At 50.5% G+C, this 114,136-nt stretch carries 110 protein-coding genes and 1 riboswitch (2 of these 111 cut by a window edge); of the genes, 71 read left to right on the forward strand and 39 right to left on the reverse strand.

Annotated features, from left to right (window positions below; all coding sequences use genetic code 11):
* Together BDT_RS04755 and BDT_RS04760 are read right to left on the reverse strand one after the other, a co-directional pair.
* Window positions 1-483 carry the 5' portion of a transposase gene (locus tag BDT_RS04755; RefSeq protein ID WP_015090128.1) on the reverse strand. The gene continues 60 nt to the left of window position 1, outside the view, so 483 of the gene's 543 nt are visible here — the first part of the coding sequence; its start codon is at window positions 481-483; its stop codon lies beyond the left edge, outside the window.
* Window positions 484-622: 139 nt separating this feature from the next.
* A complete protein-coding gene (locus BDT_RS04760; protein WP_015090129.1) occupies window positions 623-1,534 on the reverse strand; it encodes a Ppx/GppA phosphatase family protein in 912 nt (303 codons plus the stop codon).
* A 44-nt stretch (window positions 1,535-1,578) separates the two neighbouring features.
* On the opposite strand from BDT_RS04760, the gene BDT_RS04765 reads away from it, so the two are divergent.
* From BDT_RS04765 to BDT_RS04785, 5 genes are all read left to right on the forward strand, one after another.
* Window positions 1,579-2,643 carry a hypothetical protein gene (locus BDT_RS04765; protein ID WP_041577037.1) on the forward strand — a complete coding sequence of 355 codons (1,065 nt, stop codon included), beginning with the start codon at window positions 1,579-1,581 and terminating at the stop codon, window positions 2,641-2,643.
* Between the two features lie 102 nt (window positions 2,644-2,745).
* Window positions 2,746-3,411 carry a phosphate signaling complex protein PhoU gene (gene phoU / locus BDT_RS04770; RefSeq protein WP_015090131.1) on the forward strand — a complete coding sequence of 222 codons (666 nt, stop codon included), beginning with the start codon at window positions 2,746-2,748 and terminating at the stop codon, window positions 3,409-3,411.
* Complete coding sequence (locus BDT_RS04775) at window positions 3,404-4,111, forward strand: response regulator transcription factor (protein ID WP_235046265.1); 708 nt, start codon at window positions 3,404-3,406, stop codon at window positions 4,109-4,111. Before phoU ends, BDT_RS04775 begins: the two co-directional genes overlap by 8 nt.
* Window positions 4,108-5,541 (forward strand): sensor histidine kinase, encoded by a 1,434-nt coding sequence (locus BDT_RS04780; RefSeq protein ID WP_051026267.1) that lies wholly within the window; start codon window positions 4,108-4,110, stop codon window positions 5,539-5,541. Before BDT_RS04775 ends, BDT_RS04780 begins: the two co-directional genes overlap by 4 nt.
* A 10-nt stretch (window positions 5,542-5,551) precedes the next feature.
* Complete coding sequence (locus BDT_RS04785; protein WP_015090134.1) at window positions 5,552-6,442, forward strand: RsmB/NOP family class I SAM-dependent RNA methyltransferase; 891 nt, start codon at window positions 5,552-5,554, stop codon at window positions 6,440-6,442.
* A gap of 34 nt (window positions 6,443-6,476) precedes the next feature.
* Here BDT_RS04785 and BDT_RS04790 read toward each other — a convergent pair whose 3' ends face one another.
* A complete protein-coding gene (locus BDT_RS04790; protein ID WP_235046266.1) occupies window positions 6,477-6,746 on the reverse strand; it encodes a DNA-dependent DNA polymerase in 270 nt (89 codons plus the stop codon).
* Between the two features lie 82 nt (window positions 6,747-6,828).
* Between BDT_RS04790 and BDT_RS04795 the strand changes: the two genes are divergently transcribed.
* The 8 genes from BDT_RS04795 to BDT_RS04830 all read left to right on the forward strand — a co-directional run bounded on the left by BDT_RS04795 (window position 6,829) and on the right by BDT_RS04830 (window position 15,417).
* Complete coding sequence (locus tag BDT_RS04795; RefSeq protein WP_015090136.1) at window positions 6,829-8,091, forward strand: DUF814 domain-containing protein; 1,263 nt, start codon at window positions 6,829-6,831, stop codon at window positions 8,089-8,091.
* A gap of 96 nt (window positions 8,092-8,187) precedes the next feature.
* Complete coding sequence (locus BDT_RS04800; RefSeq protein ID WP_015090137.1) at window positions 8,188-9,132, forward strand: ABC transporter ATP-binding protein; 945 nt, start codon at window positions 8,188-8,190, stop codon at window positions 9,130-9,132.
* Complete coding sequence (locus tag BDT_RS04805; RefSeq protein WP_041577044.1) at window positions 9,129-9,902, forward strand: ABC transporter permease; 774 nt, start codon at window positions 9,129-9,131, stop codon at window positions 9,900-9,902. The genes BDT_RS04800 and BDT_RS04805 overlap by 4 nt, the downstream gene beginning before the upstream one ends.
* 3 nt (window positions 9,903-9,905) lie before the next feature.
* The gene (locus BDT_RS04810; RefSeq protein ID WP_015090139.1) at window positions 9,906-11,441 is read left to right on the forward strand and encodes a GldG family protein; all 1,536 of its coding nucleotides are present in this window, start codon (window positions 9,906-9,908) and stop codon (window positions 11,439-11,441) included.
* On the forward strand, window positions 11,441-12,424 hold the full coding sequence (locus tag BDT_RS04815) for a DUF4340 domain-containing protein (RefSeq protein ID WP_015090140.1): 984 nt from the start codon (window positions 11,441-11,443) through the stop codon (window positions 12,422-12,424). The genes BDT_RS04810 and BDT_RS04815 overlap by 1 nt, the downstream gene beginning before the upstream one ends.
* A complete protein-coding gene (locus BDT_RS04820; protein WP_015090141.1) occupies window positions 12,424-13,416 on the forward strand; it encodes a GHMP family kinase ATP-binding protein in 993 nt (330 codons plus the stop codon). Before BDT_RS04815 ends, BDT_RS04820 begins: the two co-directional genes overlap by 1 nt.
* Window positions 13,362-14,300 (forward strand): DUF429 domain-containing protein, encoded by a 939-nt coding sequence (locus BDT_RS04825; protein ID WP_041577046.1) that lies wholly within the window; start codon window positions 13,362-13,364, stop codon window positions 14,298-14,300. Before BDT_RS04820 ends, BDT_RS04825 begins: the two co-directional genes overlap by 55 nt.
* A gap of 304 nt (window positions 14,301-14,604) precedes the next feature.
* A complete protein-coding gene (locus BDT_RS04830) occupies window positions 14,605-15,417 on the forward strand; it encodes a class I SAM-dependent methyltransferase (RefSeq protein WP_015090143.1) in 813 nt (270 codons plus the stop codon).
* 33 nt (window positions 15,418-15,450) lie between these two features.
* Here the strand turns inward: BDT_RS04830 and BDT_RS04835 are convergent, their stop codons facing one another.
* Window positions 15,451-16,377 (reverse strand): magnesium transporter CorA family protein, encoded by a 927-nt coding sequence (locus BDT_RS04835; RefSeq protein WP_015090144.1) that lies wholly within the window; start codon window positions 16,375-16,377, stop codon window positions 15,451-15,453.
* A gap of 9 nt (window positions 16,378-16,386) precedes the next feature.
* On the opposite strand from BDT_RS04835, the gene BDT_RS04840 reads away from it, so the two are divergent.
* From BDT_RS04840 to BDT_RS04850, 3 genes are read left to right on the forward strand one after another with little or no spacing between them, the layout of a single operon-like run.
* Window positions 16,387-17,241: an alpha/beta hydrolase gene (locus BDT_RS04840; protein WP_041578251.1), complete on the forward strand. Its 855-nt coding sequence runs from the start codon at window positions 16,387-16,389 to the stop codon at window positions 17,239-17,241.
* Between the two features lie 57 nt (window positions 17,242-17,298).
* Window positions 17,299-18,855 carry a penicillin-insensitive murein endopeptidase gene (locus BDT_RS04845; protein WP_015090146.1) on the forward strand — a complete coding sequence of 519 codons (1,557 nt, stop codon included), beginning with the start codon at window positions 17,299-17,301 and terminating at the stop codon, window positions 18,853-18,855.
* Window positions 18,856-18,896: 41 nt separating this feature from the next.
* On the forward strand, window positions 18,897-19,973 hold the full coding sequence (locus tag BDT_RS04850) for a phosphatase domain-containing protein (protein ID WP_041577048.1): 1,077 nt from the start codon (window positions 18,897-18,899) through the stop codon (window positions 19,971-19,973).
* Window positions 19,974-19,997: 24 nt separating this feature from the next.
* Here the strand turns inward: BDT_RS04850 and BDT_RS04855 are convergent, their stop codons facing one another.
* Both BDT_RS04855 and secG read right to left on the reverse strand, forming a co-directional pair.
* Window positions 19,998-20,798 carry an AgmX/PglI C-terminal domain-containing protein gene (locus BDT_RS04855; RefSeq protein WP_015090148.1) on the reverse strand — a complete coding sequence of 267 codons (801 nt, stop codon included), beginning with the start codon at window positions 20,796-20,798 and terminating at the stop codon, window positions 19,998-20,000.
* 41 nt (window positions 20,799-20,839) lie between these two features.
* Window positions 20,840-21,253: a preprotein translocase subunit SecG gene (secG, locus tag BDT_RS04860; RefSeq protein WP_015090149.1), complete on the reverse strand. Its 414-nt coding sequence runs from the start codon at window positions 21,251-21,253 to the stop codon at window positions 20,840-20,842.
* Window positions 21,254-21,394: 141 nt separating this feature from the next.
* Here secG and BDT_RS04865 point away from each other — a divergent pair, with 141 nt between their 5' ends.
* The 5 genes from BDT_RS04865 to BDT_RS04885 all read left to right on the forward strand — a co-directional run bounded on the left by BDT_RS04865 (window position 21,395) and on the right by BDT_RS04885 (window position 25,583).
* Window positions 21,395-21,865 (forward strand): hypothetical protein, encoded by a 471-nt coding sequence (locus BDT_RS04865; protein ID WP_015090150.1) that lies wholly within the window; start codon window positions 21,395-21,397, stop codon window positions 21,863-21,865.
* A 136-nt stretch (window positions 21,866-22,001) separates the two neighbouring features.
* A complete protein-coding gene (locus tag BDT_RS04870) occupies window positions 22,002-23,165 on the forward strand; it encodes a hypothetical protein (RefSeq protein WP_015090151.1) in 1,164 nt (387 codons plus the stop codon).
* A gap of 18 nt (window positions 23,166-23,183) precedes the next feature.
* Window positions 23,184-23,816, forward strand: coding sequence for a dTMP kinase (gene tmk / locus BDT_RS04875; protein WP_015090152.1), 633 nt, complete (start codon window positions 23,184-23,186; stop codon window positions 23,814-23,816).
* Between the two features lie 10 nt (window positions 23,817-23,826).
* Window positions 23,827-24,771 (forward strand): DNA polymerase III subunit delta', encoded by a 945-nt coding sequence (locus BDT_RS04880; RefSeq protein ID WP_015090153.1) that lies wholly within the window; start codon window positions 23,827-23,829, stop codon window positions 24,769-24,771.
* 41 nt (window positions 24,772-24,812) lie between these two features.
* Window positions 24,813-25,583 (forward strand): TatD family hydrolase, encoded by a 771-nt coding sequence (locus BDT_RS04885; RefSeq protein WP_015090154.1) that lies wholly within the window; start codon window positions 24,813-24,815, stop codon window positions 25,581-25,583.
* Here the strand turns inward: BDT_RS04885 and BDT_RS04890 are convergent.
* On the reverse strand, window positions 25,546-26,481 hold the full coding sequence (locus BDT_RS04890) for a S1 family peptidase (protein ID WP_015090155.1): 936 nt from the start codon (window positions 26,479-26,481) through the stop codon (window positions 25,546-25,548). The genes BDT_RS04885 and BDT_RS04890 overlap by 38 nt on opposite strands.
* A gap of 244 nt (window positions 26,482-26,725) precedes the next feature.
* Between BDT_RS04890 and BDT_RS04895 the strand changes: the two genes are divergently transcribed.
* From BDT_RS04895 to tpiA, 7 genes are all read left to right on the forward strand, one after another.
* The gene (locus BDT_RS04895; protein WP_015090156.1) at window positions 26,726-28,189 is read left to right on the forward strand and encodes a beta-sandwich domain-containing protein; all 1,464 of its coding nucleotides are present in this window, start codon (window positions 26,726-26,728) and stop codon (window positions 28,187-28,189) included.
* A gap of 142 nt (window positions 28,190-28,331) precedes the next feature.
* Entirely contained in the window at window positions 28,332-29,894 is a 1,563-nt protein-coding gene (locus tag BDT_RS04900; RefSeq protein WP_015090157.1) for a beta-sandwich domain-containing protein, read from the forward strand.
* A 70-nt stretch (window positions 29,895-29,964) separates the two neighbouring features.
* Window positions 29,965-31,329: a beta-sandwich domain-containing protein gene (locus tag BDT_RS04905; RefSeq protein WP_015090158.1), complete on the forward strand. Its 1,365-nt coding sequence runs from the start codon at window positions 29,965-29,967 to the stop codon at window positions 31,327-31,329.
* 105 nt (window positions 31,330-31,434) lie between these two features.
* Complete coding sequence (locus BDT_RS04910; RefSeq protein WP_015090159.1) at window positions 31,435-32,409, forward strand: beta-sandwich domain-containing protein; 975 nt, start codon at window positions 31,435-31,437, stop codon at window positions 32,407-32,409.
* A gap of 146 nt (window positions 32,410-32,555) precedes the next feature.
* Window positions 32,556-33,563 carry a type I glyceraldehyde-3-phosphate dehydrogenase gene (gene gap, locus BDT_RS04915; protein ID WP_015090160.1) on the forward strand — a complete coding sequence of 336 codons (1,008 nt, stop codon included), beginning with the start codon at window positions 32,556-32,558 and terminating at the stop codon, window positions 33,561-33,563.
* A 3-nt stretch (window positions 33,564-33,566) separates the two neighbouring features.
* Entirely contained in the window at window positions 33,567-34,775 is a 1,209-nt protein-coding gene (locus BDT_RS04920; RefSeq protein ID WP_015090161.1) for a phosphoglycerate kinase, read from the forward strand.
* An 11-nt stretch (window positions 34,776-34,786) separates the two neighbouring features.
* Window positions 34,787-35,512: a triose-phosphate isomerase gene (tpiA, locus tag BDT_RS04925; RefSeq protein ID WP_041577058.1), complete on the forward strand. Its 726-nt coding sequence runs from the start codon at window positions 34,787-34,789 to the stop codon at window positions 35,510-35,512.
* Window positions 35,513-35,515: 3 nt separating this feature from the next.
* Here the strand turns inward: tpiA and BDT_RS04930 are convergent, their stop codons facing one another.
* The 3 genes from BDT_RS04930 to asnS form a co-directional block, all read right to left on the reverse strand.
* Window positions 35,516-35,950 carry a hypothetical protein gene (locus BDT_RS04930; protein ID WP_015090163.1) on the reverse strand — a complete coding sequence of 145 codons (435 nt, stop codon included), beginning with the start codon at window positions 35,948-35,950 and terminating at the stop codon, window positions 35,516-35,518.
* A 13-nt stretch (window positions 35,951-35,963) separates the two neighbouring features.
* Window positions 35,964-37,106, reverse strand: a complete 1,143-nt coding sequence (locus tag BDT_RS04935; protein WP_148278718.1) for a hypothetical protein — start codon at window positions 37,104-37,106, stop codon at window positions 35,964-35,966.
* Between the two features lie 340 nt (window positions 37,107-37,446).
* Window positions 37,447-38,838 carry an asparagine--tRNA ligase gene (asnS, locus tag BDT_RS04940; RefSeq protein ID WP_015090165.1) on the reverse strand — a complete coding sequence of 464 codons (1,392 nt, stop codon included), beginning with the start codon at window positions 38,836-38,838 and terminating at the stop codon, window positions 37,447-37,449.
* 488 nt (window positions 38,839-39,326) lie between these two features.
* Between asnS and ilvA the strand changes: the two genes are divergently transcribed.
* A complete protein-coding gene (ilvA, locus tag BDT_RS04945; RefSeq protein ID WP_015090166.1) occupies window positions 39,327-40,538 on the forward strand; it encodes a threonine ammonia-lyase in 1,212 nt (403 codons plus the stop codon).
* Here ilvA and BDT_RS04950 read toward each other — a convergent pair.
* From BDT_RS04950 to BDT_RS04965, 4 genes are all read right to left on the reverse strand, one after another.
* The gene (locus BDT_RS04950) at window positions 40,455-41,333 is read right to left on the reverse strand and encodes a substrate-binding periplasmic protein (protein WP_041577061.1); all 879 of its coding nucleotides are present in this window, start codon (window positions 41,331-41,333) and stop codon (window positions 40,455-40,457) included. The two genes, ilvA and BDT_RS04950, sit on opposite strands and share 84 nt — an antisense overlap.
* Window positions 41,334-41,422: 89 nt before the next feature.
* Window positions 41,423-42,025: a peptide-methionine (S)-S-oxide reductase MsrA gene (gene msrA, locus BDT_RS04955; protein WP_080602335.1), complete on the reverse strand. Its 603-nt coding sequence runs from the start codon at window positions 42,023-42,025 to the stop codon at window positions 41,423-41,425.
* Window positions 42,026-42,071: 46 nt separating this feature from the next.
* Entirely contained in the window at window positions 42,072-43,472 is a 1,401-nt protein-coding gene (locus tag BDT_RS04960) for a hydantoinase B/oxoprolinase family protein (RefSeq protein ID WP_015090168.1), read from the reverse strand.
* Window positions 43,469-44,821, reverse strand: a complete 1,353-nt coding sequence (locus BDT_RS04965) for a hydantoin utilization protein (protein ID WP_041577062.1) — start codon at window positions 44,819-44,821, stop codon at window positions 43,469-43,471. The genes BDT_RS04960 and BDT_RS04965 overlap by 4 nt, the downstream gene beginning before the upstream one ends.
* A 95-nt stretch (window positions 44,822-44,916) precedes the next feature.
* Between BDT_RS04965 and hisC the strand changes: the two genes are divergently transcribed.
* The 3 genes from hisC to BDT_RS04980 all read left to right on the forward strand — a co-directional run bounded on the left by hisC (window position 44,917) and on the right by BDT_RS04980 (window position 47,670).
* On the forward strand, window positions 44,917-46,035 hold the full coding sequence (hisC, locus tag BDT_RS04970) for a histidinol-phosphate transaminase (RefSeq protein ID WP_041577064.1): 1,119 nt from the start codon (window positions 44,917-44,919) through the stop codon (window positions 46,033-46,035).
* Between the two features lie 12 nt (window positions 46,036-46,047).
* Window positions 46,048-46,701: a (d)CMP kinase gene (gene cmk, locus BDT_RS04975; RefSeq protein WP_041577066.1), complete on the forward strand. Its 654-nt coding sequence runs from the start codon at window positions 46,048-46,050 to the stop codon at window positions 46,699-46,701.
* Window positions 46,702-46,809: 108 nt separating this feature from the next.
* Window positions 46,810-47,670: a TIGR02285 family protein gene (locus BDT_RS04980; RefSeq protein WP_015090173.1), complete on the forward strand. Its 861-nt coding sequence runs from the start codon at window positions 46,810-46,812 to the stop codon at window positions 47,668-47,670.
* On the opposite strand, the gene BDT_RS04985 is transcribed toward BDT_RS04980, so the two are convergent.
* Window positions 47,667-48,959 (reverse strand): prenyltransferase/squalene oxidase repeat-containing protein, encoded by a 1,293-nt coding sequence (locus BDT_RS04985; protein WP_015090174.1) that lies wholly within the window; start codon window positions 48,957-48,959, stop codon window positions 47,667-47,669. The genes BDT_RS04980 and BDT_RS04985 overlap by 4 nt on opposite strands.
* A 120-nt stretch (window positions 48,960-49,079) precedes the next feature.
* Here BDT_RS04985 and BDT_RS04990 point away from each other — a divergent pair, with 120 nt between their 5' ends.
* The 9 genes from BDT_RS04990 to BDT_RS05030 all read left to right on the forward strand — a co-directional run bounded on the left by BDT_RS04990 (window position 49,080) and on the right by BDT_RS05030 (window position 56,426).
* Window positions 49,080-49,592, forward strand: coding sequence for a hypothetical protein (locus BDT_RS04990; RefSeq protein WP_015090175.1), 513 nt, complete (start codon window positions 49,080-49,082; stop codon window positions 49,590-49,592).
* A 221-nt stretch (window positions 49,593-49,813) separates the two neighbouring features.
* Window positions 49,814-51,613: a 30S ribosomal protein S1 gene (locus BDT_RS04995; protein WP_015090176.1), complete on the forward strand. Its 1,800-nt coding sequence runs from the start codon at window positions 49,814-49,816 to the stop codon at window positions 51,611-51,613.
* A gap of 148 nt (window positions 51,614-51,761) precedes the next feature.
* Window positions 51,762-52,730, forward strand: a complete 969-nt coding sequence (gene sppA / locus BDT_RS05000; protein WP_015090177.1) for a signal peptide peptidase SppA — start codon at window positions 51,762-51,764, stop codon at window positions 52,728-52,730.
* 12 nt (window positions 52,731-52,742) lie between these two features.
* A complete protein-coding gene (locus BDT_RS05005) occupies window positions 52,743-53,141 on the forward strand; it encodes a hypothetical protein (RefSeq protein WP_235046333.1) in 399 nt (132 codons plus the stop codon).
* 2 nt (window positions 53,142-53,143) lie between these two features.
* Window positions 53,144-53,764 carry an HIT family protein gene (locus tag BDT_RS05010; protein ID WP_015090179.1) on the forward strand — a complete coding sequence of 207 codons (621 nt, stop codon included), beginning with the start codon at window positions 53,144-53,146 and terminating at the stop codon, window positions 53,762-53,764.
* Entirely contained in the window at window positions 53,757-54,503 is a 747-nt protein-coding gene (locus BDT_RS05015) for a rhomboid family intramembrane serine protease (protein WP_226987931.1), read from the forward strand. Before BDT_RS05010 ends, BDT_RS05015 begins: the two co-directional genes overlap by 8 nt.
* 69 nt (window positions 54,504-54,572) lie before the next feature.
* A complete protein-coding gene (locus BDT_RS05020; RefSeq protein ID WP_011163601.1) occupies window positions 54,573-54,758 on the forward strand; it encodes a hypothetical protein in 186 nt (61 codons plus the stop codon).
* Window positions 54,759-54,899: 141 nt separating this feature from the next.
* The gene (locus BDT_RS05025) at window positions 54,900-55,271 is read left to right on the forward strand and encodes a hypothetical protein (RefSeq protein WP_015090180.1); all 372 of its coding nucleotides are present in this window, start codon (window positions 54,900-54,902) and stop codon (window positions 55,269-55,271) included.
* A 162-nt stretch (window positions 55,272-55,433) separates the two neighbouring features.
* Window positions 55,434-56,426: a Fe(3+) ABC transporter substrate-binding protein gene (locus BDT_RS05030; protein ID WP_041577070.1), complete on the forward strand. Its 993-nt coding sequence runs from the start codon at window positions 55,434-55,436 to the stop codon at window positions 56,424-56,426.
* A gap of 57 nt (window positions 56,427-56,483) precedes the next feature.
* Here BDT_RS05030 and BDT_RS05035 read toward each other — a convergent pair whose 3' ends face one another.
* Both BDT_RS05035 and BDT_RS05040 read right to left on the reverse strand, forming a co-directional pair.
* Window positions 56,484-57,917 (reverse strand): short-chain fatty acid transporter, encoded by a 1,434-nt coding sequence (locus tag BDT_RS05035; RefSeq protein WP_015090182.1) that lies wholly within the window; start codon window positions 57,915-57,917, stop codon window positions 56,484-56,486.
* Window positions 57,918-58,047: 130 nt separating this feature from the next.
* Window positions 58,048-59,046 carry a L,D-transpeptidase family protein gene (locus BDT_RS05040; RefSeq protein ID WP_015090183.1) on the reverse strand — a complete coding sequence of 333 codons (999 nt, stop codon included), beginning with the start codon at window positions 59,044-59,046 and terminating at the stop codon, window positions 58,048-58,050.
* Between the two features lie 162 nt (window positions 59,047-59,208).
* On the opposite strand from BDT_RS05040, the gene BDT_RS05045 reads away from it, so the two are divergent.
* The 3 genes from BDT_RS05045 to BDT_RS05055 all read left to right on the forward strand — a co-directional run bounded on the left by BDT_RS05045 (window position 59,209) and on the right by BDT_RS05055 (window position 62,661).
* Window positions 59,209-59,715, forward strand: coding sequence for a flagellar basal body-associated FliL family protein (locus BDT_RS05045; RefSeq protein WP_015090184.1), 507 nt, complete (start codon window positions 59,209-59,211; stop codon window positions 59,713-59,715).
* Window positions 59,716-59,836: 121 nt separating this feature from the next.
* Complete coding sequence (locus tag BDT_RS05050) at window positions 59,837-61,237, forward strand: M16 family metallopeptidase (protein ID WP_015090185.1); 1,401 nt, start codon at window positions 59,837-59,839, stop codon at window positions 61,235-61,237.
* 2 nt (window positions 61,238-61,239) lie between these two features.
* Window positions 61,240-62,661, forward strand: a complete 1,422-nt coding sequence (locus tag BDT_RS05055) for a M16 family metallopeptidase (RefSeq protein WP_041577072.1) — start codon at window positions 61,240-61,242, stop codon at window positions 62,659-62,661.
* 79 nt (window positions 62,662-62,740) lie between these two features.
* Here BDT_RS05055 and BDT_RS05060 read toward each other — a convergent pair whose 3' ends face one another.
* On the reverse strand, window positions 62,741-63,460 hold the full coding sequence (locus BDT_RS05060; RefSeq protein ID WP_041577074.1) for a hypothetical protein: 720 nt from the start codon (window positions 63,458-63,460) through the stop codon (window positions 62,741-62,743).
* A gap of 113 nt (window positions 63,461-63,573) precedes the next feature.
* On the opposite strand from BDT_RS05060, the gene BDT_RS05065 reads away from it, so the two are divergent.
* Together BDT_RS05065 and BDT_RS05070 are read left to right on the forward strand one after the other, a co-directional pair.
* On the forward strand, window positions 63,574-64,479 hold the full coding sequence (locus BDT_RS05065) for a LysR family transcriptional regulator (protein WP_015090188.1): 906 nt from the start codon (window positions 63,574-63,576) through the stop codon (window positions 64,477-64,479).
* 74 nt (window positions 64,480-64,553) lie between these two features.
* Window positions 64,554-66,467, forward strand: coding sequence for a methyl-accepting chemotaxis protein (locus BDT_RS05070; protein ID WP_015090189.1), 1,914 nt, complete (start codon window positions 64,554-64,556; stop codon window positions 66,465-66,467).
* Here BDT_RS05070 and BDT_RS19170 read toward each other — a convergent pair.
* A complete protein-coding gene (locus BDT_RS19170; protein ID WP_148278719.1) occupies window positions 66,394-66,909 on the reverse strand; it encodes a hypothetical protein in 516 nt (171 codons plus the stop codon). The genes BDT_RS05070 and BDT_RS19170 overlap by 74 nt on opposite strands.
* Before the next feature lie 186 nt (window positions 66,910-67,095).
* On the opposite strand from BDT_RS19170, the gene BDT_RS05075 reads away from it, so the two are divergent.
* The 3 genes from BDT_RS05075 to BDT_RS05085 all read left to right on the forward strand — a co-directional run bounded on the left by BDT_RS05075 (window position 67,096) and on the right by BDT_RS05085 (window position 68,990).
* Window positions 67,096-67,527 (forward strand): hypothetical protein, encoded by a 432-nt coding sequence (locus tag BDT_RS05075; protein ID WP_015090190.1) that lies wholly within the window; start codon window positions 67,096-67,098, stop codon window positions 67,525-67,527.
* 81 nt (window positions 67,528-67,608) lie between these two features.
* Window positions 67,609-68,601, forward strand: a complete 993-nt coding sequence (locus tag BDT_RS05080) for a hypothetical protein (protein WP_015090191.1) — start codon at window positions 67,609-67,611, stop codon at window positions 68,599-68,601.
* The gene (locus BDT_RS05085; protein ID WP_015090192.1) at window positions 68,601-68,990 is read left to right on the forward strand and encodes a hypothetical protein; all 390 of its coding nucleotides are present in this window, start codon (window positions 68,601-68,603) and stop codon (window positions 68,988-68,990) included. Before BDT_RS05080 ends, BDT_RS05085 begins: the two co-directional genes overlap by 1 nt.
* Window positions 68,991-69,006: 16 nt before the next feature.
* On the opposite strand, the gene BDT_RS05090 is transcribed toward BDT_RS05085, so the two are convergent.
* From BDT_RS05090 to nrdR, 5 genes are all read right to left on the reverse strand, one after another.
* Window positions 69,007-69,852 carry a pyruvate, water dikinase regulatory protein gene (locus BDT_RS05090; protein WP_015090193.1) on the reverse strand — a complete coding sequence of 282 codons (846 nt, stop codon included), beginning with the start codon at window positions 69,850-69,852 and terminating at the stop codon, window positions 69,007-69,009.
* On the reverse strand, window positions 69,852-70,406 hold the full coding sequence (locus BDT_RS05095) for a GTP cyclohydrolase (protein ID WP_235046268.1): 555 nt from the start codon (window positions 70,404-70,406) through the stop codon (window positions 69,852-69,854). Before BDT_RS05095 ends, BDT_RS05090 begins: the two co-directional genes overlap by 1 nt.
* A gap of 79 nt (window positions 70,407-70,485) precedes the next feature.
* Complete coding sequence (locus tag BDT_RS05100; protein WP_015090195.1) at window positions 70,486-70,938, reverse strand: hypothetical protein; 453 nt, start codon at window positions 70,936-70,938, stop codon at window positions 70,486-70,488.
* Complete coding sequence (nusB, locus tag BDT_RS05105) at window positions 70,938-71,345, reverse strand: transcription antitermination factor NusB (RefSeq protein WP_041577077.1); 408 nt, start codon at window positions 71,343-71,345, stop codon at window positions 70,938-70,940. Before nusB ends, BDT_RS05100 begins: the two co-directional genes overlap by 1 nt.
* Window positions 71,284-71,868, reverse strand: a complete 585-nt coding sequence (gene nrdR / locus BDT_RS05110; RefSeq protein WP_011163623.1) for a transcriptional regulator NrdR — start codon at window positions 71,866-71,868, stop codon at window positions 71,284-71,286. Before nrdR ends, nusB begins: the two co-directional genes overlap by 62 nt.
* 147 nt (window positions 71,869-72,015) lie before the next feature.
* Between nrdR and BDT_RS05115 the strand changes: the two genes are divergently transcribed.
* The 4 genes from BDT_RS05115 to BDT_RS05130 all read left to right on the forward strand — a co-directional run bounded on the left by BDT_RS05115 (window position 72,016) and on the right by BDT_RS05130 (window position 75,283).
* Window positions 72,016-72,648: a hypothetical protein gene (locus tag BDT_RS05115; protein WP_235046269.1), complete on the forward strand. Its 633-nt coding sequence runs from the start codon at window positions 72,016-72,018 to the stop codon at window positions 72,646-72,648.
* Complete coding sequence (locus tag BDT_RS05120) at window positions 72,645-73,832, forward strand: RsmB/NOP family class I SAM-dependent RNA methyltransferase (RefSeq protein ID WP_015090199.1); 1,188 nt, start codon at window positions 72,645-72,647, stop codon at window positions 73,830-73,832. Before BDT_RS05115 ends, BDT_RS05120 begins: the two co-directional genes overlap by 4 nt.
* A 62-nt stretch (window positions 73,833-73,894) precedes the next feature.
* Complete coding sequence (locus tag BDT_RS05125; RefSeq protein ID WP_148278720.1) at window positions 73,895-74,443, forward strand: hypothetical protein; 549 nt, start codon at window positions 73,895-73,897, stop codon at window positions 74,441-74,443.
* Between the two features lie 99 nt (window positions 74,444-74,542).
* Window positions 74,543-75,283: a hypothetical protein gene (locus BDT_RS05130; RefSeq protein WP_011163627.1), complete on the forward strand. Its 741-nt coding sequence runs from the start codon at window positions 74,543-74,545 to the stop codon at window positions 75,281-75,283.
* A gap of 47 nt (window positions 75,284-75,330) precedes the next feature.
* On the opposite strand, the gene BDT_RS05135 is transcribed toward BDT_RS05130, so the two are convergent.
* Window positions 75,331-76,086 carry a hypothetical protein gene (locus tag BDT_RS05135; protein ID WP_235046270.1) on the reverse strand — a complete coding sequence of 252 codons (756 nt, stop codon included), beginning with the start codon at window positions 76,084-76,086 and terminating at the stop codon, window positions 75,331-75,333.
* Window positions 76,087-76,169: 83 nt separating this feature from the next.
* On the opposite strand from BDT_RS05135, the gene lgt reads away from it, so the two are divergent.
* Complete coding sequence (gene lgt / locus BDT_RS05140; protein WP_015090202.1) at window positions 76,170-77,228, forward strand: prolipoprotein diacylglyceryl transferase; 1,059 nt, start codon at window positions 76,170-76,172, stop codon at window positions 77,226-77,228.
* 284 nt (window positions 77,229-77,512) lie between these two features.
* Here lgt and BDT_RS05145 read toward each other — a convergent pair whose 3' ends face one another.
* Window positions 77,513-78,370, reverse strand: coding sequence for a LysR family transcriptional regulator (locus BDT_RS05145; protein ID WP_041577080.1), 858 nt, complete (start codon window positions 78,368-78,370; stop codon window positions 77,513-77,515).
* 91 nt (window positions 78,371-78,461) lie between these two features.
* Here BDT_RS05145 and BDT_RS05150 point away from each other — a divergent pair, with 91 nt between their 5' ends.
* Both BDT_RS05150 and BDT_RS05155 read left to right on the forward strand, forming a co-directional pair.
* On the forward strand, window positions 78,462-78,929 hold the full coding sequence (locus BDT_RS05150) for a hypothetical protein (protein WP_015090205.1): 468 nt from the start codon (window positions 78,462-78,464) through the stop codon (window positions 78,927-78,929).
* A 64-nt stretch (window positions 78,930-78,993) separates the two neighbouring features.
* Window positions 78,994-79,611, forward strand: a complete 618-nt coding sequence (locus tag BDT_RS05155; RefSeq protein WP_015090206.1) for a hypothetical protein — start codon at window positions 78,994-78,996, stop codon at window positions 79,609-79,611.
* Between the two features lie 82 nt (window positions 79,612-79,693).
* Here BDT_RS05155 and hisS read toward each other — a convergent pair whose 3' ends face one another.
* Window positions 79,694-80,944, reverse strand: a complete 1,251-nt coding sequence (gene hisS, locus BDT_RS05160; protein WP_015090207.1) for a histidine--tRNA ligase — start codon at window positions 80,942-80,944, stop codon at window positions 79,694-79,696.
* A gap of 100 nt (window positions 80,945-81,044) precedes the next feature.
* Between hisS and BDT_RS05165 the strand changes: the two genes are divergently transcribed.
* Genes BDT_RS05165 through BDT_RS05180 form a run of 4 tightly spaced genes read left to right on the forward strand, consistent with a single transcriptional unit; the run spans window position 81,045 to window position 83,947 of the window.
* Window positions 81,045-81,494 carry a DUF3299 domain-containing protein gene (locus BDT_RS05165; protein ID WP_235046271.1) on the forward strand — a complete coding sequence of 150 codons (450 nt, stop codon included), beginning with the start codon at window positions 81,045-81,047 and terminating at the stop codon, window positions 81,492-81,494.
* A 17-nt stretch (window positions 81,495-81,511) separates the two neighbouring features.
* Window positions 81,512-82,009, forward strand: coding sequence for a ZrgA family zinc uptake protein (locus tag BDT_RS05170; protein ID WP_015090209.1), 498 nt, complete (start codon window positions 81,512-81,514; stop codon window positions 82,007-82,009).
* On the forward strand, window positions 81,996-82,685 hold the full coding sequence (locus BDT_RS05175; RefSeq protein WP_015090210.1) for an ABC transporter ATP-binding protein: 690 nt from the start codon (window positions 81,996-81,998) through the stop codon (window positions 82,683-82,685). The genes BDT_RS05170 and BDT_RS05175 overlap by 14 nt, the downstream gene beginning before the upstream one ends.
* The gene (locus BDT_RS05180; RefSeq protein WP_015090211.1) at window positions 82,685-83,947 is read left to right on the forward strand and encodes an ABC transporter permease; all 1,263 of its coding nucleotides are present in this window, start codon (window positions 82,685-82,687) and stop codon (window positions 83,945-83,947) included. Before BDT_RS05175 ends, BDT_RS05180 begins: the two co-directional genes overlap by 1 nt.
* Before the next feature lie 58 nt (window positions 83,948-84,005).
* Here the strand turns inward: BDT_RS05180 and BDT_RS05185 are convergent, their stop codons facing one another.
* Both BDT_RS05185 and BDT_RS05190 read right to left on the reverse strand, forming a co-directional pair.
* Window positions 84,006-85,904, reverse strand: coding sequence for an iron-regulated protein frpA (locus BDT_RS05185; protein WP_080602336.1), 1,899 nt, complete (start codon window positions 85,902-85,904; stop codon window positions 84,006-84,008).
* Between the two features lie 37 nt (window positions 85,905-85,941).
* Window positions 85,942-86,226: a hypothetical protein gene (locus BDT_RS05190; RefSeq protein ID WP_041577082.1), complete on the reverse strand. Its 285-nt coding sequence runs from the start codon at window positions 86,224-86,226 to the stop codon at window positions 85,942-85,944.
* A gap of 313 nt (window positions 86,227-86,539) precedes the next feature.
* On the opposite strand from BDT_RS05190, the gene BDT_RS05195 reads away from it, so the two are divergent.
* Complete coding sequence (locus BDT_RS05195; protein WP_041577084.1) at window positions 86,540-86,755, forward strand: hypothetical protein; 216 nt, start codon at window positions 86,540-86,542, stop codon at window positions 86,753-86,755.
* Here BDT_RS05195 and BDT_RS05200 read toward each other — a convergent pair.
* The 3 genes from BDT_RS05200 to BDT_RS05210 are packed head-to-tail and all read right to left on the reverse strand — an operon-like array spanning window position 86,752 to window position 92,022.
* Window positions 86,752-88,581: an adenylate/guanylate cyclase domain-containing protein gene (locus BDT_RS05200; protein WP_015090215.1), complete on the reverse strand. Its 1,830-nt coding sequence runs from the start codon at window positions 88,579-88,581 to the stop codon at window positions 86,752-86,754. The genes BDT_RS05195 and BDT_RS05200 overlap by 4 nt on opposite strands.
* Window positions 88,582-88,594: 13 nt before the next feature.
* A complete protein-coding gene (locus BDT_RS05205) occupies window positions 88,595-90,211 on the reverse strand; it encodes a fibronectin type III domain-containing protein (RefSeq protein WP_041577086.1) in 1,617 nt (538 codons plus the stop codon).
* Window positions 90,211-92,022: a hypothetical protein gene (locus tag BDT_RS05210; protein ID WP_015090217.1), complete on the reverse strand. Its 1,812-nt coding sequence runs from the start codon at window positions 92,020-92,022 to the stop codon at window positions 90,211-90,213. Before BDT_RS05210 ends, BDT_RS05205 begins: the two co-directional genes overlap by 1 nt.
* Window positions 92,023-92,158: 136 nt before the next feature.
* On the opposite strand from BDT_RS05210, the gene greB reads away from it, so the two are divergent.
* The 3 genes from greB (at window position 92,159) to BDT_RS05225 (ending at window position 94,278) form a co-directional block, all read left to right on the forward strand.
* Entirely contained in the window at window positions 92,159-92,635 is a 477-nt protein-coding gene (gene greB, locus BDT_RS05215; protein WP_015090218.1) for a transcription elongation factor GreB, read from the forward strand.
* A gap of 126 nt (window positions 92,636-92,761) precedes the next feature.
* The gene (locus tag BDT_RS05220) at window positions 92,762-93,271 is read left to right on the forward strand and encodes a DUF3465 domain-containing protein (protein WP_015090219.1); all 510 of its coding nucleotides are present in this window, start codon (window positions 92,762-92,764) and stop codon (window positions 93,269-93,271) included.
* A 2-nt stretch (window positions 93,272-93,273) separates the two neighbouring features.
* Window positions 93,274-94,278 (forward strand): YheT family hydrolase, encoded by a 1,005-nt coding sequence (locus BDT_RS05225; protein ID WP_015090220.1) that lies wholly within the window; start codon window positions 93,274-93,276, stop codon window positions 94,276-94,278.
* Here the strand turns inward: BDT_RS05225 and BDT_RS05230 are convergent.
* Complete coding sequence (locus tag BDT_RS05230) at window positions 94,222-94,938, reverse strand: hypothetical protein (protein WP_158320224.1); 717 nt, start codon at window positions 94,936-94,938, stop codon at window positions 94,222-94,224. The genes BDT_RS05225 and BDT_RS05230 overlap by 57 nt on opposite strands.
* Here BDT_RS05230 and BDT_RS05235 point away from each other — a divergent pair.
* From BDT_RS05235 to BDT_RS05250, 4 genes are all read left to right on the forward strand, one after another.
* Window positions 94,938-96,458 carry a flippase activity-associated protein Agl23 gene (locus BDT_RS05235; protein ID WP_015090221.1) on the forward strand — a complete coding sequence of 507 codons (1,521 nt, stop codon included), beginning with the start codon at window positions 94,938-94,940 and terminating at the stop codon, window positions 96,456-96,458. The genes BDT_RS05230 and BDT_RS05235 overlap by 1 nt on opposite strands.
* A 5-nt stretch (window positions 96,459-96,463) precedes the next feature.
* Window positions 96,464-98,683: a transglycosylase SLT domain-containing protein gene (locus BDT_RS05240; protein WP_015090222.1), complete on the forward strand. Its 2,220-nt coding sequence runs from the start codon at window positions 96,464-96,466 to the stop codon at window positions 98,681-98,683.
* A gap of 63 nt (window positions 98,684-98,746) precedes the next feature.
* Window positions 98,747-100,333, forward strand: coding sequence for a LysM peptidoglycan-binding domain-containing protein (locus BDT_RS05245; RefSeq protein WP_041577090.1), 1,587 nt, complete (start codon window positions 98,747-98,749; stop codon window positions 100,331-100,333).
* 200 nt (window positions 100,334-100,533) lie between these two features.
* Window positions 100,534-101,967 carry a methyl-accepting chemotaxis protein gene (locus BDT_RS05250; protein WP_015090224.1) on the forward strand — a complete coding sequence of 478 codons (1,434 nt, stop codon included), beginning with the start codon at window positions 100,534-100,536 and terminating at the stop codon, window positions 101,965-101,967.
* A 3-nt stretch (window positions 101,968-101,970) separates the two neighbouring features.
* Here the strand turns inward: BDT_RS05250 and BDT_RS05255 are convergent, their stop codons facing one another.
* Entirely contained in the window at window positions 101,971-102,834 is an 864-nt protein-coding gene (locus tag BDT_RS05255; RefSeq protein WP_015090225.1) for a LysR family transcriptional regulator, read from the reverse strand.
* An 86-nt stretch (window positions 102,835-102,920) separates the two neighbouring features.
* Between BDT_RS05255 and BDT_RS05260 the strand changes: the two genes are divergently transcribed.
* Complete coding sequence (locus BDT_RS05260) at window positions 102,921-103,241, forward strand: hypothetical protein (protein ID WP_015090226.1); 321 nt, start codon at window positions 102,921-102,923, stop codon at window positions 103,239-103,241.
* Here the strand turns inward: BDT_RS05260 and BDT_RS05265 are convergent.
* Both BDT_RS05265 and BDT_RS05270 read right to left on the reverse strand, forming a co-directional pair.
* Complete coding sequence (locus tag BDT_RS05265; protein ID WP_235046272.1) at window positions 103,238-105,061, reverse strand: hypothetical protein; 1,824 nt, start codon at window positions 105,059-105,061, stop codon at window positions 103,238-103,240. The two genes, BDT_RS05260 and BDT_RS05265, sit on opposite strands and share 4 nt — an antisense overlap.
* Window positions 105,062-105,166: 105 nt before the next feature.
* Window positions 105,167-109,222 (reverse strand): tail fiber domain-containing protein, encoded by a 4,056-nt coding sequence (locus BDT_RS05270; protein ID WP_015090228.1) that lies wholly within the window; start codon window positions 109,220-109,222, stop codon window positions 105,167-105,169.
* A gap of 365 nt (window positions 109,223-109,587) precedes the next feature.
* On the opposite strand from BDT_RS05270, the gene BDT_RS05275 reads away from it, so the two are divergent.
* Window positions 109,588-110,352, forward strand: a complete 765-nt coding sequence (locus tag BDT_RS05275; protein WP_158320225.1) for a M48 family metalloprotease — start codon at window positions 109,588-109,590, stop codon at window positions 110,350-110,352.
* Window positions 110,353-110,466: 114 nt separating this feature from the next.
* The gene (locus BDT_RS05280; protein ID WP_041577094.1) at window positions 110,467-111,534 is read left to right on the forward strand and encodes a branched-chain amino acid aminotransferase; all 1,068 of its coding nucleotides are present in this window, start codon (window positions 110,467-110,469) and stop codon (window positions 111,532-111,534) included.
* A 158-nt stretch (window positions 111,535-111,692) separates the two neighbouring features.
* A riboswitch (cyclic di-GMP riboswitch) is annotated at window positions 111,693-111,778 on the reverse strand.
* Between the two features lie 428 nt (window positions 111,779-112,206).
* On the opposite strand, the gene BDT_RS05285 is transcribed toward BDT_RS05280, so the two are convergent.
* The 3 genes from BDT_RS05285 to BDT_RS05295 all read right to left on the reverse strand — a co-directional run.
* Window positions 112,207-113,001 carry a hypothetical protein gene (locus BDT_RS05285; protein WP_041577096.1) on the reverse strand — a complete coding sequence of 265 codons (795 nt, stop codon included), beginning with the start codon at window positions 112,999-113,001 and terminating at the stop codon, window positions 112,207-112,209.
* 179 nt (window positions 113,002-113,180) lie between these two features.
* Window positions 113,181-114,044 (reverse strand): transglutaminase-like domain-containing protein, encoded by an 864-nt coding sequence (locus BDT_RS05290; RefSeq protein WP_015090232.1) that lies wholly within the window; start codon window positions 114,042-114,044, stop codon window positions 113,181-113,183.
* A 39-nt stretch (window positions 114,045-114,083) separates the two neighbouring features.
* Window positions 114,084-114,136, reverse strand: the 3' end of a protein-coding gene (locus tag BDT_RS05295; protein ID WP_235046273.1) for a DUF3943 domain-containing protein. The gene runs 1,039 nt beyond the window's last position; only the last 53 of its 1,092 coding nucleotides appear in the window; its start codon lies beyond the right edge, outside the window; it ends in the stop codon at window positions 114,084-114,086.

A 114,136-nucleotide genomic window follows, 5' to 3' on the forward strand; every position in this document is an offset into this window, starting at 1 on the left:
CATAATGGATTCCACCACCATCAGTCCCTGCTCAACGTTTCTTTCTATATACTTCCGCACAATTCCGAACCCTCGCCCCATAGAGGTTACGCGAGTGAAGGGGCGAAGGTCCCACATGCCTGCGGATTTGAAGATCATTTTGGAGATGGTTCCTGTCAGGGCGCTGATAAAGCTGACATAGGCTTTGCGATCAGGAACGCGGATTAATATATGGATGTGATTGCCGACGTTGGCAAAGCTGTAAAGTCTCACCTTGAAACGAAACACAAATCTTCGCGTGTATTTCAGAAGCATCTTTCTGTTCGCCGGATGTAAAAGGGACCTTCGCCCGAAGGCTTTATTGCTCTTAAGTACCAAGTGAATAGGTTCAAAGTTTGAAAGCGGACGCTGACTGCGTCTTTTGCCTTTGGAAAGTTCCCCTCCATAAGAGGTTCCATTGAAGTCATGTCTTAGATCGCCGCCGAAAGAAAAGTGTTTTGCCATGTGCAACTCCTTGATGGAGCGCCTTAGCTGCAAAGCGGGCGAGGGTCCCCAAATGGCTGTGGGAGGTGATGGAGGACCGAGTGAGGCGAGGGTCGGAAAGGAGGGAGGGCGGGGGCGGGGGCGGAAGCGGAAGAAAGTGCTAAAGCATGGACCAGATCAGGCCGTCGCGCAGGCCGACGTTGGGGATCAGGATCTTTTCAGCTTCGGCTTGGCGCATGATGGTTTGGACCAGCATGGCTGCCGGGACAATGACGTCGGCGCGGTCGGGGCGAAGGTGCAACTTTTCAATACGGTCTTTGACCTTCAGGGTGCGCAGGCGGTCGATGATTTCGGTAAGTTCAGCCAGAGTCAGGAAGGACTGTGGGGATTTTTTCAGCAGTTCGCCTTTGAGTTGGCCCAGGCATTCCAGATTGCCGCCGGTGCCGATGGCGAAATCCACCGGGTCGTGATCACAGTTCTTATAGATATGCTCACCCAGGGCGCCGATGAATTCTCCCATGATGATATTCAGGTGATTTTCATTCAGATTTCTTTTGGCCAGATTTTCCAGCACACGCACCGTGCCCATCGGGAACGACTTGGTTGCCAGCATCTTCGGCCCTTGTGAAAAGGTGACCTCGATGCTGCCTCCGCCGATATCAATCAGCATCGTTTTTTTGTTGTCCAGATCCAGCTCTTTGCGCACGGCCAGGTGAATCAGGCGGCCTTCTTCAGTGCCATCAATGACCTCGATTTTGATGCCCGAGGTTTTATAAATCAGATCCACGAATTCTTTCTGATTTTTGGCTTCACGACTGGCCGAGGTGGCCACGGCCCGGCACTTTGTCACACCCAAATCTCGATTGGTCAGGGCATAGCGCTGAAAGGTGGCTTTGGCGATTTCCAATGAAGCCGGCGTGATCAGCCCTTGCGTGAAAACATCGTGCCCCAGTCGAACAGCGGCGCGATACTTTTTCACGATATGCAGGTGCGGAGCTTGCTCTTGAACGTCAGCAATCATCATGCGAATGGCATTGGACCCGATATCGATGGCGGATATACGACGTGACACGTAAAGCTCCCTTTCCTTTGGCAACAGTATATAAAGATGGCAGCATGAGAGACATGAAAAAAATCGTTCTTGGCTCTTTATTTTCACTTTTTGCGTCCACGCAGGTTTTGGCTCTTTCTGAGATCGAACTGACCGGCGAGTTGGACGCTACAGCCTCTGTCTGGAATCTGCCAACGGGCGAGCGCGGGAATTCGGCCTTTCAGGTTCCGTCCCTGTTTTTGGGTGTTCATATCCCCTTGAAAGAGGACAATCTTTTGGTCGTGACGATGGAAGGTTCTGAACAAAAGGACATCAGTCCGAACCGTTTTGATGTCGGTGTTCGCGAGGCCTACTTGGATCTGGTCAGTATCTTTGAAGGTATGCATGCTTTGCGCGCCGGCTTGATCCCGCAAACCTGGCAAGAGGCTCAATACGAGAACTATCAGTACCGCTTCCTGGGTCAGACTGCCTGGTCCATGACGGAAAAGTGGAAGTACCTTTCTTATTCCGATCTGGGAGTGTCCTTCATGTCCCAGCTGCCACATGATTATGGCGAGTGGGCTTTGAACCTGACCAACGGCGAAGGGGCCCAGGAAAAAGAGGAAGGCCCGCACAAGGAAGCCACCGTTTTTGTCCGTTTCTTTAAGTGGTCCCCTTGGTCCTTGAGCTTGAGCTATGTCCGTGGAAGTTACGATCTTTATGGCGCCGACGTGGGCCTGAAAGAGCGGATCCAGGGGCTGTTGGCCTATGAAAAAGAGGACGAGTGGATGGTGGCTTTGGAATACCTTGGTACCAAGGATCCGGCCGATGCCCTTCGCGATTATGGCATGGCGGAAGGGGTGGACGTGACGGCGCTCAGCGGTCAGTCCGTTCGGGGCGAGGGTGCCAGTCTTTACGCCGTGGTGCATACAGGGCCCAAGGCAGAGATTTTGGTGCGTTATGATTATCTGAACCCTGTCGTTGGTGAGGACGGCAAGGATTTGCAGACCGCGATTCTTGCTTTGGGCTATCAAGTGACGGATGATATTAAGGCGGCCTTGGCGGTTGATCACACCAAATACGGTGAAGAATTCGCCCCCGGGGTTCGCGAGCGTTCCAAGCTGGAATTGGCCGCTCAAGTCCTGTTCTAGAGTGTGTTAAGTTTCTGTTAGAATCACTAGAGATGCCGTGTTAAGCGGTGTCTTTATTTCTTAAATCATTATAAATCAAGCCAAGCGCTAAAGGTGGATACCATGGAAAGAGCGATAGATATTCAACTGGAAGACCTGAAAAAAATGATTCTTCTGATGGGTGGCCATGTTGAAAAATCTCTGGCTCAGGTAACCGCGGCTTTGTTGTCCCGTGATGTGGATATGTTCAACGGTGTTCATGACATCGAAAAACTGATCAATGAAGACCACATCCGCGTGGACAACGCCTGCATGCACGTACTGGCAAAGCAGGGCCCGGTGGCCAAAGACCTGCGTTTGATCATTTCCGTTCTTAAGATCAACAACGATCTGGAGCGTATGGGTGATCAGACCGTGAATATCTCCTACTCCGGAAAGGACTATCTGGGGCGCAAACCCATCCAGCAGCAGCTGAACGACATTCAGAAAATGTCTGAAATCGCCGGCCGCATGGTGAAGGGCTCTTTGGACAGCTTCGTCCGTGGTGACGTTGAACAGGCCAAAAAGATCCTGTTGATGGATGACGAAATCGACGCTCTGAAAGGCAAGGTTTTTCAGGACGCGATGGCGCACATGAAAGCCCACTCGGATGACGTTGAAGCGGGCATGGATTTGATTTTAATTGCGAGAAACTTGGAGCGCCTGGGTGACCATGCGACCAACATCGCAGAGGACGTGATCTTTGCTGTAACCGGCAAGGATGTTCGACACGGAGGAAAGTTTGGCTGATAATTCAGTTCATGTGCTAGTGGTGGAAGATGAGCAGGAAATCCGGGAGCTGATGGCTCTGCACCTGCTTCGTCAAGGGTACCGAGTGACCGAATGTGCTTCCGCCGAAGAAGCCCTGAACGAATTGAATCGCCAGAACTATACTTTGTTCGTCCTTGATTGGATGCTGCCGGGTTTAAGCGGCGTCGATATCGTCGATAAAATCAAAGCCAAAAACACCGGTGCCTCGGTTCTGATGGTCACCGCGAAAACCGAACCTCAGGACATCGTTGCCGGCCTTGAAAAAGGGGCCGACGACTACATGACCAAACCGTTCAATCCTTCCGTTTTCATTGCCCGCATCAAGGCGCTTTTGCGCAGGTCTCAGGTGCAGACGGCGGCTCCGGCGGCAGCTGACGACGGTGAAGTTTCCCTGATGGGTTTGAAAATCAATTTCAAGTCTTACGAGATTTCCTATAACGGCGAACCTCTGCATTTGACTCCATCCGAGTTCAAGCTGCTGGGGGCCCTGGTGCAGAACCATGGCTGCGTTTTGACCCGCGAACAACTGATTGAAAACATTCAGGGCGAGGGTATTAACGTGGTTGGCCGCACTATCGACACCCACGTCTTCGGATTACGCAAGAAGTTAGGGGAGTGGGGAGACCGTATTGAGACTATCCGTGGCGTTGGATATCGGGTTAAAGTAGACATCGCATGAAGCGATTTATCCGATTCCCATGGCGAGTTTACTGGCGCTACTTCTCTTGGCAGGTAGTGGCCTTCAATGGTCTTTATCTGGCCATTATTTCTATGATCGATGTTCGCCACGGGGTTCGTCCGTTTGTCTATAACGAAGCCCTGCTGAATTTCTTTGTTTTCAGTATTCTGGTTTCGGCCATCACTTCCTATCGTTTTGCGAAACCCATTCACCGTGTGATTCTGAAAGCTTTGCGCATTTCCAGCAAACGCACCTTCGGCAGTCTGGTGAAAGAACAAGAGGACGATCTGGCGGATGATGAAACCGCTGATATTTCTGAACTGGAACTGGCGTTGGATCGCATTCATCGCAAGATGAAAAACCGCAAGGCCCGCTATCTGCAGTCGCAGGAAGAATCCCAAGCTTTCATGAGCGCCGTGGCCGAGGGCCTGGTGTCGGTCAGCCTTGATGAAAAGATTCTTTATTTTAACTCTCAATTTGCTGCGCAATTCCTGTCTTCAGACCTGCTGAATGGTCAGATTCTGCGGTTGAAGGACGCGATTCGTTCTTCCGATGTTTTGGAAGGCTTTGGCAAAACCATAAAGATTGGCAAGGTTCAGCGTTTTACCGTGAAGCTTCCGACCTTGATCGACAATCAACCTCGTTTCTTTGCAGTGTCGGTGAATCCGATCCGCAATGAAAAGACGCAAGAGATTTACGGCGTTGTGGGGATCTTCCATGACATCACCGAGATGAAACGTGCCGAACAGATCCGTATGGAATTTGTTGGCAACGCGTCTCACGAGCTGCGCACACCACTGACATCCATCAAGGGCTATGTTGACACCCTGAAAGAGGACGTGAAAACCGGTCAGATCCAGCAAGCTGGCAAGTTCCTGGACATCGTGTCTCGTAATATTGACCGTCTGATGGATCTGGTGAATGACATGCTTAGCATCAACACTCTGGAGGCTTCAAACTCCGAGCTGAAGCTTGAGATGATTCATCCCCTGGCCATTTCCGAGCATGTGGTTTCTGAGCTGGCCGTGATGGCGGCGGAAAAAAACATCACTATCCGTGTGAATGGCGATGTGCCACCGTTTTTGGCAGACGCCCGTAAAGTGGAGCAAGTTCTGCGCAATCTGGTGTCCAATGCCGTGAAATACATCCCGGCGGGTAAAACCATCCAGATCCGTTGGGAACGCGACATCAAAGAATACATTATTCTGCGTGTGATCGACGACGGGCAGGGTATTCCTGAGCAACACTTGGATCGTCTGTTTGAACGCTTCTATCGCATCGACAAGGGGCGCACCCGCGATGCCGGGGGCACGGGGCTGGGGCTGGCTATTGTGAAGCATATTATGCAAAGTCACGGTGGCACGGTCGCGGTGAAAAGTATTGTCGACCAGGGATCTGAATTTATTTGCTCTTTCCCGATCCGAAAGTAAAATTCGGGGGATGAACACCGATCATCCCTTTTATCGTCATTTTGAAAAAGTCTATGGCTCCCGCTGGGCAGGCCTCTTCGCCGCCCTGCAAACCCGCGAGCAGCAAGTTGCCCGGGTGAACGCATGGAGCCCCTCCGATAAAAGCACCAAATCCTGGTCTCAGTTCCCGGAAAAGCCCGAGCTTCCTGGTTGTCATTGGTTGACGCCGGCTCATGGTAGCCAGCCCGAGCGCAATTCTGATGAGCTGCTGGATATCTATATCATGGATCCAGCCAGCGTTATGGTGGCGAGGGCTTTGGATGTGCAGCCGGGTGATCGCCTTTTGGATATGTGTGCCGCTCCGGGTGGGAAAAGCCTGGTGATGATCGAGTCTTTCGGGGACGAGGGCGAGATCTTCTGCAATGATCTTTCACCGGAACGTCGCGAACGTTTGAAAAAGGTGATTCAGCAGTATGTGCCGCGCGAAGTGCGTAACCGCGTGTGGGTGACCGGTAAAGACGGCGTGCAGTTTGGTTTGAAAGAACCGGGCAGCTTTGACCGTGTTCTGCTGGATGCCCCTTGTTCTGGTGAACGCCATATTCTTGAAAATCAGGCAGCCCAGGATGAATGGAGCCCGCGTCGCACCGAGCATTTGGCGGCAAGGCAGTATTCATTGTTGGCGGCAGCCTTCCTGGCAGTGAAGGCCGGGGGGCGCATCGTTTATTCCACATGCTCTATCAGTCCGGCGGAAAATGACGACGTGGTTCGCAAACTTTTGAAAAAGAAGAAATCAGCGGTGAAATTACTGGAAGCACCATTGGGTGTGGGCGGGGAACGAACCGAAATGGGCGTGGCTTACATGCCGGATCAGTGCGGTTTTGGCCCTTTGTATTTTGCCGTGATCGAAAAGGTCGAAGAATAAAAAAAGCGAACTTTTCAGTTCGCTTTGTGGATGACTAGTTGTCGTCTTTTTGACGGAATTTATGCTTGCGGTATTCTTCCAAAGTCAAAAAGCCGTAGGTTTTCTTGCGATAGATTTCAATCGCCTCCGCTTCAATGTCTGTCAGCACGTCTTCCATGAATTCCAGTGGAATGGTGCCGGTTTTCATCAATTGCAGCGTGTACAGATGCACGACCTTGCGGATAAAGTCCGGCGTCTTTTCGCGCATGTTTTGGGTTTCTTGAAGCTGTGTTTCTACGATTTTTAGCAGCATATCTGTGTTCATACCCTTCAAATATCGGTTTTCCTTCTTCGAACCTGAGCATCACCCATAGAAATTTGGTCCAAAGGATGAGAGACTTGGACCAATGAAGGCCCTGACTCAGCAAGAACTCCAGCATTTTGTCTCTTACTTTGCTCCAATTTTGGACGGCGCCCAGTTGCAGGACGTGCTTGCCAATGACCGAGGTCTGGCTTTGGGTTTTCACCTGCGCGGGACCATGTATTGGATGATACTGGACCTTGTGCCAAACACGCCGATGCTGCTGCTTTTCGAGGATCAGTGTCCGTTTAAAAAAGGCCCGAAAACCAAGCCGGTCAGTCTTTTCCTGAACTCCCACGGGCGCAATTTGTATGTCACTTCCATGACGGTGCAAGAGGCCTTCGGCCGCGTGGTCAGCCTGCAACTGAAGAATGCCTCGATGGACTGCGAACTTGAAATTCGCCTGATCCCGAAACAGTGCAATCTGATCGTTAAAGCGCACGGCAAACAAGTGGCCTGGGATCGCCCGTTGGATTTGTCACAGGCACCGGTCGTGGAAAATCCGCCCGAGCCCCGTGATCTGACCGCCATCCACGAAGAATGGCTGGCAGAACAATCCGGTGGCAAAAAGCCAACGAATCTGGATCCCGTTGCCCAATGGGAAAAGCAGAAACAAAAGGATCTGGAAAAAAAGCGCAAAGCTTTAAGTGAAATCCAAAAGCAGATCGAAAGTGATCGCGAGCTTTTGTGGTACGAAGCCGGTCAGTATTTGAAAACCCACGGGACACTGGATGTGCCCGAGGATCTGCAATCTTGTGTGGATCGCAAGCAGTCTTTAAGCTGGAACATCGAGCACTGTTTTTCCAAGGCCAAACAAATGGTCGGGAAAAAAGAAGGTGCTCGCGAACGTTTGGATGAGCTTGTGATTGAAATCCAGAAGCTCGAGGCCACGCGCTATTCAGAAAAACAAAGCAAGCCCGCTTTGGTGGATCTGATGAAAAAAGCCGATGCCCGGGGACGCAAACTGCATCTGGATTCAGGTGCTTTGGCCTATTGCGGGAAGTCGGGTGCAGACAATCTGGCACTGCTTCGTCAGGCCAAAGCGTGGGATTACTGGCTGCATCTGAAGGACTATCCGGGGGCGCATGCTATCATCCATCGCCAGCGCGATCAGGAAATTACCACAGCCGAAGTGCAGGAGGTTGCCGCCTGGGTGGCCCGCGAATCCCTGTCGTCTAAATCCCTGATGGTGGGGCAGAAAGTGGCGGTGGTGATCGTCGAATGCCGCTTCGTTCGTCCGATCAAGGGCGATAAATTGGGACGCGTCACCTATCACTCGGAAAAATCGTTCCATCTGACCCTGAATTAAACTCTTACGCCGCGACGCTTCGGAAAAAGTAAGCAGGTACCTTTTGGGGTGTTTTCGGTCTAACATTTTCCTCTAGATTACAGAGGAGATTGCATCGTGATTGAAGTCAAAGATCTCACCAAAGATTATGGTCCCCGACGGGCCATCGACAAACTGAACTTCTCCATTTCCAAGGGTGATGTTGTGGGCTTTTTGGGTCCCAACGGAGCTGGTAAATCCACGACAATGAAAATCATCACAGGCTTCATGGCTCCAAGTCATGGCAATGCCTCTGTCGCGGGATTTGATGTTTTTGAAAATCCTTTGGAAGTCAAAAAACGCATCGGTTATCTGCCCGAGATTCCGCCGGTCTATGCTGACATGTTCGTGCGCGATTATCTGCGCTATGTTGCGGCCCTGAAGCAAGTGCCTAAAGAAAAGATCGAAACGTGTGTCAACAACGCCATTGAAAAAACCAATCTGGGCGATGTGCAAAAACGTCTGATCCATCATCTGTCCAAGGGCTTCAAGCAGCGCGTGGGCATTGCGCAGGCGATTGTGTCTGATCCGGAAGTTCTGATTCTGGATGAACCGACCGTGGGTCTGGATCCCAAACAAGTGGCCGAGATCCGTGAATTGATCAAAGCCCTGAAAGGCCAGCACACCATCATCCTTTCGACCCACATCCTGCCGGAAGTGGAAGCGACTTGCGAAAAAGTGATCATCATCAATAAAGGCAAGATCGTGGCGGAAGACAGCATTCAAAACCTGGCGGCCTTGGATAAAGGCCAGGTGCGCCTGCACGTGCGCCTGCGCAAGGACGTGGAAGACATGAAGAAGGTTCTTTCCTGCGTCGGTGCCGTAACCGGCGTTCAATTGGGTGCTTCCCGCAAGGAATGGAACATTGATCTTAAGGGCGGCGAAGAGGCCGTTGAAAACGTATCGTCCCAACTGGTGACCGGCGGTTACGGTTTGCTGGAACTGAGCCCGGCCAAACGTGATCTGGAAGATGTCTTCCTGAAACTCACATATGGTCAGCAGGATCGTGGAGGTGAAGCATGAATCCAACAATGGTGATCTTTAAGAAAGAACTTAAAGGCTTTTATTTTAACTCGACGTTCTGGGTGATCTGCTTCCTGATGAGCCTGGTGTTCAGCTGGGTGTATCCAATTCAATTGAATTTGTTTTCGCAGCTTTTGATGAACTACGTGATGCAACAAGGGGTTCCCCAGAACCAGTTGAACATTCATTACGGGGTTTTCCTGCGTCAGCTGTCGTACCTGAATCTGCTTTTGATTTTTGTGGTTCCGGCTTTGACGATGAAACTGTTTGCGGAAGAAAAGAAGCTGCGCACATTTGATCTGCTTCTGACTTCACCAGTGACATCCCTGCAGATCGTGATGGGTAAGTACCTGGCGGCCTTGGGTGCCGTGGGTGGTCTGGTGATGCTGGCATTGTTGTACCCGGTGGCGACCTCCACTTTGGCGACCGTGAACTGGGGCCCGCTGATTGTGGCCTTCCTGGGGATCTTCCTGGTGGGAGCGGTGTATGCAGCGATGAATCTGTTTGCGTCTTCACTGACTGAAAACAGCATCGTGGCCTATGTGGCGTCGGTGATTTTCAACGTGTCCATCTGGTTTGTCGGTATCGGCACGGAAGTGATGGACAGCGAAGCGGCTCGCAAGGTCTTTGAGCATGTTTCCCTGAGCAGTCATCTTTCCAGTCTGGTGGAAGGCACTGTGCGCTCGAATGCGCTGGTGTTTTTCTTCAGTATTATTGTCCTGTTCTGTTTCCTGGCAGAGCGTGTTGTTGAATCCTCACGTTGGAGATAAGTCATGAGTAAATTGAGCAAAATTTCTTTCCTGTTCGCTGGGTTTTCTTTGGTCGCCATGTCCATCACTCGTTACCTTTTGGGTGACTGGGTTCCGTTCTGCTGGCTGGCTTTGGGCCTGGCGGTGGTGTTTGTTCTGGTCGGGCTTATCAAGGACCGTGCATTCTTTAAAGAGTTCTTCACCATGAAGACGACCAAAGAAGGCATGAGCATGGGGATGCTGATCCTTTTGTTGCTGGCAGTGCTGGGGGCGGTGAACTATATCGGCGCCCGTCATACCAAGACCTGGGATTTTTCTTCCGCACGAGTGAACACTTTGTCTGAACAGTCTATCCAGCTGGTGAAAAATCTGGATTCAGATCTGAAAGTTTATTTCTTCTATAAAAAAGGCGTGGAAGGCAACGAAGAAAACCGTCGTCTGTTCCGCGAGCTGATCAAAAAGTACCAGGATCACAGCAGCAAAGTGCAGCTGGATTTCGTGGAAGTGAATGAACGTCCGGATCTGGCGCAAGAGTACGGCATCGACAAGGGCAGTGGGGTGGTGTTCCTGGATTACAAAGGCCGCCGCAACCGTATCGAAAAAATCGACGAGCAGGATTTCACTAGTGCTTTGGTGAAAGTGACGCGTGAAAAGAACAAGACAGTTTACTTCACCGTAGGGCACGGTGAAAAAGCCCTGAGCGAAAACAAAGAAGGTCTGGGACTGGGTTCTTTGAAGTCGTTGCTTGAAAACAACCGTTACACCGTAAAAGAACTTTCCCTGATCCAAAATGCCAAGATTCCTGACGATGCGGATGTGATCGTGGTGGCGGGCCCGGTTCAGGGCTTCCAGGCTTTTGAGATTGAGGCTTTGGAAGGTTACCTGAAAAACGGCGGCAGTCTGTTCCTAGCGATAGAGTCCCAGAATACGGCGGGTCTTGAAAAGCTGGTTGCCAAGATGGGTGTGCAGTTTGAAAACAACTACATCCTGAATCAGGTTGAAACCGTCATGGGTAAAGGCATCAATCAGGGGCCGACCATGGGTGTGATCTTCTCGATGAACAACAAGATCACAAAACCTTTCGGCCGTTCAGAAGTGACTTTGTTCCGTTATCCGCAGTCTTTGAAAAAAGTGGACATCGTCAAAGGCGTGGTCGTGGATGAGCTGGTTTCCACCGCTCCGAACGCGATGGCGTTTCCGTCCATGCAGATCCGCGGCGAAGGGCCTGAGAACACTTACGCGCTAGTGGATGAAGTCAGCGGTAAATGGGCTGGTGATGAAAATGCCAAGGACTTTGCCGCGATCATCGCCGGGGATGTGGATTTCCTGACGAACCAAATGCTGTATCAGAACCTGAACCGTGATCTAGTGCTGAATTCCATTGCCGCCCTGGCCAAAGAGGAAAACCTGATCAGCATCACGCCGAAAGAGCCTTTGGCGACACAAATGATCATGACAGAAACCAAGTTTGGTCTTTTCTTGTTTGCTTTCATCATCCCACTTCCTATTCTTTTGTTGGGCACCAGCATCGGTCTGTGGCTTAGAAGGAGAAATGCGTAATGAAACTTAAAGGGCGTTCAATTCTTGTCATCTGTCTGCTGGTTTTTGGTGGTTATGCGGTTTACGACTTCTTCCACGAAAAAAAGATGGAAGAAAAGCGTTCCATGGACGCGCGCCTGATGACCGTGAACTTTGAACAAGTGGACTGGGTTCAGGTCGAAAAAGGGGATCAGAAGATCACCCTGAAACGCACCGTGGATGGCTGGAATATGGAAGAGCCCTTGAAGGATCTGGCCGACAACACCGCAGTGGATGACTTTGTCAAAGGTGCATTCCCAGAGCGTGTCATTGAAACAGCCGCTGAAGGTGACAGCATCAACTGGGCGGTCTATGGGTTGGATAAACCCGCGGGCAAAGTGACTTTCAAGACGACAGCCGGTGCTCAAAACGTTTTTGAGATTTCTGAAAAGCGCAATTTTGAAGACAACGTGTTTGCCCGCCGTGATGGTGAAAACAAGGTTCTGGTCGTGAACTCGATCTGGCAAAGTCGTGTCAGCAAAGGTGTTATGGATTTCCGCGAACGCCGTTTCCTGCGCCATAAAATTGCCAGTGTGGATGAAATTCGTCTGAAAAACCAGATGGGATCTTTGGAGATCCGCCGCGTGGAAGGCCAGTGGGTGGCCCCAGCCCAGAAGGATCTGAAACTGGATCAGAACAAGGTGCGTGAATTCCTGACGGCCATGGCGGATGCAAAAGCCTCTGCAATCGTGGAAGGCAAGTTGCCAGCTCTTAAGAATTTGTTTGTGATGGATTTGAAGATCGCCGACAAAAAATGGAAGGCTGAAGTGGGGCAGGCTCAGGATTTGGGTATTTTTGCCAAAGTTTCAGAACCTGCTCAATCCATGAAGATGGAGCCGGGTGCCCTGGATCGTTTTATCAAAGTCACTTTGGCTGACTTGCGTGAAGTGTCCGAGCAGAAGCAACCTAAAAAAAGTGAAGCAGAAGAATCGCAGGCCATGATGGCCGAGCAGAAAGAAAAGTAATGCAGAAGATTGTAGTTAAATCTCCGACACGTGTGGATTTGGCTGGGGGCACATTGGATTTGTGGCCCCTTTATTTGTTTATCAATGGAGCTTCCACCGTCAATGTGGCTATTGATATCTACACTGTTGCGGAACTGACTCCGCATGATGATTCCACCATTGTACTGGAATCCGCAGATTTGAAATTGCGCAAGGCCTACAGCAACCTGCAAGAGGCCTTGGCGGATGCGGATCCTCAGATGATTCTGCTGCAAACCCAGCTGCGTTACTGGATGCCGCAAAAAGGTTTCACTTTAAAGACGTCTTCGCAAAGCCCGGTGGGCGGGGGATTGGGCGGAAGCTCCAGTCTGACAATCAGCCTTATGAAAGCTTTTGCGCAGTTCTGTGGAAAGCCATTCAAAGATGTGCACAACATGGTTCATGTAGCCCACAATATCGAGGCTGAGATTTTGAACACTCCAACAGGGACCCAGGATTATTATCCGGCGGCTTCCGGTGGGATCAATGTCCTGCACTATAGCTATGACGGCATCGAACAAAAGGTTCTGCCAGTGTCACACACGCCGCTGGCTGAAAAGTTCATGCTGGTCTATACCGGTAAGGCCCATCATTCCGGTCTTAACAACTTTGAGGTGATGAAGGATTCCGTTATCAAGGATGCGCGAACATTACAGGCCCTGCGTGATCTCAAAGGTATTGCTATTGAGACCGAGCATGCCATCCGCGCCGGCAACTGGAAAGACCTGGGAGGGTTGTTTAAACGCGAATTTGAAGCCCGTGTCCGCTTGGCCCCGGAATTTTCAAGTCCTGAGATCTACAAGCTTGCGGAAGTCTCTTTGCAGAATGGGGCAGAGGCTGTTAAAATTTGTGGAGCTGGGGGCGGTGGCTGTGTGCTGGTTTGGTGTCCTCCGGATAAACGTGAGGGAGTAGCCAACGCATGCCAAAAAGCCGGCTTCCAGGTGATGGACGCAAAACCCGTCGATCCCCTGTAAAGAAAAAGACGACGAAGAAGACCGCAGTTAAAAAAACTGCGGCTTCGGCGACGCATGCCGGAGATGTTCATCGTTTCATCGGTCTGTCCCTGGGGGGCGGTAAAACCGACAAGGCCTGTCTGGCCGTTCTGGAATACTATCCCAAACATAAAAAAATCTTTCTGTCGCGCTTGGTGGAAAAAATCAAGAGCGACGAAGTTCATTCCGCTGATTTCAAAATTCAGGAAGTCATCCGTCAGTATCACAACGAAATTGATCTGATTGCGTTTGATGTGCCATTCAATTTGCCGGTGTGTCTGCAATCGGATGATTGCTGCACCAGTATCGAGGATTGTAAAAAGCCCCACGTTAAATGGATGTGGGATTACACCCGCAAATTGCACAAGAAGAAAAAACCGCGCAAGCTTTTCACTCCGTATACTCAGCGCTGTGTGGAGATGTATGTGTCTTCCGAACTGGAAGAACCTTTCATTCTTCAGCACGCGATGGGGGCGAACACCGCACCCTTGTTGGCGCGGGCGATGTACTTGAAGCGCGGGTTGAAAGCCAAATGCATCGAGGTCTTTCCGAAGCTTTCTGTATGGCGACTGGGGCGGTCCTTGAACGTGATGAAAAGTCACCTGCGCTTTCATAAGCACGCCATCGGAGGGGATGAAAGTCGGCGCGAGATACTGCACGCCTTAAGCGCTCATAATGTCGCGTTCGTCTATGATCAGGACGTAAAACTGATGATTGAAAACAATCACGCCTTCGAAGCCTTTATATGTGCTTTGACGGCCTTCCTAAGTTTCAAGGGCGGCACCGAGCCTCGCCCAGATGGGTTTCCTTCCAACGAAGACTGGATTGAATTCCCACGTCTGAATGCGCGTTGGGACGGATTCTAATCGGCCCTGCCTAGGTGTGGGGCTACCCTCAGTCAGTAATTTCGCGACACGCCATCCGGGCTCTGCCGTGGCCCGCGCTTTCGCGCGGGTGCGCGCCGTCGTGGCGCCCACGGAGGTCGCTGCATTTCTGCCTGTGTGTAGCCCCGCACCTAGGCAGGGCCTCAGTTTGCGTTAGTGAACTAAGATTAGGGTTCTTAAGTTTGTTGCGTGGCAACTTTTGCTTTGTGCTAGCGCAGAGTGAGAGGGCTTGAGCAAATGGGGGGGCAGCTATTAAATAGAGTTTCCACCTTTAAGGGGGCTTTCGATGGCTGATTTTCCTTATTTGCATGGGTTCACCAAAGAAGAACAAGATCGTTTGCGCAAACAGGCGCGCTTCGGTGAACACACGGTTTATCAAAATATCAATCTATCCAACGTGAAAGATCTGCTGGAAGTCGGCTGCGGGGTTGGCGCGCAAAGTGAAATTATTTTGCGGCGTTTTCCAGACTTGAAGCTGACGGGCATTGATCGCAGCACGAAACAGCTTTCTGCCGCTAAACACCGTTTAAGTCATCTGCCCTTTGCCGAGCAGCGCTTTGATCTGAAGGAAATGGACGCCACGGCGATGGATTTTTCCTCGAATTCTTTCGACGGCGCTTTCTTGTGCTGGATCCTGGAACATGTGCCGGATCCGATCCGGGTATTGTCAGAAGTGCGCCGGGTGCTTCGTCCGGGCTCTGTGGTCTATGCCACTGAAGTGATGAACGCTTCGTTCTTCCTGGATCCGTATTCACCGAATGTCTGGAAGTACTGGATGGCGTTCAATGAATATCAGCTGAAGCAAAAGGGTGATCCGTTTGTCGGGGCGAAGCTTGGGAATTTCTTTATGCAGCTGGGATATCATGACATTCACACCGAAATCAAAACCTGGTTCCTGGACAATCGTTATCCGCAAGCGCGCAAAGACTGCATTGAATACTGGAGTGAGCTGTTACTAAGCGCCAGCGATCAGCTGGTGGAAGCTAAATGCATTTCCCAGGAAGTGGTTGACGGGGTGAAGGAAGAAATGGCCCGGGTTGCAAGTGATCCGAATGCCGTGTTCTTTTATTCCTTCGTTCAGGCACGAGCTCGGACCTAGTTGTCATTCGAAGCAGGCCCGGGGGGCCTGCTTTTACAGTTCTTCTTTTTTCAGCCAGCCTTTTTTATAGATCCACCAGGTGATGCCGACAACGACCATCACCATAAACGTTAAGGTGGCGTAGTAGCCGTTCGGCTCTTTCAGTTCGGGCATATTTTCAAAGTTCATCCCGTAAACTCCGGCGATGAAATTCAAAGGCAAGAAGAACAAGGAAAGCACGGTCAAAACCCGCATCACTTCATTGGTGCGGAAAGACGCTTCATTGGTTTTTTGTGACATCAAGGACAGATGCAGATTCAAAAGACCAGTGATTTCTTCATAGATATCATCGGCATAAAAGGCCACTTTATCCAAAGGTTCACGCACCTGCTGCACGTCTTTCAGGGGAATGTTTTCGTGATGATGAATTTTGTTAAAGACATCTGCGGTGAATTTGAAAATCTTGCGATAAGACGCGGCTTTTCGTTTGATGTGATAACCTTCACGCAGGATCGTGCGGCGTTTAAGTGCAAACACGCGCTCTTCAATCACATCGGTTTTGGAATCCAGCACATCCAGGGGCGCATCAAAACTTTTCACCGTCTGCACACACAGGGATTTCACCAGGGTATACAGCGGAATCTGTTCAAAAGCGACTTTGTCTTTTTTGATGGAAATGCATTCCAGCGGTGCGCGGTGAATTGTCAGCAAAAAGTCCTGACCGACAAAGAAGATGACCTTGGTGGTCAGTTCCTGCATGGTGCCGGCTTTGGGTTTTGCCTGCGCATCATGGTGGCGCAGAATGAAAAAGCATACTTTTTCAAAGAACGTGCACATCGGCAAATGTTCGGGATCAAGACACGTCGTCAAGGCCTGCAGGGGAATGGGAAATTCCTCGGCCAGCTGACGCAGATCCTCCTGCGAAGGAGCTTCACAATCGACCCACTTATAGTCTTGCCATTGATGTTCGAATCGTTTCATGATTCCAGTATGACAAAGTTTTCGGGGCTTCGCCGTTTCTTTTTCGGATGCATCGCGACGATGCTGCTGACGGGGTGTCAGTCATTTTTCTATTATCCGATGAAAGAAAAGCTCTTTGATCCGGCACGCATTAAATTAAACCCAGAAGATGTGTATTTGACCACGTCCACGGGTGAAAAAGTGCACGGTTGGTACTTTGCCTCTGCACAAGCCGACAACAAAGGCACGATGCTGTTTTTTCATGGCAACGCCGAAAATCTGACATCGCATTTTCTGATGTTTCAATGGCTGCCTTCGCAAGGGTACAATTATTTTATCTTTGATTATCCTGGCTATGGTCAGTCGGGGGGCTATCCGACCCCGGAAAACACGGTGGCGGCGGGGGTTGCGGCTGCCGAGTGGCTGCATCAGAAAAAGGATTCTCGTCCCTTGATAATTTATGGTCACAGTCTGGGCGGGATCATTGCGCTTAAAACCGCTGAAGAAATCAAAGGACGTATTCCGTTGCGAAATGTGGTGATTGAAGCCAGCTTTGATTCTTATCAGGGTATGGCCAAAGGGGTGATGAACCGTCATTGGTTCACGTGGGTGTTGCAACCGCTGTCTTCTCTGGTGGTCAGTGACGAATACGCTCCGCAGTCGCTGGCGTCGCTGTCACCCATTCCATTGCTGTTCATCACCGGGACGGCGGATAAAGCGGTCGAGCCGCGATTTACCGAAAACATGTATCAGAATGCCGCCGAACCCAAAGAGCTTTGGCTGATCCCGGACGGACGTCACGGAAATCTGTATGAAATCCGCAATGGCGAGCTGCGGGACCGCTTCTTGTCATACCTATCTAAAACTTTGACAGTCCGACAGTAGGAAGTCCGCTTTAATTGCAGCTCCCGAAAGCACGGTTCCTGCAATGTTCCGGGCAGGATGAAGACTTTGTTGCGCGCCCTCATCATTTTTAGCTCCATAACACTGCTGGCTGCCTGTGCTCCGGACACCCGTGATCAGGGTTCTGAGGTTGTGACGACCTATGAACCAGCTCAGCCGAATGTGATGGATGAAGACGGTTACAAAGTCGTGCGTGGTTCCACCCGCGTGCAGGACATGAGTGTTAACTTTGACCAAGCCACCAAGGGCATGACCCTGAAGGGTAAAATCGAATTCCTTCCCGTGCGCGCAAAATCCGTTCAGACAGTAGATCTGGATCTTGCCGGGATTCTGGATCCTTACGGATTCATCGCGCTAAAAACCTATAAAGCCAAAACCCAGGACAATCAGGATCTGAAAGTGGCGGCCAAAGCCACGTGTTTGAGTGTCGACGGCGGATGCCGTTCGTCTTTCATTGATATCTACGTTTATTATCAGGGCATCGTTTATCATCACCAGGTGGAGTCCCTTCAGGATGACGTCAGTCCAACGACAGAAGAACCAATTCCGGGTGAAGAAGAGCTGCCAGCAGACGAAGAATCTGAAATCGAGGGCGGCCACGATGAAGTCGAGGGCGAGCCAGGTCGTTACGTCGGTGATATCGCCGATGACATCGAAAAAATTCTGGAAGTAAAAAAGCCGGAAGCTCCGAAGTCCGAAGAGGCTCCAAAAACGGAAGAGCCTAAAAAAGAAGAACCGAAAAAAGAGGAACCAAAACAGGACGCTCCGAAAAAGGAGGAGCCAAAGAAGGATCCTCCAAAGGCTGATCCACCCAAGAAGGAAGATCCAAAAAAAGATCCTCCCAAAAAGGACGAGCCCAAGAAAGAAGAACCACCTAAGCGTGAAGAGCCTAAAAAGGATCCGCCTAAAACCGGTCAACCACGCGTGCCTGAGTCGGCTCCGGCGGTGAACAAGGTCAGTCAGGCTATCGGGCCGGTGAATGCGGGCCGTTTGCAGAATGCGGCGAACATGCTGACTTACGAGCAGGCGCATGCTCCGACGGGTTATGAGATCATTCGTCCGAAAAGAAAAACTCATTTTGCGACCAATGAACTGGCTTATATCATTGTGAAAATGGGTCTTTTGACCAAAAAAGAAATTCCGGGTTATGAACTGTCCGTGGGCGATCTGTCCCGCGAGGCGGGTGGTAAGCTGGGCTCCCACAAGTCCCATCAAAATGGTTTGGATGCGGACGTGGCCTTCTTCTTTAGCAATAAGTCCTTCCAAGGGTACTTCGCGTCCGCAGTGGCGGTGAACAAACCCCACGCCAACTGGATGCTGGAGCCTCAATGGAAACTGTTTAAAGAGGTCGTGGGCACCCAGCTTATTGACCGTATCTTTATTCACGGTACTTTGAAGCAAGCTCTGTGCAGCCACGCCATTGCCAATGGCGAGTTGACGAAGGGTGACAACTCAAGCCTTGCCGCTCAGACGCTGCGCCGCCTGATTCCGGAAAAGGACCACCACAATCACTTCCACCTGCGTGTGAAGTGTTCCAAAGCTCAGGTTCGTTGTCGTCAGATGGCAGAGCCAGTCAATACCACCGGCTGTTTCTAATCTCAATTGCGGCAGCCGTGGGGCTGTGTCAGAATAAGCCCATGGCTGATTGGCGTGATCGTAGTGAGATGAATGGTGATGTGGTTTTTTTCCGTTACGTGTCCGAGGGCATGGAGAAAAGTCACGAGGAAGTTTTTCTGTGGGATCTGGATAAGACTTATCTGGACACCACGATTGATTCCCTGTCTGGTCTGATGACCACGATCCTTGAGCGCGCCCTGAACAAGAAAAACATTCCGGGCACCAACACGCTTTTGCAATCCCTGTCTGAATACCGCAAGCAGCAAAAAGGTTACATGTACTTTCCGATCTATTTCATCACGGCTTCACCGCCGCAGATGGAAGAACGTATCTCGGAAAAGTTTTCTTTGGACAACATCCGTCCCTTTGGTTGTTTCTATAAAGACAATCTGGCGAACTTGCGTCCAGGCCGTTTCTGGCGTCTGACGAAACAGGTCGGTTACAAGCTGCAGGCGCTGATGCAGCTGCGCACGCGTCTGGGCGAAAATGTGCGCCAGATCTGCTGGGGCGATGACAGTGAAACTGATGCCATCATCTATAATCTTTATTCTGATATTTGTTCACGCCGACTGGGCACCAATGACATTCGCACGACGCTGGAAAAGCTGAATGTCACCGGTGAACAGGTGAATACAATTTTGGAACTGCAGGCGCAAATTCCTGAAAATGATCCGGTGGCAAAGATCTATATCAATCTGGCCACCGACACCGATCCGGACTATTACCTGAAATTCGGCCGGCGCACTTTGGCCACTTACAATACTTTCCAGGTCGCGCTGGACATGTATCAGGATGGCCGTTTGAATCAGGATGGCATCTATGCCGTGATTCAGGACATGGTTTACAACTATGGTTTTACTCCGGAAGAGCTGATGAAGAGCTTTGATGAATTCATTCGCCGCGGGGTTTTGGGTGAACGCGCTTACAATGAAGTCCGTCCGTTCTTCATCGAAAAAGGTCTGCTGCACTCTTCGTATCAGCCAAGTGTGGCACCACTAAAAGAAAAACTGGTGGATGAAGGGCGCGTGTACGAGATGGAAGGGGTGCATGAACCCTGGATCCCGGACCGCATTGATTACCTGCACGATTATCGTTAGGCCTTCAGAACGAAGGCCCTTTCATTATTCAAAACGCAGTGGGAAGACGGTGGTGATCGGATCACCGCCAAAGACTTTGAATTCCACGCGGCGGACAGCTTCCAGAAGACATTTTTTGAATTGAGCATCGCTCAGACTGCTGCTGGCAATGTCGGCCTGGCTGACTTTGCCGGTGCGTTCAATGGTGAAGCTGATTGACGCTTGCCCCACCACGCCCGGAGTTCTTTGCAGCAGTTGCGTGTAGCATTTAAAGAATGAACTGCGGTGGGTTTTCAGCGTGTCCTGAATGAATTCTGACGTCAGGCCTTCCACCGGTTTTTGATTCGTCACCGGGGTTTCCGCGGGCGCAAGTTCCGGCAGGGTTTCCGTCGGCGCTTGTTTTTTATAGTTCATTTCATAGTCAGTCGCTGTCCAGCGCACACCGTCTTTTGAAATATAAACGCTGCCTTCGCGGCCATAGTTTTCAACCTGCAGATCGCCGCGTTTGATGATCAGAACAATGCGCTCGTTTTCTTCATCCAGGGTGATCAAAGAATTTTCCGGCACACGAATGCGGTAAGAGGAATCAAATTCCATGGTGGCATCGCCATCAACACTGGTTTCAACGGAATCCAGCGCAAACAAAGTTGCCTTGCGGGTCAGGGTTTCTTTGTTGGTCATGTTGTTGCGAAGAACAAAGACTTTACCCAGATTCAATTCCAGTCGCGCCAAAGGACGGGCACCGGGTTTGGTTTTTTCAGTCTGAGTTGAGATGAAGAGAGAAAGGGCGACGCTTAATACGCCTACGATAATCAGAGATGGAATCAGCCAGTTGTTCTTCGCCATAGGAGAACTATAGCGAAGAACCTGTCAGGAAGGCACTAAAATTACTTCTGTGCAGGAGCTGCAGTCGCAGCCGGGGCAGCAGGAGAAGCAGCTGGAGTTGCTGCCGGAGCAGTCTCTGCAGCAGGAACAGCCGCAGCCGCGCCAGCATCTGTCGTACCTTCAGTCGGGAAGTGCTCTTGTGCCGGAGCTGTTGGCAACGGAAGGCTGTCTACGACGGATTTGGTTTTGGAAGAAGTCAAAGTCGCCAAAGCCAGGCAAGTCACCGCGAAGATGATTGCTGCCCATACTGTCATTTTACCAGCCAAAGATTGAGCGCCAGTTGCACCCAACAAAGAGTTGGAACCGGAAGATCCACCCATGCCCAGAGCGCCATCAGATTTGGAATCTTGGATCAAAACCAAGATGATCAAAACAAGGGCTACGATGATATGCAATACGCCGATAAATGTACTCATTTTATGTAATCTCCCAAAGACCCCCAAATATATGGATAATGGCGGTTTTCGTCCACCCCAAAGTGACCCGTTTTGGGCAACATATCGCATCACGTCATGAGTCTGTTGAGTCTTCAGTCCATATTGATCACCATAGAGGTTATGAAAAACACCCTTCGTCTTTCGCTCTGCCTATTTTTTGTGCTTCTGTCGGCCTGTACTTCTCAGGAAGGAAAGATCAAAAAGCTCGCATTGGAGCTGGGGGAAAAGAAATTCCAGGAACAGCTGAAGATCGAAGCCGATGATTCCATCAAACAATCCGAATGGCTGAATAAGTCCTATCAGGAATTCATGCTGAAGAAATCTGAAGTCGAAGTGGTGGAGGTCAAGCTCCTGACCGAAACAAAAGCCACTGCCGTGGTGGTGGTAAATACCTATCCGCCTTCGCTTAGAATGACCCTCGCCCGCATTGCCGGAGGCATGGATCCCGGTCGCAGCCGCAGTTTCAATTTTGCCGAAGCCGTGAACGGAATCGGAAAGCAGATCGGCAAATCCCCGGAACCCATCGAACTGCCGTTGATTATGTACAAGTTCAATAAAACCTCCGCAGGAACATGGGTGGTTGAGTTTTAAGGGGTCCCACGCCTCAGCTCGAACTGGTGGCGGGCTAGGGCCTGCCGTCTAAGCCTTAGACAGCGGAAAATCGAGAAATCATATAGTTAGCATTGCTAAAAGCCCGGTCCTTGGATTGCATTTTTCACCGCTTAATATGAAAAACGTAGTTCGCTCCCTTACCTTTGCGGCATTGCTTGTCTCAACTTGGGTCCCAGCCTGGGCCGAGGATCTTTCGTCGGTTGAGACCGAGATCGTGGAAAGCACGCTTGAAAAAGCGCAGGTCGCCGAGCAGGACAAACTGCGAATCAAAGTCGGCAAGGGCGAACAAATCTATGAATTTGAAACGACTCCGAATCGCGAAAGCATGAAGGAATCATTGGGTCTGAAGATCCCGGATAAAGTGCGTGAACAGATCATCGCCCGTGGTGGCTCTGTCGCTGAAACTGATCCTTTGGAGCCGTTTGAAAGCCTGCCGGAAGATCGCCGCAAGAAATTCCATGAAATGCGTCTGATGTTTTTGACGAATGCCGCGCGCATTCTGAATTCCACCAAGTTCGTTTACGGGGCGGGCAGCCTGGTGGGCGATGGTCTGAGTTTTGTGAAAATCAAAGTGAAAAAGGCCTTCGGGAAAGAAACTGTTGTCGAGTCCCAGGCGCAAAGAACCTTCCAAGTGCGCAGCCAGCAGGCTGTACAAAGCATCTTGCGTGGTCTGGATTACAAACTGTGGTCTCAGGCCCCGCTTGTGATTGATTCCAATGAATTTGGTTTAAGTGTTTCTGCCGGGATTCTGGCTGAAGCCGGCGTTCTAAGAAAAGGCGGCGGGGGAGCTGACGAAGTCGGTTTCAGCATTGCCTTTAACAAAACCAAAAAAGCTTTCGTGTTTGAGATCTTCCATAACTCTGAGAAATTCGACAACACCAAGGCGGCCATCACTGTGATCGGTGTGGTCGGTAAAGCCGGTATTACCATGGGCCGCCGTGATGGTGCAGAGACCCTGAAGGGGTCTTCGTTCTATCCACCAGCGATCCCGGGTTACAGCACCTCTTCGCCTGAGTTTTTCTCTTCCGGATTGAGCTCCAGTCTTGGATTCCCGCCACCACCGCTGGCGGACCTTTTGACGTTCACCAACCGCTTTGAACGCCAGGCTTTGATCCGCATAACCGTGTCACCGCTGGTCAAAGGATTCGTCAGAGTCCAAATAGGCGATGTGAAGGGTTCTGTGCGCCTTGTCGCGATGCGATTTGTTGACGTCTACACCGCAATATCTGACAAAGTCCACTTAGGTGGGCGTCGTGCTTGCGGCCCTGTATTCAACTAATCTATCTTGCGGTGCAAAATGAAATTTATCGTATTTGAGGGGCTGGACGGCTCCGGCAAAAGTTCTTTGATGGCGGCGTTGGAGCGTGAGCTGCAAAACAGAGCCATCAACTTTTTGCGCACCCGTGAGCCCGGCGGAACCCCGCTGGGTGATGAAATCCGCAACATGATTCTTCGTAAGGAAGGCCCGGCCCCAACCCCGCGTACAGAATTGCTGCTATATGAAGCCAGCCGTTCCCAGCACGTGGATCAGGTGATTCGTCCGGCTTTGGCTGCGGGCACCTGGGTTCTGTGTGATCGTTTTGCGGCAAGCTCTGTCGCGTTTCAAAGCGGCGGCCGTGCGATCTCTGAAGCCGATGTGGTCATGCTGAACACTTTTGCCACCGGCGGTTTGAAAGCCGACATCACCGTTCTTTTGGATTTGTCTGTGGAAGAAAGCCGTCGCCGCCGTCAGGGGCGTGGTGCTGTTACCGGTGAAACCGAAGACCGTATTGAATCTGAAGCCGACACTTTCCATGAAAACGTTCGTCAGTCTTTCCTGAAGCAGTCTCGTGAAGACGCCGCTGCGTGGATCGTGCTGGATGCGCGTGAAACCCAGGAAGTTTTGTTTAAACAGCTGTTGCAGTCTTTGACTGAACGAAAAGTTCTGTAAGGACGCAACTATGGCCCGCATGCTGGATTTCGTCTTAGGACATCAGGAAACAATCAAAAAAATGGTCGAGTCTTTCGAAAACGGAAAGCCCGGTCAGACCTTTTTGTTTGTCGGTCCGGGCGGCATCGGCAAGAAGCTGACCGCGATGGGTCTGGCACAGGCTCTGCTTTGTCCTTCCAGCCCGCGGGGCTGTGGTAAATGTCCCTCTTGCTTCCGAATTTCTCAAGGGTCTCATGAAGGCCTGAAGGTGATTGCACCCAATGGTGCCAACATCAAAATGGAACAGGCCAAAGAGGTTCTTGAATTTCTCAGTCTGCGCAGTCTGACCGGCAATCGTGTGATCGTTATTGATCAGGCGCAAACCCTGAATCCACAGGCGGCCAATGCCTTGCTAAAAACTTTGGAAGAACCGCCAGAAGGCACGTTCTTCTTTTTGATTGCTCCAAGTGTGGCGGGGATTCTGCCCACCATTCGGTCGCGATCCCGCATTGTGCAGTTCCGTCCACTGACGCAGGAAGATCTGGGGAAGCGCGTGAAAGCGCCAGCCTGGGCTTTGAAGGCGGCGGGGGGCAGCTTTGAAAAGCTGGCTCAGTTGCAGGAAGGTCCTGAACAGGAAGTGCGCGAAAAGGCGGTCGAGCTTCTGACTTTGTTTATTCAGGATGCCGACTTCCTTCTAAATGAACTGTGGAGAACCGAGTTCAAAGACCGCGCTCAAGGGCAGCGCATGATTTCTTATTGGATTGGCTTCTTAAAAGATGCCATTTGTCTGCAAGAGGGTGCCAAAACTCAGATTGTGAATCTGGATCAGGCCCCGCTGATTAAGGTCCTGGCAGAGCTTGAGCGTTCACGAATTCTGAATTTGATTCAGAAAGCACTCCAAGTGGAGCTGGCCTTTGCCGCCAATCGTGATCCGCAGCTGATCATCGAAGAATTCTACGTAACTTCCAAGGCGTAAACCGCATTGTCACAATCCGGTGCGGCTGTTATACTTGCCCTATGGAATGGATCGATATTCACGCACATTTGAATATGCTCGAAGAGGGTGTTGAAGCCGCTATCAACAATGCGAAGGCCGTGGGCGTGAAGAAGATCATCACCATCGGCACCCAGCCGGAAGATCATCCGATCGTTCTGGATATCGCCCGTAAATATTATCCGGAAGTGTACTGCACTTTGGGTGTGCATCCTCATGACGGTGGCGTTTACACGGAAGCTGCCGGTAAATTTATCGAAGACCACGTCAGTGAACCTTGTGTGGTGGCTGTCGGTGAAATCGGTCTGGATTATTATTATGACAATTCCCCGCGTGAACTTCAGAAGGAAGCCTTCCGCGCGCAGCTTGAAATCGCCCGCAGAACAAAAATGCCGGTCGAGATTCACACCCGCGATGCGGAAGAAGACACGATCGAGATTTTAAAAGAATTCAAAGGCGAGCTGACAGGGCTGATCCATTGCTTCACGGGAACAGAATGGCTGGCCCGCCAGGCGTTGGACGTGGGATTCAATATCTCTATCAGTGGTGTGGTGACTTTCAAAAGTGCCGATTCTTTGCGTGAAACAGTGAAGATGCTGCCACTGGATCGTATCCATGTGGAAACCGATTCACCCTTTCTGGCGCCGATCCCGATGCGCGGGCGTAAGAACACTCCGGCTTACGTTGTTCACACGGCGAAGTTCGTGGCTGACCTGAAAGGGATCAGCCTTGAACAACTGTGTGAGCAGACGCGTATCAATGCTCTGAAAATGTTCCCGAAAATTCAGTGGTAGTTTGCAGCAACTGGGCGCGCGTGGTTTTGATCCATGGCGCGAACGGGGCCACCTTGGTCGCCTGGGCAATGCCAGCACAGCTGACTTGTCCGTTTGGCAGGCGTTTGCCATAGACCGCGGAATTGACTCCGATCACTTTCAGCACACCATTTTCATGTGAAAACTGCGGTCCACCGGAATCCCCCTGACAGATGAATACCGGCACTTTTGAGTTCAGCCAATAACGGTCATTGTAGCGGTTGAATTGGGAATCGATCCGCATAACTCCACGATGCAGCTGCCCCAGGTACGCAAAGAGGTCTTCGTTCGGTTTGCCGGTGTAATCCTTAGAGCGTCCAAAGCCATACACATAAACACTTCGGCCGGAATAATCTCTATTGGATTCGGTGTCGATACTGACCGTGGAATAACCTTCCGGAATGCCGCCATCGAAGGTCGCGATGGCGATGTCATGATCATAAAGTTTGGTGGAATTAAATTTCGGGTGGTGTTTATACGCCAGTCCCCGGCGGGTGGTTTCACGCACCAGCATCTTGCGGCCGAAGATCTCATAGTTGTTCGTGAACACAATATTGAATCCAGTCATGCCTTTGATGCTGTCGTCGAAACAATGCCCGGCTGAAAGCACCGTCTGTGGTGCGATCAGGGTGCCGGTGCAAAATGCCAGAACCTGATTGTGTCTGTTGATCATTTCAATCAAGACCACGCTGCGGGCGGCTTGGGTACCGCGTTCCCGAATCGGGTCCCCGTTAATAATACCTGTTTGGGACGTGTCGGAAGGCTCTTCCGCAGCGGGCCCGAATGAACGGGGGCTGCAGGCGGTCAGGGCAAGAAGGGTCGCTGTCAGGGCTGCGACCAGGGTTTTTAAGGCCGGGGAGGGGCTTTTAAATGCATTCATGGGATGACTCCTTGATGTGATCATCAATTGCTATCGCACGCTTTGCGGGGTCACCCGTTTTCTTTCTGAAACCTGCAAAAACACAGTTACCGTGAGGACTTGGGAACGCGCCGAAAAAGGACCTGCTGTCTAATTCTGAGTCAGTAAAAAATGCCCAGCTCAAAATTAGAGCTTATTTAGGAACCATTGTGGAGGCACGAACTTTGGAATAATCGCACTGTCTATTAAAAACAGGAGCGTCTTTATGAAGAACACACAATGGGTGGCGGGTTTGCTTGCCGCCGTGACTTTGATTCAGGCCTCAGCCCACGCTGAGATTATTTCGGACCTGCCGGGCTTTGACGATGGTGGCTCTCAAGGCCAGACGTTCCGTCCGCCTCCTCCGCCGATGCCTGATCAGGGCGTGACCCGTCAATATACGGATGTGGCGAACCTGGATCAGATCAGCCGCAAATCCGGTGGTGAAGCCTATCGTTTTAATCTGGTTCAACCCACTGTTTTGAAATATCTGGAGCTGAAAGTTCAGTCCAGCCGCCTGAAGATCCATGAAGCCACGGTGATGACCGTCAGCGGTCAGCGCTATATGATTCGTGAATTCCATAACAGCAACGTGCTTGAATCGGGCACCGTGTTGACCTCTGAAAACCTGAATCTGAATGAAGACATCCGCACGATTGAGCTGCGTATGGAGTCCTATTCCAATGCGGCGACGATTTCCCTGAAAGCCGTGGGGGACAGAGCGGTTCCTCGCCTGTCTGTGCAAAGACCTGTGATTGTGGCGCCGCCGACAACACCTTCACAGCCCAATCGTCCGACGCAGCCGTCGCAACCAAGCCGTCCGGTCGACACGCGTTTGAGTTCCGGTGATGTTGTGGTGTCGGTTTCTTCTCAGGGCAAATACTATGATGGCCGTGTGGTTGAGGTTTATCAGAACGGCAAGGTTCTGGTTCGCGACAATGACGATGGCAAAACATACGTTCGCGATATTTCCACTGTAGGCAAACGTATTTCCTGTGCATCCAATGGTTTGTGCGAAGGTGAAAACGTCATGGCGTACCCTGTGGGGACTCAGTCTAAAAACTACATGGGTAAAGTCATGGCTATATATTCCAATAATATGGTGAAAATGCGTGATGAAGATGACGGCAAGGAATACTTCCGCGATATCAAGGTCATCCACCGCAAATTGAACTGCCTCGAGTCCCTTTGTGTGAAAGACCGTGTTCTTTCCCGCTCGAATGACGGTTCCAAGTACTACGGCGGTAAAATTGAAGAGATCTATTCCAATGGTATGTTCGCTGTTCGTGATGACGATGATAGCAAGGTTTACCTCCGCGTAAGCCAGAACCTCTTTAAATCCGTACAGTGTCACAGTTCAGGTCTTTGTATTAAAGACCGTGTGATGTCCAAATCCACTGACAAGTACTACTTCGGCACAGTGACAGGGGTTTACTCCAATGGCCTTATTTATGTGCGCGATGACGACGACGGTAAATCTTATGCTCGTCAGCAGAACGTAGTGTTTAAAGAAGTCAAATGTGCCAACGGCTTCTGCCGTGGCGACCGTGTTCTGTCCACTCTGAGCAATGGCCGTTATTATGCAGGCCGTGTGGAAGGGGCCTATTCCGGCGGCATGATCTCGGTTCGTGATGACGACGACGGCAAGGTGTACGTGCGCCCTCATACGGTTTTGTCCCGCGCCAGATAGTCCAAGGCGCCCTTGGGCGCCCGCTGTCCAGGAATGAGACAGTTGACCAGCTTTAAAACAAATTTATCTGTGTTTGAGTCCCTCCGCAGGCGGCACGAACCTTGGATTACTGCCTGCGGAACCAAAACAGTATGGAGTCTTTATGAAACGTCGGTTGATTGCCACTGTGCTTGCGACACTTGCGATGATGCAAAATGCCCAGGCGGATATTATTTCAGACCTGCCAGGCTTTGATGATGCCGGCACGGGCACGGCGTTCCCGCCACCTCCACCTGAGGCAGGGTCTGATACTCAAACAGTGCAGCGCCAGTACACGGGCGAAGTTCAGGTGCGCGAGGTGTCCCGCAAAACCGACGGTGAGATCCGTAAGATCACTTTGGCTGAGGCTTTGACTTTGCAAAATATGGAAATCAAAGCCCGCAACGCCCGCGTGAAAATTCACGAAGTGACTTTGATTCTGGCCAATGGTCAGCGTTCCGACGTTCGTGAGCTTAGAAACGCGGCTGTTTTGGATATCGGTGGGACCGCGTCCTCCGGCAACTTGAATTTGAATCAGAAAGTGGCGGCGATTGAAATCCGCGCTGAATCCTATGGTGGTATCAGCGAATTGTCCGTGAGAGCGGTTTCTGATCTGGGTGTGCCGCGCATGACGGCGCAGGCTCCGGCAGTCGCTACACCGGTAGCTCCAACAGCTCCTCCAGCTCCGGGCCGTGCTGAAGAATCCGCGACTGTTCGTGTGGCTGACAAGGTTCTGTTCAACAACGGCAATAACTATGTCGGCACGGTGAAAGAGATCTTCATGAACGGTAAAGCCCGTGTCAGCTTCCCGGGTTACAGCCAGGATTCAATTCTGGATGTGAAGGATCTGGCTCGTTCCGTGAACTGCCAGGGCACTCACTGTGTGGGCGACCGCGTTTTGTTTGATAACGGCAACCAGTATGTGGGCGTGATCAGTCTGGTCTTTAGCAATGGTGTCAGACAGGTCAAGTTCCCGGGTTACAGTGAGCCTTCTTATCTGAAAGGTCAAGACCTGCAAAAGTCTGTTCAATGTGTGGGTGCTGTGTGTGCGGGTGAAAGAATCATCTACAACAACGGCAGCAACTATTATGCAGGCACTATCCGTGAGGCCTTCGTGAATGGCACAGTTTCCATCAAGTTTGACGGTTACAGCGAGTTGAGCTTCATCGATCAGAAGAAGCTGATGAAAAATCAGGCTTGCGGTAAAAATATCTGTGTCGATGACCGTGTGATGTACAACAACGGCAGTGGCGTTTTTGGTGGCCAGGTGAAAGAAATCTACACAGATGGTTCCGCCAAGGTCCGCTTTGATGGATACAGCGAGGTCAGCTATATCCACACATCTCGTCTGGTGAAGGCGACGTCTTCTGTGCAAGGCCTCAGCAATGGCACACGTGTTCTTTTCTATAATGGTTCTGGTCACTTCATCGGAACAGTTCGTGAGACTTTTGCTGATGGCACCGCTTCTGTCCGCTTTGATGGTTACTCTGATCTGAGCTTCATCGATGTGAAACGTCTGGGGCTTCAGACTGATTGTAAGAAAAATATCTGCACAGGCAACCGCGTGATCCTGAATGGTCAGCATCCAGGAACTGTGCGTGCGGTCTATACCAATGGTTATGCGTTGGTGAAGTACGATGGATACAGTGAGATGAGCTTTACTGATATATCCAAGCTTTCAAGATAAAGCCGAGTGGTAAATAGAGATTAGAAATTAGGGTTTTGAAGTTTAAATACCTGTAAATCTGGAGAATGTTATGAAAAAGAAACTGGTTCTTGGAATGTTGGCTGCGGCAGCAGTGATGCAGGCGACAAGCCCTGCGATGGCACAATACAATGACAACCGCCCGGGTCGTTACCCTGAAGCTCCGATGCCACCACCACCTCCGGGTCAGTATCTTCAGGAAGGCACTTTGGAAATCCAGGGTATCAGTCGTAAATCAGGCGGAGAGTACTATCGCATCAGCCTGCGCCGTGCGGTTTCTTTGGAGCGCATTGAAGTGGCGGCTTTGGCAATGCGTTTGAAAATTCACGATGCCAGCGTGATCACTGAAGACGGCCAGCGTGTTTCCATCCGTGAATTCCGCAATACAGCGGTGTTTGGTGTGGGTTCCCGCGCGGTTTCTGAAAACCTGAACCTGCGTTCCCGCATCGTCGCTATCGACATCCTGGCTGAATCCTATGGTGGTTATGCAGATGTTCGCGTGACGGCGCTGTCTACAGACGAGCGTCCTCAGCTGGTTCTGGGCAATCTGCAGCCGGAAAGACCTCAGCGCCCGGATCGCCCAAACCGTCCTGAGCGCCCTGATCGTCCAGGCAATGGTGGCGGCCACGGTGGTGGTAACAATGTCTGCGCTCGTCGTGCTGACGTGACTCAATTGCTGGCACAGCTTGATGCAGACATGGAAACTTACAGCCGCACGAAAAACTCTGCAAGCTACGGCAGTCCGGTTTACAACATGGCTGAACGTGAACTGCAAGCCACCGCAGCGAAGATGATCGAAGTTGCCAACAGCCGCGAAGGTAAAGAAACCGCTCTTGAAAAACTGGAGATTTTGGGTGCTTTGTACTTCAAGAAGATGAATCAGTCTTCTTATGGTTCCACTCAGTACAATGCGTATTCTGCAGTGGGCACGGCAATGTTTAATGCGATGGAAAAAGGTCTTGAGGTGACAATGGCCTGTGACCTTCGTTCCACTCAAGAGCTGCTGGCGAAAGCTGACGAGATGTCCAGAAAGATGAATCAGCAGTCTTATGGATCTGTTGCTTACAACGCCTACATGGGTCTTTCAAAAAAGCTGTACTCTGAAGCGCCGGGTTTCTTTGAGAAAGAAGCTTATCAGAACAGAAGAACGTATGTTGATATGAATACGGATCTGGAAGCCTTCTTTGCGAAGGGTGTGTCGTATTCTTACGGTTCTGTGGCTTATAATTCTTACCAGGAGCTGGTGCAAAAAGCCTCTTTGGTTGCACAAGCCAGCTTGAGAGCCTCTTTGCCTGGTATGCGTCCTTTGGAGCGCATTGAACTGGTGAAGCAGTTCGATTCACGTAAGAACCGCTTCTCTTACGGCAGTGTTATTTACAACCACTACGAAGCTATGCGGGACATCAGCTCAAAATAAAGGTGTGTTAAGGGAATTTCGGTTCCCTTTTGACACTGGTTTTCTTGGCACAAAGTTTGGATATAGGGTCAACGGATTCACTAATCAGTCTTTTAAGGAGACTTTATGAAAAAGAACCTCGTTCTAGGATCAGTAATTGTCGCTTCCCTTGTACAATATACAAGCCCTGCGTTTGCGAACAAAGAAGTTATCGGCGGTATCATTGGTGGTATCATCGGTGGCGGTATCGGTACGCAAATTGGTAAAGGGAACGGCAACAAAGCAGCTATCATCATCGGAGCTGTGGCTGGAACATTGATTGGCTCTAAAGTCGGCAAGGACTTGGATGAAGCTGATCGTCAGGCTCTGGCAGAAGCGCAAAGACGTTCTTTGCAGGACAATATCGGCAGCCGCCGCGACTGGGATGGCCGTTCTTATGGTTCCCGCACCGGTGCTCGCGGAAGCTTCACTTCCACTCGTGAAGGTTACAACAACCGCACGGGCGAATACTGCCGTGAATACACTTCCATCATCTACATGCGTGACCGCACCGAAGAAACCCGTGGATATGCGTGCTCTCGCCGTGATGGTTCCTGGTATGAAGTAAAAGAGACTGAAGTTCGCTTCAACGGCCGTGGCAACGGTGGTGGCGGTGGTCGTCACAATAACGAACCAATCCGTCCTACTCCGGCTCCGACTCGCCCAACTCCTCCTCCAGCGCCGGGCGGTCAGTATGGTCATGGTTATGAAGGCACAGCTCAGATCAGCCAGATCACCCGCCGCACTGGTGGTGAGTGGTTCCGTGTGACCCTGCGCTATCCAATCGCTTTGGATCGCATCGAGATCCGTGGCTTGGCTGCGGGTGTTAAAATCCACGATACGACTGTGTATACTGAATCCAACCGTCGCATCCAGGTTCGTGAGCTGACCAACACGGGTACAGTTTACGCGGGTGATACAGCGATTTCCGAGAACCTGAACCTGCGTGAGCGTGTTCAAGTTATCGACATCCGTGCTGAGTCCATGGGTGGCGTTGCCGACGTACTTGTGAAGGCGATTTCCAGCGAAGACCGTCCTTCCCTGACAGTCAGCCGTTACTAAAAAACATCAGTGCCGCCAAAAGCGGTACAGATGCGGAAATTTTAAGTAATTTTCACTAAAAGCCAGTCTATGACTAACAGTGTCTAGACTGGCTTTTTAGTCTCCAAAAGTCGATATTGAGTGGGTTTAAAACAAGGAGCTCACTCATGTCTAAGTTGCGTGTTGGTATCAACGGTTTTGGTCGTATTGGTCGTGTTCTTTTCCGCGCGGGTTTTGAAAAATTCGATATCGTCGGAATCAATTCTCTGGACAGCATCGAAGGTGATGCTCACTTGCTGAAATACGACTCTGCCCACGGCGTGTTCAACGCTGATGTTTCCACCGAAGGTCACAACCTGATCGTAAACGGTAAAAAAATCGCAGTTTCCAAAACTCGCAATCCAGCCGAAGTTCCTTGGAAGGACCTGGGCGTGGACATCGTTCTTGAGTGCACAGGCGCATTCAAAAAACGCGAAGATTTCATGCAGCACATCTCTGCTGGTGCAAAACGCGTTCTGGTTTCCGGCCCTGCTGAAAAAGGCGCTGACATCACTATGGTGTACGGTATCAACCACGAATCCTACGATCCATCCAAGCACGTTGTTGTTTCCAACGCGTCCTGCACGACAAACTGTCTGGCGCCTTTGGCGAAGGTTCTGAACGACACATTCGGTATTGAACACGGTACCATGATGACAGTTCACTCTTACACGAATGACCAGAAGATCCTGGACGCTCCTCACAGCGATTTGCGCCGTGCCCGTGCAGCGGCTGTCAGCATGATCCCGACAACAACGGGTGCTGCGAAAAACGTGGGCCTGGTGCTGCCAGAGTTGAAAGGTCTGATCGACGGTATCTCCGTGCGTGTTCCGACTCCGAACGTTTCTTTGGTGGATTTTACATTCACTGCGAAAAAAGACGTGACCCGTGAATCCGTGAACGAAGCTTTGATCAAAGCTTCTGAAGGCGCGATGAAAGGTGTTCTGGCGGTAGAGCACAAAGAACTGGTCAGCGTTGACTTCAACGGCAACAAACACTCTTCCATCGTCGATCTGGCTACAACCATGGTTGTGGGCCCGCGCATGGTGAAAGTTCTTTCCTGGTACGACAATGAAACTGGCTTCTCCAACCGCATGGTTGACGTTGCTTTGCACATGCAGAAGAAAGGTCTTTAATTCATGGCTAACGGTCTTAAAGGCATCAAGACAGTTCGTGACTTCGAGTTGGCAGGGAAAGTTGTTTTCCTGCGCTTGGATTTGAACGTTCCAATGGAGAACGGCAAGATCACGGATGAAAACCGCATCACGGCTTCTTTGCCGACAATCAAGTATTGCATGGAACAAGGTGCGAAGCTGGTTATGGCTTCCCACCTGGGCCGTCCAAAAACCAAAGACGACACAGAGTTTTCTTTGGAGCCTGTGGCAAAACGCCTGCAGGATCTTTTGAATGCCGAAGTGATTCTGGTGGAAGAACCGGACTCTGACGCTCCAAAACACCTGTTGCCTTCCCTGAAACCAAATCAGTTGATCCTTCTTGAAAACGTGCGTTTTGAAGAAGGGGAGACGAAGGACTCCATCGAGTTCGCGCAAAAGATCGCCAACTACAGCGACATTTATATCAATGACGCTTTCGGGGCTTCTCACCGCGCTCACGCGACCATTCATGCTTTGCCTTCAGTGATGAAGGACAAAGGCATTGGCTTCCTGATTGAAAAAGAAATCACGATGCTGGATTCCTTGCTGCAAAATCCAAAACGCCCGTACATCGCGGTGATGGGTGGAGCAAAGGTTTCTGACAAGATCGCGGTTATCGAACGCCTGATGGACGTTGTTGACGGTTTCATCGTGGGTGGCGCGATGGCGTACACTTTCCTGAAAGCTCAAGGTCTGCCAGTTGGTAAATCTTTGGTTGAAAATGACAAATTGAAATACGCGAAAGAAATGATCGAGCGTATTGAAGCCCGCAATAAAACCATTTTGTTGCCGGTGGATCATGTGGCAACCAAAGGCATCACGGACACAGCGCACGCGCATGTGACCAATGATGTGGCGATCGCAGAAGACGAACTGGGTGTGGACATCGGTCCTAAGACCATCAAGAACTTCTCTGCAGCTTTGCGTGAAGCGGGAACTATTTTCTGGAACGGCCCTATGGGCATCTTTGAAAATCCGGCCTTCGCTAAAGGCACTTTCGGCGTAGCTGCGGCTATTGCTGAAAGCGATGCAGTTAAAATCGTGGGTGGTGGTGATTCTGCAGCGGCAGCGGAAGCTTCCGGCTTTGCAGGTAAAATGACCCACATTTCCACAGGTGGTGGCGCGTCCCTGGAATATCTTCAGGGCGATAAGCTTCCAGGTTTGGAAATTCTTAGAACCCGCATCCGCGCATAAGGATGGACGTTATGAAAAAGATTTTTGCTGCTAACTGGAAGCTTTTTAAATCCCCAAAGGAAACTCGAGAGTTTTTTGGCCAGTTCAAAGAGCTGGTGGGGAAGGCAACCGGCGAAGTGGTCTTTTTCCCTTCGGCGATTTCTTTGGAAGCTGCCAGTGAATCTTTGAAAGGTTCTGCCATCAAGTTTGGTGCGCAGAACTGTTATTTCCAGGCACAAGGTGCTTTCACAGGGGAAAACTCTGCTCAGGTCGTTAAAGAACTGGGCGGCAGCTATGTTCTGATCGGCCATAGCGAACGCCGTGCGATCTTCGGCGAAGGCGACGCCTTGGTGGCAGACAAAGTGGCTTTCGTTCAAGGTTTGGGTCTGACGCCGATGTTGTGCATTGGCGAAACCCTGCAAGAGCGTGAGTCTGCAAAGACTTTCCGTGTGCTTGAAACCCAGCTGAATCTGGGGCTGGCAAAAGCCGACAAATCCAAGCCTGTGGTCGTTGCTTACGAGCCGGTTTGGGCGATCGGGACGGGGAAAGTGGCAACACCGGAACAAGTGGCTGAAACGCACACTGATGTTTTCAATATTCTGAAAGCTCTGGGTTTTGAAACTGCGCCGATCCTTTATGGTGGCAGCGTGAAACCGGACAATGCCGCTGGGTTGATCAAACAACCGCACGTGAATGGTTTCCTGGTGGGTGGGGCTTCTTTGGAAGCAAAATCCTTCAGCGAGATTGCTTCCGTTTAGGATTTAGCCGTTGCCGTAGCGCTTTTGGCGCGCGGCTGCTTTGACAGCGTCTTCGACCAGTTTGGCGTCAGACGGGGAAAGCTTCTTCAGTGATTCGAGGAAGCTTTTTTTATTTTTCTCATACAGTGGCAGGACGATTTCGCCTGCGAACTGAGTCGGATCTTTTTTCAGCATTTCCACAGTCACACGCAGGATTTCGGCATCCAGTTCCGGCGTGGATTTTTTGACAGCGGATTGCACCGCACCTTCCAGGGCTTCAAACACTTCATCCTGAGCTTTCATGTCAGCTTCAGTCAGCTTGGTGTCTTCATCCGCTGTTTTGACGGTTTCAAGTTTCAAAGCCTGCAGTTTTGACACATCAGCAGACACCGCATCAGCCGCCAAAGCAGGGGCTGCGCAGAAGGAACAAACGATGGCAATAAGTGCTAATTTTCTCATTGTGCTCTCCTTCTTACGGTTTGATCATCACGCCGATCATTCTGTACGGTTTTCCCTGTTTCGCGTATCGACGCGCTTTCGGGGAACTTAAGAATGAATTGTTTGAATAGAAATCGCTGACAAAACCACCGTTGTCACCCCAGTCCGTTTTGATCTGAACGTCACCGGATTCCTTCGTGCCATTATGATAGACGATCACAGCGCCTTTTGGAACATCCGCAGGACTTTTGATCATGTCGCGGTACTTCGGATTGTCCATCAGATTGATCATGCCCTGGGCTTTCAGATCACGAACCGCATCGCGGGCATGTCCCCCTGGAGGATAGCGATCAATCATGTCACCACCCATCAGGGCGCGTTTGACATAGCGGTAACAGTAGCTTGTCGAGCGGGAGCGTTTGTTTCTCAATCCATAGCGGATAGTGTCTTTGACTTCTTTGCCTTCAGAATAGCCCATGATCATCGGATCATTGGACCACTTCCCGGCAGCCGCATTCTTGGGAATTGATGCACTTGAAGAGCGGCTGACTTCTTTACTGACGTTCTCCAGGTTCTGCAGATTGCGCTGAACAGTTTCGCTGGGCTTGGTTGTCGAGCAGTCTTTACAAGTCGTGATAAAGCCACCCTCGGTTTGACGAGGATCCTTGTTCTTCGCCAGATTTGGATCGACGTCCGGCATTTGATTGGCTTTGACGCTTTCTTTGGTCGGAAGTGTAGGGCGGGCCTCGGTTCCTTCCACAGGCAGGCCTTCACCGTCACGGATCGCTCGGGAAGTCAGTGCCACTTCAGGATCTTGTACCTCAGAACCGTCTTTGTCTTTAAAGGCCAGCCAAGGATCTTTCTGAGAGAAATAAACCCAGACTTCATCACCGGCTTTGGCTTTGGTTTTACCTTCGCCCACTTTCGTGATGCGAACTTTAACACCATAGGAACCGGTGCGTTTCAATTTGCGGGTTTCAAGGACAGTTCCTTCAGAGTCTTTCGGAACGACAGACACCACGTTTTTGGCTTTGCCGCGGAAATCAACCGATGAACGAGCATTCAGGTCTCCAGAGAAGACCACGTCCTGCAGTTCTTGGGGAATGTCAGCCAGCGCTGTGCTTCCCACAAGAACAAGAGCCATTGTGATGCGAATTGCTCGACTCAATAAATTCAAATTGATACTCCTTAGGGGCTCTTCGGTCTTCTGTCCAAAAGGTGAAGCCTGAACCCGGGAAACAAGTCGAAGGTCTGGTCTAAATCACAGATTGTTAATGAAAGTACGTTCTGGGGATGAATTCATGGTGTCTTACTCTGAGATACCTTTCTGATGGTGTATGAAGATATTCAGAGCAAAGCTTCAATATTTGTACCGCGTATAAAGTGGGTGTGATGAAGCTGACAGGGGATCCACTGTCAGGGTGGATGAAATCGTACAGAAGATTTTCAGGGGTGGTTTCCCGATGCGAAACGCGAATAAAAAAAAGGGGGATCAAGTGATCCCCTTTTTGAAGGTGCTAGAACAAAGCGTTCTTCGGTGTGCGCGGGAATGGAATCACGTCGCGGATATTTCCCATTCCAGTCACGTACATCAACATACGTTCGAAGCCCAGGCCGTATCCCGCGTGCGGGAACGTGCCGTAGCGGCGCAGATCCGTATAGAAGGAATATTCTTCCGGATGCAAGCCGACTTGTTTCATGCGGGATTCCAGCTTTTCGATATTGTCTTCACGCTGGGATCCGCCGATGATTTCGCCGATGCCCGGTGCCAGCAAGTCCATTGCACGAACAGTTTTGCCGTCTTCGTTCATCTTCATATAGAAAGCTTTGATGTCTTTTGGATAGTCGGTCACAAACACCGGCTTTTTGAAGTGCTCTTCAGCCAGGTAACGTTCGTGTTCAGACTGCATGTCGATGCCCCACTGAACCGGGTACTCGAATTTCTTGCCGCATTTTAGCAGAATGTCGATGGCTTCAGTGTAAGTCACACGTCCGAAGTCGTTATTCAGAACGTTGTTCAGTTTGTCGAACAGACCTTTTTCGACGAACTGGTTGAAGAATTCCATTTCTTCCGGACATTGTTCCATCACGTAGCGGATGATGTATTTGATCATGTCTTCAGCCAGTTCCATGTTCGCCGTCAGATCGGCAAAAGCGATCTCGGGCTCGATCATCCAGAACTCTGCCGCGTGGCGGGAGGTGTTGGAGTTTTCCGCACGGAAAGTCGGTCCGAACGTGTAGATGTTACGGAAAGCCGCACAGAAGGTTTCGCCGTTCAGCTGACCTGATACAGTCAGGTTGGTTTCTTTGCCGAAGAAGTCCTGGCTGGCATCAATGCTGCCGTCTTCTTTGCGCGGTGGTTTGTCCAGTTTCAGTGTTGTTACGCGGAACATTTCACCCGCACCTTCAGCGTCAGATCCCGTGATGATCGGAGTGTTCACATAGACAAAGTTTTGTTCGTTGAAGAACTTGTGGATCGCATAAGCCAATACAGAGCGCACGCGGAAGACCGCGCTGAATGTGTTGGTGCGTGGGCGAAGATGCGCGATCTCACGCAGGAATTCCATGCTGTGACGTTTGTTTTGCAGCGGGTATTCAAGATCCGCTTTTTGCACGATCTCGATTTTGGAAGCCATCACTTCAAAGCTTTGGCCTGCACCCTGGGATTTTACAACTTTGCCTATGACCAGTACGGAACTGGAAATGGAAAGAGCGGCAACGTCAGCAAAGTTTGAAAGATTATTATCAAAAACCACCTGCACACCTTTGAAGAAGGTGCCGTCATTCAGTTCGATGAAGCCGAAATTCTTTTGGTCGCGGATTTTGCGAACCCATCCGGAAAGATAGATTTCTTTGTCCAGATGCTTTTCTGTTTCTCTGAATAGCGATTTTACGAGCGTGGTTTTCATAGGGACCCTTTCAACAGTCCGATTAAAATATCGTTCTTTCGCATGCTTGTCCAAGATTGATGCGACTACGTGATGTCCGCTCGGGATGCCTGGAACAGGCCTCAAATTGCGCATAACGCGAAAAGTCATTAGTCATTTTGTGACGTCATTTCAATAGCTTAAATTGAGACCGCCCCTTGCTGGGGTCTGTGGACGGGCCTAAGATGAATGGAACTTCCAAAGGAGCACGTATGTCGGACTCTACACACTTTCGTCGCTGCCACCGCTGTGACACTGTCAACTCGGCTGACGGGGAGCTGGTGACGACCTGTGAATGCTGTGGAAAGCACCTTGCACCCTTCTATTTTTTCGACGAGAGTAGGGCCATGGGCATGACCGATTCGAACTTTTACTCCAGCCTTGGAGTGCGGGTTTCGTCCGGACTTTTGCCTCATAAAGAGTATCCTCCGGTGTGGGGATTAACTGTGTATTGGGAGCCCTGATCCAAAATGAAAGTCAGCTTTGCAGACATCCAAAAAGCCCGTGAACTTCTGAAAGACATCATCTGTCCAACCGAGATGAGTCATTCCATCAGCGCCAGCAACCTGCTTAAAAGCGAAGTGTACCTGAAGTTCGAAAACACTCAGCGCACCGGCAGTTTTAAATTCCGCGGGGCCTATAACAAAATTTCCAACCTGACAGCCGACGAAAAAGCCCGCGGTGTGGTGGCAAGCTCTGCCGGGAATCATGCTCAAGGGGTGGCGCTTTCAGCAAAACTGGCCGGGGTGAAATCCACCATCGTGATGCCGGAAACAGCCTCTATCAGCAAAGCCTCCGCGACCCGTGATTACGGCGCGAACGTGGTGCTGAAAGGCGAGATTTACGACGAGGCTTTCGAACACGCCCAGAAACTTGAAAAAGAACACGGCTATACATTCGTGCATCCTTATCAGGATCCACACGTCATTGCAGGTCAGGGGACCATCGGCATCGAGATCCTGGAAAAGGTTCCGGATTTGGACACGGTGATTGTGCCCATCGGTGGTGGTGGTCTGATCAGTGGTGTCGCGTTGGCGGTGAAAGCCATCAATCCAAAGATCCGCGTGATCGGGGTGCAAAGTGACCGTTCTCCGGGGATGGCGCATCTTTATAACAAGCAGCCTTTGTCCCAGATCAAACGTGCCGCTACTATTGCTGACGGTATTGCGATCAAAAATCCGTCTCAGGTGATGCTGGACAGTTTCATTTCCAAGTATGTCGATCAAGTGGTGACCGTCAGTGATGACGAGATCGCTGAAGCCGTGGTGTTCCTGATGGAAAGAGCCAAAACCGTGGCCGAAGGTTCTGGTGCCGCGGCGATGGCCGCGGCCATGTCCCGCGGACTGGATCTGGGTAAAAAGACGTGTGTGATTATCAGCGGTGGCAATATTGATTTGAATATCGTTTCCAAGATTATCGACCGTGGTCAGATTCTGCGCGGACGTCTGTGTGAGTTGTCCGTGATCGTGGATGACCTGCCGGGGAACTTGAGTCGTTTGACTCAGGCGATTGCTTCACAAAAAGCCAATATCCTGGAAGTGCGTCACGACCGAGTGTCGAAGGGGCTTTCACTGCGTGAAACCCGCATCGACTTCGTTCTAGAGACTACGAGCATTGAACATGTTGAACGGATTAAGCGGGCTCTTGAGGAAACTGGAGCCAAGGTTGTCCAAAGCACCTAAAGAAATGCCGGAGGACTGTTCCCAGTCCTTCAGGTTGTATTTTTGAAGAATCCGCTGCAGCTCTCCGCTGCGGCGAAGTTCCTCCACCCCACGAGTCAGAATTTCTGCGTATTCCTGAGACTTCGGATTGTTTGGCGAAAAAGAGATGTAAAGCGCCGGATCGTGATTTTCAACCCAGCCACCCACTTTCATATTTTCCATCGTGATCTTTGCTGACACGGACGTGTACTGCAGCACCACCGGATTTTCGATAAACCCATCCAGGCGTCCGGCCTGCATCATGCGAATAACCTGCTCCAGCGGGCGGTCCCCGGAAAACGGAATGAACGAACGATGGCGGGAACGGATCAGATTGTCGACGCTGTCACCATAGGTGTAGCCATTGATCACGCCGATCTTCATGCCCTGCAAAGACGGGCGGCCCTTGTAAGTCCATGTTGAATTTTTAGGAACGAAGTAGGCATTTTTCATGATGCCCAGGGATTTCTTGGGATAGATAAAGTCCGGCGCATCCACCACACTGCAACCCATCAGGCCCTGCACGCGGTTGCTGCGGGTGTCTTTGATGGCGCGCACCCAGTTGGAAAGTTTCACCTGCACTTTGTGGCCGTGTTTTTCAAAGACCGTGCGGGCGATTTCGACCATATAACCGGGAGTTTCAGAATCAGGATTGCATACGTAAGGGCACCAGAAGTCAGAACGGAAGGAAATCACGTCAGCACGGGCGCGCGCGGACGCGAAGACAGTTACTGACAGAATCAATGCGACAAGTGCTTGTTGAATTCTCAGGTTCATAAGGCCCCTCTCCTTACTTACTCTTATGCAATACTGTGCGGCTTCACAAGTTGCACGGAGAAAAGAAGGACCTTTCTGATATGTAACCTTTACTGTTTGAATTCGATTTTACGTTCGAAGTGGCAGGTGTATCCGCCAGGATTCTTTTGTAAATAATCCTGATGATATTCTTCGGCAGACCAAAAATCGGCAGCTTTGACGATTTGGGTGACCACGGGGCTTTTCCAAGCTCCTGATTTGTCCACGCGAGCTCTTACAATTTCTGCCTCATCTTTTTGTTTGTCAGAGGTATAGAAAATGGCACTGCGGTACTGGGTCCCGATGTCATTGCCTTGACGGTTGGTCGTCGTCGGATCGTGAATCTTATAGAAATAAAGCAGCAGATCCTGATAGGTGATCTTTTCAGGATTGAAGGTGATCTTCACAGTTTCGGCGTGATTGGTGGTGCCGGTTTTTACAAGATTGTAGTTGGCGTTTTTGGTGTCGCCGCCCATGTAACCGACTTCAGTTTGAGTGACACCGGGAAGTTTGCGCAGCAAATCTTCCATGCCCCAAAAACAGCCGCCGGCCAGATAAGCCACTTCAGACGTGCTCACGGTGGTTCCTTTCTTGGCAGACTTGGTCGCTTTGGCCTCAGAGTTGAGGCCCACTAATAATCCCAATGCTGCGAAAAACATAAAAAGGTGTTTCATGCCTGATATGTTAACACCGACAAAGGACTCTCGCTAGAGTCCTTTGTTATTCCGCACGACCGTAGCCGCCACCTGAACCAGAACACAGGGTCAGGACGTCTTTGACAGCAAACTTTTGCTGTCCCAGAACGGGAAGAGTCTTTGCAACTTCACCTTGTTCCAGGGTGACTTCGGCTGGATCGCCATGGCTGCAGGTTTTCAGCAGACGGGGACGGTGCAAAGTCAGGTCGGTCATCCAGGTGGCGGAAAGATCCCCGCACACCTCGATCTTCATGACAACACCACGGCCACCGCTGAATTTGCCTTTGCCACCGTTAGAGTGACGCTGATCCACGCGCAGAACCTTGATCGGGAAATCACGTTCAAGTTGTTCCAAAGAAAGTGTGTCCATCTGAGCACTGACGCCATCACGGGACGCTTTCGCGCCTTCACCGCCGGGCAAAGTCAAAAGCGCATGTTTGCTGCCAGCTTGCAGATCAAACTGCAAGGCACAGTGACTGCCCACAGAGGATTCCTGTTTGTGGTGAATCTGCGCCAGCGCCAGTTCAATAGCTGTTTGCAAAGCCGCGACCCCACAGGTCATGCCTTTGAAGGTTGGAGCCGGATATTTACCCACCAGCCAGCAGCCGGAAGGTTTGGTGATTTGCAAAATAGAGAACGATCCCGAGTTAGCCAGATCCGTGAAGCCGTAATGACGGCTCAAAGCATGGAAGCAGGCGCCATAGGTTGCAGATTCAGTCATGGAAACTGTTTTTGCCGCCGTCGTGCCGCTGAAATCCAAAGAGATTTTACCATCCTGGATTTCCATATTCAGACGCAGCAGTTCGCCGCTGTCCAAAACCACATCGACGCGCGCTTCGCCCGAAGCGCTTTCAGAAATCTTTTTCGTCGCGGCTTTTTTAGAAATGCGCAGGTAATCTTCGATCAGTTCGCCGGTCACCGTGAAACCAGTCAGCTCGATGGCGTCGACCAGTTTTTTTGCTCCTGCAGTCAGGTCCGCCACTTGGGCTTTCAGCCAAGGCACAAAATCAGCAGGGCAGGCCGGGTGTGCCTGCATGGCAGCCAGAATCATTTCATTCAGCTGGTTTTTCTGACGAAGTGGTGTCGGCGGAATGCGCAGGCCTTCTTCTTCGATGGATTTAACGATTTTTACCTGCGTGTCCAAAGGACGGCGCGAAACCCACAAAAGGTCTTCTGAAACCGCCATCACAAAAGTCATTTCGGACAACAGGCTGCCGCCACTGTAAGGGTCATTCAAAAGGGCGATGTCGCCTTCCTGCAGTTTTAGATATTTCGCGGCAGTGGTGGCCGCCGTTGTCAGCGTGCCATAGGTCACCGGCTGCTGACCGCGCACACCCAGGACGTCTCCATCCAAAGTCATCAGTGCGGATTCACCCACCAGAAATTGATTCAGCAAGGAATGCAAAAGTTCGATTTGATAGTTCATTTGGACTCCTTCAGGGCTTTCATGCCCCACAGGGCCGTGGCGGCGGATTCGCAGAATTCATCAGCGGCAACCGTGGTGTGCGGATCTTTTTTGAAGATATTGGCAAACAGCGCTGCCAAAGGACCCGTTACCAATAATTTTTGCTGATCACGCTGCAGGAAAGATTCCACCGCAAGTCTTTGCACAGACAGGCTTTGCAGTTCTTTGGTCAGATGATTGAAGTCGTTGTCTTTGAAGGTGCTGATTTTGGAAAGGGTCAAAAGCGCTGTTTTAAAGCGCTGAATCCCTTGAGCAGAAACGCGGTCCTCAAGACCTTCCAGTTTGGAAAGTTTTGGATTTTCAGACCACAGATCCAAAAGACTCATTTTTTGCCCACGACCCAGGAACATCGGTCCTGGCTCCCAGCCTTCTTCCTGAGTCAGGAAGTCAAAGCGTTCAAAGGTGTTCAAGCCGATTCCCAGCGTGGGCTGGACGCCCAGATTTTTTACTTTCAAGTGGCGCACTTCCACCGGACCCCAGCAGCTGTTCCACTGTTCCGCCCAGCGGGTGGGGGAAATCAAAGTGAAATACTCAAGGCCCAGATACAAAACATCTTTGCCCGAAGCTTTGTTCCAAAGCCCCAGAGCCGTGGACGCGGCAAACTGACTGCTGATTTCTTTTCCGGTTTCATCCTGGAAAAGTTCACCGCTGGCATCAAGGAAGTGAATGTCATTTTTATCAAGCGCGGCCTCAAGGCCCGCATAGACGTCTTTTTTCAGGTCAGCGAAAACACCGGAAAGGGTGGCGTTCAAAGCATTCTGAGTCCAGCGCGTGACTTCGTGAGGATTGTCGGTGCTTGCCGGAGCAAACACTTCAATGCCTTTTTCGCTGAAGAATTTGGTCGCCGCATTCAAGTGCGCCGGATTGGTCGCAGAGTGCAGCAGGTTCAGGCAGACTTTCTTGCAGCTCATCAGCTCAAGTTTTGCGGCAATCGCTTCCAGTTCTTCGGTTTGCAGGGGGGTTTCAACGGTGCCATCGGCGCGCACGCGTTCACGCAGGGCAAATTGCAGATCCTTGCTGGTCAGCGCTGCGGGAGTTCCGCAAAGATCCAGCCAGTGCTCCAGGCCTTCTGTGCTGACGTGGGCCACAGCGCCGCTTAGTTTATAGTCCAAAAGTTTTTTGGGAACGCGCAGGCTGACAAAGGCCTTCTGGATTTTTCCATGGGGCGCGATGAACTGGATCAGTGAGGATTTAAGGCTTTCACGAGAGTGAAATACTCTTTTTTGCGCAAGGGGACTGGAGTCTGACAGGAGTGAGAATTCGGCGAAGGATTCACCGACGCTCACACCGAGCACGAGGCTGTTTTGCATTTTCGAACGCTCTCTATTGAATTTGCACTGGAATGTTGTTAAGTCTTAGTCGGACAGGTATAGCAAAGTATTCTCTCTAAGAAAAGGATTCTAAAGTGAAGATTTCTCCCGAAATTTTGAATCTGGTGCCCTACAAACCTGGAAAGCCGATTTCTGAGACCCAACGTGAGTACGGGCTCACAACGGTCTACAAACTCGCAAGTAACGAGAATCCTTTGGGTCCCAGCCCGAAAGCCATGGCGGCGGTGAAGCAGGCCTTGGATCATCAGCACCTGTATCCGGATCCATCCCACTATGAGCTTTTGCAGACTTTGTCGAAAGAATGGGGCTTCCCGACAAAACAACTTGCTATTGGTAATGGCAGCGACGAACTGATTGATCTGTTGTGCCGTATCTATTGTGAGCACCATGATGGCGTTTTGACATCTGCGGCAGCGTTTAATGCCTATGAAGTCAGCGCTCCGGCAAACCGTGCGGTGATCCACAAAGTTCCGATGGCGGAAGGCTATCGTTTTGATCTGCCTGCCGTTGCAGACTACTTCCTGAAACACCCGGAAAAAAACATCCGTTTGATTTTTGTCTCTAATCCCAACAATCCAACCGGCACTTACGCCACCAAAGCGGAAGTGGAGGCTTTCCTTCAGAAAGTCGGTAACCGTGACGATGTGATGATTATTTTTGACGAAGCTTATAACGAATTTGTGCGCGCCAAGGATTATGCATCCGCACAAGGTTATATGGGACAGTATAAAAACCTGATTGTTCTTCGCACTTTCTCCAAAATCTATGGGCTGGCGGGTTTCCGCCTGGGTGCGATGATCGCGCCGCCAGAGGTTGTGGAAGTCTTTAACCGTGTGCGCAAACCATTTAATGTCAACGATTTAGCGCAAGTGGCTGCAAATGCGGCTCTGCAAGATAAAGAATTTATTGAGCGATCGCAGCAGATTTGCTGGAAAGGGCTTGATTACTTCTACAAGAAGTTAGAAGAATTAGGCCTGCCGTACATTCCATCTCAGGGAAATTTTGTCATGTTTGACACTCTCCGCGACGCCGCCAAGGTGAACGAAGCCTTGTTACGTCGTGGGATCATCATGAGACCGCTGTTGAACTATGGGTTCAAGACGCATCTGCGTTTGAGTGTAGGGCGCGATCATGAAAATGAAGCTGCTATGTCAGCTTTGGCGGACGTTTTAAAAGAAATTGCACCGCTGTAGTTTTGGAGAATTATGGGAATGGTAATTACGATTGATGGCCCTGCGGCCTCCGGAAAATCTTCAGTAAGTCGTGAGTTGGCTCGTCGTTTGGGCTGGCAGTGGGTTTCTACGGGTGCATTCTATCGTGGTTTGGCATTTGCTGCTCTTCAACTGCAAATTGATCTGGATGACGTTTCCACTTTGGCCAATCTGACTCACGATCCGGTATGGAGCGTGAGAATGGATGACGAACGCACTCGTGTGTTCTTCAAAGACCAGGATGTGACTGATCAGATCGCTCACGAAGACGTGGGTAATTTCGCCAGCAAAGTCAGTCATTATCCAGAAGTGCGTAAAGCCCTTTTGGATGCGCAACGCAACTGTTCTTCCGGTCCTCAAGGCTTGGTGGCAGAAGGCCGCGATTGCGGTACTGTGGTGTTCCCAACTGCGGATGCCAAGGTTTATTTGACTGCTAACAGTGAACACCGCGCGGCTCGACGTGCAGCAGAGTTGGGTCTGGACCATGAGGACATGGTGAAAGCCCAGCAGCAACGTGACCATCAAGATTCCACTCGTAAAGTAGCTCCGATGGCCGTGCCAGAAGATGCTTTGGTTGTGGACACCACTGCACTGAATTTGAACCAAGTCGTAGACGCAGTTGTTGAATACGTTAAAAATAAGATCTAAGGGTGGTCGCCTTGGCGACCTTGGTCCTTTAGCTTAATTGTCTCTTGTCAGCCTTTTGAAATTCTCACGGTAATGGCTTAATTCTTACTGCTAATCTTTAGGTACTTTATGAAAAGTGCCTGGGGTTTTCTTTTATTCTTTTTTCCATGGTTATTGTGGGCGATTGAACCGCCGCCGCAGAAGCCGGCTGTGCAGTGGATTGTGAATGATTTTCCGCCGTTTTTGGTGCTTTCGGGCGAGGGCATGACGGTGGATATTTCTCAGGCTCAGGGGCCCTTTGCCAATATTTATCAGGAAATTGAGCGGGCGTTGCCGGGGTATTCGCATCGTTTTGTGCGGGTGTCTTTCACCCGGGCTGAAAAGCTTTTCAGTGGGCAGGGCGGCTATTGCACGGTGCTTTTGCAAAAAACCAAAGAGCGGGAAAAGTTTCTGATCTTTGGTGATGAACTGGCGCGGGCTTTTCCGGTGGGACTGGTGGTGCATGCCAAGGGCACGCCGGGTATTGCTGATGATCAGAAAGATGTGGATTTAAAAGAACTGCTGGCCTCGGGCAAGTTTCGTCTGGGGGTTATTCAAAGCCGCGCCTACACCCGGCAAATTGATGACATTCTATCTTTAAGCGGGCATGCCACAAAGATTGTCGGCGACAGTGCCATGGGCAATTTATTTCTGATGCTGGAAAAAAAGCGGGTCAACGGGGTTTTGGCATACGCCCTGGAAAAAACCGATTATGAACGACACAATATCGCCGTTCCCGCTCTGAAATTTCTGAAAGTTAAAAACATGCCCGACTATATTTCGGTGTGGGCATCCTGTGAAAAGTCCCTGCGTGGCGAACAGATTTTAAAGGACCTGACCCGCGCTGTTCGCGAAAAAAATGTGAAGGGCAAAATCTATAAGTACTTCATGCAGGAACTTCCTCCGGACATGAAAAAAAATTACCGCGACCTTTACGAAAGCCCGCCTTAATTCCAGCGCAAATCGGCCACCGTCAGGGCTTTCACGGCCAGCGCAGTGGTGTAGCCAGTTGATCTCCACACCACTGGGAATCTTGCCACAAACGTAGCGGCAAAGAACACCTGCCCGCTCCAGAACAGGCGGCCCGCCGAATCTTTCCGAGACTGCGACATCAGAAAATTCAAACCCCGGCGCACGCGTTCGCGATGCGTTTCGTTCTGGGGGTCGCCTAAAATTAACAATGTATTCAAGGCCCACGCGGTCGAGTGCGCGTAATCCGGTCTTGCCATAAAGCTGTTACGCCAGGATCCATCCCTGTGCTGTAAAGCCAGAATATAATTCAGCAGTTTTTGCCGTGAAGGTTCCAGACACGAGGCCCCGGCATTGATGGTGGCGGCCATTGCATATGGCAGGGCATAGCGGCTGGGATAATACATTCCGCAGAAATAGAACTGTCTTTTTTCAACGACCCGATTCAGATGGCGGCAGCTGGCTTGATAGCCCGGGCCTTCGGTTTTTTTCGCATAGGTCAGAAGCTTCAGCACATTGGCGTTCACCACGCAGTCGACGTCATTCATATTAAAAGGGATTCGCGTGCCGCGATGAGGGGCCGCAAAAATATTCCGTGGCATGTCGGGGTCTTTTTCATCCCACAGCCACGTCATGAAAGCGCCGGTGTTCACGTGCAACTGGGCGGCGTTGTAGGTGTGCGGCAGGCGCGACAGATCCCGGGCGGAAGACAAGGCATCAATCACCGCCTCAGGCAGTTGCGCGGGTGTTTTGCGCGGGGACTGGCCCGCCTCAAGGCTTTTTAAAAAATGCAGATAGGTGTGGGTGACCGACGTGGTGTCAGCATCTGGCGGGATGTTGGCGACACCTTTCCACTGCGGGGCCAGATACATGTTGCGCGGTCCGCGTGTGCGCACGCCCTTGAGGCTTGAAGGCGGATAGAAGTTAAACAGATCCCCCCAGCGATAGGGCGCAAGGCCCTGGGCGGTTTTGCGCACCATCGGCGGAATCTTGCTGAAGCGGGGATTGTAGAAATACGTCTCGGCCAGAACGTTGGCGATGGCCGAGGCTGAAAAGGCACTGGGTTCATCATAGGCGACACCGAACTTGCCCACGCCGATCCCGCTGGGGACATAGGACGTCACCCGTGAACGCCATTGTCCCGGCTCGTAGCCTTCGCGGCCAGTCGTCTGATAGTGCGCCAGAAAATCCAGGGCCGAGTCGATGTGTTTTTCGTAACGGGCCTGTGCGGTTGCACTGATCAGCCCCAGTAAAAACAGCAGGTACTTCATGGTTATGCCTCCGAATCAGAACATGAAATCAGGACAGGACCCGGGCTGTCAGCGGGCCTTGTAAAAGTACAAGCTGGTTTTTTTCTGCTGCGGGGTATTCTTAAAAGCGCGAGGTGAATTATGAAAAAGGTGTGGCTGGCGGGACTGGTGATCGCAGGGCTGGTGGGGTGTTCGTCCAAAGACAAACTGGATACCGAACTTGAAGACGCGCAGTTGATGGGCCGGGAAACTGTCGGCAAGCGCGATGACAACTATGTGGTGCAGGAAAAAAAGAATCTGATTCACCACCTGCAGGAAGTGCAGACGGATGTCTATACGATGGAGGAAAACATCTATGGCAACCGCGATTTGGGTAACAAAGGAAAGTACGGGGTTCTGCGCGACTGCAAAATTGAAGCAGCTCCGCAAGCCGGTGGCAAAGTCGACATAGTTCCGAAAAACATCCTGACGGAAGAGGAAAACAAGCTGTCCCGCCAGACCGGGGTGGATGAATCCGGCACCCTGGTCACCCTGCGTGAAGAGGATCTAAGTCAGCGTCTGAAGCGCTTTGAAGGTTACAAAACTGCTTATGAGAAGCAGGAGGAGTGGTTTGACAGTGAAATTCAAGCCTGCAGGCAGTCTCAGCGGGAATAGCTGTATTGGATTATATGCGATTTGAGGCTCTTTCGGGGGCCTTTTTTCTGTCCCAAGTTTACCTCAGATAACACAGGACCACGAAAACCTCGCTGGTATGCGTAAAACCTTTGACTTCCGACCCCTTAGGTCGCTAAACCAGTGATTCGCCTTAAGAGCGAAGAAAGGTTACGGGTAGGATCCATGAGGTCTTACTACGTGGGAGGTTTACAAAAAACGATATGACAAAACAATTGAACAAAGCCGCATTGGAGAAACAGAAAGTTCTTGCTTTCTTGGATGCTGAAGACGCAAAGGTTCCAGCAAATCCTGGCATTTTGAATGCGAAAGCTGACAAAGCTGGTGACTTCGACTCTCTATTCGAAGCTTCCATGAAAGAACAAGACTTCAAAGTCGGCGACGTTGTAACAGGTTCTGTAGTTGAAGTTCAGTCTGACTACGTACTTGTTGATATCAACTACAAGTCTGAAGGTTTGATCGCGATCAACGAATTCCGTATTGTTGACGGCGTTCGCGATGTGAAAGCTGGAGACAAAGTAGAAGTTTTGATCGACCGTATCGAAAACGAAAACGGCATGATCGTTCTTTCCAAAGACAAAGCAGATATGCTTCGTGCTTGGACAGACATCTCTAAAGCAGCAGAAAACGAAGAAGTTATCGAAGGTACTGTTGTTGCTAAAGTTAAAGGCGGCTTGAGCGTTGATATCGGCGTTAAAGCATTCCTTCCAGGTTCTCAAATCGACCTGCGTCCGGTTCGCAACATGGACGTATACCTGGGCAAGAAGTTCAAATTCAAAGTTATCAAGTTCAACAAGAAACGTGGCAACATCGTTCTTTCCCGCCGCGCGCTTCTTGAAGAAGAACGTGACAGCTTGCGCTCTCAAACTCTTGACACTATGGCAGAAGGTTCTGTTGTTACTGGTATCGTTAAGAATATCACTGACTACGGCGCGTTCATCGACCTTGGTGGCATGGACGGTTTGTTGCACATCACTGATATGTCTTGGGGCCGCGTAAAACATCCATCTGAGATGTTGAACGTTGGTGACGAAATCCAAGTTAAAGTTCTTAAGTATGACAAAGAAAAAGAACGCGTATCTTTGGGCATGAAACAGCTTCACGCAGATCCTTGGGAATCCGTAAAAGCTTCTTACCCTCCAGGCACTAAACTGAAAGGCAAAGTTGTATCTTTGGCTGAGTACGGTGCATTCGTTGAGCTTGGTGAAGGCATTGAAGGTCTGATCCACGTTTCTGAAATGTCCTGGACTAAACGTGTAAAACACCCTTCTCAGATCGTGACTGTTGATCAAGAAGTTGAAGTAGTGGTTCTTGAAGTAGACACTGAAAACCGCCGCATCAGCTTGGGTATGAAACAACTTCAGGCCAACCCATGGGTTGAAATGAAAGAATCATACGCTCCAGGTACAATCATCGAAGGCGAAGTGAAATCCGTAACTGACTTCGGTATCTTCATCGGCATCGAAGAAGGCATCGACGGTTTGGTTCACATCTCTGACTTCTCTTGGACTAAACGTGTAAATCATCCAAATGAACTTTACGCTAAAGGCCAGAAAGTTCGCGCGGTTGTATTGGGCGTGGACATCGAGAACGAAAGATTCTCTTTGGGTATCAAACAACTTGAGTCTGACCCTTGGTCAAACATCGAGAACAAATACGCTATCGGCACTCAACACGATGTTAAAGTCACTAAAACAGCTGACTTCGGTGCATTCGTTGAACTTGAATCCGATATCGAAGGTTTGATCCACATTTCTGAACTGACTACTGAAAAAATCAACTCTGTTGAGGAATTCATCAAGCCAGGTCAGTCTGTAAAAGCTGAAGTTATCTCTATCGACAAAGACGCTCGTAAGATCGGCTTGTCTGCAAAACTTGTTAAACTTCGCGAATCAAAAGCGGATGTTGACGATTACGTTAAAAAAGCGACTGCAACTTCCAAGTCCACTTTCGGTGACTTGTTTGCTGACCAGTTGAAAAACGTAAAAACTGACAAGCAATAGTTGTGAATAGGAGAAAGGTCGAGTCGTTGTAAAACGACGCGACTGGACCCTGACCCGGCATTGACTGACAAGTTTTAAAGAGGGACCCTAGTAGGGTCCCTTTTTTTATTTGAAAAGGGACCTATTTCAACCGTTCGGGAGCGTTGGTATGAAGGGTAGCTTTTTCAAAAAACTGGTTATTATCTTTTTGGTGTTCGTAGGCCTGGGTGCCTTGTTGAAAATGAGCGGGGACTTCTTCGGAAGCGAAGACAAGCGTGTCACTGCCAAAAACACCATCCTGCATCTGGAAATGAACGGCGTTATTCTTAACGGCAAGAAGTTCATCAAGAATCTTAAAAAATACCGTGAAGACGACAAGGTCAAAGCGATCCTGATCAGCATCAATTCTCCGGGCGGTTCTGTGGGGCCTTCCCAGGAAATGTTCGCAGAGATCAAACGCGTTCGCGACGAAATCAAAAAGCCGGTTGTCTGTGTCAGCACAGGTGTGATGGCCAGCGGTGCTTATTATGCGGCAGTGGCTTGCGACAAGATCGTTGTGGCACCGGGGGCGCTGGTGGGTTCCATCGGTGTGATCATGGAATTTGCGAATCTGGAAAAGCTGTATGACTGGGCTAAGATTTCCCGCTATTCCATCACGTCCGGCAAGTTCAAAGATTCGGGCGCGGAATACCGTCCGATGCGTGAAGATGAAAGATCCCTGTTCCAAAGCATGATTGACGAAGTCTATGCACAATTCAAAGGAACTGTGGCAGCAGAACGCAAGCTGAAAGAAGAAGTGGTTGCCGAGTACGCTGACGGCCGCGTGTTCACCGGGGCGACCGCGGTGAAAGTGGGCTTTGCCGATCAGGAAGGTTACTATGACGATGCGGTGAAGCTGGCGGCTGAAATCGCAAAGCTGGGTGACAATTACGAAGTCTTTGAAGTTCCAAAAAAGAAAGTCAGCATCTTTGACCTGGGTGGCGGCGATTCTGAAGACGACCTGAACAGCATGTCTGAATTTGCGGACGTATTGAAAGGCAAGTCCTTCGGTCCGGATATGGAAGGCGCGATGAAATACATCCTGCGCGCGAAATATCTGAATCAGCCATTGATGTTGATGCCGGGTTACTGGGAGTAATCCGTGAAGAAGATGGCCCTGTTTTTACTGACCGTGCTTGGCGCTGCGATAGCCGGGGCCAATCCTCAGGATCCGCGTCAGCCGCAAGCCTGGTTTGATGTCCGCTGGAGTGGTATTTATTATCTGACCGCGGATCTGGAGCCGGCACCGGGTGTGGTGTTTAAAACCGGGCAGAAGTTTGAGTTTGTAGGCATTACCGGTGGCGGTGGTTTTGTTCCTGTCACTGTATTTGAGCTGAAACCTTTGGTATGCGAGACGCCGCAGCTTGAAACGGAGTTGGTTTTGTTGAATCCTGCGGGTGGAAACAAAACCGAAATCGGCTTTGAGATGCGCAAGAACTGTGTGATGGCTTTCTTTGTTGAAAACCGTCTGGTGGGCACCTCCAGCTATTTCACTGACAGCACGGAGTAAGCATGGCAGCAGCCAAAAAGGCGCGCAAAAAAACATCCGCGAAAAAGACCCCTGTGAAAAGAAAAGCGCCCATCAAGGCTCCGGTGGTCGCTCATGGCAAAATCCAGATCGGCAAGGATGTCTGGCCGATGGAGCGTGATGTTTTGTTCCGTCCGGATCGCATGAAATACGTGCGCAAACTGATCAAACCCGACGGCTGTGTTTTTTGCCGGGCTTCGGAGGAAAAAGTCAGCTTTGATACCTTGTGCGTGTTTAAATCCAAACACTCGATGGTGGTTCTGAACAAGTTCCCTTATAACAGCGGGCATCTTTTGGTTTTGCCAAAACGCCACTGTGGGGACCTGTTGAAACTTTCTGATGAAGAATACCATGACCTGCAAAATGTCATTCGTCTGACGATGAAGGCATTGAATGACCTTTACCAGCCAGGCGGCATCAACGTGGGTTTAAACCACGGGGCTGTGGCCGGGGCGGGAATTCCTGAGCACTTGCACTATCACGTGATTCCTCGATGGACAGGGGACCTTAATTTCTTCCCGTTGATCGCTGAGACAAAGGTCTTGGTTGAAAGTCTTGAGCAGACCTACGAGAAGGTATGGAGTATTTTAAGAAAATATGAATAGAGGCGTGACTTTCCAAACAGCTCCCATGACCCCTGTGGTGAAGTGGTTGCTGATCATCAATGTGGCTATCTGGTTCGTGTTCCAAGTGATCATGGAAGGCTTCCTGCGTGTTCCTTTCACGTCCATCTTTGGCCTGTTCCCGGGCAAGGTGCTTTTCGATTTCCATATCTGGCAGCCTTTCACGTACATGTTCCTGCACTCCATGCAGGTGACCCATATCCTGTTTAACATGCTGATGCTGTGGTTCTTCGGCGCCGAGCTTGAGCAGCGCTGGGGTTCGAAGTTCTTCCTGATCTACTATTTGGTAGCAGGTGTGGGCGCGGCGATCCTTTACTGTCTGGGTGTGTGGGTTTATGCCCTGATCACGGGTTCTCAAACCGGTCTGATTGTGCCGGTGGTGGGGGCGTCCGGGGCGGTCTTCGGTCTTTTGCTGGCGCAAGGGATGATCTTCGGCGAGCGCATTGTTTACTTCTTTATGCTGTTCCCGATGAAGACCAAGTACTTCGTGGCTTTGATGGGTCTGGTGCAATTGGCCTCCCTTATGACTTCCAGCGTCGCTGGCGGGGAAGTGGCTTATTTGGCCCATCTGGGCGGGATTGTGGCTGGCTTCATCTGCCTTAAAATGAAGGGCTGGTTTGACCGTAATGAATGGAAGAAGAAGGCCAAGAGCAAGGGCCGAAACCTGAGATTAGTTGTTAATAACGAAAAGAACGAAAAACCTCCGAAATACTGGAACTAACAAACGGCCCCCTTTACGGGGCCTTTTTTTTGGGCTATAAATGGGGGCTCGATTGCGAAAAGGGGATTTATGTCTTTGGCTCAAGCTAACAAAAATTTGAAGTATGACAAGCGTATGACTGAGAACAAGATCAACGCGGGTGAAATGACTAAAGAAGAATGGCAAAAGCACCTTGAGCAACTTCCTGATCTTGCCCACAACGTAGAGACGTTCACTATGGACGGCAAAAACACAAAAGACGACGACAACCACTAGGTTTTATCGTTTCAAGTGAAACTCTAAAAAGCACAGCCCTGGGGTTGTGCTTTTTGCGTTTTACGAGGCTCGTGGAACGTTATCAGTTCCCGGGCGGGTCTTTTGCTTGCGTCAGTCTGTTTAACGGCTGGTAATGGACTTATGAAATTGTTCGCTGCTTTGTTTGTACTGTTATTGGCTCCAGGGGCACGGGCCGCAGAAAAGAATTTTCAGTGCCGGGGTGATTTTAAAAACTCCAGTCAGATCTTTCGTTACTCTTTGGCCGTGGATGGAAAAAACACGCGCAGTCGTTTGACCCTGCACAAGGATGATCGCCAGACAAAAGACTTTGGCTGGAAAAAGTATGTGTCGACATCAGGAAAGATCATTGTTGATTCCCCGTGGTCGCAGTATCGCGCGTATCTCGTTCCTGACAGCACTGTCTATGTGCTGGTGCTGGTGAATCCATCCAGCGAAGTACAGATCGATGACGTGCCTTTCAGCCGTTTTTACTGTGTGAAATTTTTGCCTTAAAAAGTGCCATTTTCCCTTGGGTTCCCGGGTAGTTAGCCGCCGTAGTTCTGTAAACGAAAACGCATTGAAAGTGTACTGAGATTCTCGCGGAATTTCCCCGAAAAATTTGACGAAGCAGGTTGCATCCTTTACTAGTGTTCCAAATTTTTAAAGGAGCAACTGATGAGAATTTTGAGCGCAATCGTGACTCTGTTGGCGGCAATGACCGTTCAGGCGAAAACTGACAAGTTGGTGGTTTATTCCTCTTATGATGGCGAAAGACTTGCGCCAATCCTGCAACCATTCACTCAAGCCACTGGCATTGAAGTGGAAGTGGTTTTTGCTTCCTCTACTGATCTTTTGAAACAACTTGAAACTGAAGGTTTGAATTCCCGTGCGGATCTTTATCTGGATAAAGACATCGTTTACATGGGTGAAGCAAACCGCAAAGGCTTCTTGCAGTCTTTCACCACCAATGGTGTGACTCAAAAAGTTCCTTCTCACTTGATCTCTAACGACAAGAACTGGTTCTTGTTGTTCTACCGTGCACGCACTGTGATGTACAACACGCAGAAAGTGAATCCGGAAGATTTGAAAACTTATGCGGACCTGGGCGATCCTAAATGGAAAGGTCAGTTGTGCGTAAGAACTTCCAAAAACAGCTACAACGAAGCAATGGCTGCTTACTTTATCAAGCACTTTGGTGAAATCCAGGCGACAGCGTTGCTTGAATCATGGGTGAAAAACTTTGCAGTAGAGCCTTTGAAAGGTGACCGTGACGTGATCGCAGCTATCGCCAACGGCACTTGCGCGATCGGTGTTGCCAACACTTACTATCTGGCGCCTATCGTTCGTGACGATGCAACCTTCCCCGTGGGCGTTCGTTTCCTTGAGCAGGACAAAGTCGGCGCGCACATCAACGGTGTGGGTATCGGTATCACCAAGTCCTCTAAAAACACAGCGGCAGCCAACGCCTTCCTTGAATTCATGGTTTCCAAACCAGTTCAAGAAGCCGTTGCTGGTGGTTTCAGCCAGTACCCTGCAAGCAAAGAAGCAGACATGGCGCCAATCTTGAAAGAATTCGGTGGTTTTGCTGAAGACACGACCAACGTAAATGCAGTTTCTGATCTTGTGCCAGCAGGTATCGAGTTGATGAAAAAAGCGGGTTACAAATAGTTCCTGTTTTTAAAAACAAAAAAGCCACCTGATGAAGGTGGCTTTTTTTATTTGTGCTTATGGAATCACCGGCGGAGAATACGTCAGTGTTTCCCCCAGCGCCCACAGCATGAAAATCACCAGCGGTGCATGCACCACCAGTTGGGTCACCGTGTAGCCGACAATATCGCGGGCCTTCAGACCCAGGACTCCCAACAGAGCCATCATAAAGAACGGATTGATCAGATTCGGCAAAGCTTCGGCTGCGTTGTAAACCATCACAGTCCAGCCCAGATGCACATGCAGTTCGTTTGCCGCCTGCATCAGGTACGGAGCCTCGATGATCCATTTGCCACCACCTGATGGCACAAAGAATCCCAGCACCGCTGAATAAATTCCCATCAATGCCGAGAACGTGTCGCGCGTGGAAATCGACACGAAGAAGTCCGATATATGATGGGACAAAGTCACACCATCCGCGCCCGGAGCTTTCGTCAGAATGTAGGCGATACTTCCGTAAAGCGGGAACTGAATCAGAATCCCTGCCGTGGACGGCACGGCCTTGCTGATCGAGCGCAGGAAGCGTTTCGGTCTCCAGGTTAAAAGCATACCCAGAATCAGGAACAGGAAGTTGTAGGTATTTAAGTTTGAAATCGCCAGAATCACATCTTTGTTCTGGAATTCCAGCAACAGCCACCACAGCCCCAGGATCACCACAAAAATAGTCAGGATCGGAGAATACTCCAGCCAGTCACCGGGCTGCTTGGGTTTATCCACGTTGTCTTCGACGTCGTGGGACACATCAATTTGCAGATCCTGGGCGGTCACCGCGCGATCACGGGTCGGAGCGGACCAGTAGGCAATTGCCACAGAAACCACGGTCAGTACTGCCAGCATGATCAGGGACTGGGGCAGGAAGATGGTTTCGCTAAAGGGAATGACACCCGTAATAGGCAACAGTGATTTCGGAATGCTGTCGATGTTGGCTTGCAACTGCGCCGCGGAAGAACTCAGTCCCAGGGCCCAGGTTGCGCCCAGCCCCAGATACCCGGCGGCACCAGCCGCGCGATAGTCCATGCGCAGATCCATTCGGCGGGCCAGGGCTCGCACATACAGGCCACCAAACACCAAACTGAAGGCCCAGTTTAACAGAGATGCCAGAATCGTGAAGAAGGCCACATAGGCAACAGCTCCGCGTTCAGTCTTAGGCAGGCGCGCCAGCCAGTTGATGACCTTGCCCGCAGGCGGCGAGGAGGCCACGACATAACCCGAGATTGTGACGATCGCCATTTGCATGGTGAAAGGGATCAGACTCCAGTAACCGTCCCCAAAGGATGTGGCGATGGCTTTGGGGGACACGCCCGCAAGCAGGGCGCCGAGTCCGACCACCACGATGGCCAGGACAGCAAAGATATAAGAATCCGGGAACCAGCGTTCAGCCCAATTGGTGACCGAGGAAGCCAGGCGTTCCAGACTGCCGGTTTTTTTCTGAGTATCGCTCGATGTATTCATGCAAAAGACCTCTGTTTAAGAAATTAGATAGTCCCAGTGTGATACTTAGGAGGCTAATTTCCCAGCATTAAAATGCAATTAATGCTCATCTTAAACAGACCAGGTCTTTTAAATAAGAGTATTTTTGATGTTACTGAGTTTTTTGCGAAGAAGCGGTCATGGAGTTTTCGCGAGCGATCGCGGCCGCCACTTCCTGCTGACTGAACGGAGCCCATTCTTCGCGGATGATTTTATAAGTGTCACCGGATTTAAGGGCATAGATCGTCTTCACACCATAATCGACGTGTTTGTCGGATTCATAGCGCTGCAAAGTTTTCACCAGTAACTGATCGTTGTGTTGAACGATGTAGGGTTGGGACAGGTGAACTTTGATGTATTCGTATTTGGATTTCAGATTCTTTTTGTGGCTCATCCAGGATTTGAAATTGAAACCCGGAGCCTTGAACCCTTCGTCATAGAAGGTTTGGTATTTTTCGATGTCCTGGTTTTCCCAGGCTTGTCTCCAGCTTTCCACGAAGCGGCCCAGATCCAGGCGGCGCTTGTCGTGTTCAGATTTGGAAACATAGTTCACATGATCAAAAATCAGAATCGGGGTTTCACCCAGTTTGACATAGTCAGCAAGTTTTTTGATCACGTCATTGCGAACCACCACGCAGCCACGAGAGCCGCGGGTTAAAGGCACCGAGTCGGGAATCGCATGCAGCCAGATGCCGGAACCGGTTTTGTTTTCGCGTTTGTCGAAAAGATTTGGGTAGTTCGTTGTGAACGCCAGTCCGCCATAAAGGCTGAACGGAATTTTTGGCTGGCTCAAACGCTCTTGCAGGAAGTAAATGCCTTCCGGAGTTTTGTGATCATCACGTTTGGTTTTGTTGCCACCCATTTTACCGATGTCGGCAGGGTATTCGGTGATTTTTTGAATCAGTTCACCATTGCGCTCAAACACGGAAAGTTTGCGCTGTTCTTTATCCACCAGGAACACATAGCGGGAAAAGGCTTCGGTTTCAGAAATCTGAAGCAGGGAAGCAGGCAGCAGGTCTGTTTCAATTTGAGATGACGGCGCGACAGCAGGGCCCGCCAGAACTGGCAGACTCAACGCAAATAAAGCACAGCCCGTGAGCAATAGTCTCATGAATACTATTATGCACGAATAGGGCTTAATCTTGTCAAGTGCCTGTCCTCGGGTGTCCAGAGGTTAAACGTTTTCCGTGTAATTAAAATGTAAATAAAGTGGCCTTTGATATTAAGACCTAAGCCTGTTTCACCGATAGTTTCAATGAACAGAGGGTTACAAATGGCTGAAGCAAAAGAGACGTCTGCAAAACCAAAGAACACCGCCATGCTATTTCAGATCATGTTCGCAGTCCTGAATTTGGCTGTGATGGGTGCTGGTGGTTATATGGTTTATGCCTCGACGATGGGATGGGAAAGTCCCAAAATCACTGAAGAAGATGTTGATCGCGAACTGGCCTCTGTTTCTGATGAAGCCGACCTTGCGCCGTTGGTTTATACCATGGACAAGTTCACGGTGAATCTGGGGGGCGAACCCAAGCGCACCATCCGTCTTGAGATCAATCTGCAGATGCTGGGTAAAGAAGGTTTTGAAGAGGTGATGGAGCCGGAAAACCGCGCCAAAGCCCGCGACCGCATTGTCCGCCTGCTGAATGAAAAACCGTTTTCGGACCTCGACAGCATTCAAGGCAAGCTGTTCCTGAAAGACAAGATTGCCGGTGAAGTGAATGGCATTCTTCGTCGTGGCGTCGTGAAGGACGTTTTCTTCTCTGACTTCGTTGTTCAATAGTCAGGCTCAATAATTCCTCCGGCAGTATCTGCCAAAAGTCTTAAAGTCCTCAAGTTCGTTGTATTCATAGCCCCTCAGTTTCAAACTAGGGGCTATTGCATAACCAACGAAAGAAGCATCTATGAAACGGATTTCAACTTTGCTCTTGGGGCTGAGCCTGTCCCTGTCTGCTTACGCCGTGGACCCAACACCTGTACCGAAAGCTCCAGAAAAAGATGTCATCGGAACCATTCAAGGATGGGCGCCGAAAAACGACATGAAGATTTCCCTGCCAGTGACAAAGTTCACCCTGGACAACGGCTTGACCGTGCTTCTTTTGGAAGACCATGCAGTTCCAATGGTCAGCTATCACACCTGGTACCGTGTGGGTTCCCGTGATGAATCCCCGGGCGTGACGGGGGCTGCGCACATGCTTGAGCACATGATGTTTAAGGGTGCTAAGAAGTATGACGGTAAGTCGTTTGACCGTATCTTCCATGAAAACGGCATTACCAACAATGCTTTCACCACCAATGATTACACCGGCTTCTATGAAAACCTGCCAAGTTCCAAACTTGAGCTGGTCATGGACATGGAAGTGGACCGCATGAGTTCCCTTCTGATCAGCCCGGAAGATCTGAAAAGCGAAAAAGAAGTCGTAAAAGAAGAGCGCCGCTGGAGAGTCGACAACAACCCAATGGGTCTGTTGCGCGAACTGATGATGGGCACGATCTTCAAAGTGCATCCTTACAAATGGCCGGTGATTGGTTATATGAAGGACATCGAGGCTTATGATTCTGAAAAGCTTCGTTACTTCTATAATACTTTCTATGTGCCGAATAATGCGGTGCTGGTTGTTGTCGGGGACTTCAACACTTCCAAAGTGAAAAGCCTGATTGAAAAGTACTATGGCAAATTGCCATCCCGTCCTTTGCCGGAAAGAAAATACCCTTCCGAGCCGGCGCAAAAAGTTCAGCAAAACGCAACTTTGCGCAAAGACGTTCAAAACACTTCTTTCGTAGTTGCCTACAAGAGCCCGAAGCAGGGCCAGCCTGATATGTATGCTCTGGATCTGGCTGCGAATATTCTGGGTTATGGCACTTCCAGCCGTTTGCATAAACGTCTGGTGTATCAAAAACAATCGGCGACTTCGGCTTATTCCTACAACTATGCCATGCAGGATGAAGGTATGTTCGCCGTGGGTGTGAACCTGAAGCCGGGTCAAACACCGCAAGAGTCTTTGGATATCGTGTATAACGAAATCTGGAAGCTGCGTAATCAGAAAGTTTCTGAAGCAGAGTTGGAAAAAGCCAAAACCCAGGTGATGAAGGATCTTGTGGATTCTTTGAAAACCATGGATGGCAAAGCGCGCGCCCTGGCCGTGAACGAGATTGTGACTGGCAGCTATGAAAGCCTGTTCACAGATCTGGAAAAATACCAGGCCGTGACTGCGGATGACATCAAACGTGTTGCTGACAAATACACCCAACAAACACAGCGCTCGATCATCACCCTTGAACCCAAAGTGAAAAAGGAACAGTAGATATGAGAAATTTAGCCTTAGCTTTGACTTTGCCTTTGGTGTGCACCGCGGTTGTTTCCTGCTCCAGCTCCGGGAAAAAACCGGTCAGCAAACCACCTTCTGAAGGTTACGTGACCAAGGGGAATGGTTCTTTCAAACTTCAGCCGTACAAGGAAATCACCCTTTCCAACGGACTGAAGGTGTTCTTTATTCATGACAGTTCTTTGCCACGAGTCAGTCTGACCTTGATGATGAAAACCGGCAGCATGCAGGAAGGTTCGGACAAGCCGGGTCTGAATGCCTTGACCGCCTATCTGCTGGAGCAGGGGACACAAAGCCGTGATGCTCTGAAGCTGGCGGATGAATTCGGTCAGTTGGGTTCTTCCGTGGATGTATCCCCGGGGGCGGATGTGACGACGGTTTATTCCGACTCATTGTCTTCTTCTGCGGACACCTTGCTAAGCCTGTTTGCCGATGTGTCCATGAATCCGGCATTCAAGGATGCTGAAATCGGTCGCATGCGTTCTCAAATGCTGGCAGCCCTGCAAAAGAAGATCGACAGCCCTTCATCTTTTGCGGATGAAAAAATGGATCAATTTGTCTTTGGCAGTCATCCCTATGGCCGCGACATCAATGGGACGGCAGAAGGTCTGCGCTCCATTAACAAGCAGGACATCATTAAGCACTATTTGACGTTCTATCGTCCGAACAATGCCTCTTTGGCCGTGGTGGGGAACTTTGACCTGTCCTTTGAAAACAGAATTCAAGAGGTCTTTGGCAAATGGACGAAACGCACGATCCCGGAAGTGGCGGTGGCAGCGCCTCCGGTGAATGATTCCCTGCAGGTGAAGTTGATCGTTAAAAAAGGTTTGCAGCAAACTCAGATCCGCATGGGTCAGTTGGGTATTGCTCGCAACAATGACGACTTCCTGCGCTTGCGTCTGGCCAATGAAACAGTGGGTGGCAGCTTCGCCAGCCGCTTGAATCAAAAGGTGCGTGATGACCAGGGTCTGACTTATTCGATCAATTCTTACTTCGATGTGCGTAAAGAGCGCGGCAGTTACGATGTGACGACGTTCACAAAGAATGAAACAGCCGCAAAGACCATGGAAGAGGCTTTGAAAGTGGTTACTGAATTTGCCGCCAACGGGGCGACAGAACAGGAAGTGTCGGCCGGCCGCAATCAGCTGATCGGGCAGTTTCCACGCGCGATTGAAACCGCAGACCGACTGGCTTACAACCTGCTGGCGCTGGATTTCTATGGTATTTCGGTGGATTACCTGACGAACTACAACAAGACCGTCGGGAACATTAAACCGAAGGACGCCAACGCCGCCTTCAAAAAAGCGGTGGAACCGGCGAAGTTCAAGGTTCTGGTGTACGGGGATGAAAAGATCATCCCTCAGTTTGAAAAATACAAACCAACAATTGAACGAATCAAGTAAGACAGATTAAACAGCACAAATAAAAAACCCGCTCTGAAGACAGAGCGGGTTTTTTGTTTTTAAGTCTTTAAGTTGTCTCTTAGCGTTTTCTTTTGCGGGCTTTCAGGAAGATGTATGCTCCCAGGGCCGCCAGCAGAACCGCTCCGCCCAGCAGCAGGGCTTTGTTGTTGCCTTTGCCGCCTTCTTCTTCACCCTGAAGCATGTCCGCGGGCATCGCAGAACTGATCGGAGCGCCCAGTGTTTCAGACCCTGGACGGATCGGACCCAGTTCCGGTTTTGCCAGAAGGTTCTTGGAAGCGATCACACGCAAGCTCATCACGGCCTTGAAGAAGTCCTGGCTGTATTTGGTATAGTATTGTTTGTGCGCACTGAAGGTGATCAGGATGGCGATTTTATCCTTGATCGTTGCCAGATAGCGGGTGAAGTAGTTCGGAACTTCGGAGCCCAAGTGAAGGGAGTCAATCCAGGTCTGGTCATTGATCTGAACAGATTTGGATTTGTAGACGATTTTGGATTCGGCAGCGCCGCCGCCTTTAAGGGCCACAGAAATCGGGGCGTTCAGGTGCGACTCATACAGCGCAAAGGTGTCTGTAGGGCCCACTTCCTTGGCGGTCAGGATGATGATCGCCTCTTTGGCTTCTTTGTTTTGTTCGCTTCGGCAGACCCACTCGGTTTGCTCCAGGTTGCACTTCCAGGTCTCGGGCATTTCGAAAGCTATATAAGCATTACGAAAGACTTTTGCATGGGCGCTAAAACTGAGTAGAATAACGGCGAGTGATGCGAACAAACGTAACTTCATGCAGACCTCGGCTGGTTGACCATTAGTATTCCGGCTGTTCCGGAATAGGCGTTTGAAGTTCAAGTATAATAACAATTTCCTCTCGGATCAAAGAGCAAAAGGGAGATTTTCTTGTGAAGAACCTTTATCAGCTGACCACCTTTGTGACTGTCATCAGCGAAGGGAGCATGACTGCTGCGGCAGATAAGCTCTATCTGACTCAACCTGCGGTGTCTCAGCAGATTCGCAATCTGGAGGAAGATCTAGGCGTGGAGCTCCTGGTAAGGGGCGTACGCTCAATCAAAGCCACTCCTCAAGGGGAGGTGCTTTATGAGTACGCCAAGAAGATCATTCATCTGACCCAACAGGCTGAAATCGCCATTAAATCCATCGGTAATCAAATGAAGGGGCAGTTGCGAATTGGGACACTGAACTCTTTGGGTTTGCACGTGATGAGTCCCATTGTGGGACGCCTGATGCGCCACAATCCCGAGCTGACCCTGAAGATTGAATACGATCGCGGGGATGAGCTGATCAAGGGATACAAAAAAGGCCAGTACGATGTGCTGATCCTTCCGGATGTGCAGACGGAGTTTGCTTCCGAGCTTGATAGCAGCGAACAGAAATTCCTTTTGAAGGAAGAAATGTGGCTGGTGGGTTCAAGTAAAGATGAAAAAATGCCCCAACAGATCATGGTTAAGGACATGGGATCGTTCCCCCTGGTGGATTTTACCGAAGAATTCCCGGCCTTCTACAGCGAACTGCATGGCAAGATCCAGACCCAAGGGGCGAAGGTCAATTCGATCTTTGAATCCTCTAATGTCGGTACTTTGAAGCGCGTGATCGAAGCGGGACTGGGCTGGGGCTTCCTGCCAGCGCACTCGATCAAGAAACAAGTCCGTTCGGGCCGTTTGAATCGTGTGTACGTCAAAGACATGCACTACGAAATTGATCTGATGTTCTATTATAAAAAGAACTCTGACAGCCGTGCTTTGGTCGAGGTGTTCTATCAGACCTTGGCCCAGCAGGAAAAAGGCTGATCTTAGGTCTCATTAATATTGACTCCCTTTCTGCCGAAAAGATTCTCGGATCTTTTTCGTCGGAAGGGACGTCTATGAAGAAAAGCTATTCTATTCAGGTGAAACTGGCAGTGCCGATCATTCTCATCGCATTGTTGGTATTGGGAACAATGACTTTCCTTATGGCTAATAACAGCCATGAAAATGCAGAAAAAGCAGCGACTGATAAAACCGTGGCCATGGGGCAGGCTTACGCCACCGAAATGCGCCTGGAGGTTGAACGCGGACTGGATATTTCCCGCAACGTCGCGCACATTCTTGAATCCTTCAAAAAACACGGTAACACAAGCCGTTCGCAGGTAGCGGATGCTTTGCGTGAACTTCTGGAAAAGAACAAGTTCGTTATCGGTACATGGACGGGCTGGGAGCCGAATGCCTGGGATGGCAAGGACTCTGAATTTGTGTCCGTGCAAGGTCATGATGAAACCGGTCGTTTCGTGCCTTATTTGAACTGGGAAAAAGGCAAGTCATCTTTGACTCCGTTGGTGGGTTACGCCAAGCAGGGTGACGGTGACTATTATCTGGTTCCAAAACAGCGTTTGAAAGAAACCATGGTTGAACCTTACCTGTACCCAATTGATGGTGTGCAGGTGCTGATGACTTCCGCCGTGGTGCCTATTGTGATTGATGGCAAGTTTGTGGGCGTGGCAGGTGTCGATCTGCCGTTGAAAGATCTTCAGAAAAAAGCGGGGGGTATCAAGCCGTTTGAAACGTCTCAGGCTTTCCTGGTGACGGCCCATGGTAACTGGGTGTCCCACCCGGATGAAGGCATGATTACCAAAGCCGCAGAGTACCCGTTCGAAGCGGAAAAATTCAAATCAGCTATCGGCAAAGGCGAGCCACTGGTGATCACCGGTGTGGATCCGAAAGACAGTCTTGAGTATCTGTATGTTGTATCCCCGATGAACGTGGGCGCAACGGAAGAACCATGGGCTTTGATTGTCAGAACACCGACGAAAACGGTTTTGGCTGAAGCCAATGCCGCAGTGTGGACTCAAGTGATCATCTCTTTGACTGGCATCTTTGTGTTGCTGGTGGCGGTGATGATGATTGCTCGTTATATTTCCAAATCTGTCAGCGGTCTTTCTGAAAAACTTCAGAACTCTGGTGACCTGGTGTCTTCAGCGATTCATCAGTTGTCCATTGCGGGTCAGTCCCTGTCTGAATCCAGCAGTGCTTCCGCAGCTTCTTTGGAAGAAACCGTGGCGGCCCTGGAGGAAATGACATCCATGGTGAAAATGAACTCGGACAACGCGAAGCAGGCGGCGGCACTTTCGGCACAGTCATCTGATACGGCAGTTCAGGGTGAAAAAGAGATGGGCGAATTGCTGTCTTCTATGAACGAGATTTCAGCGTCTTCCAAACAGATCGAAGAGATCATCAACGTGATTGATGATATCGCCTTCCAGACGAACTTGCTGGCGTTGAATGCCTCTGTCGAAGCGGCGCGTGCCGGAGAACACGGTAAAGGTTTTGCTGTGGTGGCGGAAGCGGTTCGCACTTTGGCGCAAAGATCTGCCTCTGCGGCGAAAGACATCACGGGTCTGATCAAGGAATCCGTTGAAAAAATCGAACGTGGCACGCACAAGTCGGCGAAATCCGGCGAGATGCTGAAGCACATCGTGACCTCGGTGAAGAAGGTTTCAGATCTGAACAACGAAATTTCCATGGCCAGCGAAGAGCAGTCCACGGGTATTTCTCAGATTTCAAAAGCCATGAACCAACTGGATCAATCCGTGCAGTCGAATGCCGCGTCCTCTGAGGAAATCGCGGGCACCGCCCAAGAGATCAATACTCAGGCGGCGATCATGAAGAATGTGGTCGATGAGCTTAATAACGTCGTTTACGGGAGCGGGCGCCAAGCGCCAGCTCTGACTAATGATGGGGCTCCTGCCAGAGCGACTCGTGCAGATATGGATGCAGAAGAGGGTTGGAAAGCTGCTTCTTAAACCAGCAAGCCTTATGAAGTAGGGTCGCTTCTTCCCAGGTCTTGGCCGAACGAAGCGCACCCTTCAAGTACCAGTAAACGCGGGCGCGTTCGACTGTGTTTAATTCGCAAAATCCCGTATCCACATAACAACTGACGTGACTGTGCATGGCTACATCATAGATGTCGTTGCAGCTGGTCTGTCTGTCCAGTTCCAGGGTTCTTTCCTGCAGACATAAACGCACATCCTGCAACCAGGTTTGTGCTCTGGGCGCGAATTTCTTTTCGTCTTTCAGAAAGCTTTCACAATAGGGTTTGCCGAAGTTCATCCAATAACCGCGACTGCCGCAGCTTAATTCCTGTTCTTTGCATTGATAGTAATCACAGGAATTATCGCTGGGAACGCAGGTGGCCTGAGCGATGATGGGTGTAAACAAAAACAATAAAATCAAGTATCTAAGCATGGGCCGACCATAAAGAAGCCGGGGGCGGGTGTAAAGCAAATGGGGCCGGGATCGGCAAAATTACCACAACTGTCAGGATTGTGACGGGGCATTTTGTGGTGTCTGACGGGTTTTTATGTGGTTCAGTGGGTTTTCTCGCATTTCTTAAGGGGGATCATTAAGGTCACCTCAACGAAAGGACTCTGTATGAAGGCATTGATGGCTTTGATTATGATCGTATTGGCAGCGGCCGGCGCTCAGGCGGCAGCCGATTCTGTGGCGGTGTTTCACCGTGCCGAGAAAGTCGGCGTTTTGCTGAATGAGCGAGGCGCTTACGGACGTATCCAGCAGTTCATGGATGCCGTGGGTGCTGAAGGCCGCTATCGCTGGTTGAGTGCCGATGAAAGCGTAAAGATCGAGTGCGCCCGCGAAGACGTCAGAGCCACCTGCACCATTCGCTTTCTTCCATCGGACATCGTAAAAATCCAGGGTCGCAGCGTGAAGGCGGTGGTGGCGACGAATGAGTTCCCGCAGTCTTTTGAAATGGTCTTTGAAAGCTCTATGGAAGATAGCTTCAAACTGGTTCTGACCCCTGAAGGAATTGAACTGTGGGCCGGAAAGCGTGGCCAGCAGCCCTAGCCGTAGTACCAAGGTCTGATTCTGTTTAGGGTCTGCCAACAAGCTTGGGAAAAATGACGATGCCATTGGATAATAAAACCAATGGCATTTTTTTTGGTCTTCTTATTTTCTTGGAGCGTCTTTGCAGGGGAGCCTGACAATTTTTCCGCCCGTCGTGACAAGAATGCGGTGGTGGCCAATGCCGAAATCAATCGCGTGGTGAATTCCATTTTGGCGATGGCGCTTGATAACTATAATTACAGCAGCAAATCCTGTGATCGAAAAAGATTTTTAAAATACCTGGAAGACGATCTGGATCGCAATCTTCCGCAAATCACCAAAGCTCTGTATTTCAATGTGCCGCAGGCCGGTCCCAAACATCACTCCGAAGTTCCTTATGCGGCGGGAAGACCATACACGCAGCTTTATTTCTCGCAAAGTGCGAAAGTGCAGGTGAAAGGGCAAACCTTCTTTGTGGGGTTTGATAAGATCGACCATTTCTTTTCTCACGGTTCCATGTACTGGGACATGGTCGGTCAGGATGCAAAGCTTCCGGCCGATAAAGTAAAAAAGGCCCTTGAAGTTGGCGTCATGCAGGAAAATGCGACGTGGGGGTTGCAGCGCCCGGGCGTGAAATCTTATGCCGATCTGATGGCAAACTATAAAGGTCTTTATTTCTGGCGCGATCTGTTTGACGGGGCCCCGCCGTTCATCGTCTGTAAAAACGGAAAGTTTGAAAAGAACCGCGAATTTGATCTGGCCAATTATTTTGAACCCGTGATGGATGAAACGATCAATTGCAGCAGTTTTGCAGATCAGGAAATTCATGATCGTATCACAGCGGTCACCAAAAAATGGAACCTGAACTGTCCGGTGGATGCGAACGCCTGTGCTACGGCCAAAAAAAACCACGGGGATAAATCCGCATTCTTGTTGCATCCGCTGTGTCTGGGGACGGGAAGTTCCCAGATTGAAAAAGCCTCGCCGATGACCACCAAAGACGTGATCGACACCGCTCAGGCCGCGATGTCCGGTGGCGGAGATTATCTGCTGTTTAAGCTTTTCGGTGAAAAGAAAAAGAAAGGGGCGCAGTAATGGTTTATCTGTTGATGCTGTCCCTGGCCTGGTCGGCAGGGGAAAAGGTCAGTGTGACGGAAGCCCGTAAAACCTGGAAGGCCTTCCGTGCTTGCGAAAACCAAAAGGCTAAAGAGGCGGATCTTTTACGCTGTGCCAATGCCGAACTGTCAGAAAAGCTTATTCCGGCGGTGAAGGCTCAGATGATTCAGTTTCTGGATCAGGGTATTTCTTTTTCAGATGTGCGAGAGTGCGAAGAAAATGCGCCGATCCAGCCCATGAAACCTGTCGCGGGTGAAACGGCTTTCTGCATGCAGCTGACCGGACTAAAAAAACAATCCCACGGCTATGTCGTTTTTGTAAAAGAAAACGGAGCCGCCAAAATTCAAACTATTAAGTTCAAATTTTAAAGGCTCCGCAAAGGTTCTAGAAGATAACGCTGTCAGGAAGACCCAGGCGAGCGGCGATGATACGCACGATTTCGCTGGCGGTTTCTTCCAGGGCGCGTTCGGTGACGTTAAACACGGGCCAGCGGCGGTTCACTTTAAAGATCTTTTCAGCGTATTCGATTTCTTTGGCGATGTGAGACATCGAGGCATAGGATCCGCCCGGATCCTGGCCGAATTTTTCCAAACGGCTTTTGCGGATACGCTGCAGGGAATCCATATCGATGATCAAACCCACAATGCGACGCTGATCGATCTTGAACAATTCTTCTGGCAGGGGAGTGTCCAGTACCAGCGGCACGTTGGCAACCTTCCAGCCCTTATGGGACAGGAAGATGGAAAGCGGAGTTTTACTGGTGCGGGAAATCCCGACCAGGACGATGTCGGCTTTGTCCAGTTCGGCAAAGGTTTTGCCGTCGTCGTGTTTTACGGTGTATTCGATGGCTTCAATGCGTTTGAAGTATCTTTCATCCACGGCACGCAATGCGCCCACGGTGTCTTCGGAATGCTGACCAAAGAAAGTGTCCAAAGTTGAAAGCAGCGGACCCAGAAGGTCAAAATAGGGAATGCCTTTGCCTGAAGCCATTTCGCGGATCTTGGCGCGCAGACCCTGGCTGGCAACGGTGTAGGCCAGCATCCCACGGCGTTCGAAGCATTCTTCGATAACGGCTTCAGCCTGGGTGTCGGTGCGCACGTTTTTACAGCGGATGATATTAACGTCTTTGGTGGTGTATTGAACCAAAGCCGCGCGAATCATGGTTGCCGCGGTTTCACCGGTACTGTCGGAAAGAATATAGATGGTGTAGGTTTTGTTATCGCTGTCCATCAGTCAGCAAGTCCGTTGATCAGCGCACGGCGCACATTTTCGACATGTTCTTTCAGCCACAGATCCGCCATGCCCGAGAAAAGAATAAAGGCAAAGTCAGGGCTTGCTTTGATCAAAAGGCAGGAGGTTTTGTTTTCCGGATCCAGATGTTGCAGTTGCAGCTTTTCCAGCATCGGCTGGGATGCGGTGGACAGCACAGACAAAAGATTCATCGGCGGGATTTTAACAAAGGATTTGGAATTGTTTTTCAAAAGGTGAGTCGCACCTTTTTGGAAGTAAGCTTGCGCTTTCCACTGACCATCGTGATTTTCCAGCATAACGCCGGCATCAAACAACAATGCCAGACGCGAGAACACCACAATCGCACGATCAATGTGATCTTCCGGCAGACCCAAAGAAAGGCCGCGCACCAAAGACAGATCGCGGGATGGCTCGAAGTGAGCGTGACGTTCAGAGGCTTCCACCTTGGCTTCAAAATCATTGTCCAGAACAGACTCTAGTCGTTTCTGAAGGTTTGTGATTGTTGACACCAAAGACTGCGAAAATTTCTCCATGAACGCTCCCACTAAGATGCTCCGCCAAATGATGATGTTGGTGATGGCGGTTTATTTAATTGTGGGGAGAAACGTTTGTTTAATCAAGGACGACTGTGAATTCCTGAACCGGGTGGTGGGACTGCCACGCAATCTGCAGGTTCCCGGTACTTTGTCCAGGTGGCATGAAGATGCGCAAAGTGGGCTCGTTCAGATTCTTCCAGATGCGGAAAATCTCGGCGGTCCACTGGGTAAGGTCTTCGTTCCAGGGAAGGATCACGACCCATTTGTTTGGCAAAAGTTTGTCAGAGGCGATCATCAGCGGCTGAACAGACATCGCAGGCACGGCGGGCTTGTTCAGTTCGGTCTGTTCCAGAACAAGACCTAAAAATTCGGGCAGAGCCGGAGTTTGATGGCGCGAAGACTTGCACACCTGAAAATTCAGGTACCAATCCAGCTTCGCGGTCCACGGCGACTTTTCCAGATCAGGCACAATCCACAGGTCGGAACCCGGGTTCAGAGCGCTGGCCTGGGAAAGTACGCTAAGAGCCATTAGTGAGCCTTGCCGACTTGATCAAGAAGTCCGTTAACGAAGCCGCCAGAATCGGAAGTTCCGTATTTTTTGGCGATTTCCACCGCTTCATTGATGGCGATGTTTTCTTTGATCGGGTCTGCGGCAAAACGCATTTCGTAAACGGCAATGCGCAGGATGTTGCGGTCGATGGTCGCCATGCGTTCCACTTTCCAGTGGGCGCTGGAGGCTTGAATCTTGGAATCAATCGCTTCTTTATTGGATTTCACACCGGTCACGAGAAGATCAGCATAAGTGATCACTTCGGGGTCAAGACTTTGCTCAAACACTTCCAGGAAGGTTTGGTAGCTGATCTGCGGAGCAAACTCAGTTTGAAAGAGGACCTGGAGGGCGAGTTCGCGGGCTTGGCGTCTTGCTGTCAGTTTCATGGTTCGTACTTTTCTCGCTTTCAACAAATGTCATAGCGGTGAGGCTTAATTGTGGATTACTTGCGTCGACAAAATCAAGAAGTTCAGCGTCTTCCAGAGTCTCCACAAATTCCTGAACGTCTTTGAAGGTTCTGTATACACTTGCAAAGCGAATATAGGCAACGTCATCCAGTTGTTTTAGTTCTGCCATGACCTTTTTCCCGATCAGACGGGAAGAGATCTCGGATTCGCCACGGTTGATCACCCAGGCAGAGATCTTTTCAACCACCGCATCGATCTGCGCCAGACTGACCGGACGCTTCTGACAGGAGGCTTGAAGACCCTTAAGGATTTTTTCTTTGCTGAACGGTTCGCGGCGGCCGTCTTTTTTGATGATGAACGGGAACGCGAGCATGATCGTTTCTACAGTCGAGAAACGGGCTTTGCACTCGAGGCACTCACGACGGCGGCGGATGCTTCCGTCCTTCTGCACTCGGGTATCCAAAACTCTGTCATCAGCATGTCCGCAAAAAGGGCATTTCATAGTCTTTAGTCCCGTCCAAAAAGCTAGCCGGAGATTAGGGAGGCGCCTGCTTTCAGTCAATGGGTCTAGTGTTGATGGCTTGGCGTGTCAACGACTTCCTCGCCAGAGGGAAAACTGAATAGAATAGAAGCCAGAATTGAGGTGCGTGTGAAGACTTTTCTATCGTTGATTTTGCCCTTGTTTTTGAGCTCCATTGCCACAGCCCAAGACTCCCAGCCCGTGGTGGGCCGTGATGCTGCCGCCAAGTACTTCCAGCCGCGTGATACGGCGTCATCGTCTTCGTTCAATACCGGCGGCGGTCCGTCGGATCATTACCTGGCTTTGCACTTTGGCCGTTACATGGCGTCGCAATCCTATGACTGGGGCAAGAACGGTCAGGAAGACGATGTGGGTAAAAACCAGTTCGGCGTCACTTACCGGGTGGGCGAGTGGTACAACTCCATGGACATGCTGCTAAGAATTGATTATTCCGAGTACGACCTGGGGGGCGAAACTCCGAATAAACTGGCGTTTGTTCCGATGATCATGTTCCCGGATGCGACCTCGCGTTTCCCGCTGTATTTCGGTGCGGGTGCCGGTTTGGGAGTGTTCTTTAAACAGGCCTCTGGAAAATCTGCACTGTCCCTGGATTATCAGGTTGTTGCGGGGGCACGATTCTTCAATATCTTTGAAAACACTGGATTCTTCATTGAAGCTGGTTTAAAAAACCACCTTCTTATTCTGTCCTCCGGGCAGTTCAACGGAACCTTTTTGGCCACTGGCCTGGTGTTTACATTTTGAAAATTCACAAGCATCTCGTATCTGAAATCGTCACCGCTCTGGATGAAATCTTTGAACAGGGTTTCTATGCCGACAAAGTCATCCAGCGCCACCTGAAGGCCAACACCCGCTGGGGTTCCCGCGACCGCCGTTTCTTTGCTGAATCTGTTTACGAAATCGTGCGCTGGGAGCGTCTGCTTTCCCACCTTGCTGACGACAACGATCTTTGGAAAGTCTGGGGCGCGTACTGGGTGCGCGGCGGGAACGAACTGCCTGACTGGGAAGAGCTTGACGGTCTTGATCCGAAAGAAGTCATCGCCCGTGACAAGAACGTATCTTCATTCGCCATCGCTCAGTCAATTCCGGACTGGATGCACGAACGGGGCACCCTGGAACTGGGCGAAGAGTGGAAGGATGCGATGCGCGCGCTGAACAAGCCCGCGGAAGTGTTCCTGCGCACCAACACTTTGAAAACCACTCCGGATGAGCTGATCAAAACTTTGGAAAAAGACGGCATCAATGCCACAAAAGTTTCCCCGGATCTGCCGAACGCTCTTCGTTTGGTGGAACGTAAAAACGTCTTCATCACCGAATCCTTCAAGCTGGGTCTGTTCGAAGTTCAGGATGCCGCTTCCCAAATGGTGGCGCCTTTGTTGGGCATCGAACCGGGTCACCGCGTGATCGACGCTTGTGCTGGTGCTGGCGGCAAGAGCTTGCACATGGCTTCCATGATGAAAAACAAGGGCAAGATCATTTCTTTGGACATTCACGAGTGGAAATTGAAAGAGCTGAAAGTTCGTGCCCGCCGTGATGGTGTGGACGTGATCGAAACCCGTTTGATTGATTCCAACAAAGTGATCAAACGCTTGTACGACACTGCGGACCGCGTGCTTTTGGATGTGCCTTGTTCGGGAATGGGCGTTTTGCGCCGCAATCCTGACACCAAATGGAAATTGAGCAACGAAGAGATCGACCGTCTGCATGGTCTGCAGTACGAGATCTTGAGCACCTATTGCAACATGACCAAAAAAGGCGGGCAGATGGTCTATGCGACCTGCAGCCTTTTGCCGAGTGAAAACGAAAAGCAGATTGAAAAGTTCATGGCCGAACACGGGAAGGACTGGACTTTGCTCAAGCAAATTCATGTTCGTCCGGATAAAGAAGGCTATGACGGCTTCTATGCGGCTCTGTTGAAACGAAATTAAGACTTTGCAACTGGACCTCGGCTGGCCTCGGGGTCCTAAGTAAACCCACCGATAAAGATTCTGTGAAGAAACTATTGGTGGTCCTCTTAGTGTTGTTTTCTGTGAATGCCCACGCCGGCTTTTTGCTGGAGCTGGGTGGCACCTATATGTCAGACAATCTGACCACCGACGAAACCCGAACCTCCGCTAAATACTTCTACAATATCGGCCTGCTGTTCAGTCTGAAAAAGCACATCTGGGGCGGGTGGAATTATTCTGGAATCTCACACACTGACAAAGACGAAGTGACGATCGACTTTGCCTCGACCGACACGGGGCCTTACGTGAAGTGGCAGTTCGGGCGCAATGAACTTTACAGTGTCAGCATGGCTTACAATATTCTAAGCACCGGGACTTTCACCAACGACGGTGAAAGCGAAAAATGGACGGGGACCAGCATGTGGTTTCAGTTCGGGGTCATGCCCGAGTTCAAAGAGGGCTTCCATATCGGGGCGTCTTTGAACTATTACCTGGCAAATTATACAAAGAAGACCGTCGACGGCACCGAAACCAGCTCCTCAGACTCGAAATCCTGGATTTTCCCGATGCTTACGCTCACCAAAGAGTGGTAACGCCTTGCGAAAGGTTAAATAGTCAGCATCGGGGCTTTTTCATTTGAAAGCTCGTATTTGCCTTGATATGACCCCTGCCAACGAAACAAGGGGGTCCAAATGATTCGTTCTATTATCGCAGCTGCGTTGACACTGGGTATGGCGTCATCCGCATTCGCTACAGACAAAGCTTACTTCGAAATCAAGAGAGTTATCGTTCGTGACGTAACTGCTCAATATCCACAGATGGAAACGTATGCCAAAGGTGCAAACGGTCTTTCTCAGGATTGCAACTCTCAGCGCCCATTGCGCGTGAAATTCACTGGCGAGTCCGCTATCGCTAACGACGTGAATCCTTTGAACGCGATCGAATTGATCGTGGATCAAATCATCAACATCGGTAAAAAAATCTTCGCAGTTATCAACGCAGGTAAATCTGTTGTTAACGTGAAATTGGACACTGCAAATGCTCTTCCTGCTGGTTTGACTTGCTGGTCTGACCTTGCTGGCTGGAACATTCCTCAGTCCAAAGTTTACAACGTAACTTATGAAAACGGCTTCGGTATGTCTGTTGTCGATTTCTCTTACCGCGTAACTTACACTGCAGGTGGTTCTGCTGATGGCGTTGGTAAATACATCACTAACGCGACCTTCATGCCAGCGAACCTGTCTGTTGCATGGGGCTTCAACTTCGACGCTAACGCGATCATCCCGTCTGTATTCAACACAGGCTCCAAGCGTGATCCTGTAGCTGGTATGCAAATGAACATGGAGTGGAAAGTGACTTCTCCAATGGCTCACGAGCAAGCGACAGAGTCTTACTTCGTAAGCGGCGAAAACAAACTAATCGAGTTGGAATAGTTTAAGTTTTAAAAAAAGGCCCGGCAAAACCGGGCCTTTTGTCTTCTTTAGAAGAAGATCTTAAGTCCTGACCTGATCCCTGTGCGATCGGTGACTGTGTCATCGGTAGCAGCAGGGATTTTTGTTTTCTGGCTCTCCTTGTACCAGTTTCCGAAGATCCGCACGGCTTTAAAGTCTATAAAAAGCCCGGCTTCGGTGCGATTGCCTTCGACATCTCCCAATTCATCCGTGGAGGTGGGAAGGAAATAGCGATATTTCCCGTCAATTCCAAAATACTTGGTCAAATAAACCTGCAGCGACACCTGGCCGAACTGCTGCGAAAGCCTTTGATCGGCCTCGCGCGTGCGCATCCCGTAGTGCAGGGTTAGCGAGGTGTTCTGGATCGAATTTCCCAGAACGCGGATGTTCAGCATACCGGTCAGGTCGTTGAGCTCCTCATCGCTGTTGTTTTCATATTCTGCGGTCAGACCGACGAACTGCGCATAGGCCGACAGCTCGCCCATGAAAGACACATGAGAATCGCTCACGGCCGTGTTGTCGGGGTCCTCGGTTTTGAATGAATTGTACGAAGCCCCAAGTGAAAACTCGTATGGTGACGGCGAATTCACCGACAGCCACATATCCATCATGCGGTTGCGGTTCTTCATTTCGAGCCATTCCGACAAGGACCAGCGGCTGCCTTCGCGGGCCGTCGCTCGTTTGGTGAAATCAATACCGCTGCCCCAGCGACTGCCGGATTGAGCCTGAGACAGACTCGCGGTCAAAATAATGCACAGTAGAAGTAGAGACGAAAATCTGGACATACCCCCATTTTCTCGCTTTATTACCATAAGGTCCAAAAATTCTCTTATCGAGACCCTTGTATGTCTCAAAGAAGGATACGTCTGTGGTTCATGATTTCGATCCATTTGCTTTAAGAATTTCCGGTGATTTCGGAGTCCGTTGGTACGGCCTCTCTTACATGATGGGCTTTATCTGCGCCTACATCCTGATCACTTGGCTGGCAAAAAGACAACGTGCGGGTTTGTCTGTCCAAATGGTCGGCGATTTTATCACATATGCGGCGATCGGTACTTTGGTGGGCGGTCGTCTGGGCTACGTGCTTTTCTACGGCCCGGATCTGTTCATGAAGTTCAAGTCTGAATTCCCGTTCTGGGGTGTCCTTGCGGTCAACGAAGGCGGCATGGCCAGCCACGGTGGGATCATCGGGATCGTGATTGCGTGCTTGCTGTATGCGCGCAAGTATTCTGTGAACTCTTTGTACCTGCTGGATCTGGTTGCGGTGACGGGCCCGATCGGGGTGTTCTTTGGTCGTATTGCGAACTTCATCAACGGTGAACTTGTCGGCCGTCCCTGTGATCCGACTTATCCGCTGGCAGTGAAATTCCCGCAAGACATCGTTTCCTGGCCAGGTCAGGAAGCTGCGAAGCTTTCTGAGCTTGTTCCTGTGGTTGAAAAAATTGGTGTCAGCCGTGAACAGTGGCTGGAACTTGTGGATAAGTTCCGCTTCGACATTCCCGCGCGTGAGCAGTTGTATGCAACTTTGAATAAAGTGGTCGAATCCATCCAGGACGGCAATATCGCAGCCAAAGAGGCGATTGCGCCTTTGTTGACTCCGCGCTATCCGTCCCAGTTGTTCGCCGCTTTCGGTGAAGGTCTGCTGATCTTTATGTTCTTGTTCTTCCTATGGAGAAAACCACGCAAACCGGGCTTTATCGCGGCTTGCTTCGTCCTGATCTATGCGGTGGTTCGTGTTGTTGATGAACACTTCCGTATGCCAGATGCACACATCGGTTTCCAGGCTTTGGGTCTGACTCGCGGTCAGTGGCTGAGTCTTGCTATGTTTGTTGTCGGCCTGATTTTGATGGTCGTATGGACTCGTGCTGCCTCCTTGAAAATTCCGGGTTGGCAGAGAGGGCACTCCATTAAGTTGAACCGTAAATAGATCGCGCCGTCGCGGCGGGGTTTAGAGGTGGGGCCTTGGGTACCCCAAACGCTCAGACAGTCCTCGCGCTATGTTTGCTTTGTGAAGGCCACCTTATGGGTGGCTTTTTTGTTTTCTGATTGCTGCTGCCGATCTTTCTTGGCGCTGCGGAACTCGGTTTGGGGCACCCAAGCCCCCACCTCTAAACCCCACGTGACGCCTTACCTAAAAGGTACCTGCTTACTTTTGCAGAAGCTCTGCGTTAGCGGAAAAGGTACCTGCTTACTTTTTCCGAAGCGGTGCGTTTATTTGCAGTGGTGCAGGAAGGTTTGCATGTTCAGGCTGGGGACGGCGGTTTGGCGTTGGACTAGTTTCAAGTCGAATTGCAGGTTTTCTGCTGGAAGCAGGTCGGTCAGGGTGCCGGATTTTAGGTCTTGTTCGATCAGGAAATCGGGTAGTACTGCGCAGCCCAGGCCTTTGAGGACCATGGTTCGGTGGGCGGTCAGGTTGTTGCTTGAGATTTTGATGCTGGCTTTGGGGTGAAGCTTTTTTAGTTTCTCCAGTGTCGGGAAAGCTCTGGTTGTGGTGTCGTCGATTTCCCGGGAGCCTATGAAGGACTCTAGGGCCGCTGCCTTTTTTCTCAGGTCTTTTCTGATGACAAGGTGGAAGCGGATCTTTTTTAGGACTTTCATTTTCAATGTTGGTGGCAGGCTTGGGATGTGAAAGAACAGGCCAAATTCCAGTTCGCCGCTGCTGATTTTTTCAAATAACATCGATGCCGAGCCTGAATACACGACCGGATAAAGCTGTGGGGCTTCGGCCAGCAAGGTTCCCAAGACATCAGGCACGAAGTGGCTGGCGATGGGTTCAGAGGCTCCAAAGTTTAATGGCCCTTGGGCGGTGGCTGACAGATGTCCTACGGCGGATTGCAGGCTGTCGACCTCTTCGAAGATGCGTTGGCTGCGTTCGAAAACTTCTTTGCCTTGGGCGGTCAATTGAACTCTACGGCCGACTCGTTCAAACAATGCAAACCCCAGGGAATCTTCCAGTTGTTTCACCATGCGGCTGATGGCGGGTTGCTGGATTCTTAAGGTCTTGGAGGCATTGGTAAAGCCGCCTTCCTTGGCGACCACATAAAAGTATTGCAAGTGCAGTAAGTTCATCTATGCCTTTTTAGCATGAATTTAATTGAAATTATATATTTTTGTATGTTCTTGAGTTTTGCTAGTTTGCGGGCATCCATAAGGAGGATGTATGAAAAAGTTCGTTCTTGTTGTTCTGATGGGTCTTGCTTCTATGATGCCAAATCTGGCGGCCGCTTCTGGCTGCGGAGGGCCTGAGTATTATCGCGAAAGTACGAAGGTCCTTTCAACATCTCTGTTTAAGGATGCTGTTGAAAATCACACTATTTATCTGACAACCACAATTGCGGGGCCGCTCGAGCTTCAGGTGTCGGTTTACGCTGAGCTGATGCCTCAGCCGGATTATCCATCTTTTTACTGGCATAAACTTTATGCTCAATCCATCCCCCAAGGCTTCGATATTCAGCAGCTGGAGGCTTTGCTGAATGCCGCTGACACGCGCATTGAAATGGTTGAAGACTTCTACAGCATCAACTGTGGCAATCCTTCTGAAGGAACCAGTAAGAATCTGCGTATGATCGTGAATTATAATGGCGAACTTGTGGAATTCCGTTCAGGCTATCTTCCGGATTCTTACTAGCAGCTTAAAGGACTTTTAAACCCCCGGGTTTCGCGGTAGCCTTTTTCCAACAGGAGAAATCACCATGATCATCAGACTTGCTCTGTCCGTGTTGTTGTTGGGTTGTCTTTCGTTGGGATCGGCTACGGCGTGGGCTTTGGATTTTGACAAAGATACCGGGATGTCCCGAGAGGTTCTGGTCGAGTCTTTGAAAAAGAACACGCGCCTGAATCAAGAACAGATCGATCAGTTGGTTGTGACTTTGCAAAACCAGTTCAATGTGCAGCCCGGGGATAAGATTCCGATCAAAGGTTATCTGTATGCTCATGGCATGAACGTCGGTCTGTTCGTCGATCACGATGTGTGGGCCTTTGATGCTGCTTTCCTGGTGCCGGGCACGGATGAAGTCGTGCGCATTCCGGGAATGTATCTTTGTGATTTCAAAAATGGCGGTTTGAAGTTTGAGGTCGCCTACAAGTGGATGTTCAGCTTTATCCCAAGCGGAGTTTCCTTGAGCGAGCTGAATGGCGCGGTCTATGGCCGTGGCGTTGGGGTGGTGGCCGAAGCTTTCCTGGGGCTTGAAGGTTCTTGGTTGCCGGCGCAGAACCGCGTGAATGATCTGTTTCACGTTGCGGTGAAGCTGGGCTTTGGCGGCGGAATTGTCTTCCCGAAAATGGAATTCAAACTGCGCAATATCCAATAGACATTGTGACGGCAAGGCCCCTCTGAAAATAAAAAACCCGCTTCAAAGAGCGGGTTTTTTATTTTTAAGTTTATCCTGAAATCTAGATCGAAAACGGGTAGGTTTGAAGTTCGGCGCGGGTGATTTCTTTTTGCTCGCCCGTTGTGAAGTTCTTCACTGTGACCGTTTTGTTGGTCACTTCATTGCCGCCCAAAATCAAGGCATAGTGAGCGCCCAGCTTGTTGGCTTTTTGCATTTTCTTGCCCATTTTGCCGGACAGGAAGTTTTCAGTCTTAAAGCCGCGCACGCGCATTTCATGAGCGACCTTCACGCTTTCATCCTCGCCCTGTTCGTCAGCCCCAACAACGGCAATGATGACCTCTTGTTTGGTCGCAAGTTCCTTCGGAGTCAGGTCAGCCAAGCGGTCAATGCCGGCAGCCCAGCCCACGCCCGGAGTTTTTGGTCCACCCATGGTTTCAATCAAACCGTCATAGCGACCGCCCGCAAGCACGGTTCCCTGCGCGCCCAGTTTGGTCGTCGTGAATTCAAAGACAGTGTGGCAATAATAATCAAGTCCACGAACTAGATGATCATTAATCTTGTAAGGGATGCCCAGTTTTTCGATGCCCGCGATGACCTTTTTGAAGAAATCCTGGGATGTTTGATTCAAGGATTGTTCAAGTTTGGGTGCATTGGCATTTAGTTTCTTGTCGCCTTCGTCTTTGGAATCCAGAATGCGCAGTGGGTTTTTCTCAAGACGCATTTTGCTGTCTTCAGAAAGCTGATCCTTATGGGCTGTAAAGTAATTCACCAAAGTATCGCGGTAAGCCGCACGGCTTTCAGCATCGCCCAGTGTGTTGATTTCCAAAGTGCAGTCAGCAGAAATGCCGATTTTTTTCAGCAGATCCCACGCCAAAGAGATCGTTTCCACGTCGGCCAAAGGGGACTCATAACCTAAACACTCTGCGCCCAATTGGTAAAATTGGCGATATCGTCCTTTTTGTGGTCGCTCATAACGGAACATCGGGCCGGAATAATAGAACTTCAATGGAAGACTCTGCATCATGCCTTCTGAAATAAAAGCACGAGCCACACCTGCAGTACCCTCGGGTCTAAGCGTCAGACTTTCGCCGCCACGATCTGTAAAATCGTAAGTCTCTTTATTCACAACGTCGGAAGTTTCGCCCAAAGTGCGGTGAAAAACGTCAGAAAACTCGAAAATAGGGGTTTCGATCTCTCCGTATCCGTACAAAAGTGCCTTTTCATAGGCTGATTCTTCGACAAAACGGAAAAGAATGCTGTCTTCAGGAAGCAGGTCTCGAGTGCCGCGGACGCGTTGAATTTTGTTGCTCATGGAATTGGCCCTTTTTTGACTACAAAACATCGTTATATCAGAGGCACGGGCGGTGCGCAAAGCTATTGCTTTTAAAGGGGGGAGCGTCTTTAATGGAATTATGAAGAAGTGGGTATTAGCAGGAGCGTTCATACTGGTGGCTGTTTTGGCTGCCGTCATTTATCAGTTTGCCGGATCCGGTGGCGCCGCATTGAATGGTGTCGAGGTCGACTGGCGTCTGCTGGGTGAGATGGACTATGTCACTGGCAATTCCTCTTCCGAGCTGAAGGCGCTGGACGGGAAGACTGTCAAGATCCCGGGCTTCATGGTGCCTCTTGAAGACAATCAGCGCGAAGTGGTGGAGTTCCTTTTGGTGCCAAGCCCTCAGGCTTGCATCCACGTTCCGCCACCACCGCCGAATCAAATGGTGTACGTTAAAATGAAACGCGGATCCGAAGCGGCTGTTGGGCCGATCTGGGTCCACGGAACTTTGAATCTAGTGACTAAGAAGTCTATGTACGGGGACGCCTCGTTCGAACTCATCGGTGAGGCGATCGAACCCTACAAATAACTTTCAAGGAGGTCTTTATGTTGAAAGTTCTTCTGTTTTCCCTGATGGCCATGGCGCATTCCGATCACGCGGCCCACACACAGGCGGCACACGTTCACGGCGCGGGCAAAGTCAGTCTGGCCTTTGATGGCAAAAAAGGAAAATTGGAGTTCCATGCTCCGGCGGAATCCATCTATGGATTCGAACACGCTGCCAAATCCAAAAAGGACAAGCAGAAAAAAGACGAGGCCCTGGCAAAGCTGGGTGAAAAGATGGCCGAGATGGTTGTTTTGGATCCGTCTTTGAAGTGTGAAATCAAGCTGGAGATGTACGAGGTCATTGAAAAGAAAAACCATTCCGACGTGGAAGGGGAGTTCAATATCTCCTGTGAAGCGCCGGTGGCAGGCAGTACCATCACGTTCAATTTCCAGAAAGTCTTCTCGCGCCTGAAAAAGGTGCAGGTCGAAGTGCTGGCCGATCAGGTGCAAAAATCCCTGGAGGTTGGCAAGAACGGAGAAACTCTTGAGCTCAAATGATCTGATCACCATCAGGGATTTGTCTTACACCTATGAAGGTCAGAAAAATCCCACGCTGCACGTTCCTGAATTTACGGTGAAAAAGGGCGAAGAGCTGTTTCTTTATGGTCCCAGTGGCACAGGTAAAACGACGTTGCTTGAAATTCTGGCGGGCGTGCTTCGTCCGACCAGCGGGACTGTGCAGATTCTGGGGCGTGATTTTCTTAAGATGTCCGATTCCGAGCGTGATTCCTTCCGCGCCGAACACATGGGCTATGTATTCCAAAGCTTCAATCTGATTCCTTATCTTTCAGTTCGTGAAAACATTGAGCTTCCATTGCATCTCAGCCCGGCCCGCAAAGCCCGCCTGGGCAGTGTGGACACCGAAATGGTGATCCGTGCTTTGTGTGGCAATCTGGGTATTTCCGAACTGCTTGAAAAAGCTGTCACCGAACTGAGCGTCGGACAGCAGCAGCGTGTGGCCGTGGCCCGTGCTCTTCTGGGAAAACCGGATCTGCTTTTGGCGGACGAGCCGACCTCGGCGCTGGATGCTGACCATCGTGAAAAGTTCCTGAAGCTTTTGTTTGAGCTGGCCGAACTTTACGGCACGACCGTGGTGTTTGTTTCCCATGACCGCAGCATTGAAAAACTCTTTACGCGTTCAATCTCCTTAGAATCCATTAACAAGGTTGTGTGATGGTCTTTTTGAAGTTGGCAATCAAATCCCTGAAGAATCGGGCGTTCGCGACAACGCTGACGGTGATCTCCATTGCATTGAGTGTGGCTTTGCTTCTGACTGTCGAGCGTGCCAAACGTGCCGCCGAAGAAGGCTTCACGCAAACCATCAGCAAGACGGATCTTATCGTGGGCGCGCGCAGCGGTCCGCTGCAACTGATTCTGTATACAGTTTTCAACATGGGAAATGCGACTCACAACATTTCCTATGAAACGTATGAAAAAGTAAAAGCCCACCCGGCGATTGAATGGACCATCCCGTATTCTTTGGGTGATGGGCACCGCGGTTTCCGCGTGGTGGGAACGACGGCGGATTTCTTTAAGCACTATCACTATCGTGGTGATCAGCAGGTGAAATTTGCCCAAGGCAAAGAATTTGCTGACATCTGGGATGTGGTTGTCGGTGCTGATGTGGCCCGCAAACTGAAATACAATTTGGGCGACCGCATTGTTGTTGCCCATGGTGTGACCAAGGGCGAAGGCATTTTGCAACATGATGACCGCCCGTTTGTGATTTCCGGTATCCTTGAACCAACAGGAACTCCGTTGGACCGTGCGGTTTACATGTCCTTGCAGGGGATGGAAGCTTTGCACGTGGACTGGCAGGACGGCGCCGCTCCGGCGATGGACAAGGTGATTCCGCGTGAACAACTGACGAATGAACTGAAAGTTCACACCATCACGGCCTTCTTCGTGGGCGCGAAATCCCGTATTGAAACCCTGAAGCTTCAGCGCGAGATCAACACCTATGAAGGTGAACCGCTGCTGGCAATTATTCCGGGTGCGACGTTGAGCGAACTTTGGAACGGCCTTTCTTATGTTGAAGGCGTGCTTCGCATGATTTCCTGGATGGTTGTGGCCGTGGGCTTTATGGCCATGCTGATTGCACTGACCACGACGCTGAATGAACGCCGTCGTGAAATGGCGATCCTGCGCGCGGTGGGGGCGAAGTCCAATCAGATTCTGGGGCTCTTGGTATTTGAGTCCGCACTTTTGACTGCGGTGGGTGTGGCGTTGGGTCTGGTGACCTCTTGGGGTTTGATCGCGGTTCTGAAACCGTGGATTGAAACCGAGTTCGGTCTGTATTTGGCCGGCGCATGGATCACACGTTATGAACTGATGTACCTGATTGTCACTTTGGTGGGTGGTACCGTGATTGGTTTGATTCCGGCTTTACGTGCGCAGAAGCTGGCCTTGAAAGACGGACTGAGCGTTCGTATCTAATAAAAAAACCGCAGGTGTTGCGACCTGCGGTTTCATGTCTCTTAGGTTTCGGAATTATCTACTGAACAATTTGTGCGAGCTGGGCACCTCCCATAGCCGGAAGGCCAGTCGTATCAACGTTTTCCAGGATCACACCTGGTTTAGCTTTAAAGAAAATGTCCACCATCAGACGGAACTCGACATCCTGACCGTCTTTGTCTTTGCCTGTTGCCAGACGGGTCAGCAGTTCTTCTTCCGCCACTTCGCTTTCACCCTGTTTGAACATCAGGAACGGAGAGCGCAATTCCGTGCTGTTGCCGTACTTGTCTTTTTCGTTGGCGTAAACCACGTGGCAGGCATTGATGGCCGCCACTTTGGCGTCAGCCAGGCTGATCACTTCGCCGCCGTCAGCCACCGCGTTGCGGTTTTTATCAACCCATACCTTGATTTTCTGGCTGTACAGTTCACCATCCCAAGGACCCAGGTAATGTTTCTTTGGGTCTTCGGACTGACAGTCTTTCGCTGCCAGAGCCGCCAAAGTTTCAAAACCGTTGGCAAAAGTTTTCTCTTCACCGTTCACAGACACCTTCATCTGGGAACCAAAAAGATTCTGAGAACTGGTGATGCTGCCATCCGCATTCGGAACCACCAGGAAGCCGTCATCAATTTCACGGGTGAACTTCTGGGCATTAATGCTGTTTTCAGAAGCGCGCACCACCAGGTTTCCTCCCAGCCATGCCGTCATGTGGGTCACCGGGGCCTGGATATTGGCAAGATTGAAGAAGCTTCCGCCTTCAAGGCTTGAAGTGCGAACGTTCTTAACACCCAGATCCAGAACCAGTGGCGTGTACTTGGTGCTCATCGCAGTGCCTTCAACACCAGAGTGAACCAGCCATTGAATCAACTGAGGAACCGCTTCGTAAGCAGACACCGCGCCGGCTTTGCTGGTTCTTTGCGTGGACAGTACTTCGGTGATGAAGTCACGCTCAGTCCAAAGAGTTCTCAAGTTGAAGATCTCTTTAAAGGACAGTTGAACCTCGTCACCGCGGGTCAGGCTTTTGCTTAGTTTGACGAATTCCGGTGTCAGAATGCTGACAGTCTTGCCGGACTTATCTGTCACATTTTCACGCAGATCAGCCACATACAAGGACACGATGTTCGGAGCCCCATCACCCAGTTTTTTGAACAGGCGGGGGCTGCCGGAATCCACGATGTTTTCATAGGACTCACCATAGTAAAGATTTCTCAAGGAATGATTCTGCAACGACAGAACATCCGCCGGAGCGGCCGCTTCCGAAGCGAACACCGTCATCACACCACTGTCATCAACACTGGCAATGGCGCGCACAGTGCTGAAGAAACATTTTTCACCCGCGATAAATTCCTGACGGGCCTGCTGGTGATCTGCAATATAGTGAAAATGGTTGGTGACCGTGGCTGTTTTGGTGCAGTTCGTGGACCATTTGCAGGCATCAGTGTCTTTCTTTGCGGCACCCACATAGAACGGTGTCACACCGTTGGAATCTTTGCGCAGAATGGTTCTTTGATGGGACCACAAGGCGATGGAGTCTTCAGCGCTGCCGGCAGACACGGAAAAACGCACGGGGATCAGCGATGTGTCAGCTTTTGCCGCTGCCAGGGCAGCCAGACGTTCTTCTTCATAACGGTCACTGCCATCGGCGCGAACGCGGTCGCAGTTTGAAACGGCTTTGCCATTCAGACCGTTGTCCGAAGCGATATTCGGAGTCATGGAATCGTCACCCTGATGGATGTCGCTCATGTGTTTGAACGGATTGAATGGATCCACCTTGGGTTCTTCCACTTCGGGAATCACCGGCGTCTGGCCGAACACGTTATCTGTCAATGAGCTTTGTTCAAGGACTGAGGGGGCAAAACGTACAGGTTGGCTGCAACCTACGACAGCCTCAACAAGCGCTCCACACAGAACAATTTTTGAAAGTTTAGTTACTTTATTCACGAAAATCCCCCCGGATTTAAAACTGAATACTGTGGAACTAGTGATTCTGGTCGCGAAGTGATTTCACTTCGACCTCATCTTCCAGCAGAAACGGATTGTACTTCACCGGATTGCGCGTGCTTTGCACGACGGTGATCACTTCACCCTTAAAGGTGTTTTCTGAACTGATACCGCGTGTGATGGTGTTATTCAGATTCTTGGCGGCGGTATTGTTTTCTTCAATCATCTGATTAAAGTCGCCGGTACCGAGACCATCTTTTGCAAAACTCTTTACTGGTGCGATCAGTGTGAACAGCAAGATTCCACCCATTACCTTCTTCATAGCATCCCCCCGTGGGAATGTTCCTAAAGCAACGGACAGGCCAGCACTTAAGTGTTTGAAATCGCATAAGCCTGGCTGTTCACGTTTTGGTGGCGTTACCGTTCCTTAATTTCTGTGAATGCTTGATTTGTCTGGGATAAATCTGAAAAGCGCCCAGTGTTTAAACATGGGAATTGTGTGTACAGTCCGCTAACAGGGGGTGGGGAACGTCAATCAGCTTTTAGACAGTGACCAGGATGTCAACGGCGATAAGCAATAGGTTGCTTTAAAGGCGGCAAGGGAAATGCAAGGGTAGTGGATTCCGGGGGGAATCATGCGTATCAATCTTAAGCTAGTGCTGCTCTGTCTGTTGCTTATTAATGTTGTGTCCTGCGCCAGCGTGGGTGTCAAAGATCCCACCAAGCAGGTGCATGTGACCGAAGCCTTTATATATCCGGAATATAGACAGACGGTGGCTGTGGCTGAAGAGTTCAGCCGCAAACAGGTGGCGGCGGCAAGCACGTCACGTGCTCCCGCCAGTGTGCCTTAGGCTGCGTCTTTGATTTTGACCTTGTCAGCGGCTTCCGCTTCATAGTCAGAATAAGCAGTGCGAACTTCGACCATCGAGCCATCTTCCGCTCGATAACCACGCACCTTGAACATTTTCAAAGCCTCCGAGCGTCCTTTGACCTCGGCGGCACCGGCAAGTTCGGTCTTGAAGTCTTCACCGATTTTTTCGATGACGGTGTCTGAAATAAGCAGATCCGCACCGAAAGCCTTGGTGGAGGCTTCAATTCGCGAAGCCGTGTTCACCGTGTTTCCGATCACCGTGTACTCCATACGCTCGTCTGAACCGATGGTTCCCGAAATTGCTTTTCCGGCGTGCAGGCCCATGCCGATATTGATCGGCGGCTGTTCGCGGGCGATACGGCGTTCGTTCAGACCTTCCAAAGCGCGGCGCATTTCCAGACACGCACGCACGGCCTGATGGGCGTCTTTGTCCGAGCTCTTCGGAGCACCCCAGACCGCCATGATCGCATCCCCGATGAATTTATCCACCACTCCGCCATGGGAGTTGATAATTTTAACCATCACACCAAAGTATTCATTCAGCATTTCAACGACCTCTTCCGGAGATCTTTTTTCCGAAAACGCCGTGAAGCCGCGGATGTCCGAGAAAAAGACGACAACGTCCTTGGTCTGTCCGCCGACGCCGATGTCCTTGTTGATCAAGTCCTCCGCGACTGAAGAACCGTGGAACTTCGAGAACAGGCTTTTCACCTTGTCGCGTTCCTTCAAACCCTCGGTCATGTGATCAAAGGCTTCAGCCAGGTCACCCACTTCATCATGGGATTTCACCTGAGCACGGGCCTTCACATTGAAGTTACCCTTTGAAACGAGATTGATCATCTCTGCCAGCTTTTCAATCGGGGAGGTCAGGGTCATAGAGAACAGGAAGATAAAGAAGATCGCCATCGAGATCGCGGAACCCGCAACGAAGATCGCCCGGCGTTTCACCTCGCGGGAAACTTCCAGGATGGTTTCTTCTGAAGTCTGTGAAATCACCGTGGCACCGTAAGACGTTTTTACGGAAGCCCCGAAGTAATCCTTGTCGTTGTCAGGATTCATGAACTTGGTCTGGAACTGCGGTGACTTTTGCGTCAGCGCTTTTTGCACGATTGGGTATTTTTCCATATTCAGGCGCGCCATGGCTTTTTGTTCGTCTTTGTGGGCCAGAAGCTCACCATGACGGTCAATCAGATACTGGGTGCGCTCGGACGGGTCGGTGAAAGGCTTTTCAAATGGCGCCAGGGTCACATCGGCCAGGGCCACGTGGGTGATTTTACCCTGTTCATCGCGGATCAGCGGAATGCCAATCGTGATCATCGCCGGAGCCTTGGGATAAGTCGCATTTTTGATTTCAATGCTTCCCTGAGCCACCGAGCGGATCGGGAACTTTTGCCATGAACGCACATGAATCATGTAAGTGGAATTAAGACCGTAAGGCTTAAGCACGTCTTCTTTCACCCGACGGGCCACAGTTTCAACGCTGGTGCCGTCAAGCTTCAGGACTTCCAAAGAGATAAAGTTTTTATCTTTGATAAAGTTGAAATCAAAGCTGTCGCCTGTGTCAGCCTGTTCGTTGGTTCGTTTGGTCAAAAGCGAAGCGGTGACGCGGGTCTTGTCGACCAGATTGGCGATAATGTTTTCGATTTCTTTGGCCTTGGCAGCAGCCGATTCCAGATTCGCGATATCGACCTGCTCGGCGGCTTTCTTTTCAAAGTAAGACGAGGAAATCCAGGTGATGGTCCCGGTGGCAGCGACCAGGATCAGGATCGTGACTGTAATGAGTTTTGTCGAAATCGGTATTCTCATAGTTCTCTCCTGATCAGAAGCTCCACTCGGCAAAGACGTTTAGATAGTTACCAATAATGGTCGACTCGTTGACGTCTCCGTCAGAGGCAAAGCTGTCCGTTCCGGTTTTCGCCTTGTAGGACATCTTGTCTTCACGCATGGCATAGCCAATCAAACCTGTAAAACGAGGAGTGAAGCGATAACTTCCCAGGAAGCCGAATTGAGTCGACATCTTGGGTTCCATCGGTTCACCGTTGGGTGTGCTGATTTTCATCAGGGACATATAAAGATGCGCATTCACCTGAATGCCCAGCTTTGGAGTCAGTGAATACCAGTATTCCGCACCAAAATGCGGACCGGCAGAACTGATTTTCATGTCTTCTGAAGAGCCAGAGAAGGGATCACCCACAGTTTCAGGAAGTTCTTTATAGTAAGGACCGGCCTGGAACCGAACTTCGCCGCGGTCACCGACGGCACGACGATAGACGGCGTTGGCTTCAGCTGAAGCAAATGTCTGGGTTTTTCCGTTGAAGGTGAAACCGCTCATGTCGATGATTCCCAGGAAGCCCCATGGGGTGTGCGGTGCAAACCAGCCCACGCCCAAACGGCCCGTACCACCCAGGGCTTTGTAAGCCACTGAAGAGTTCTTTTCCGGGTTCACACCCTGATAGGACATTTCCGTGATCAGATAACTTGCCACCGCATACCAGCCAGTGACGCGTTCGATGGATTTACGAACCAAAGCAGTGTATTCCGCCGCCGGAGAACGATCCCCGCTGCGCACCGAGAAGGATTGTTTCGCCAGCGGAGCTGACGGGCGCAGGTCCGATTTGGCACGAACCACAACCTGATATTTTCCACCCGGCAGATTGTCATCAAATGGCAGGGTGTCCTGCTGATAGTTTTCATAGACTTTCAGCTTTTCCCATTTTTTATCAGCGGTGTTGTATTTCAAAAGATAAACGTCATAGCTGGAAACATGATCCGGACGGGACCATTTCAGTTCACGCACGAAATCGCTTTCCGGCTTTTCAATGCGCGGATTTTCAATGGGTTTCCCCAGCAGGGTGAACTGACCCACGGCGGTGGCATCACTGGTGATGCCTTCGTTGTTGCTGGATGAAACTTTCCACGTATAGTGCGAAGCCACCGGCACTTTCACTTTAAAGGACGGATCCTTCAAAGTTTCGGTGATCTGGGTTTTGCCGTCATCAGATGTCAGCACAAAGTGATATTGATCCGCACCACCCACCGGGGCCCATTTGAACTCCAGTGACGTGCTGTCGGTTTCTTTCGTGGCCATTTTAACACGGGCCCCTGGGAACTTCAGCACGGCCGTTTCAAGGCCCACGTTGAATTCGCTTGGTTCACTCCAGTCACCCGGAACACCACGATAGTCACGTGAGCGCAGTTTCATCATGTACTTGCCCGGCGTCAGTCGACCATTCCAGGCAGCTTCGGAAACTTTGAAAGTGAAGGTCTTGGCGTCTTCTTCTTTGCTGGATTTAACCTGTTTCAGTTCGATTTCGTAGGACTTGGCGTTCTCAATGGCCTCCCACTCGAAGTTCACCAGACGGCGATACGGCGCCGCCAGAACCATCGAGGTCCAGAAAGAGATCATTAATAAAATGAACGCACTGCCTAACTTCATCAATTAACCTTGATCTTCTTTAAAGTAGGGGCCCGCACATTGGACTTGTCCGGTACCAGCAGTTTTCTTGCCGGACCGGCTTGGCTGTTTCTTCCATAAGAATCAACAGCGATCAATTCCACTTCATATTCACCCGGCAAAAGATTTTTTAATGCCGTCGAGTTTTGCATGTATTTACTGCGTTTCAGTTCCTTGCCATCTTTGCGGATGGTCAGCCAGTATTCTTTCGCGCCTTCAACCGGATTCCAGGTCAGCTGCGTGCGACCGTCCATAGAAGCCTGCAAAGTGCCTTCGGCCGGCGTGAAGCTAGGGGCATTCAGCAATGGCAGGGGACTGACGGTCAGGATCTGTGAACTTGTGGTGCCCAGAACTTTGCCTTCTTTATTCAGTGCCTCGATGGAAGCAATGTAGCGGCCTGGGCGGGCTACTGGCGCCTGCACCTGCGTGTTCTGAACTTCTTTGACGTCAAAGCTTTGTGCCAGGGCAGGGTCTTCTTCTTCGGTGTGATATTTTACGCGCCATGCAGAGACGTTTTCAGTCTTATCCACTTTCCAGGAAAGGCCCAGGCGTGGTTTTTCAACATAGTACTGAACCATGTCTTTTTCAGGCATGGTGAAGTTGATCTGTACAGGAACGAATTCGACTTTGGCATTCACCTGACTTGCAGGTTTGATCGTGAACTTCTGCACTTTGCCGATCGCCGGTTTTTCCGTGTCGACAAAGTAAGTCGTCATACGCCAGAAGTAAGTGCCGGCTTTCAGGCCCGGGGCCGTGAAGCTTTCTTCCTTGGTGAAGGTGTTGGTGGAGATTTTGTTTTTCAACTGTTCATCCGCCCACAATTCCAGGGTCATCTGGCGGGTGTCATCACCCTTTTGCCATTTAAAGGTCATATCATAAGGGGTCTGCACTGCAGGCACTTCAGCATCGGCAGTCGGGAAGACCATGGTCGGCGCATAGCGGGCCAGAACCTCGGTTTTATAGATAGCGCTTTCGGCAGCCACCGACCCTTGCGGATTTGTCGCTACAAGTTTCCAGTAGTGACGACCGAAGGGCAGTGAAGCCATAAGTTGATTTGCATTCGGAGCAGCCTTCATCAGCGGTTTCAGCTGTTTTCGGCTGGGGCCCACCCACAACGTGATGTTGGAATTAGGCGGGAAGCCCTGCCATTGGAACGGCACGGCTTCTGGGTTTTCAGCATCCATGGCCACGGGTTTCTGTGGCAGTGGAGTCAGGATTTTGACTTCTTCACGTGTGATCAGGTCTTTGCTTTGGCCGTCAGATCCTTTGATGGAAGCTTTACCTTCCAAAACCTGAACGTCGACAGAATCGCCGCGGCCTTTGGAAAGACTTGCGGAAGCCTGGGACAGATCGACTTTACCGTTGGCGGAATTAAGCACCAGTCCCGGGGCATCGCCATCAGCGGCGCCGGTTTTGGCATTAACGAACAAGCTACCTTCCATCAAATCCAGGGCGATTTCGCCTTCGGATTTTTTGATCACGATCAGGGATTCCGGTTCCAGATCAAGATAGCGGTCTGAATCCACGAACTGAATGCGCACTTCGCCACGTTCACTGGTACGAATGGCTTCACCGTTGTACAAAGGTTCACCCGAATTGACGAGCTGCCACAACAGACGTGAAGCCGGACGGCGTTGAATGTCTTCAACTACTTTTCCGACGTAGGCCAGCGGTTTTTCATTGGAATTGGAGGAACGTGTGTCAGCTGTGGACTGATACCAGAACCACGTTGCAGCAAAAACGGACGACGAGCTTAATGCAGCGATAAGCAGACGTTTCCACTGTTTTTTCATCGATTCCTCCTCATACTTTTTTCGGAGTAAATGTCTCAATATTAAAGGGAGCTAAAGTCTAGGTCCGAGGGTGATGTAAAGAAATTGTGGAAAGTTTGCTGGAAGGCCTCTGGAAGATGGTCTAGAGTCTTGCCATATGGATAACAACAAGAACTACATCACCCCCGAAGGTCTGGCTAAATTGAAGGCGGAATACCACGCGTTGATGCATGTGGAGCGTCCTAAATTGGTGGAAGTCGTTGCGTGGGCTGCCAGCAACGGGGACCGTTCGGAAAATGCGGACTATCAGTATGGCAAACGTCGTTTGCGCGAAATTGACCGTCGCGTGCATTTTCTGACCAAACGAATCGAAGACGCTGAGCTTGTTGATCCAAAGCAGATGAAGGGCACAACGGTGCTATTCAGTGCCACAGTCACATTGGCCAATGAAGAGGGTGATGAAGTTGTGTATCAGATCGTTGGTGAAGACGAGTTTGATCCGAAGGCGGGCAAGATCTCGTGGAAGTCCCCTGTGGCGCGCGCGCTTCTTGGAAAAAAATTAGGAGATGAGGTTCGAATCGTCAAACCTGCTGGCGAAGAGTTCGTAACTATTGAGAACGTGGAGTTTAAGTAAAATTTACAGATTCTGTCAGATCAGCTTCAAACGAATCTTCGAAGGGATGTTTCAATGGCATCCCTTTTTTATTGGTTGTCTTTGTCCGCACATTTTAGCAGACTCCCGCGCATAGCAGGGGGAGCTATGAAACTTATCACTAAGATCAGCATCTATCTTTTCGCATTCGCCGTTGTTTTTGCCCACGTTGAAACCGTTGAAGCCAAGCGCCGCGGCAATCGTGAGGAATCCTGGGATCAGAACCGCCAGAGCGAAGACTCTAGTTACGAACAAAGCGCATCTTTGGATGAATCTGCCAGTGATTCCGATCTGGTGCGTGCGGTGAATGATCGCCGTCGTGAAGACTTTGTTGAAGGTGGCAGCCTGACAGTTGTTAAGATCCTGCCGGACGACAGCAGTGGTTTAGAGCATCAAAAGTGGGTGGTTCGTCTTTCCAATGGCGAGCTTATGCAGGCTGTGTATAATCTTGATATGTGCCCACGTGTCCCACTGAAGGTGGGGGACGTTATTGCCATGGGCGGGCAATTTATCTGGACCAATAAGGGTGGACTGCTTCACTGGCTTCACCATGATCCCCGCGGCAGACGCCCGGATGGATACGTGTACGTGAACGGGCAGTACTACTGTAAGGAGTAAACTTGCAACGACTGAACCTGATTCCATGTGCAGCGCCTTTTTGGGCCGACAGCGGTCACGGTCAGACATTGTGGGCGCACTTTTTAAAGTCCGCTGAGCTATCACATTTTGGTAAAAAATTTGAAGTCGATCTTCCTGACGGGGATCGACTTTTTTGTTCCTGGATCGAAGGTCACACCAATCTGGTGGTCAGCCTTTTCCATGGTCTTTCCGGGGATGTCACATCGGACTATATGCAAAGAACCGCGTTGATCTGTCAGCAACTGGGGCATTCCGTTGTGCTGGTCAATCACCGTGGCGCGGGTGAAGGCGCTCCTTTCGCCAAACGACCGTACCATTCCGGCAGTGCCGAGGACGTGTCCGTGGTGCTGGGGCAGCTTCGTCAGATGTTCCCGAATAAAAAGCACATTTCTGTCGGGTACTCTTTAAGCGGTAACATCATGCTGTGTCTGCTGGGCGGGTACGGCGGCAAGAACAAGCCTGACGGGGCAATCACGGTCAATGCACCGTTGAATCTGCAATCAGGTTCTTTGCTATTGAAATCCGGATTTAACCGCGTCTATGACATGCGTTTTGTTCTGCGCCTGCGCAAGCTGGTGGAAGAAAAACACCGCATGGGGCTGATCACTGAAAAATATGAAATTCCCAAGTGGGCCACAGTCTGGGATATGGATCAGATTTACACGGCTCCAGCATCGGGATTTGCCAGCCGCGAGGACTATTATCAGCGCTGTTCTTCGATTCAGTATGTTGCAGGCATTGATGTGCCGACGTACACGCTGACTTCGGCCGATGATCCGTTTGTGGATGTTGGCGACTATTTGCGCGCGCCATTCTCAAAGCATGTGCAATTGCATATTGAAAAGCGCGGTGGCCATATGGGCTATCTGCATCGCCAGTCATTGCCGATTGGTGGTACGCGCTGGCTGGATTATTATCTGCACGAGGCTTTACGAGGTCTTGAAAGCACACTCAGTGAAAAGGTTCCAGCGCTGGCGCCAAAGTGAAAAACCTGGCAGCGTTTGTCCTGATTCAAATACCGGAATTTCCAAAACACGAAGCTGCTGACGGCGAATTCCGCCCAGCAGTTGCGGTCCCAGATACCAACCCGTGAATTTACGGGGCTCCGTCGCCAGTTTTTCGATGGCGGCTTTCTTAAATAGCAGAATTTCGCTTAACGGATCCTGCGGCCCTTGTGGGAACTTGTCGCGCAAAATGCGGTTGAAGCTGTCCTCCATCTGCTGACGGGGGTGGGGCGTTTTCAGGAAGGGGCTGTCTTTTTTCTTGTAGCGGTCGCCCCAGCAGACTTCAAAATTTTCTTCGGTCATCAGGTTCTGCAGCAGTTTGAAGTAATCACCCAGGGGTGTGTTCATGTCCACGGATGTGATGGCTGAAAAAGGGGCTTGGCTGCTTTTTAAGCCCTGCCACAAGCTGGCCGCGCGGCCCAGTTTCCTGGAGTTTTGCAGAACGCGCACGGGGCCTTCTGTCGGGGGCACCGCGCAGCCTTTTTCTGCCACAACGATGACTTCGTAATTCAGTGGGAACTTGGCAAAAAAACCGCGCAGGTCACGCAAGTAAGCCGGAAGCATTTCCGGATGTTCCAAATAAACAATCAGTGAGCAGTGCGGGGTTGACACAGAAGATTCCATCTTTACGATAGTTAACAATGAAATCTTTCAAGGTCACGAACTTCTCTCATGCGGCTTTCTGGGCGGGGCTTTTCCTGCTGGCTTTGATCAGTCGTTTTGCTCTTTTGACCAACAAACCCATTCACTTTGACGAAAGCATCAACGGCTGGTTCGTGATGCAGATGTCAAAGCTGGGGTATTACAAGTACGATCCCAACAATTATCACGGCCCGATGTATTTCTATGTGCTGCAGGGCTTTGAAGCCTTGTGGGGCCGCAGTCTGGAGACCCTGCGGGCGGTGCCGGCCCTGTTCAGTGTGCTGAGTGTGATTATTCTGGCGTGGGGAGCTTTGCGGCCCAAAGCGGTGAACATGGTGATGGCGGTGCTGGTTTTGCTCAGCCCGGCCTTTATTTTCTTTGGCCGCTCCGGGATTCATGAAATGCCGTTTGTGTTCTTCCAGCTGGTCGCTGGCATGGGAATCTTGCGCTGGATTGGCCGTCAGGATGAAAAAGCCCTGGGCCTTTTCCTGATCGGGCTGTGGGGCATGATGGCCCTGAAAGAAACTTTCGTGATCACCATGTTTGCCTGGGTGGTGGCCTTTTTGACGCTGGGCTGGAGCCACCTGCGCACGATGTTTTCCCTGGAAACAATTCGTCTTGCGTGGAGCGGCCGGTTGACGGTGCTGACTGTGTTGCTGCTTTTGATTTTCCTGCAACTGTTCACCGGCTTTTACCAGAATCTTGGGGGCATTGTTGATTTCTTCAAATCCGTGCTGCCGTGGCTGAAAACAGGAGTCCATGGTCATGGTCACGAAAAAAGCGCGTGGTACTGGCTGCAGGTGCTTTACACGGCAGAGCCTTTGGTTCTGTTCGGGGGACTGCTGGCCGTTGTCGGCGTTTTCTCCAAGCGCAAAGAATTGCGCGCAGTCAGTGTGTTTTCTTTGGTACAGCTGCTGGTGTATTCGTTGATTCCTTATAAGACCGTGTGGTGTGTGCTGTCACTGGTATGGGGTTTCTATTTTGTCCTGGCGATAACGCTGGTGAACGCTTTTGAAACCCGTTTTCTGGGACGTCACGTACTGGCTGGTGTGGCGCTGGTATTGGCGGCTGTGGGGCTTCGCAGTGTCTGGATTTCCGTTTATCAAAGACCCATTGATTTGACGCATCCTTATGTTTACGTCAATTCCACCTATGAGCTGGTGCAGGTTTCTGACCTTATCACCAAAAATATTCTGGAAAAACCTTCGTTGGCCCAACAAAGAATGCAAGTCGGCATGAAAGAACAGTGGCCATGGCCGTGGCTTTTGCGCTATGCAAATAATTTGTCGTATGAGCTTTGCAGCAAACGTGTTCAGGAAAATGCCGCTGTGTATTTCTGCGACTATGGGGTCGCAGACCCGCTGGAACTTTTGTTGAACGAACCTTATTGGAAGCTTGAAGTGGTCTTCCGCCAGTCGCGGGAACCTTCTTTGATTTATCTGCGCAAAGCTGATTTTGATATGACTGATTACAAAGGGCCTATGCAAAGCGTGGGGCCCAAGTTGGAGGAGTCTCCGTGAAAAGAATGATCATGGCCGGTGGCCTTCTTATTGGAAGTGCGGCTTTCGCCCAAGTGCAAAAAGTGGATGTAAAAAAAGAGCTGCCGAAAGATCCGGTCGTGGATCTTTATAAGATCGCTGATGCAAAGAAAGCAGTGAAGCTTTCACCGCTTTCGCAGCTGAAAGATTATGAAATTCACCTGAAATGGGCCGAGTGTGCGCGTCTGGCGCCACAGGTATTCACAAGCAACAAGGATCTGCGCGGTTGGGTTGGTGTCAGCTGGCTGCATTGTCTGGACGAATCCCAGAAAAAGGTCAAAGACCGCGCGGCCGTGGATCGTGCACTGACCACAATGGAGGCGCACAAGGATCTTTTCCGCAATGGACCGTGGTCCGCAAATCTTGAGAAATATTATCTGGATTTCAAGATGGTGCAGCTGGAAGATCAGGTGACCCGCAAGAATAAAAAAGCCGCGGTCAGCATTGATGCTTTGTTGTCCAGTGCAGCGGTGATGAATCGCGAACAGAAATCCAAGGCTTATCAACTGCTGGGTGATCTGGCGATGCTTGATAATAACTATAACGAAGCGCAGTTCTTCTTTGAACAGGCGCAGGATCAAAAAGATTCCAAATATCTTCAGGAAAAACTGGATTTCATTGCCAAAACAAAAACGACGGCGATGCCGCCAGCAAAGACGGCCACCGTGGCGCCGGAAATCGCCGGGGATGAAGCCAAGATTGAAGAGCGCATTCGTCTGGCGCAAAAGCAGAACGATCCGATCGCGGCCTTAAAAGACAGTGTGCAGATTCTGAATGAATATCCGGGCAGCCGCGCCGCGCGCCGCCTGAAAGACAAGCCGTTGGAGATTTACAATTCTCTTAGCGAAAAGCTGGTCAAGGTCAAAGCTCTGAATGAAATGGAAGAAGCCGACACCGCCCGCTTGATGGAATGGGCGCACAACATGCATCGTCGTGCGGATTATTCGGGTTCATTGTCGTTAGCACTGAAGGCCCTGGATAAGAGTCCCCAGGCGCCATCCACGACATCGGCTCTTTGGATTGCCAGTCGCTCGGCGCATTTCCTGGGTCAGTATGACAAAGCGCTGGAGCTTTATAAAAAACTGTACACTTATCATCTGGGTTCGGATGAAGCCGCTGAAGCGCTGTTCCGCGCAAGTTTGATTTATTTCCGCAAGCAGGACTATGCAAGCTCTTCCGCATTGTTGGAGCGCCTGTTGCAGCAGGGGCGGGATCGTTATGAGTTGAACGGGCAGTACTGGCTTGTGCGCTCTTTGCAGGAAAGCAAGTCCGAGCGTGCGCACCAGGCTGCGGCAGATTTGATCGAACGCTATCCGTTTTCTTATTATGGTCTGCGCCTGCGCGCGGAATCGCAAAAAGGCAAACTGTCCTGGCCGGATAATAAAGACAAGGCTCCGGCGCTGGGGAATGAATTCTTTGTGGTGGGCGCGCAAAAAAATGCGTGGCACCGTTTCAAGGTTTTGTCCGAAGCCGGTTGGGTGAGCGAAGCGCAGGAAGAATTGTCGTCTGTGCCATTCTTAAAAGATGCCACGTTGAAAGTGCAACTGGCAGAAAAACTGGTGGAGCGTCATCAGTACGTGACAGCAATACGCTGGATCAACGAAGCCATGGAAGCTGACCCACGTCTGCGTCGCGAGCAATTTGTAAAGATCGGATACCCGGAAGCCTTCGCCAGTCTGTATCAAGCTGAGGCGGAACGTTATGGCGTCGACGCGGTTTTGTTTAAAAGTCTGACCCGTCAGGAAAGTGCCTTCAATCTGAAGGCGGTCTCGACCTCGAATGCTCTGGGGTTGATGCAGATGATTCCACCGACAGCTCAAGAGGTGTCCAAAAAACTGGGCATGAAAGTGGAGCTTCCCGACGACATGTTCCGTCCTGAAGTGAACATCCCGATGGGCTCTTTCTATGTATCCCAGATGTTAGACCAGTTCCAGGGCAGCGTTCCTTTCGCTCTGGCGGCATATAACGCAGGACCCTATCGGATGAAGTTGTGGATCGATGCAAGAACTGAGGTCAGCGAACTACTTACCAAACCCAGCTCGGCTCCGGTGGATGAACTGTGGTTTGACGAGCTGCCATGGACGGAAACGAGCTTTTATGTGAAGGCCATTCTGCGCAACGTCCTGCTGTATCGACTCTCTGAGAAGGGCCAATACGAGGTAAATCCCGTCTTATGGCAGGATTTGCTCAACAAAAAGGCAAAATAAGGGCGTTGTTTTATTGAAAAATCCTCTCGAGTTTTGTAGCCTGAAAACTCAGTCGGAGGACTCATGAGGAGACTTTTAACATTGAGTTTGGTCCTGGCCTTTGTGTCAGGTTGTGCTCATAAGGATTTGGGCACGAAAGCTGGCAGAACAGCGACCAACAGTGAAGGGGATTTGAAGGACATTGGCTCGTTCCGTTTGTCTGACCCCGAAGGCCCCAAGGTGGTGGATCAGGAATTGGAATCCATCCCTACTGAAGTTAACCCCCTAGTTGAAAAATGGATTGCCTACTTCCAGGGTCGCGGTCGCCCGCACATGGAACGTTACCTTGCAAGATCCACTCGTTACGAAAAACTGATGAAAAAAGTTTTGCGTGATAATGGACTTCCTGAAGATCTGTTTTACATCGCTTTGATCGAATCCGGATTTAGCTCTCGCGCGACTTCACACGCTTCGGCGGTGGGGTACTGGCAGTTCATCCGCGGTACCGGTAAACGTTATGGTCTGGACATCAATGCTTTCGTGGATGAACGTCGTGACCCGGTCTTTGCAACTCAGGCTGCGGCCGAGTACTTCAAAGGTCTTTATAGCGTGTTCGGTTCCTGGTATCTGGCGATGGCTTCCTATAACGTGGGTGAAAATCGCGTAAAACGTGAAGTGATGAATCACTACACCCGTGACTTCTGGGAGCTGGCTCGTAAAAAACGCCTGCCAGCTGAAACCATCAACTACGTGCCAAAATTCATCGCGGCTAAAATGATCGGTAAAGATCCGGCGAAGTATGGATTCGATGACATCGATTATCTTCCGCCGATCGAGTTCGATCACATCACCGTTTCCCAGCCAGTGAACCTGCGTCAGATGGCGGATAAATTGAACCTGAACTATGAGGACTTCAAAGCGTTGAATCCAAAGTTCAAGGGTGAAGTGGCGATCCTGAAAGGCAGCGACCTGATTCTGCGCATTCCTCCGGGCACGGCAGAACAGTCCAAAGTGGCTGCTTCCGAAAGTTTTGTTTCCCGCGTTCAGTTCGTAGCTGACACCGGAGACACCCAGACTTACCGCATTCGTCATGGCGACACGTTGAGCACAGTGGCTCGTCGTTACCGCACCACGGTGGCGTTCCTGCGTGATCTGAATGATCTGCCTCGCCGCAAGCCATTGCGCGTGGGTATGCGTATTCAGGTGCCGGACCGCACTCCGCTGAAAGATCGTTCCCAGTCTCGTTCTATGGTGGCTAAAAAATCCGCGGTGGAAGCTCCAAGAAATACGGTGACTGTCAGTTCGGATGGTCGTTATTACATCGTTCAGTCCGGGGACTCTTTGTTCACGATTGCACGCAAGTATTCCACCAGCGTTTCTGAGCTTCAGCGCATGAACAACATCCGCCGTGGCCGTACACTGAAAGTGGGCATGAAACTGAAAGTTCCAACTCCGGGCAGTTCTTCTGCTCGTGAAGTGGCTACTGAAGTGGCTCAAAGCAAAAAAACGAAATCCAAGGTTCACGTGGTCCGCAGAGGTGAAAACCTTTCCGTGATCGCGGCGAAGTACAATGTGGCTGTTTCTGATATTAAAGAAAAGAACAACATCCGCAACCCGGCATCCTTGATGGTGGGCGCGCGCATTGTGATTCCGTCCGAAGTGAAGCAATAAGAATTTTCTCGCAATAGTCTTTAAGTCGACCCCAAAATCACGACTGGTAACAAAGCCAGTCTCAGATTCTGGGGTCTTTTTTTGTGTTCTCTCAGGTTCTATTGTGACATCCCGTCGCCTTCGTCGAACCTTATCTTAGTGTAATGAAGTTTCCCGAATGGTGGGCCGAAGAACGCTGCACTTATATTAAGGGAGCGTTCATGAAACAACTGAGTTTAAGTCAGAAAATGAGTCTTATCGTGGCCATCCTGTGCGCCGGTATCGTGGGTGTTGCCGGAGTCGGACTGTACAATTTAAATCGTGTCGGGGACGTGGTCCGCAATGTTACCGATGTTCAGTTTAAGAGCGTTGTTGAAGCCCTGAATCTGAAAGATGCCTTCCATGGGCAGATGATTTATGAAAGAAACTATGTGCTTTTCTATGACAATCAGGAAAAGCGCGCTAACAATTCGTCCCAGATTAAAAAGCTCGACACTGAGATTCGTGCCATCGTGGCCGGCCGTATGCAGATCGCAGATCAGACAGAAAGAACCAGTCTGGAAAAGTTTCTGGCCACCTACAGTCGCTGGGCGGACAACGACCTGGAAATTCAAAAGATCATGGCTGATGCTGAAGGCCACAAGAAAGCTCTGGGGCTGATTTCCTCGGTGGGGCGGGACACACGCTTGGAGGGTGACAAGGCTTTGGATGAAATCCTGCTTCATCATCAGGCGCAGCTGGAACAGCAGAAAAAGCAGTCAGCTGAAGCTATTTCCAGCACCTTCCAGATTCTGATCTGGACCGGCAGTGCGGTGATATTGCTGGGAGTCCTGCTGGCGGCAATGACCTTGCGAAAGATGTCTGCGGCCATTAGCAGTGTTCTTCGCAACTTGGGTGAAAATGCCTTTCAGGTTAACCATACTGCGACACAGATTGCGACGGCTTCTCAGGGGCTTTCTCAAAGCGCCACAGAACAGGCATCTTCATTGGAGGAAACTGTGGCCACTATCGAAGAGCTGACGGCCATGGTGCGGATCAATGCTGAAAACGCGGCCTCGGCAACCGATCTGGCCGAAGGCGCCCGTCGAAGTGCGGAAGACGGCGAAAAGAAAATTCAAGGTTTGCTAGAGGCGATGAAAGTCATCGATCAGGATTCCAAAAAAATCCAGGAGATCACCAGTGTGGTTGATGATCTGGCTTTCCAGACCAATTTGCTGGCACTGAATGCTGCGGTTGAAGCCGCTCGCGCTGGTGAACAGGGCAAAGGGTTTGCGGTGGTCGCCGAAGCCGTGCGCACACTGGCGTTGAAAAGTAGCGACGCGGCCAAGGATATTTCGAATCTGATCAGTTCCAGCGTCGAGCGTATCCAGGCCGGTTTTGAAAGGGCGAACGAAAGTGTCGAGTCTTTGAGTGAAATCGTCGGCTCGGTAAAAAAGGTTTCAAGCTTGAATTCTGAAATCGCCAGTGCCACCAGTGAGCAGTCCAATGGTATCACCCAGATTGGCAAAGCCATGAATCAGCTCGACACGGTCACGCAGGAAAATGCCGCGGCTTCCGAACAAGCGGCGGCGTCTTCCCAGGAATTGGCGGGGCAGGCAACCGTGCTAAACAAAGTCGTGGAAGAGCTTCGTGTGGCCATCAAAGGCAGTGCTTAGACCTTAGAAGCCCTGCTGCGCCAAAGATTTGATAAAGATCCGGGCGGGTTTTGCCAGTTGGTGCTCGCCCAGGTGAATTAAATAAATCTTGTAGCGGATCTTACTGGCCCAGGGGGTTTGTTCTTCGGCGGCTTTCAGGCCGCTTTGGTTTTCTGCGATAAAGTCCGGGACAAATCCCACGCCCATGCCCAGCAGACTCATCTGGCTGATGACTTCCCAGTTTTCCACGGTGAGGGCGGCTCGGGCGTCGCTGCCGCTATGCCGACGCCAGGCTTTTTGCAGCTCGGGCCAACCGGGACTTTCCTGGGTTGCTAAAAAGCGCGGGGCCGCGGGCCACTGGGAGCCGGTGCGGATCACACAGGTGAAGCCACCCTCGCCCAGCAGGCGGTGTTCAAACCCGGGCAAGCGGTTTTCCTCGATGATAATTCCCAAGTCGGCTTTGCCATTGCGAATCAGTTCGGCGATCTCAGGGACGGAACCAAAGTGAAGTTCGGGCTGAACTTCGCTATGGGCTTTCATAAATTCTTTCAGGCGGGCAGGCAGAAGATAGTGGGCCACTGCGCTGGAAGTGGCAATACTCAAAGAGCCTGTAACAATTTCAGATCGGCCTTTGAGTTCGGCTTTTAAATCCTCAAGTTGGGCAAGAATTCCACGGGATCTCTCCAGCAAAAGGCGGCCTTCTTCGGTCAGCTTGAAGCGATTTTTGGTGTGCAGCAGAAGCTCACATCCCAAAGTATCCTCGAGCTTGCGTATAGCCTGGCTGATAGCCGGCTGACTGACATTAAGGACCTTGGCGGCGGCGGCCAGGCTTTGTAATTCAGCTGTTTTGGAAAAATATTTCAAATGATAAATATTCGGCTCTGACATAATAAGAATATCTTATTATTATATTCATAATTATTCAATTTCGATTGTGACGCTTGTGCATTATAAGGGCCTCAAGAGAGGTTCCTATGACTAAAGCTATTCTGTCCTTGTTTGTGATTTTGTCTTCTTCAGTGTCCTTTGCCGCGCCAAGTTGCCTGCTTGAAACCAAAAACGCACTGCGCGCTGAAGAGTTGGTTTTGGAAGTGAAAGAAAACACGGATCTGGCCGCTTATGTCCTGCGCACTCAGGAAGAGGGCTTTAATGTGTCCGTGGTTTTGGTTGATGGTCGTTATATCGCGAACATAGTCAAAGGCGACAGCTCTGCCAGCACAGTAATTGAAGGCGATCTGGAGCTTTCCCTGAAAAAAGGCAGTGAGCGTCTGAGCGTGTCCTGCCCGGCGAACTAATTGTTCTGAATTGTCATCAGCAGAACGGCCTTCTTGATCTTTTTGATCGAGGCGTTCTGATCTGGTGTTGCGGTGGCGTTGCGGATTTCCCAGCGGCGTCCCTGATACAGATAGTACAGATAGTCCTGCAGATTTTCCTCAACGATGGCCGGGTGCTGCCAGGCCACGTTGCGCAGGTCTTTTAAAAGGTCCGCACTGAAAGCCAGGGTTGCAATCGCAGCCGACTTGGGATCTTTCAAGTCACTTTTTTCCATTTTATATTTATCGATAATCACCTGAGGAATGCGCTTGATCTGGGTCGGTCCGCGGCTGTTCTCATCTGTGTCCAGACCGTTGCCTTTCAGCAGGGCAATCACCACCGGGGCCAGTTCTTTTAAGCGGTACTTCCAGTTTTTTCCATAGTTGGTTTCTGGCGCCATTACCGCAAAAGCAAATTCTGCCAGCATATTGTATTCATCGTCCTCGATGTTCAAAAGTCCCATCAAAGTGGTTTTTTCGTCCTGCAGGGCCTGAGCATAGTTTTGTGCAAAGCTGTCGTTCAAATCCACTTTGATTTGAACTGTCTTAAAGGCACGGTTCATCGGGCTGTAGTTATAGGCCATGCGGTTGCGGAAGACTTTCGCCGCCCCAAATGTCAGGCGGTGATTGCGGATACGGAAGTGGTGGTCCGCAGTTTCGGGCAGGACATACACGACCATGTCGCGGGAAAGGGATGCGCTGGTTTTAAATGCGGCCCGGATCTGCAGATCACGTTCAGCCTGCAGGAAGACAAATCCATCTTGTTGGGTGGTAAAGTGATAGATGCCTGCACCACCAGAATTCAATTCATCACCCGGATACGTTTCGATCGAATTGCGGGACAGTTCCTGACCATCAGCGCGGAAGAACTGAATTAGTTTTTCTTTTTTGTTAACAACCGCAAACGGAGCATCCCCGTAATTACCGTGGAAGAAACGGATGACCTCCAGATTGTCCTTGCGATTGATTTCATGTCTTTTGCCGATGTAAGTACGGAAGTCTTCATTGGCGTAAGCTTTCAGCGCAACCGGGCGTGCTTCGCCCAGACGCAACTGCTGACTCGGCAGGCGTAAGGCGGGAAGCTCGACCAGAGTATCCTGATTCAGCAGGACTTTGCTTCCGGCGAAACGGGTGGCTTGTTTGTTTCGCAAGGTCAGCCAGAAATCTTCGCGCAGTTTCTTTTGCAGGGTTTGTTCGGTGATATTGGTGCAGTCTTTCCCCAAAGCGCGCAGACTGACGGTGTATTCCGCCACTGTTAGATGGCGGCGTTTGTCCAAAGCTCCGGACAGTTGAGCCAGTTGACGGGTCAAAGAAAGACTGTCCAGCGCAGGCCAGTTCTGGCTAAGCCACAGGGCTTCGACTTCGGCGGTGTTAAGATGGATCTCGCCCATGTGGCGGGCCAAAGCGGCGACCAAGGCCACATAGGCATTGGGCAGGCGCAAAGAGGATTTCCAGTAATCGGCTTTTTTAATGATTTGCAGGAACGCCTCATAGGAATCAGCCTGGGCAAAACGCGTGTATTCAGCTTTGAAGCTTTCAGTTTGTTCCTTGGTCAAGCGCAAAGACAGGGTGTGGGCGTAGGACTCAACCGTGTTCAGGTTTTCAAGGCTTAGGCGCTGAGCCAGCTTCAGGAACGCTCTTTGGTAGAGAGTCCCGGTCAGCTGGGGATGCAGAATTTCTTCGTCTTGAATGTCTCGAATTGAGACAAATGGTTTGGCGCAAACGTCGGTTGCGGCCCCGGCGATGACAGGGGAAAACACCAGCAGACTGAATAGGAATGCAAAATAACGACGCATGGGCATTGACAGAGCAAATCCACGGCCATGCTGGATTGAACGCAGAGGCTATTTCACAGGGCTTTTGGTGTTTAAGGACTGAACAGGAGCCTTTGCGGGGCTCCTGGCGGGTTATTTGCGGCAGACTTTGGCTTTCGGATTCACTTCGCAGACGGCGTCTTTCAAAGCCTTGTTCTGTTCTTCCAGGGACTGAACCTTGTGAACCAGAACGGCATTGTTTTCTTTGAGTGAGGCAATTTCACGATCCTGTTTTTTGTTTTCAGAAATCACGATCTGATAAAGCTCTTTGATGGAATTAATAATGGGCGCCACCAGCTTTTGATAGGCTACGGATTTGGTGCCGTCTTTATCGGTGCGTACGACTTCAGGGAAGACTTTTTCCACTTCCTGTGCGATCAGACCGATTTGTTTTTCTTTGTTTTCCGGATTTTTCCAATAGTAGCTATAGCCATTCAGTCCCAGAACCTTTTGCAAACTGTCCGGTAGGATTTGGATGTCAGTTTTCAGGCGGGCATCAGAGGCTTCTGTTAAGTTTCCGGCGATCCACATGTTGCCGTTATAGTCGACATAAAACTTCTGTGTGCACGTGCCACTTGGGCAGTGATAGAACTGCGCGATGTGGGAAGCACTGTTGCCATGGTGAACCGTCAAACCCCTTTTGGTGGCGTGGTTGTTGTTGATGTTCAAAGCTGAATCCGAGCGCGACAGCAGTTCGACGTAGGATGAGCCGTCGTGGATGTATCCAGTCCCGCTGACGTGCAGGGGATAAGCTGGATTGTTGGTGCCGATACCCACATTACCCGCGTTCGAGATGCGCATCACTTCCGCCGTCGTCGCAGCCGAGCCCGCAGTTACAGTCTGTTGAGCACCAGTATAGAAGCGAATACCATCCGAACCACCGACATTAATCGCAGCGCGGAATAAGTTGGTGGAACTAGAGGAGGAAAGGAAGCTTCCTAGCGCACCAGATGGGTAAACGCCATAACCAATGGAAGGTGCACCACTAGAGAATTCAGTACCGATATTTGTTAAGTTGCCGCTGGAATAGTTGTCCACCAGTATCAGACTGCCGGATGTCGCCGTAGCGCTACCAGCTTTGATCGTTCCGCCGCTGACATCCAGTTTCTGCGCGGGATTGGTCACACCTATACCCACGTTACCAACGTTGGATATGCGCATGCGTTCAGCACGCGTACCGCCCGTGGCAAAAATAATATTACTGTTCCCGACAGACATACCCATACCATTTGCGGGAATACCGTTGACGGCGGCCCCAGAAAAATTCACCCCGAGCCACAATCCGCCAAAGCTTGAATTCAAAAGATCCAGGGATGTTACTGAAGAACCGCTGACTGCGATTCCATTCGTGGCATCCGTGTTATTACCCACATGCAGTTTATAGCTGGGGCTGGTCTGCCCAATACCAACATTTCCATTGGAATGGAGACGCATGCGTTCTGAACGGGAAGCTGCGCCGTTGACGGTGGTTTCAAAGATCATGTAAGTGCCGCGAGTCGAAGTCGTGTGGTTTTGGCCAGCACTGACTTCAATGGCCGAGTTTGTCGTGCCCGTGCTGGTGCCGTCATGAGCACGGAAATAGAAGCCACCCAATGTATCGCCTGAAGTCACTGCGCTATTGGAAGCCAGTGTGCCGCGTGTGCGGGTCATCATCATGGCAGAACCATCGTACTGACCATCGGAAGAATGCCACAGGCGAGCTTGGAAGGCGTCAGAACTTTGGATGTCCAGATTGAAGCTTGGCGAGGTGGTCCCGATACCGACTGCGCCGCCATTGGAAATGGTCATGCGAGGCGAACCGTTGGTTTCAAAATTCAAACCATAGTTGTCGTTCGTGCCCAATGTCGCCGCCGCACCGAAGCTGTTGCCGCCATTGGCGAACAAGCTTGTTGCAGAATAACTGGTACAACCCATGACACCCGAGGCATTAAACGTGATTGTCTGGCCCACGGCACAGGTGAATGGAATCACGGCCGTGCCAGTGCCGTTTGAAACCAGCAAACGATCGGCAGTGATTGAGGTCGCGCCGGTACCACCTTTAGTAACAGGAACCGCCGAAGGGAAGTTCGCAGGATCAGCACTGATGGTTCCTGAAGAAACCGCGATACCAGAACCCACTTGCACGATACCTTTGGTAGAGGTCGTGGCGTTATCAACTGAAATCACCGGAGTCGTTGTGCCCGTAGCAACTTGAACCGGAGCCGTGCCAGAAACGCTGGTCACGGTGCCCGTGGTGGGTGTGGCCCATTTGACCCCTGCAGTGACAGCGCTGTCAGCAGTCAGGACTTGTCCATTGGTGCCTGCTGGCAAACGGATGTTATTGGTCGCATCACGAACCAGAATATCACCTTTGCTTGTCAGCGGAGAAAGCGCATTGAAGGCACCCAAAGCAGTCGTTGTGCCTGTACCACCGTTGGCGATCGGTAAAGTGCCCGTCACATCCGAAGCCAGGTTGATCGCAGCACCACTGGAAGCCGCCGTCAAACGACCTTGAGCATCCACCGTGATGGAAGCACGAGTGTAAGAACCCGCAGTGACTGCGGTATTAGCCAATGAAATAGTGCCAGTGGAAGAAATCGGACCACCGGAAAGTCCCGTGCCCGTTGCGATGTTTGTGACTGTACCACCGGAAGAAGTATCCGTGTCTGTTCCACACTCCCAACGGTTATTCGCCGTAACCCACTTCAGAACCTGACCGTCGGTACAAGCGGTATTATTCGGGCGATAGATAAAGTATTTACCCGCACCGTTACCGACATCACCGACATCCAAAGTCACAGCGCCCGTGCGACCCGCAACAGTAGTCACTGGGAAGGCGATATTCGCATTGGATGCCGCCGTCAAACGACCTTGAGCATCGACAGTGAACGTGCCGACTTGCGTGGTCGAACCATAAGAAGCCGCGGTCACCGCAGTGTTAGCCAATGAAATAGTACCAGTCGCCGTGATCGGACCGCCGCTCAAACCTGTACCAGTCGCGATATTCGTAACTGTACCGCCCGAGTTGTCGTTGTTATCCGCAGCCGGAGCCCATTTCGTGCCGTCGTATTTCAACACTTGGCCTGCAACCAAACCAGTTGTATCAACAGTCACACCTTTGATTTTATTCACTGAAGAAGCGCCAATCGTGCCGCCAACATCACCCGCCAAAGACACATTGATCGGCTGACAGCTGAAACCTGCAACGGCGTTCCAGTACATGGTTTCATGAGCGGCGCAGCCTGCGTTTGCAACAGCCGCGCTAAATTCAGCATCCGTCATGTAAGCATTCAAAGTCGCGGCAAGACCCGTCACATCACTTTGTGCGATGGCTGATGGCGTCCACGCCGTGCCGTTGTATTTCAAGAAATTACCACTGGCCGGAGCGGCATTGGAAACCGCCGTGCCCTGGATTTTTGCCACAGAAGGATTTGGATAGGTGCCGTCAAGATCCCCAGCTGCAGCGCCGGATGGAGCACGCGCATCGCTGAATCGGGCATCGTTACCTGCTGCCACGGTGCCCGCTGTAGTGCCGACATTCAAAGTCAGCGCAGGAGTGGAAGTGCCGTTAGCAATCGTAATATAGGCATTAGAAGAAGTGACATCAGTGACTGTACCACCATTGGCGCCGCTGATCCCGGCACAAGTTAAAGCAGTTCCGTTCCAAGTCAGGAAGGTCCCGCCCGCACACGTCGGTAAACCGGCTTTCAGCAGGAAGTCATCGACGATTTTATCACCCAGGGATTCTGCGGATAGGGCATAGGCAGAAAAAGGAACAGATCGGATTTCATTGGATGGGGAAATAACCTTCCAGCCCACGCCATCGTGGAACTGAACTTTTAAAAGTCTGGTGTCCCCGGATGCCGCCGTGTAAGTCGAGCCACCCGAACAGTTGTGCGCCAAAGAATTTTTAAAGGCATCCAACATCTTAAATGTCGGGGAGGCCGGGAACAGCTTCGTACCGGAACCGATCGGCACATCAAACACACCTTTGGAGTTTAGCATGTTCACGTCGTCAACCTGTTCGCGATAAATGACACAAGTTCCGGTAGGGTTCGTGATTTCAAACAGGAAGCTGACGTGAGCGTACTCCAGCGCGGTCCCGTCGGATTTGATAATCCGGCCCTGATAGGTCAAAGAGTTAGGGGACCCATGGCTGACAGCAGCCATAAGAAGGAGTGCTAAGAATGAGATCAGTGACGTTCCATTTCTCATGTTCTTCTTATCGGTTTCTTGACCGGAAAAACGAGTTTTTTACAATGAAGATTCGTTAATATACGAGAATCATTACTGGGAGGTTCCTCGAATGATTCGTAATGAGACGATTCTTCCCCAGGTCGCAAGGTGTTGGTCGGGGGGGCGTTTCCTTGCTGTCAAAAAGTAAAAAAGCTTGAACTTTTTGCTCGGGCATCCGGACACGAGCAGAGTTTAGTCACTGTTTCAATTTCTGCGAGGTTTGCGCCTCTAAATGCTAGGAGTGAGGTGGCATGGATTTGGCAGTTAGATGCACTGATTAGGAGAGTCTATTTATGCTTATGCGCTATCGAGTAATTTTCGTTGTGAAATGTGTCATGGTAGTCTTGATGGCATATCAAGCGCGAGCGTCTGTATCTCAATATGTTTCGCCAGACTATTATTTGGGGCAGCTGGTTCTAGGAGTTCTAAAAGTTGCGGCTAAGACCGGTTATCCGCAATATAGGGAGGTTGATGCTCCAGATCTCAAACTTAAGGTGGATGTGGCCTTGAAGAAAATCTACAAATATCCAGCATATTCATATCGTTACGATAATGTTTCAATTTCTATCATCGAAGGTCTAGAGGGAGAACCGAATGGCTTTGGGTTTGGGAATAATATATTTTTGACCAAAAGTTTGGTGAGGTCCCTTTCTTTGAAGCACCTAACTGCGGTAATTGCGCATGAACTGGCTCATTTAGAAAAAAGTCACAATATGCAAAGGGCTCCACTGCCGATTACCACTGCGGCATATCAATTGAAAAATATTTATGAATCGGTGAAGGCTGGCACATGGCCCCGGGAACGCGATTTGGTAGAGTCTATGCAAGAGCTACTCTTTACAAGTAGTTTGGCGATGGAACTCCAAGCTGATTGCATAGCGGCCAAACAATTGGAATATATGAATCGGTCGGGGCTTTTGAACTCGGCAGAGGATTTGAACGGTGCTACTAGTGCTTTGATGGGATTTGATATCACTACTGATCAATCAGAAGACCCTTCTGCGATTCGGGCTCGAGCGCTGTTGAACAAGAGTTACGAAATGGATTCCTGTGATATCTTCTAAAAAACGATGATTTATATAGATTTTTCAGTGTTAACGCAGGTTTTCTGGCCTATTAAATGGTGAAAAGAGTAATCGAGATTTGACCTATCGCTCTATGTTCGATAGGTCCTTTCTATGACCACAATTAAGAAGAATCTAACGAACACTCCGAAAGCCCTTCCGCCCTCTGATCAACTTGGATTCGGGCAGCATTTTTCTGACCACATGTTTGTGGCCAAGTACACTGAAGGTAAAGGCTGGTCTGAAGCCAGCGTGGTTCCCTATGGGCCGCTTTCCTTGGATCCTGGGGCTTCTGTGTTCCATTATGGTCAGGCCCTGTTTGAGGGCATGAAGGCCTTCCGCAAGGCTGACGGCGAAGTGGTTTTCTTCCGTCCAGAGTTCAACTATCACCGTCTGGCTGAAGGCGCAGCCCGCCTGTGTCTGGAAGCTCCTCCACTGGAGCTGTTCATGGAAGGCTTGCACCAGTTGGTGGCGGCCGATGAGCGCTGGATTCCGAAAGAGCCGAACACATCCCTGTATATTCGTCCAACTCTGATCGGTTCTGAACCGTTCCTGGGGGTTCGTCCTTCCCGTGAAACCATGTTCTTTATTTTACTGTCTCCGGTGGGTTCTTATTATTCTGAAGGCACCAAGCCGATCAAGATTTGGACTGAGGAAAAATACCTGCGCGCAGCCCCAGGAGGCCTGGGTGCGGTGAAGGCCGGGGCGAACTATGCCAGCAGCCTTAAGGCCGCTTTGGAAGCCAAGAAAAAGGGCTATGCTCAAGTGTTGTGGCTGGATGTTGAACATCAGGGGATCGAAGAAGTCGGCACGATGAACGTGTTCTTCGTCTTTGATAACGAGATCGTGACGCCGGAATTGAATGGCAGCATTCTGTCAGGTGGAACCCGCGATGCAATCCTGCAGCTATTGCGCTCTAAAAAACTGCCGGTGGTGGAAAGACGTATTACCATCACGGAAGTGGTGGAGCGTCTGGCAAAAGGCGAGTTGAAAGAAGCCTTCGGCACCGGTACGGCGGCAGTGATTTCTCCGGTGGGTGTTTTGCACTATCAGGGGAAAGACTGGACAATCAACAACAACGAAAACGGACCGCTCAGCACGCAGCTATACAACGAGATCACCGCAATCCAGCGTGGATCCCAAGCCGATACCCTGAACTGGCTTGTTCCTTTGAAGAAGTAAGTTTTTGCGGATTTTGTCTTAAGAAATTCGTTCGCCAAAAAAAGTGCTAGCGAGGAATCGTCAGTGATAACTCGCTAGCTAAGGGGAATGAAACCAATCCTTGTATGTATTTGTTCCTTCCATATGCACACCTCTGATTCCTCAGGTGACTCATGACCTTTGGCAGCTGGCTGGCATGGTCCGAAAGACCGACACCCCTTTAGCTTTGCGTCCCGCCGTTTCCGACGGTTTGCCTTGAGGCAAAGGAAGGATCTATATCCTAACGAGTATAACCCTAGGAACCTCCTTATGAGTTATTCATCAGATCCAACCAGTCCATTCTTCTTTAGAGAGGCATGAACCCAACCTCTTTGTAGTAATCCTGGTGACGCATCTTCACTTCAGTTCGTCATCGTGATGTTCATGTGTTCTCATCCGTGTCCTCCTTCGCTTGGCCCAATCTAAGCGTTCACTTACCCGAGGTAAGTCTCCCGAGCCTTGTGGTTTCAACAAAATCAGGATAGCTCGACCAAAGTTTGATTTTCAAGGGGACCACATTCGATTCTCAATTTACGTCAGATTTGCGTATCAGCGTGGGAAAATAGACGGAGATTTGTTCAGACTTGAAACGGAATGAATAGTAAAAAAAATGCCCCTAACGGGATGTCAGAGGCATTTTGCCTAACTTACAAGTTATCTTGTTACACCAAGAAGGACTTCCAAGCGTCCTCGGCTGCCAACAAGGCCGGTACTTGTGACTTCCAATTCAATTCTTTGCAAACGAATTGCATATCTTGGGTCGAGTGCAAAAGATCTGTTGGCGTTCGCGCCGACAGATCCGACTAGCTGGCCTAGTTGGATCGAGTAACCTGATGCAGTAACACCGCTTGCACGAAGAATTCGTACTCCACTTCTTTCCGTTGCCAAGCGGATCTCTTTCACGGCTTCTCTGGAATTGACGCTGATAACGATTCTTTCCACAACCGCTTTAGGGGGGATAAAGGTTCCGGCATTGATCCATCTTTGAGTTTGCCCCACAACATAGTCTTGAGACGATTGATTTGGTCGAGATGGATGAGACGGATGAGACGGACGAGGCGGCTGGGATGGTCTCGAAGGGTAAGAAGGGTAGGGTTCTGGGCGTCGATCTCGATATTTAGAGCCTGTCGCCGCCAAACAAGAAATCTTCCTGCTGTCGACGCTTTCATCTCGGCACTGGTTGATCTCAAAGGCCTCATATGTTTTGTCAGCAATGACTGAAATACAAAGCAATTTTTTTGAATCGAAGTCGAGATTGTTGCATACGTTAATTGCCTTAGTGTCAAAATATTCTGACTGGTAAGATCTTACCATTGCAGCGCACTCACTTTTTTTCGAGTCAAAGTCCAAAGTGCTGCAGATAGCGCCGGCATCTCTGAAGTCTCCGGCATACGCGATCGAGGACACTGTTACGTAGCCCAATATCAAGCCCAATAGCTTTTTACTCATATCATTCTCCTGTTTGTATTTATGGCTATCTCCCGGCATGGGAAATACTTGTTTAAAACCACAGGCACCCTTTCTGCGAAAAGTAGGCCATCTTTTTAGTGGGTGACCAGGTACTGAAGTTCAGCAATTTCTTCCTTTGTGAATACAATATGGTCATCACAAAATGGTGTCCGTCATGTCTACTCGGGTTGCTCAGTTTTCACTGAGCGTAGGCAGGTCTGGATCTCTCTGCACTGTTTGGCGGCCTTGATGCGTGTATCATTTTTAAGGCCACTAAATCGTGGGAAGACCGGGCTGAATCGAGAATACCAAGTGGTGTCCAGATCCATATTGTTAAATCCCTGTAGCCGACCTGAGAGGTCATATTGAGGAAGATGAACTCGAACCCAGGCATGCCCGCCGGCGTCGGGGATAGTTCCTAAAACGAATTCAGAACTAAAATCAAGGGGACCTAGGGCAGAAGATCTGGAACTTGGATGTCTCGCGACCTGTATCAAGCTCCATTGTAGCAAAGAAGCAAAATGTCTGCAGACACCAGCGCTACCAGTCTTTCTTGCCGTATTCAGCAAGTTGCTTGGCGTATATTCTCCGAAGATGTATCCCGATTTAAGGGAGTTCATTCCGTTGGAATCGTTGTCATACGATCCTTGATTTCTTACAACGAGTAAGTAAACTTGACGGATACGTTCCAAGGGATCTGGGATGCTTTTAATCGTTTGTAGTTTTTGTGCGTATTCCATTTGCCATTCGTCGCCTTGAAGGCGATCAAAAGCACCGATGGCTTGTCCATACACTCCGAATCCAAATTTTGCCATGAACTGATGCCCAAGCGATTTGAAAATTCCGATTTTTTCCGTCAGTCTGGGATCGTCAAGTTCTTCGCAAGCACTCTCTAGCATACTGGCTTTTGCAATAGGGCTAACAGAAATTTTAGAGAAGTTCTGAAAGAAGGGAATGGCTTTTTCAAAGCAGGTGTTCTGCTCCTGTGCGGAGGCTGATTGAACTAGAAGCATCAAAAAAACACTGTGTAAAATTAGTTTCATATAGGCCCTCTGTAGTCGTTCCTGTTTTATTCAAATTTGTCAGAATTTAAAACGTAGTTCCAAGCCCCAAAAGGGCGTGTATTCCATTGGTA

It is taken from the genome of Bdellovibrio bacteriovorus str. Tiberius, from assembly GCF_000317895.1.
Lineage (GTDB): Bacteria > Bdellovibrionota > Bdellovibrionia > Bdellovibrionales > Bdellovibrionaceae > Bdellovibrio > Bdellovibrio bacteriovorus_F.

Bases quoted from the DNA above. Each gene is read 5' to 3' on its own strand.
- BDT_RS04765 (WP_041577037.1), top strand. From the start codon at position 1,579: ATGAGAGACATGAAAAAAATCGTTCTTGGCTCTTTATTTTCACTTTTT.
- phoU (WP_015090131.1), top strand. From the start codon at position 2,746: ATGGAAAGAGCGATAGATATTCAACTGGAAGACCTGAAAAAAATGATT.
- BDT_RS04780 (WP_051026267.1), top strand. From the start codon at position 4,108: ATGAAGCGATTTATCCGATTCCCATGGCGAGTTTACTGGCGCTACTTC.
- BDT_RS04785 (WP_015090134.1), top strand. From the start codon at position 5,552: ATGAACACCGATCATCCCTTTTATCGTCATTTTGAAAAAGTCTATGGC.
- BDT_RS04790 (WP_235046266.1), bottom strand. From the start codon at position 6,746: ATGAACACAGATATGCTGCTAAAAATCGTAGAAACACAGCTTCAAGAA.
- BDT_RS04795 (WP_015090136.1), top strand. From the start codon at position 6,829: ATGAAGGCCCTGACTCAGCAAGAACTCCAGCATTTTGTCTCTTACTTT.
- BDT_RS04805 (WP_041577044.1), top strand. From the start codon at position 9,129: ATGAATCCAACAATGGTGATCTTTAAGAAAGAACTTAAAGGCTTTTAT.
- BDT_RS04810 (WP_015090139.1), top strand. From the start codon at position 9,906: ATGAGTAAATTGAGCAAAATTTCTTTCCTGTTCGCTGGGTTTTCTTTG.
- BDT_RS04815 (WP_015090140.1), top strand. From the start codon at position 11,441: ATGAAACTTAAAGGGCGTTCAATTCTTGTCATCTGTCTGCTGGTTTTT.
- BDT_RS04820 (WP_015090141.1), top strand. From the start codon at position 12,424: ATGCAGAAGATTGTAGTTAAATCTCCGACACGTGTGGATTTGGCTGGG.
- BDT_RS04825 (WP_041577046.1), top strand. From the start codon at position 13,362: ATGCCAAAAAGCCGGCTTCCAGGTGATGGACGCAAAACCCGTCGATCC.
- BDT_RS04830 (WP_015090143.1), top strand. From the start codon at position 14,605: ATGGCTGATTTTCCTTATTTGCATGGGTTCACCAAAGAAGAACAAGAT.
- BDT_RS04835 (WP_015090144.1), bottom strand. From the start codon at position 16,377: ATGAAACGATTCGAACATCAATGGCAAGACTATAAGTGGGTCGATTGT.
- BDT_RS04840 (WP_041578251.1), top strand. From the start codon at position 16,387: ATGACAAAGTTTTCGGGGCTTCGCCGTTTCTTTTTCGGATGCATCGCG.
- BDT_RS04845 (WP_015090146.1), top strand. From the start codon at position 17,299: ATGAAGACTTTGTTGCGCGCCCTCATCATTTTTAGCTCCATAACACTG.
- BDT_RS04850 (WP_041577048.1), top strand. From the start codon at position 18,897: ATGGCTGATTGGCGTGATCGTAGTGAGATGAATGGTGATGTGGTTTTT.
- BDT_RS04855 (WP_015090148.1), bottom strand. From the start codon at position 20,798: ATGGCGAAGAACAACTGGCTGATTCCATCTCTGATTATCGTAGGCGTA.
- secG (WP_015090149.1), bottom strand. From the start codon at position 21,253: ATGAGTACATTTATCGGCGTATTGCATATCATCGTAGCCCTTGTTTTG.
- BDT_RS04865 (WP_015090150.1), top strand. From the start codon at position 21,395: ATGAAAAACACCCTTCGTCTTTCGCTCTGCCTATTTTTTGTGCTTCTG.
- BDT_RS04870 (WP_015090151.1), top strand. From the start codon at position 22,002: ATGAAAAACGTAGTTCGCTCCCTTACCTTTGCGGCATTGCTTGTCTCA.
- tmk (WP_015090152.1), top strand. From the start codon at position 23,184: ATGAAATTTATCGTATTTGAGGGGCTGGACGGCTCCGGCAAAAGTTCT.
- BDT_RS04880 (WP_015090153.1), top strand. From the start codon at position 23,827: ATGGCCCGCATGCTGGATTTCGTCTTAGGACATCAGGAAACAATCAAA.
- BDT_RS04885 (WP_015090154.1), top strand. From the start codon at position 24,813: ATGGAATGGATCGATATTCACGCACATTTGAATATGCTCGAAGAGGGT.
- BDT_RS04890 (WP_015090155.1), bottom strand. From the start codon at position 26,481: ATGAATGCATTTAAAAGCCCCTCCCCGGCCTTAAAAACCCTGGTCGCA.
- BDT_RS04895 (WP_015090156.1), top strand. From the start codon at position 26,726: ATGAAGAACACACAATGGGTGGCGGGTTTGCTTGCCGCCGTGACTTTG.
- BDT_RS04900 (WP_015090157.1), top strand. From the start codon at position 28,332: ATGAAACGTCGGTTGATTGCCACTGTGCTTGCGACACTTGCGATGATG.
- BDT_RS04905 (WP_015090158.1), top strand. From the start codon at position 29,965: ATGAAAAAGAAACTGGTTCTTGGAATGTTGGCTGCGGCAGCAGTGATG.
- BDT_RS04910 (WP_015090159.1), top strand. From the start codon at position 31,435: ATGAAAAAGAACCTCGTTCTAGGATCAGTAATTGTCGCTTCCCTTGTA.
- gap (WP_015090160.1), top strand. From the start codon at position 32,556: ATGTCTAAGTTGCGTGTTGGTATCAACGGTTTTGGTCGTATTGGTCGT.
- BDT_RS04920 (WP_015090161.1), top strand. From the start codon at position 33,567: ATGGCTAACGGTCTTAAAGGCATCAAGACAGTTCGTGACTTCGAGTTG.
- tpiA (WP_041577058.1), top strand. From the start codon at position 34,787: ATGAAAAAGATTTTTGCTGCTAACTGGAAGCTTTTTAAATCCCCAAAG.
- BDT_RS04930 (WP_015090163.1), bottom strand. From the start codon at position 35,950: ATGAGAAAATTAGCACTTATTGCCATCGTTTGTTCCTTCTGCGCAGCC.
- asnS (WP_015090165.1), bottom strand. From the start codon at position 38,838: ATGAAAACCACGCTCGTAAAATCGCTATTCAGAGAAACAGAAAAGCAT.
- ilvA (WP_015090166.1), top strand. From the start codon at position 39,327: ATGAAAGTCAGCTTTGCAGACATCCAAAAAGCCCGTGAACTTCTGAAA.
- BDT_RS04950 (WP_041577061.1), bottom strand. From the start codon at position 41,333: ATGAACCTGAGAATTCAACAAGCACTTGTCGCATTGATTCTGTCAGTA.
- msrA (WP_080602335.1), bottom strand. From the start codon at position 42,025: ATGAAACACCTTTTTATGTTTTTCGCAGCATTGGGATTATTAGTGGGC.
- BDT_RS04960 (WP_015090168.1), bottom strand. From the start codon at position 43,472: ATGAACTATCAAATCGAACTTTTGCATTCCTTGCTGAATCAATTTCTG.
- BDT_RS04965 (WP_041577062.1), bottom strand. From the start codon at position 44,821: ATGCAAAACAGCCTCGTGCTCGGTGTGAGCGTCGGTGAATCCTTCGCC.
- cmk (WP_041577066.1), top strand. From the start codon at position 46,048: ATGGGAATGGTAATTACGATTGATGGCCCTGCGGCCTCCGGAAAATCT.
- BDT_RS04980 (WP_015090173.1), top strand. From the start codon at position 46,810: ATGAAAAGTGCCTGGGGTTTTCTTTTATTCTTTTTTCCATGGTTATTG.
- BDT_RS04985 (WP_015090174.1), bottom strand. From the start codon at position 48,959: ATGAAGTACCTGCTGTTTTTACTGGGGCTGATCAGTGCAACCGCACAG.
- BDT_RS04990 (WP_015090175.1), top strand. From the start codon at position 49,080: ATGAAAAAGGTGTGGCTGGCGGGACTGGTGATCGCAGGGCTGGTGGGG.
- BDT_RS04995 (WP_015090176.1), top strand. From the start codon at position 49,814: ATGACAAAACAATTGAACAAAGCCGCATTGGAGAAACAGAAAGTTCTT.
- sppA (WP_015090177.1), top strand. From the start codon at position 51,762: ATGAAGGGTAGCTTTTTCAAAAAACTGGTTATTATCTTTTTGGTGTTC.
- BDT_RS05005 (WP_235046333.1), top strand. From the start codon at position 52,743: ATGGCCCTGTTTTTACTGACCGTGCTTGGCGCTGCGATAGCCGGGGCC.
- BDT_RS05010 (WP_015090179.1), top strand. From the start codon at position 53,144: ATGGCAGCAGCCAAAAAGGCGCGCAAAAAAACATCCGCGAAAAAGACC.
- BDT_RS05015 (WP_226987931.1), top strand. From the start codon at position 53,757: ATGAATAGAGGCGTGACTTTCCAAACAGCTCCCATGACCCCTGTGGTG.
- BDT_RS05020 (WP_011163601.1), top strand. From the start codon at position 54,573: ATGTCTTTGGCTCAAGCTAACAAAAATTTGAAGTATGACAAGCGTATG.
- BDT_RS05025 (WP_015090180.1), top strand. From the start codon at position 54,900: ATGAAATTGTTCGCTGCTTTGTTTGTACTGTTATTGGCTCCAGGGGCA.
- BDT_RS05030 (WP_041577070.1), top strand. From the start codon at position 55,434: ATGAGAATTTTGAGCGCAATCGTGACTCTGTTGGCGGCAATGACCGTT.
- BDT_RS05035 (WP_015090182.1), bottom strand. From the start codon at position 57,917: ATGAATACATCGAGCGATACTCAGAAAAAAACCGGCAGTCTGGAACGC.
- BDT_RS05040 (WP_015090183.1), bottom strand. From the start codon at position 59,046: ATGAGACTATTGCTCACGGGCTGTGCTTTATTTGCGTTGAGTCTGCCA.
- BDT_RS05045 (WP_015090184.1), top strand. From the start codon at position 59,209: ATGGCTGAAGCAAAAGAGACGTCTGCAAAACCAAAGAACACCGCCATG.
- BDT_RS05050 (WP_015090185.1), top strand. From the start codon at position 59,837: ATGAAACGGATTTCAACTTTGCTCTTGGGGCTGAGCCTGTCCCTGTCT.
- BDT_RS05055 (WP_041577072.1), top strand. From the start codon at position 61,240: ATGAGAAATTTAGCCTTAGCTTTGACTTTGCCTTTGGTGTGCACCGCG.
- BDT_RS05060 (WP_041577074.1), bottom strand. From the start codon at position 63,460: ATGAAGTTACGTTTGTTCGCATCACTCGCCGTTATTCTACTCAGTTTT.
- BDT_RS05070 (WP_015090189.1), top strand. From the start codon at position 64,554: ATGAAGAAAAGCTATTCTATTCAGGTGAAACTGGCAGTGCCGATCATT.
- BDT_RS19170 (WP_148278719.1), bottom strand. From the start codon at position 66,909: ATGCTTAGATACTTGATTTTATTGTTTTTGTTTACACCCATCATCGCT.
- BDT_RS05075 (WP_015090190.1), top strand. From the start codon at position 67,096: ATGAAGGCATTGATGGCTTTGATTATGATCGTATTGGCAGCGGCCGGC.
- BDT_RS05080 (WP_015090191.1), top strand. From the start codon at position 67,609: ATGGCATTTTTTTTGGTCTTCTTATTTTCTTGGAGCGTCTTTGCAGGG.
- BDT_RS05085 (WP_015090192.1), top strand. From the start codon at position 68,601: ATGGTTTATCTGTTGATGCTGTCCCTGGCCTGGTCGGCAGGGGAAAAG.
- BDT_RS05090 (WP_015090193.1), bottom strand. From the start codon at position 69,852: ATGGACAGCGATAACAAAACCTACACCATCTATATTCTTTCCGACAGT.
- BDT_RS05095 (WP_235046268.1), bottom strand. From the start codon at position 70,406: ATGGAGAAATTTTCGCAGTCTTTGGTGTCAACAATCACAAACCTTCAG.
- BDT_RS05100 (WP_015090195.1), bottom strand. From the start codon at position 70,938: ATGGCTCTTAGCGTACTTTCCCAGGCCAGCGCTCTGAACCCGGGTTCC.
- nusB (WP_041577077.1), bottom strand. From the start codon at position 71,345: ATGAAACTGACAGCAAGACGCCAAGCCCGCGAACTCGCCCTCCAGGTC.
- nrdR (WP_011163623.1), bottom strand. From the start codon at position 71,868: ATGAAATGCCCTTTTTGCGGACATGCTGATGACAGAGTTTTGGATACC.
- BDT_RS05130 (WP_011163627.1), top strand. From the start codon at position 74,543: ATGATTCGTTCTATTATCGCAGCTGCGTTGACACTGGGTATGGCGTCA.
- BDT_RS05135 (WP_235046270.1), bottom strand. From the start codon at position 76,086: ATGTCCAGATTTTCGTCTCTACTTCTACTGTGCATTATTTTGACCGCG.
- BDT_RS05145 (WP_041577080.1), bottom strand. From the start codon at position 78,370: ATGAACTTACTGCACTTGCAATACTTTTATGTGGTCGCCAAGGAAGGC.
- BDT_RS05150 (WP_015090205.1), top strand. From the start codon at position 78,462: ATGAAAAAGTTCGTTCTTGTTGTTCTGATGGGTCTTGCTTCTATGATG.
- BDT_RS05155 (WP_015090206.1), top strand. From the start codon at position 78,994: ATGATCATCAGACTTGCTCTGTCCGTGTTGTTGTTGGGTTGTCTTTCG.
- hisS (WP_015090207.1), bottom strand. From the start codon at position 80,944: ATGAGCAACAAAATTCAACGCGTCCGCGGCACTCGAGACCTGCTTCCT.
- BDT_RS05165 (WP_235046271.1), top strand. From the start codon at position 81,045: ATGAAGAAGTGGGTATTAGCAGGAGCGTTCATACTGGTGGCTGTTTTG.
- BDT_RS05170 (WP_015090209.1), top strand. From the start codon at position 81,512: ATGTTGAAAGTTCTTCTGTTTTCCCTGATGGCCATGGCGCATTCCGAT.
- BDT_RS05180 (WP_015090211.1), top strand. From the start codon at position 82,685: ATGGTCTTTTTGAAGTTGGCAATCAAATCCCTGAAGAATCGGGCGTTC.
- BDT_RS05190 (WP_041577082.1), bottom strand. From the start codon at position 86,226: ATGAAGAAGGTAATGGGTGGAATCTTGCTGTTCACACTGATCGCACCA.
- BDT_RS05195 (WP_041577084.1), top strand. From the start codon at position 86,540: ATGCGTATCAATCTTAAGCTAGTGCTGCTCTGTCTGTTGCTTATTAAT.
- BDT_RS05200 (WP_015090215.1), bottom strand. From the start codon at position 88,581: ATGAGAATACCGATTTCGACAAAACTCATTACAGTCACGATCCTGATC.
- BDT_RS05205 (WP_041577086.1), bottom strand. From the start codon at position 90,211: ATGAAGTTAGGCAGTGCGTTCATTTTATTAATGATCTCTTTCTGGACC.
- BDT_RS05210 (WP_015090217.1), bottom strand. From the start codon at position 92,022: ATGAAAAAACAGTGGAAACGTCTGCTTATCGCTGCATTAAGCTCGTCG.
- greB (WP_015090218.1), top strand. From the start codon at position 92,159: ATGGATAACAACAAGAACTACATCACCCCCGAAGGTCTGGCTAAATTG.
- BDT_RS05220 (WP_015090219.1), top strand. From the start codon at position 92,762: ATGAAACTTATCACTAAGATCAGCATCTATCTTTTCGCATTCGCCGTT.
- BDT_RS05235 (WP_015090221.1), top strand. From the start codon at position 94,938: ATGAAATCTTTCAAGGTCACGAACTTCTCTCATGCGGCTTTCTGGGCG.
- BDT_RS05240 (WP_015090222.1), top strand. From the start codon at position 96,464: ATGATCATGGCCGGTGGCCTTCTTATTGGAAGTGCGGCTTTCGCCCAA.
- BDT_RS05245 (WP_041577090.1), top strand. From the start codon at position 98,747: ATGAGGAGACTTTTAACATTGAGTTTGGTCCTGGCCTTTGTGTCAGGT.
- BDT_RS05250 (WP_015090224.1), top strand. From the start codon at position 100,534: ATGAAACAACTGAGTTTAAGTCAGAAAATGAGTCTTATCGTGGCCATC.
- BDT_RS05255 (WP_015090225.1), bottom strand. From the start codon at position 102,834: ATGTCAGAGCCGAATATTTATCATTTGAAATATTTTTCCAAAACAGCT.
- BDT_RS05260 (WP_015090226.1), top strand. From the start codon at position 102,921: ATGACTAAAGCTATTCTGTCCTTGTTTGTGATTTTGTCTTCTTCAGTG.
- BDT_RS05265 (WP_235046272.1), bottom strand. From the start codon at position 105,061: ATGCCCATGCGTCGTTATTTTGCATTCCTATTCAGTCTGCTGGTGTTT.
- BDT_RS05270 (WP_015090228.1), bottom strand. From the start codon at position 109,222: ATGGCTGCTGTCAGCCATGGGTCCCCTAACTCTTTGACCTATCAGGGC.
- BDT_RS05275 (WP_158320225.1), top strand. From the start codon at position 109,588: ATGCGCTATCGAGTAATTTTCGTTGTGAAATGTGTCATGGTAGTCTTG.
- BDT_RS05280 (WP_041577094.1), top strand. From the start codon at position 110,467: ATGACCACAATTAAGAAGAATCTAACGAACACTCCGAAAGCCCTTCCG.
- BDT_RS05285 (WP_041577096.1), bottom strand. From the start codon at position 113,001: ATGAGTAAAAAGCTATTGGGCTTGATATTGGGCTACGTAACAGTGTCC.
- BDT_RS05290 (WP_015090232.1), bottom strand. From the start codon at position 114,044: ATGAAACTAATTTTACACAGTGTTTTTTTGATGCTTCTAGTTCAATCA.